The 115,343-nt window shown below is 33.7% G+C and carries 91 protein-coding genes, 1 riboswitch and 1 other annotated feature (1 of these 93 running past the window's edge); of the genes, 15 read left to right on the top strand and 76 right to left on the bottom strand.

Translation table 11 applies throughout. From position 1 onward, the window contains the following. The 7 genes from EHE19_RS06425 to EHE19_RS06395 form a co-directional block, all read right to left on the bottom strand. Positions 1–480: the 5' portion of an aminotransferase class V-fold PLP-dependent enzyme gene (locus EHE19_RS06425; RefSeq protein ID WP_244648386.1), read on the bottom strand. It extends 846 nt beyond the left edge of the window; 480 of the gene's 1,326 nt are visible here — the first part of the coding sequence; its start codon is at positions 478–480; its stop codon lies beyond the left edge, outside the window. A gap of 840 nt (positions 481–1,320) precedes the next feature. Beyond that, on the bottom strand, positions 1,321–3,972 hold the full coding sequence (locus EHE19_RS06420) for a valine--tRNA ligase (RefSeq protein WP_137698494.1): 2,652 nt from the start codon (positions 3,970–3,972) through the stop codon (positions 1,321–1,323). A 108-nt stretch (positions 3,973–4,080) separates the two neighbouring features. After that, a complete protein-coding gene (locus EHE19_RS06415; RefSeq protein ID WP_137698495.1) occupies positions 4,081–4,326 on the bottom strand; it encodes a hypothetical protein in 246 nt (81 codons plus the stop codon). Positions 4,327–4,538: 212 nt separating this feature from the next. Next, positions 4,539–4,861 (bottom strand) — a binding site (T-box leader). 259 nt (positions 4,862–5,120) lie between these two features. Further along, on the bottom strand, positions 5,121–5,483 hold the full coding sequence (locus EHE19_RS06410) for a hypothetical protein (protein ID WP_137698496.1): 363 nt from the start codon (positions 5,481–5,483) through the stop codon (positions 5,121–5,123). A gap of 320 nt (positions 5,484–5,803) precedes the next feature. Then, positions 5,804–6,853: an AI-2E family transporter gene (locus EHE19_RS06405; RefSeq protein ID WP_137698497.1), complete on the bottom strand. Its 1,050-nt coding sequence runs from the start codon at positions 6,851–6,853 to the stop codon at positions 5,804–5,806. A gap of 644 nt (positions 6,854–7,497) precedes the next feature. After that, on the bottom strand, positions 7,498–7,671 hold the full coding sequence (locus tag EHE19_RS06400; protein WP_137698498.1) for a YtxH domain-containing protein: 174 nt from the start codon (positions 7,669–7,671) through the stop codon (positions 7,498–7,500). 268 nt (positions 7,672–7,939) lie between these two features. Further along, positions 7,940–8,473: a PRC-barrel domain-containing protein gene (locus EHE19_RS06395; RefSeq protein WP_137698499.1), complete on the bottom strand. Its 534-nt coding sequence runs from the start codon at positions 8,471–8,473 to the stop codon at positions 7,940–7,942. 890 nt (positions 8,474–9,363) lie between these two features. Between EHE19_RS06395 and EHE19_RS06390 the strand changes: the two genes are divergently transcribed. Then, positions 9,364–10,692 carry a DUF1015 domain-containing protein gene (locus EHE19_RS06390; protein ID WP_137698500.1) on the top strand — a complete coding sequence of 443 codons (1,329 nt, stop codon included), beginning with the start codon at positions 9,364–9,366 and terminating at the stop codon, positions 10,690–10,692. Between the two features lie 1,285 nt (positions 10,693–11,977). On the opposite strand, the gene EHE19_RS06385 is transcribed toward EHE19_RS06390, so the two are convergent. From EHE19_RS06385 to EHE19_RS06315, 15 genes are all read right to left on the bottom strand, one after another. Next, a complete protein-coding gene (locus EHE19_RS06385; protein ID WP_137698501.1) occupies positions 11,978–12,424 on the bottom strand; it encodes a hypothetical protein in 447 nt (148 codons plus the stop codon). Positions 12,425–12,700: 276 nt separating this feature from the next. After that, positions 12,701–14,575, bottom strand: coding sequence for an ABC transporter ATP-binding protein (locus EHE19_RS06380; protein WP_137698502.1), 1,875 nt, complete (start codon positions 14,573–14,575; stop codon positions 12,701–12,703). Positions 14,576–14,753: 178 nt separating this feature from the next. Then, a complete protein-coding gene (locus EHE19_RS06375; RefSeq protein WP_137698503.1) occupies positions 14,754–17,114 on the bottom strand; it encodes an ABC transporter ATP-binding protein in 2,361 nt (786 codons plus the stop codon). A gap of 713 nt (positions 17,115–17,827) precedes the next feature. Further along, on the bottom strand, positions 17,828–18,994 hold the full coding sequence (locus tag EHE19_RS06370) for a copper amine oxidase N-terminal domain-containing protein (protein WP_137698504.1): 1,167 nt from the start codon (positions 18,992–18,994) through the stop codon (positions 17,828–17,830). 409 nt (positions 18,995–19,403) lie between these two features. Further along, on the bottom strand, positions 19,404–21,011 hold the full coding sequence (serA, locus tag EHE19_RS06365) for a phosphoglycerate dehydrogenase (RefSeq protein WP_137698505.1): 1,608 nt from the start codon (positions 21,009–21,011) through the stop codon (positions 19,404–19,406). Positions 21,012–21,084: 73 nt separating this feature from the next. Then, positions 21,085–22,236 carry a pyridoxal-phosphate-dependent aminotransferase family protein gene (locus EHE19_RS06360; protein WP_137698506.1) on the bottom strand — a complete coding sequence of 384 codons (1,152 nt, stop codon included), beginning with the start codon at positions 22,234–22,236 and terminating at the stop codon, positions 21,085–21,087. A 248-nt stretch (positions 22,237–22,484) separates the two neighbouring features. Further along, a riboswitch (glycine riboswitch) is annotated at positions 22,485–22,575 on the bottom strand. A 235-nt stretch (positions 22,576–22,810) separates the two neighbouring features. After that, positions 22,811–23,050 carry a hypothetical protein gene (locus EHE19_RS06355; protein WP_244648345.1) on the bottom strand — a complete coding sequence of 80 codons (240 nt, stop codon included), beginning with the start codon at positions 23,048–23,050 and terminating at the stop codon, positions 22,811–22,813. A gap of 274 nt (positions 23,051–23,324) precedes the next feature. Further along, entirely contained in the window at positions 23,325–24,314 is a 990-nt protein-coding gene (locus EHE19_RS06350) for a diaminopimelate dehydrogenase (protein WP_137698508.1), read from the bottom strand. A gap of 80 nt (positions 24,315–24,394) precedes the next feature. Further along, complete coding sequence (lysA, locus tag EHE19_RS06345; RefSeq protein WP_137698509.1) at positions 24,395–25,645, bottom strand: diaminopimelate decarboxylase; 1,251 nt, start codon at positions 25,643–25,645, stop codon at positions 24,395–24,397. Between the two features lie 31 nt (positions 25,646–25,676). Continuing rightward, positions 25,677–26,366, bottom strand: a complete 690-nt coding sequence (locus tag EHE19_RS06340) for a TrmB family transcriptional regulator (RefSeq protein WP_137698510.1) — start codon at positions 26,364–26,366, stop codon at positions 25,677–25,679. 160 nt (positions 26,367–26,526) lie between these two features. Continuing rightward, a complete protein-coding gene (locus tag EHE19_RS06335) occupies positions 26,527–27,795 on the bottom strand; it encodes a hypothetical protein (RefSeq protein WP_137698511.1) in 1,269 nt (422 codons plus the stop codon). Next, the gene (locus EHE19_RS06330) at positions 27,796–28,878 is read right to left on the bottom strand and encodes a DUF58 domain-containing protein (RefSeq protein ID WP_137698512.1); all 1,083 of its coding nucleotides are present in this window, start codon (positions 28,876–28,878) and stop codon (positions 27,796–27,798) included. 176 nt (positions 28,879–29,054) lie between these two features. Then, positions 29,055–29,999, bottom strand: coding sequence for an AAA family ATPase (locus EHE19_RS06325; protein ID WP_137698513.1), 945 nt, complete (start codon positions 29,997–29,999; stop codon positions 29,055–29,057). 517 nt (positions 30,000–30,516) lie between these two features. Beyond that, positions 30,517–30,900 carry a sulfite exporter TauE/SafE family protein gene (locus EHE19_RS06320; protein ID WP_137698514.1) on the bottom strand — a complete coding sequence of 128 codons (384 nt, stop codon included), beginning with the start codon at positions 30,898–30,900 and terminating at the stop codon, positions 30,517–30,519. Between the two features lie 32 nt (positions 30,901–30,932). Beyond that, entirely contained in the window at positions 30,933–31,304 is a 372-nt protein-coding gene (locus EHE19_RS06315) for a sulfite exporter TauE/SafE family protein (RefSeq protein ID WP_137698515.1), read from the bottom strand. A gap of 651 nt (positions 31,305–31,955) precedes the next feature. Between EHE19_RS06315 and EHE19_RS06310 the strand changes: the two genes are divergently transcribed. Together EHE19_RS06310 and EHE19_RS06305 are read left to right on the top strand one after the other, a co-directional pair. Next, entirely contained in the window at positions 31,956–33,173 is a 1,218-nt protein-coding gene (locus EHE19_RS06310; RefSeq protein WP_137698516.1) for an AI-2E family transporter, read from the top strand. 261 nt (positions 33,174–33,434) lie between these two features. Further along, complete coding sequence (locus EHE19_RS06305; protein ID WP_137698517.1) at positions 33,435–34,430, top strand: hypothetical protein; 996 nt, start codon at positions 33,435–33,437, stop codon at positions 34,428–34,430. 208 nt (positions 34,431–34,638) lie between these two features. On the opposite strand, the gene EHE19_RS06300 is transcribed toward EHE19_RS06305, so the two are convergent. The 13 genes from EHE19_RS06300 to EHE19_RS06235 form a co-directional block, all read right to left on the bottom strand. Further along, a complete protein-coding gene (locus EHE19_RS06300) occupies positions 34,639–35,073 on the bottom strand; it encodes a flavodoxin family protein (RefSeq protein WP_137698518.1) in 435 nt (144 codons plus the stop codon). Positions 35,074–35,836: 763 nt separating this feature from the next. Beyond that, the gene (gltA, locus tag EHE19_RS06290) at positions 35,837–37,231 is read right to left on the bottom strand and encodes an NADPH-dependent glutamate synthase (protein ID WP_137698519.1); all 1,395 of its coding nucleotides are present in this window, start codon (positions 37,229–37,231) and stop codon (positions 35,837–35,839) included. Then, on the bottom strand, positions 37,224–38,069 hold the full coding sequence (locus EHE19_RS06285) for a sulfide/dihydroorotate dehydrogenase-like FAD/NAD-binding protein (RefSeq protein WP_137698520.1): 846 nt from the start codon (positions 38,067–38,069) through the stop codon (positions 37,224–37,226). Before EHE19_RS06285 ends, gltA begins: the two co-directional genes overlap by 8 nt. Before the next feature lie 334 nt (positions 38,070–38,403). Then, on the bottom strand, positions 38,404–39,282 hold the full coding sequence (locus tag EHE19_RS06280; protein ID WP_137698521.1) for a site-2 protease family protein: 879 nt from the start codon (positions 39,280–39,282) through the stop codon (positions 38,404–38,406). Between the two features lie 5 nt (positions 39,283–39,287). Beyond that, positions 39,288–40,190, bottom strand: coding sequence for a M23 family metallopeptidase (locus EHE19_RS06275; protein WP_137698522.1), 903 nt, complete (start codon positions 40,188–40,190; stop codon positions 39,288–39,290). Between the two features lie 293 nt (positions 40,191–40,483). Next, positions 40,484–42,166, bottom strand: a complete 1,683-nt coding sequence (locus EHE19_RS06270) for a sensor histidine kinase (RefSeq protein ID WP_137698523.1) — start codon at positions 42,164–42,166, stop codon at positions 40,484–40,486. After that, positions 42,163–42,840, bottom strand: coding sequence for a winged helix-turn-helix domain-containing protein (locus EHE19_RS06265; RefSeq protein WP_137698524.1), 678 nt, complete (start codon positions 42,838–42,840; stop codon positions 42,163–42,165). Before EHE19_RS06265 ends, EHE19_RS06270 begins: the two co-directional genes overlap by 4 nt. Beyond that, positions 42,837–43,490 carry a phosphate signaling complex protein PhoU gene (phoU, locus tag EHE19_RS06260; protein ID WP_137698532.1) on the bottom strand — a complete coding sequence of 218 codons (654 nt, stop codon included), beginning with the start codon at positions 43,488–43,490 and terminating at the stop codon, positions 42,837–42,839. Before phoU ends, EHE19_RS06265 begins: the two co-directional genes overlap by 4 nt. Continuing rightward, positions 43,490–44,239, bottom strand: a complete 750-nt coding sequence (pstB, locus tag EHE19_RS06255; protein ID WP_137698525.1) for a phosphate ABC transporter ATP-binding protein PstB — start codon at positions 44,237–44,239, stop codon at positions 43,490–43,492. The genes phoU and pstB overlap by 1 nt, the downstream gene beginning before the upstream one ends. Positions 44,240–44,243: 4 nt before the next feature. Further along, positions 44,244–45,065 (bottom strand): phosphate ABC transporter permease PstA, encoded by an 822-nt coding sequence (pstA, locus tag EHE19_RS06250; RefSeq protein ID WP_137698526.1) that lies wholly within the window; start codon positions 45,063–45,065, stop codon positions 44,244–44,246. Continuing rightward, positions 45,062–45,919 carry a phosphate ABC transporter permease subunit PstC gene (gene pstC, locus EHE19_RS06245; protein ID WP_483314000.1) on the bottom strand — a complete coding sequence of 286 codons (858 nt, stop codon included), beginning with the start codon at positions 45,917–45,919 and terminating at the stop codon, positions 45,062–45,064. The genes pstA and pstC overlap by 4 nt, the downstream gene beginning before the upstream one ends. Before the next feature lie 61 nt (positions 45,920–45,980). Beyond that, on the bottom strand, positions 45,981–46,838 hold the full coding sequence (locus EHE19_RS06240; protein ID WP_137698527.1) for a substrate-binding domain-containing protein: 858 nt from the start codon (positions 46,836–46,838) through the stop codon (positions 45,981–45,983). A gap of 305 nt (positions 46,839–47,143) precedes the next feature. Then, the gene (locus EHE19_RS06235) at positions 47,144–48,238 is read right to left on the bottom strand and encodes a hypothetical protein (protein WP_137698528.1); all 1,095 of its coding nucleotides are present in this window, start codon (positions 48,236–48,238) and stop codon (positions 47,144–47,146) included. A gap of 225 nt (positions 48,239–48,463) precedes the next feature. Between EHE19_RS06235 and EHE19_RS19940 the strand changes: the two genes are divergently transcribed. From EHE19_RS19940 to EHE19_RS06210, 6 genes are all read left to right on the top strand, one after another. Next, positions 48,464–48,592 carry a hypothetical protein gene (locus tag EHE19_RS19940; RefSeq protein ID WP_280513966.1) on the top strand — a complete coding sequence of 43 codons (129 nt, stop codon included), beginning with the start codon at positions 48,464–48,466 and terminating at the stop codon, positions 48,590–48,592. Further along, a complete protein-coding gene (locus EHE19_RS06230) occupies positions 48,540–48,716 on the top strand; it encodes an excisionase family DNA-binding protein (RefSeq protein ID WP_061214553.1) in 177 nt (58 codons plus the stop codon). Before EHE19_RS19940 ends, EHE19_RS06230 begins: the two co-directional genes overlap by 53 nt. Positions 48,717–48,776: 60 nt before the next feature. Next, positions 48,777–51,041 (top strand): phage/plasmid primase, P4 family, encoded by a 2,265-nt coding sequence (locus EHE19_RS06225; protein ID WP_205314729.1) that lies wholly within the window; start codon positions 48,777–48,779, stop codon positions 51,039–51,041. Beyond that, positions 51,013–51,393, top strand: coding sequence for a hypothetical protein (locus EHE19_RS06220; RefSeq protein ID WP_137698529.1), 381 nt, complete (start codon positions 51,013–51,015; stop codon positions 51,391–51,393). The genes EHE19_RS06225 and EHE19_RS06220 overlap by 29 nt, the downstream gene beginning before the upstream one ends. After that, positions 51,380–51,595, top strand: coding sequence for a hypothetical protein (locus tag EHE19_RS06215; RefSeq protein WP_137698530.1), 216 nt, complete (start codon positions 51,380–51,382; stop codon positions 51,593–51,595). Before EHE19_RS06220 ends, EHE19_RS06215 begins: the two co-directional genes overlap by 14 nt. A gap of 101 nt (positions 51,596–51,696) precedes the next feature. After that, entirely contained in the window at positions 51,697–51,891 is a 195-nt protein-coding gene (locus EHE19_RS06210; protein WP_190530492.1) for a hypothetical protein, read from the top strand. A gap of 24 nt (positions 51,892–51,915) precedes the next feature. Here EHE19_RS06210 and istB read toward each other — a convergent pair whose 3' ends face one another. Next, entirely contained in the window at positions 51,916–52,668 is a 753-nt protein-coding gene (gene istB / locus EHE19_RS06205; protein ID WP_190530271.1) for an IS21-like element helper ATPase IstB, read from the bottom strand. Beyond that, positions 52,661–53,953, bottom strand: a complete 1,293-nt coding sequence (gene istA, locus EHE19_RS06200; RefSeq protein WP_190530491.1) for an IS21 family transposase — start codon at positions 53,951–53,953, stop codon at positions 52,661–52,663. Before istA ends, istB begins: the two co-directional genes overlap by 8 nt. On the opposite strand from istA, the gene EHE19_RS06195 reads away from it, so the two are divergent. Further along, positions 53,943–54,650, top strand: coding sequence for a DUF4368 domain-containing protein (locus EHE19_RS06195; protein ID WP_244648344.1), 708 nt, complete (start codon positions 53,943–53,945; stop codon positions 54,648–54,650). The genes istA and EHE19_RS06195 overlap by 11 nt on opposite strands. A gap of 340 nt (positions 54,651–54,990) precedes the next feature. Here EHE19_RS06195 and EHE19_RS06190 read toward each other — a convergent pair whose 3' ends face one another. The 10 genes from EHE19_RS06190 to EHE19_RS06145 form a co-directional block, all read right to left on the bottom strand. Continuing rightward, a complete protein-coding gene (locus tag EHE19_RS06190; protein ID WP_137698286.1) occupies positions 54,991–55,377 on the bottom strand; it encodes a methylglyoxal synthase in 387 nt (128 codons plus the stop codon). A 24-nt stretch (positions 55,378–55,401) separates the two neighbouring features. Continuing rightward, entirely contained in the window at positions 55,402–55,686 is a 285-nt protein-coding gene (gene minE, locus EHE19_RS06185) for a cell division topological specificity factor MinE (protein WP_137698285.1), read from the bottom strand. A gap of 13 nt (positions 55,687–55,699) precedes the next feature. After that, positions 55,700–56,500, bottom strand: coding sequence for a septum site-determining protein MinD (minD, locus tag EHE19_RS06180; protein ID WP_137698284.1), 801 nt, complete (start codon positions 56,498–56,500; stop codon positions 55,700–55,702). Positions 56,501–56,604: 104 nt separating this feature from the next. Continuing rightward, positions 56,605–57,294 carry a septum site-determining protein MinC gene (minC, locus tag EHE19_RS06175; protein WP_137698283.1) on the bottom strand — a complete coding sequence of 230 codons (690 nt, stop codon included), beginning with the start codon at positions 57,292–57,294 and terminating at the stop codon, positions 56,605–56,607. Between the two features lie 90 nt (positions 57,295–57,384). After that, positions 57,385–59,499 carry a penicillin-binding protein 2 gene (locus EHE19_RS06170; protein ID WP_137698282.1) on the bottom strand — a complete coding sequence of 705 codons (2,115 nt, stop codon included), beginning with the start codon at positions 59,497–59,499 and terminating at the stop codon, positions 57,385–57,387. Between the two features lie 153 nt (positions 59,500–59,652). Beyond that, on the bottom strand, positions 59,653–60,165 hold the full coding sequence (gene mreD, locus EHE19_RS06165; protein ID WP_137698281.1) for a rod shape-determining protein MreD: 513 nt from the start codon (positions 60,163–60,165) through the stop codon (positions 59,653–59,655). After that, a complete protein-coding gene (gene mreC, locus EHE19_RS06160) occupies positions 60,162–61,037 on the bottom strand; it encodes a rod shape-determining protein MreC (protein ID WP_137698280.1) in 876 nt (291 codons plus the stop codon). Before mreC ends, mreD begins: the two co-directional genes overlap by 4 nt. A 47-nt stretch (positions 61,038–61,084) precedes the next feature. Next, positions 61,085–62,107: a rod shape-determining protein gene (locus tag EHE19_RS06155; protein WP_137698279.1), complete on the bottom strand. Its 1,023-nt coding sequence runs from the start codon at positions 62,105–62,107 to the stop codon at positions 61,085–61,087. 29 nt (positions 62,108–62,136) lie between these two features. After that, entirely contained in the window at positions 62,137–62,826 is a 690-nt protein-coding gene (gene radC, locus EHE19_RS06150) for a RadC family protein (protein WP_137698278.1), read from the bottom strand. Positions 62,827–63,206: 380 nt separating this feature from the next. Further along, entirely contained in the window at positions 63,207–63,803 is a 597-nt protein-coding gene (locus EHE19_RS06145) for a Maf family protein (RefSeq protein ID WP_137698277.1), read from the bottom strand. 482 nt (positions 63,804–64,285) lie between these two features. Here EHE19_RS06145 and EHE19_RS06140 point away from each other — a divergent pair, with 482 nt between their 5' ends. Continuing rightward, positions 64,286–64,906: an adaptor protein MecA gene (locus EHE19_RS06140; RefSeq protein ID WP_137698276.1), complete on the top strand. Its 621-nt coding sequence runs from the start codon at positions 64,286–64,288 to the stop codon at positions 64,904–64,906. 185 nt (positions 64,907–65,091) lie between these two features. Here the strand turns inward: EHE19_RS06140 and EHE19_RS06135 are convergent, their stop codons facing one another. The 7 genes from EHE19_RS06135 to EHE19_RS06100 all read right to left on the bottom strand — a co-directional run bounded on the left by EHE19_RS06135 (position 65,092) and on the right by EHE19_RS06100 (position 76,398). Then, positions 65,092–65,901, bottom strand: coding sequence for a PRC-barrel domain-containing protein (locus EHE19_RS06135; protein WP_137698275.1), 810 nt, complete (start codon positions 65,899–65,901; stop codon positions 65,092–65,094). A gap of 45 nt (positions 65,902–65,946) precedes the next feature. After that, on the bottom strand, positions 65,947–67,080 hold the full coding sequence (locus EHE19_RS06130; RefSeq protein WP_137698274.1) for a tetratricopeptide repeat protein: 1,134 nt from the start codon (positions 67,078–67,080) through the stop codon (positions 65,947–65,949). Between the two features lie 636 nt (positions 67,081–67,716). Next, on the bottom strand, positions 67,717–68,796 hold the full coding sequence (locus EHE19_RS06120; protein ID WP_137698273.1) for a tartrate dehydrogenase: 1,080 nt from the start codon (positions 68,794–68,796) through the stop codon (positions 67,717–67,719). A 266-nt stretch (positions 68,797–69,062) separates the two neighbouring features. Beyond that, positions 69,063–71,372 (bottom strand): endopeptidase La, encoded by a 2,310-nt coding sequence (gene lon / locus EHE19_RS06115; protein WP_137698272.1) that lies wholly within the window; start codon positions 71,370–71,372, stop codon positions 69,063–69,065. A gap of 145 nt (positions 71,373–71,517) precedes the next feature. Next, positions 71,518–73,260 carry a pyruvate kinase gene (gene pyk / locus EHE19_RS06110; protein WP_137698271.1) on the bottom strand — a complete coding sequence of 581 codons (1,743 nt, stop codon included), beginning with the start codon at positions 73,258–73,260 and terminating at the stop codon, positions 71,518–71,520. A 413-nt stretch (positions 73,261–73,673) separates the two neighbouring features. Then, positions 73,674–75,026 (bottom strand): citrate/2-methylcitrate synthase, encoded by a 1,353-nt coding sequence (locus EHE19_RS06105; RefSeq protein WP_137698270.1) that lies wholly within the window; start codon positions 75,024–75,026, stop codon positions 73,674–73,676. Positions 75,027–75,903: 877 nt separating this feature from the next. Further along, positions 75,904–76,398, bottom strand: coding sequence for an SEC-C metal-binding domain-containing protein (locus EHE19_RS06100; protein ID WP_137698269.1), 495 nt, complete (start codon positions 76,396–76,398; stop codon positions 75,904–75,906). Positions 76,399–76,726: 328 nt separating this feature from the next. Here EHE19_RS06100 and EHE19_RS06095 point away from each other — a divergent pair, with 328 nt between their 5' ends. After that, positions 76,727–77,389 (top strand): DUF4397 domain-containing protein, encoded by a 663-nt coding sequence (locus EHE19_RS06095; RefSeq protein WP_244648343.1) that lies wholly within the window; start codon positions 76,727–76,729, stop codon positions 77,387–77,389. Between the two features lie 138 nt (positions 77,390–77,527). Here the strand turns inward: EHE19_RS06095 and asnA are convergent, their stop codons facing one another. The 11 genes from asnA to EHE19_RS06040 form a co-directional block, all read right to left on the bottom strand. Then, positions 77,528–78,538 (bottom strand): aspartate--ammonia ligase, encoded by a 1,011-nt coding sequence (asnA, locus tag EHE19_RS06090; RefSeq protein WP_137698268.1) that lies wholly within the window; start codon positions 78,536–78,538, stop codon positions 77,528–77,530. A 212-nt stretch (positions 78,539–78,750) separates the two neighbouring features. After that, positions 78,751–79,956 carry an NADP-dependent isocitrate dehydrogenase gene (locus EHE19_RS06085; protein ID WP_137698267.1) on the bottom strand — a complete coding sequence of 402 codons (1,206 nt, stop codon included), beginning with the start codon at positions 79,954–79,956 and terminating at the stop codon, positions 78,751–78,753. 502 nt (positions 79,957–80,458) lie between these two features. Continuing rightward, positions 80,459–82,270 carry a heme NO-binding domain-containing protein gene (locus tag EHE19_RS06080; protein ID WP_137698266.1) on the bottom strand — a complete coding sequence of 604 codons (1,812 nt, stop codon included), beginning with the start codon at positions 82,268–82,270 and terminating at the stop codon, positions 80,459–80,461. A 450-nt stretch (positions 82,271–82,720) separates the two neighbouring features. Further along, entirely contained in the window at positions 82,721–91,450 is an 8,730-nt protein-coding gene (locus EHE19_RS06075) for a GH36-type glycosyl hydrolase domain-containing protein (RefSeq protein ID WP_137698265.1), read from the bottom strand. Between the two features lie 168 nt (positions 91,451–91,618). Continuing rightward, complete coding sequence (pflA, locus tag EHE19_RS06070; protein WP_137698264.1) at positions 91,619–92,338, bottom strand: pyruvate formate-lyase-activating protein; 720 nt, start codon at positions 92,336–92,338, stop codon at positions 91,619–91,621. 27 nt (positions 92,339–92,365) lie between these two features. Next, positions 92,366–92,737 (bottom strand): hypothetical protein, encoded by a 372-nt coding sequence (locus tag EHE19_RS06065; protein ID WP_137698263.1) that lies wholly within the window; start codon positions 92,735–92,737, stop codon positions 92,366–92,368. Between the two features lie 206 nt (positions 92,738–92,943). Continuing rightward, the gene (locus EHE19_RS06060; protein WP_137698262.1) at positions 92,944–94,275 is read right to left on the bottom strand and encodes a M48 family metallopeptidase; all 1,332 of its coding nucleotides are present in this window, start codon (positions 94,273–94,275) and stop codon (positions 92,944–92,946) included. Positions 94,276–94,381: 106 nt separating this feature from the next. Beyond that, complete coding sequence (gene iadA / locus EHE19_RS06055; RefSeq protein WP_137698261.1) at positions 94,382–95,512, bottom strand: beta-aspartyl-peptidase; 1,131 nt, start codon at positions 95,510–95,512, stop codon at positions 94,382–94,384. A gap of 67 nt (positions 95,513–95,579) precedes the next feature. Continuing rightward, positions 95,580–96,302 carry an amino acid ABC transporter ATP-binding protein gene (locus tag EHE19_RS06050; protein WP_137698260.1) on the bottom strand — a complete coding sequence of 241 codons (723 nt, stop codon included), beginning with the start codon at positions 96,300–96,302 and terminating at the stop codon, positions 95,580–95,582. Beyond that, positions 96,295–96,960 carry an amino acid ABC transporter permease gene (locus EHE19_RS06045; protein WP_137698259.1) on the bottom strand — a complete coding sequence of 222 codons (666 nt, stop codon included), beginning with the start codon at positions 96,958–96,960 and terminating at the stop codon, positions 96,295–96,297. The genes EHE19_RS06050 and EHE19_RS06045 overlap by 8 nt, the downstream gene beginning before the upstream one ends. Before the next feature lie 185 nt (positions 96,961–97,145). Next, positions 97,146–97,946: an ABC transporter substrate-binding protein gene (locus tag EHE19_RS06040; protein WP_137698258.1), complete on the bottom strand. Its 801-nt coding sequence runs from the start codon at positions 97,944–97,946 to the stop codon at positions 97,146–97,148. A 799-nt stretch (positions 97,947–98,745) separates the two neighbouring features. Between EHE19_RS06040 and EHE19_RS06035 the strand changes: the two genes are divergently transcribed. The 3 genes from EHE19_RS06035 (at position 98,746) to EHE19_RS06025 (ending at position 104,102) form a co-directional block, all read left to right on the top strand. After that, positions 98,746–99,858, top strand: a complete 1,113-nt coding sequence (locus tag EHE19_RS06035) for a L,D-transpeptidase (RefSeq protein ID WP_244648342.1) — start codon at positions 98,746–98,748, stop codon at positions 99,856–99,858. A gap of 256 nt (positions 99,859–100,114) precedes the next feature. Next, a complete protein-coding gene (asd, locus tag EHE19_RS06030) occupies positions 100,115–101,200 on the top strand; it encodes an aspartate-semialdehyde dehydrogenase (RefSeq protein ID WP_137698257.1) in 1,086 nt (361 codons plus the stop codon). Positions 101,201–101,636: 436 nt separating this feature from the next. Beyond that, on the top strand, positions 101,637–104,102 hold the full coding sequence (locus tag EHE19_RS06025) for a cyclic nucleotide-binding domain-containing protein (protein ID WP_137698256.1): 2,466 nt from the start codon (positions 101,637–101,639) through the stop codon (positions 104,100–104,102). 228 nt (positions 104,103–104,330) lie between these two features. Here the strand turns inward: EHE19_RS06025 and EHE19_RS06020 are convergent, their stop codons facing one another. The 11 genes from EHE19_RS06020 to EHE19_RS05970 form a co-directional block, all read right to left on the bottom strand. Further along, positions 104,331–106,097 (bottom strand): ABC transporter ATP-binding protein, encoded by a 1,767-nt coding sequence (locus EHE19_RS06020; RefSeq protein WP_137698255.1) that lies wholly within the window; start codon positions 106,095–106,097, stop codon positions 104,331–104,333. Beyond that, entirely contained in the window at positions 106,090–107,556 is a 1,467-nt protein-coding gene (locus EHE19_RS06015) for a S8 family serine peptidase (protein ID WP_137698254.1), read from the bottom strand. The genes EHE19_RS06020 and EHE19_RS06015 overlap by 8 nt, the downstream gene beginning before the upstream one ends. A gap of 18 nt (positions 107,557–107,574) precedes the next feature. Then, positions 107,575–107,844 carry a hypothetical protein gene (locus EHE19_RS06010; RefSeq protein WP_137698253.1) on the bottom strand — a complete coding sequence of 90 codons (270 nt, stop codon included), beginning with the start codon at positions 107,842–107,844 and terminating at the stop codon, positions 107,575–107,577. Between the two features lie 11 nt (positions 107,845–107,855). Then, a complete protein-coding gene (locus EHE19_RS06005; protein ID WP_137698252.1) occupies positions 107,856–108,953 on the bottom strand; it encodes a TIGR04066 family peptide maturation system protein in 1,098 nt (365 codons plus the stop codon). 17 nt (positions 108,954–108,970) lie between these two features. Next, the gene (gene ccpM, locus EHE19_RS06000) at positions 108,971–110,407 is read right to left on the bottom strand and encodes a Cys-rich peptide radical SAM maturase CcpM (protein ID WP_137698251.1); all 1,437 of its coding nucleotides are present in this window, start codon (positions 110,405–110,407) and stop codon (positions 108,971–108,973) included. 332 nt (positions 110,408–110,739) lie between these two features. Further along, the gene (locus EHE19_RS05995; RefSeq protein ID WP_171003608.1) at positions 110,740–110,949 is read right to left on the bottom strand and encodes a CLI_3235 family bacteriocin precursor; all 210 of its coding nucleotides are present in this window, start codon (positions 110,947–110,949) and stop codon (positions 110,740–110,742) included. A 118-nt stretch (positions 110,950–111,067) separates the two neighbouring features. Beyond that, entirely contained in the window at positions 111,068–111,679 is a 612-nt protein-coding gene (locus EHE19_RS05990; RefSeq protein WP_137698249.1) for a DUF6033 family protein, read from the bottom strand. Between the two features lie 358 nt (positions 111,680–112,037). Further along, positions 112,038–112,418, bottom strand: a complete 381-nt coding sequence (locus EHE19_RS05985) for a RidA family protein (RefSeq protein ID WP_137698248.1) — start codon at positions 112,416–112,418, stop codon at positions 112,038–112,040. 33 nt (positions 112,419–112,451) lie between these two features. Further along, complete coding sequence (locus tag EHE19_RS05980) at positions 112,452–113,744, bottom strand: glutamate-5-semialdehyde dehydrogenase (protein WP_137698247.1); 1,293 nt, start codon at positions 113,742–113,744, stop codon at positions 112,452–112,454. Positions 113,745–113,878: 134 nt separating this feature from the next. Then, positions 113,879–114,187 carry an AzlD domain-containing protein gene (locus EHE19_RS05975; RefSeq protein ID WP_137698246.1) on the bottom strand — a complete coding sequence of 103 codons (309 nt, stop codon included), beginning with the start codon at positions 114,185–114,187 and terminating at the stop codon, positions 113,879–113,881. Continuing rightward, on the bottom strand, positions 114,177–114,926 hold the full coding sequence (locus tag EHE19_RS05970) for an AzlC family ABC transporter permease (RefSeq protein WP_137698245.1): 750 nt from the start codon (positions 114,924–114,926) through the stop codon (positions 114,177–114,179). Before EHE19_RS05970 ends, EHE19_RS05975 begins: the two co-directional genes overlap by 11 nt. Positions 114,927–115,343: the final 417 nt, after the last annotated feature.

Below are 115,343 nucleotides of genomic sequence, written 5' to 3'. Positions count from 1 at the left end.
CACCAGCTTTACTCTGTTTTTATACTTTTTCAGTTTTTCTTCATAATCCTCGAGCGAAAGCCTTCCAAACTGGTCTACTTCTATATAGTCAACAGTAAATTTATCTCTCCACGGCAAATCATTTGCTGCATGCTCCATCCATGTAGACAACACCACATCTCTGCCGTCCTTTTCTTGACTTAATATAAAAGCCAGCATATTTATTGAGTCAGTAGTGTTCTTTGTGTAGATAAGAATATCTTTTTTATTGTCAGCCTTTACAAAGCTTTTGACAATATCTCGCCCAGCCTCGTAAACCTCAGTGGACAACATGGATTTATAGCCCCGTCCTCTATGTATTGAGGAATACCAGGGCAAAAAATCTCTAACTTCCTTTTCTACAGAATAAAAAGGTGGTGTTGTTGCAGCATTGTCAAAATTAATTGCTGTTGTATATGTACCATTATCAAGGGGAACTTTGGTATTAACGCCCACTATCATGCTTCTATATTTATTTAATCTGCCTGAACTTTGATTTCCGCCTGCTACTTGAGAATTAATACTTTTCTCAAAGCCTCTTCCAAATTGATTTGCATTAGATAAAAACTGATTGCCTGTGAAATTATTATACATAAAAAACCTCCGCACCTAATTTTGACCATAAAAATGCTGTTGTTATTGTGGAGGTTACGCAAATAGTTTTTTTAACATAATCTAATTCTTTTTATGCTAACCTCCACGCCTAAAAGTATCCATAATAACATTATATTAGGGGGAGGGTTAATCGGTTACTGTAAGATATAAGTTCATTCAAAAATTATGTTTGCTAATTGCAGGAATTAGTAAGTACTAAGAACTAGCACTATTCATTCTCAGACTTTTGCTGATGCATAACAAGAAATAATATATCACATATTATAAATAGTACTCCCATGCAATATATATCTATTGCACTGAAGTACTATTTAAGCAGTTTTCTGTTGATGAATTTATTTCTTGATTCTACTCCATTCAAATCTACTCCATTCAAATACTGATTTACAATTGACTTTAAGCTAGGAAACACCTCATTCTCAAACCAAAGATTATTCTTTAACCATCCTAAAGACCATTCTTATTCCTTGTTTTGACTTCAAAGCTTTTCCTCATAGTACAACCTTACAACTTAAGGTATAGTATAAATATTCTGCTATTTGAATTTATAGATTCTCAGTGAATCTTAAAATTAGAGCTGCTACAAAGCTATATATTTAGTTTTGTAACAGCCAATTCTATCACGTTTTTATGCAAATATTATTGCCTAACCAAGCGTAAATAAATTATTTTTTATAAATGTTCTCCTTACTTCTTTAAACTCTCCAACCTTGCAACAACCTTGTCGTACATGTCTTGGTACTTCTCTCTCTTTGCTTTTTCCTCTTCAATAACACTAGCTGGAGCCTTTGATATAAAGCCTTCATTGTTAAGCTTTCCATTAACTCTCTTTAGCTCGCCTTCAAGGTTTTTCTTTTCTTTGGTCAGTCTCTCAATTTCCTTTTCAAAATCAATAAGTTCATCAAGAGGAATGAATATTTCAACTCCAGCAATAACTGTTCCAACTGCATCGGCAGGAATACCCTCTTTATCAGATTGTACCACTACTTCTGAAGCACCTGCTAATCTTTGGAAGAAAGCTTCTCCCTCTGCTAAAGTAGCCTTTTCATCTGCGCCAGCTGCTACAAATATCATCTTTGCGCGTTTTGCAGGCGGAACATTCATTTCTGCACGAATATTTCTAATATTTCTTATTGCATCCATAATAGTTTTCATTTTTGCCTCGTCAGCAGCAAAGTTTAATTCTTCACTGTATTTCGGCCATTCTGAAATCATTATGCTTCTGCCATCATTTATAAGATGAGTGAAGATTTCCTCTGTTACAAAAGGCATATATGGGTGGAGCAGCTTCATAGCATTTCCTAAAACAAAGTTCAGAACATACTGTGCTTCCAGTCTTCCTTCACTTTCTCTGTCATAGAGTCTTGGCTTAACCATTTCAATATACCAGTCACAGAATTCTTCCCAAATGAAGTCATATATTTTCTGCAAACCAAGACCTAATTCAAACTTATCAATATTATCAGTTACCTCTTTAGTTACTGTGTTTATTCTTGACATAATCCATTTGTCGGCAATGGTAAATTTGCTCTTATCAACCTTGCTGAAATCCAAGTCCTCATCAAAATTCATCAATACAAATCTTGAAGCATTCCAAACCTTGTTTGCGAAGTTTCTAGCAGCTTCTACCTTTTCAGTTGAGAATCTCAAATCATTTCCAGGTGAATTACCTGTTACTAGAGCAAACCTCAATGCATCAGTACCGTACTGAGCTATAACCTCAAGTGGGTCAATACCATTTCCAAGTGACTTACTCATCTTTCTTCCTTGGGCATCTCTAACAATACCATGTATAAATACATATTTGAATGGTGTCTCCTTCATGTGCTCTACACCTGAGAATATCATTCTTGCAACCCAGAAGAATATGATATCATATCCTGTAACTAGAACATCTGTAGGATAGTAATATTCTAAATCCTCTGTCTTTTCAGGCCAGCCCAAAGTTGAGAATGGCCATAAGGCTGAACTGAACCATGTATCAAGTGTATCAGGATCTTGTTCAAGCTTAGTGCTTCCACACTTAGAACACTTATCAGGTGCATCTCCTTGAACCATCATATGTCCACATTCCTGACAGTAATATGCAGGTATTCTATGTCCCCACCATAGCTGTCTTGAAATACACCAATCCTGAATATTTTCCATCCAGTTATAATAAATCTTTGAGAATCTTTCAGGTACAAACTTAGTTGCGCCACTTCTAACAGCTTCTATTGCAGGCTCTGCCAACGGCTTCATGCGAACATACCATTGCTTTGAAATGAATGGTTCAATAACTGTTCTACATCTTTGGCAAGTACCAACATTGTGAGAGTGATTTTCTATTTTAACAAGCAAACCAAGCTTTTCTAAATCCTCTACCATTTTCTTTCTAGCTTCATATCTGTCAAGGCCTTTGTACTGACCAGCATTGTCATTCATTATTGCGTTGTCATCCATGATTCTTACTACAGGTAAATCATGCCTTAAACCAACCTCAAAGTCATTTGGGTCATGGGCAGGTGTAATTTTAACACAACCTGTACCAAATTCCTTGTCAACATAGGAGTCCGCAATTACAGGTATCTCCTTATTTACAAGCGGAAGAATAAGAGTCTTGCCAACCAAATGAGCATATCTATCATCCTCTGGATTTACTGCAACTGCTGTATCTCCCAATAGTGTTTCAGGACGTGTTGTTGCTATTATAACAAACTCGCCGCTGTCCTTTACTGGATATTTTATGTGCCAGAAATGTCCTGCCTGTTCCTCATATTCAACCTCAATGTCAGAAATTGAAGTATTACATTTAGGACACCAGTTAGTTATTCTTTCACCTTTGTAAATGAGTCCCTTATCATAAAGCTTTAAGAATACCTCCTGAACTGCTTTTGATAATCCTTCATCCATTGTGAAACGTTCACGTTCCCAATCACATGAACTGCCTAGTTTTTTAAGCTGTTCTACAATTCTTCCGCCATAAACCCTTCTCCATTCCCATGCTCTTTCAAGGAATTTTTCACGGCCTATCATATCCTTTGTGATACCTTCTTTTGCCATGGCATCAACAATTTTCGCTTCAGTAGCAATACTAGCATGATCTGTTCCTGGAAGCCACAATGCGCTATAGCCCTGCATTCTCTTTGTTCTGATAAGAATGTCTTGTAGCGTATTGTCTAAGGCATGCCCCATGTGTAGCTGGCCAGTAATGTTTGGTGGTGGCATAACAATTGTATAGGGCTTTTTATTTTTGTCTGGAACCGCATGAAAATATCCTTCATCCATCCACTTTTTATAAAGTCTATCCTCAACTTGACTAGGATCATATTGTTTTGCTATGTTTTGTTGTTCATCCATAATCTTCCCTCCAAATTATTTTATATATTATAAACTTATTAATTATCTAGATACTACAGGTTGTATTAAATTAGCTTAATTAAATTAGGTTGCTTCAAATTAAGTTGTTTAAATTTTATTAGAAAATATTAATAAAACAAATCCAGGAATTGTTATTATCAATCCTGTTAATTTCATATTAAATGAGGCTTTATTTAGCTTGTAATTCTGTAACTCTTCCTCAGATAATTCGCTTGCATACTTACATTCCTGCTTTTCAACCAAGTTAAATTTATTGACTATAACTTTAGACAAAAGCACTATAGCAAATCCAACTGCCAATATTATTAATGCTACTATATCAATTAGTTTCATAATTATGTGACCATGCTCGCTGTTATAAAAGTTCATTTATCTTAAGCATGGATTCCTCCCTCCTTCTTATTTTTCCCTTATATAAACTTCCACAAAATTACTATACAACTCAAGAAGCTTAATGTTTATGTGACTTTACCAGTTTTTAATTTTGTAGCTAGTTGCTAACTAAAGCCTAAACTTCTGTAAGAATCAAAAAAGCTTTCATCCAGTATTTGGACGAAAGCAATATCGCGGTACCACCAAAATTTCATTAGTTAATCTCAATAGAAAAATACATCAGAATAAATTCTATCAGATTTACCAAATGAATCTCAAAACGATTAACGTTCGCAACCCGCCGCAGCCTACTATATCGTATATATTGCATATTACGCTGTGTCACAAAAATCAACTAAAATTTTTGCCTAATTAATACAATATTTCAGTGCGGAGTTCCCAAGCTACCTTCAACAGCATCAATTCAGAGCCTTTCACCCAGCGGCTCCTCTCTATGGAAAATCAACTGTCTACTCCTCTTGTTCATTACTTTTAAAATATTACGAGGAAAGTAAATATCCTCCACTTCTATAAGTTGCGGGAACCAATTAGTTTACAATAAAAAACAATATCTCCCGCCTCTTTAATAACACTTCTGACTTAATGAAATTTTATACAATTAAAAAATCTCATTTTAAATCCAGAAATCATAATAAATGCTTAGAAATAATGATATATAATATATCAGGCTCTGTCAAGTAGTGACAATACTAAATTTTATCAAAGAAAACTTCTCATATTCTAATCTTTATATTCTAATTTTCCTTATTATCAGCACCATTAGAATTATCCTGCTCAACAGTACCATCTATAAGCATATCAGAATTCTCTGATTCAGCTTTAGAATCAGCTTCAATAGAGTTTTCTGTATTAATATCATTGCTTTGTTTGTCTTCATCATTTTCCAGTTTATTATTATCTTCATCAAAATTATTAATTTTCGGCTTAGTACCACTGAAAAGTAATGCAACAGCAATTATGGTCAGAATCCAAGACACCTTGTCCACTAATTCTTTATCAATATTAAAATGGAATGCCATATCAAGCAATCCATATAATATAAAGAATGCTGCTATTGCAATTATTATAATATTCCTGTGCTTGCGTTCAAATTTCACTTATATTACCTCCATATATTAAGTAAATTGCTGGCTTGAAGTTCCTAGTATTTCACTAACTAAATGCATACTCCAGCTAATAAAGGTTAATTACTATTATCTAAAAGCGATAATTTTGATTAGAGCATAAGCTTCCTAAAAGTCATAATCAAATTCCAGACCAACAAAATAAAAACAATATTATCCTTAAAGCAAAGATTTTGAACAGTAATTGACTTTTGTAGATGAAATAATAAAGTTAATTCCTCTTACATTATAATAATGGTTAAATTGATTTTAAGCAATATTTTTATATATCTCTAAATTATACTATCTCTTAATTATACCACTAAATCAATGGCTCTTTTAAACACAACTTTAAGCATTGCAGTTATGGGAACACCTATCAGCATACCAATTATTCCAAAGAATTCTCCTCCTACAAGCACGGCAATAATTGTAGTTATTGGATGTAAACCCAGCTTCCCTTCAATAATTTTAGGTGAAATAAAAGCATTGTCAATTTGCTGAACAATAATAAAAACTAAGACTGCAAAAAGCGCTTTACTGGGCGAGTCTAGTAATGCTATTGCAACAGCAGGAATTGCACCTAAAAACGGTCCAAAATAGGGAATAATATTAGCAATGCCTCCTACTATCCCTAAAACAAAAGGATACTTCACATTGATAAAATATAAACCCAATGTTTCTAATATTCCAACTATAAGTGCTGTAAGTAATTGTCCCTGTATAAAATGAGATATAATAGAATTCAATTCACGCCCAATATTGACTAATTCATTACGCATTCTCTTTGGAGCAATTAGAAGTGCTGATCTTTTTATCCCGTCAATATCCTTCAATAAATAATATGCAATAATCATAGATAGTACAATATTTATTAAAATAGCAATTGATGAAGCTACTGCCCCCAATGACTTTTTCATTGCAGATGAAAAATATTGCTGCACAAGAATGGTTGCATTATTTATTTCATTAAATATTACGTTTTTAATTTCAGGAGGCCATTTGCTTGTCTTAATTTTTGATACAAGTGAATTAAAAAGATCTTTGTAGTTATTTGTTATGCTAGGTAATGTATTGAACAATTGTTTCGCATTGTCCAATACATAAGGCATAATGTAAATTGAAAAGAAGACTATTGATAATGCAATAAATGTGTAAATAACTATTATTGCAATACTTCTTTTTATACCCTTTCTTTCAAATTTAATAACTAACGGATAAATAATATATGCAATGACAATAGCAATTAGCAGAGGTGATAAAATCTTAAAAATCCTATCGCTAAAAAAATACACAAAAATAACCAATCCAATAAATAACACTGATAATATTATGTAAAATACAGCCTTTTTTACATTCCTCATATTATCCTCCAATGCATACTTCCGTCATATAAATATAGTTATGTTTTCGAGTTGGTCCGGTAGTACCAATTGGACCAGTATAGCCAACCTTCATAAAAATATAGTTAAGCTTTCGGTTAAGTATGTCCTTTTATTCCAATTTAAACACATCATCCTCACAGACTTATGTAATAAAATTTTACTGAAACTATTAATAATGGCACAGTCTTCTATAAAGTAACGCATATAGTTATAAAAAAGTGCATATTCATTGCTTGATTACTCAAATCCACAAAGTTCTTGCAGAGATTCCCTCTTTTTAATTATTAGCAGATTTTTCTGTTGGAAAATCAATGCTAGAGCAAGCTTTATTTTTTAAATTAATAAAATCCATTTCGCCTGTGCTGTACACAAATAGTAGAGATAGGAAGCTTGTGGGTTTGTTAAAGTTAGTTTATATGATGTAATTAGAAGGCTAAATGGTCACTGCAACTTAATAATCAACAAAAAATCTGCAAATTTTATTAACTTCCAAATTGACTTATTATTTTGCAGCGACCTGCCTGAATTTTAATCCACTTTTCTTGTAGCTTTACTTTAATATTTCTTTTACTTTAATAGTTTCTTTTGCATTTAAATAATGGTATCCTTTTCATGTTGTAAAATCATCTGAACATGTGTATCATGTCTTCAAATACATTACTAGATCTACGTACAATCTTTTTCCCTGACTTTATAAGTCTTTTTCTCATGCGAGGGTCTACTATATCCGGATTGGTCAGAACGCTAATAGATGCTCCGATTAATCCCCCAATAAGTATTCCTTTTGCAAATTTCATATAATCACCTCCTAAACCGCAAAGAAGCTTTGTATAATTAATGGTTTTCATTGCCTTATGAATGTTAAAAACCATAAGGCGATGAATCCATATTTAGCAAATCAGTAGGTAAGTTAGGTTATAATTAAATGTTATAAGTCGGCTAAACATTGCTATACCCAACTTAAAATTGCACAATGTAAACATTAACTATGCTTTCGGGTTTATTTTGGCAACAAACCATTGATAATTTCTCTGTAGTGATAGACTTACGTGAAAGTCAGTAAAATTAGTTTTCCAGCAGGCTTCTGATACCACCACCAGTGTTCATCATCTCTTCAACTGCTTCATTATCTACTAAGATATTCTCTTCGCCTATTTCAATTTTGCCGAGAAATGGCATAATATTTCTACCTACTAACAAATCTTGAAGTAATCCGTCAGAAACCTGAACTCCCTCAACCTTTCCAGTCTTGTAATCAAAAAGTATATCCTTAACTATCCCAATATCATTTCCTGAATGTGTATATATTTTATAACCACGAAGCTGTATTCTTTCTAGCATTTCGGGTGTTTTTTTTATTCTTTTGTATTCTACAAGGTTATCAGAATCATTTATAATAAGTGCATCATTTCCAAGGCTTAAAACATCCTGCAGCATAACTACATTTCCCTTTAAGCTATGGTTTCCCTTCTCTATTATGAATGCAAGGACACCTTTGTTATCTCTGCAAAACACAACATCCTTTAGTGTTCCTATTTTCATTCCATTCTTTGCAGATATAACAGGCAAGCCCAATACCTCACTATATTTTCTTATCATAGTAAATCACCACATTTCACTTATCACTTTCATAATATGTTTATTATTTGTTTTAGTTATTTAAATAATTCAAACATTTTATAATAAAAATATTGGCAATTTTTAATGATTTCTAGCATCATTTTCTAGCCGAGTTTAGCAATCAGACTATATTGATTCTGCTTACTATTTCTTGAAGCAAGATATCAATGTACAGAAAATCTAGCTTTACAACAGAAAATCATGATAGTGTCTCTCGCAACAATCAATGAAAGCTAAATAGTTTTAATTGTGGCGAAATAAATGTGCCAGTAGAGTCCGTAATGAGATTATTACTGCCAATTTCGTGCAGAGTTGCTCCAAAGATGTATTTTAAGACAGTTCATTAAGCAAAAAGAATACATATGCTCACATGAAAGTTACTTCAAAGATGTGTTTTAGGACAGTCAACTAAACAAAAAGTAAGATATTAACTCATATGAAAATTGACTTAGAACCTAGATTATTGTAAAATTTACAGATAGATGCCACAGTGATACCACTGTGGTATCACCTTACCTCATGATAAATAATATTATTTGCTTTATTTAGTACAATCTATCTGTTTATCAGAGGTATTTTTGTGTAAGACCATTTAACTACTAGATAACTTTTAATTAGAACAAATATCAAAATTTAATTGTGTTGGGCTATATTAATCTAATTATTTTAGAAGTAAATAAGTCCGCACAATTAGTAATGAATTTATCATTATCATGTACAAAAATTTATTTTTATACGTTTAATGTTGTTTTTATCTAGGTAACCCCAGCAAATCTTACATAAAAGTTAAAGTATTGAATATTATTTTGCATTAATAGTTTGTAATTAAATTTGCTACAAATTTTCAAAAATTTTTATGAGGTGATTTTATGAGTAATTCAAATAAAGTTTTATCCCAATTAGGTGTACATATTCCAAAAATTATGCTTCCAAATAAGGAAACGGATTTTACTAGCTGGGCAGTTGTAGCCTGTGACCAATATACATCAGAGAGAGACTACTGGAAAAGTGTAGAAGAATTTACTAGTGGAAAGCCTTCCACTCTTAGCATTATTTTCCCAGAGGTATACTTAGAAGACGGTGATAGCGAAAGCAGGATTTCACAAATAAATGAAAACATGAAAAAATATATAGACGAAAAGGTTATCAATGAATTGGACAATTGTTTTATCCTAGTAGACAGGAAGACATCTCATAGTCAGTCTAGAAAGGGCTTAATGCTTGCACTAGATTTGGAATGTTATGACTATACAAAAGGCTCAAACACACTTATTAGAGCTACTGAGGGTACAGTTATAGAGCGCTTGCCACCTAGAATAAAAATCCGTCAGAACGCACCTATTGAGTTGCCTCACATAATGGTTTTGATCGATGACCCTGATAAAACAGTTATTGAGCCACTTTTTGAAAAATCAGCTAACTTAGAAAAGTTGTATGATTTTGAGTTAATGATGAACGGAGGGCATATCAAAGGCTATAAAATATGTGATGAAGCTGATATCTCTTCCATTGCAGACGCTTTGTCAAAGCTGGCCCAGAAGGACAATTTTAGTAAGAAGTACAATATTGGCTGTGACAAAGACATTTTACTATTTGCTGTAGGTGATGGGAACCATTCTCTTGCATCAGCAAAAGGCCATTGGGAAAATGTAAAGGCTACTTTAACATCTGAGGAGCAGCAAAATCATCCTGCAAGATACGCTTTAGTTGAACTTGTGAATGTACATGATGATGGTCTTGTTTTCGAGCCAATACATAGAGTTTTATTTAATGTTAATTCAGAAGATCTCATAAACCAATTTAACTCATTTTACTCAAATAATTCATGTGATGAAAAATGCACCTGTGAAAATGCAAAGCCTAATTCCGTTCATACATTCCATTACATTACCTCCGCAGGAAAAGGCAGCATAACAATAAATAACCCTAAGAGTAATCTAGAAGTGGGAACACTACAAACTTTTCTAGATTCATATATGAAAGAACATCCAGAGGTAAAAATTGATTATATACATGGTGATGATGTTGTAACAAAGCTTGGCACACAACCTGGCAACATGGGAATTTATCTTCCCCCAATGAACAAAACCGATTTATTCAAAACAGTTATTTTAGATGGTGCTCTTCCAAGAAAAACATTTTCAATGGGAGAAGCTGAAGAAAAGCGTTTCTATTTAGAGTGCAGAAAAATACGCTAAATACAAGTTATCTGGAACTGTGACAAAACAACATTTTCTGCATACTTATGTTTTATCAAAAAAATTATTAGCAATATCAATAAAATGGTAAGCAGCAGCAATATAATCAAATTGCGAAGTTCAGTTAAAAATTGATTCTAGAAATAGTAGGTGAAGAAAAAGTAATGTAGCCGACACAGCGAAATTAAGTATCTGTGAGTATTAATTAATACAAAATGCCTTGGATATATAGTCGGCGAAAGTTCTTATTCTTCACCTCAATTATTTCAGCGTCAATTTTGGGAGACAGCCATATATTATATTAACTGGAATACTATTTAACTAGTATACTGTTGATATTTATTATTTTACAACACTCACAACATGCTTTATTATCAAAGTGAATTACTAAAATTTATAGCATATTGGGAATAGTCTGGTTTTGTGTTAAAGATTAGTATAATTACTTGTTTTAGTAGCCAATATTATTTTAACTTCAACTTCGAGTACGAGTACAATCCTTAGATTATAAACAGCACGGTAAAATTATAAACAGCTATCTTATAAGATATAAATATTTATGCTTTCAACATTTCCAATAATACATACTAATTATTTGATTACTTTACAAATTTCGCTAACTATTCACCACTTTATACATTTTTTTCTTATTTTATTAAATTTTTTTAAAAATAGTGTTAATGAAAACAGTATAATGTGTCGATATATAAATAAGCAGAATATTTTACCAATATTAAAAAATAAATTTTGTGGTAACCCCTATACACAAACTTCTCAAAAAGTCATTGTCTTTATAAGGCAATGACTTTTTTGAAACTTATAAACGGGTAAAGTTCAATGATATTAGTGCTAACTTTTGATCACAGCCTAAGTAAATATCGTAAAGTTCGTCACTATATTTATGAACTAGGCGACATGTTACAAAGATTCCTATGTTGATCCCTTGCTGCGTTCTTTTCATGTCAATGATACTCGTCATAAATTTGTGTATAAATCAGAAACTTTACAAAACTTATATTAGGTTTTGGCAGATGCGTTAAAAAAACAAAAATTAAAATTGATAGAACTATTATAATTAAATATTCTATAATATGTAGTTTAATATGTAGTTTAATATGTAGTTTAATATACTCAAAATATAGCCTTTTGAGGAATTCAAGAATTATTTGGTCACTGCTGAGATGATTATTTACCTTCCGAAAATGAAGAACTTTGAAAGATTCAAGGACTTGTGTTAATTTATTAATTTTTATCGATTTATTTATATCTATTATTTTTTATATATTTATTTCACACGTCGCATTATAATTTCTTCCTGCTTTGAGACCTCTTTTTCTATTCGTTCGAGGGCTTCTGTATTCTGCTTATAGCCATCAAATAAAGCTTCTATTTTAGGATTTATATCATTTTCTAGTTTCAAAACTTGGTTTCCTACGGTTCTTATTTCATTTGTTAAATCTTCTCTTACTGATGATATTTCATTCGTTAAATTCTCTTTTACTGATGATATTTCATTCGTTAAATTCTCTTTTACTGATGATATTTCATTCTTTAAATTCTCTTTTACTGATGATATTTCATTCGTTAAATTCTCTTTTACTGATGATATTTCATTCGTTAAATTCTCTTTTACTGATGATATTTCATTCGTTAAATTATCTTTTACTGATGATATTTCATTCTTTAAATCTGAATACATTTTTTCAATCAAATTAAATAATTTATCGTCCATGCTCAACACCTCCTTAGAATTTAATTATATCATTAACTTCATTTTATTTAAAGTGTCAGATGTCTATTATCGGCTCTAGGTTTTCGATTATGCAAAAAAAGCTTACCTTCTGAAATTTAATCTTTCAAAAGTATAAGCTTTTTAAATATTAATAAAGAATTATTATATTAAACATTTTACTGTTTGTTATATTATTTTTTATTTCCAATAACTCCTTTTCAGAATAAATTAAACTTTAATTAGATATTGAACGCAGTTTGGTTACCATAAATATTTCTATGAAGCCTCATTAGTTTCAAACTGGCTGTTGTACAATGAAGCATAGAAACCCTTAGCTGATACTAATTCTTCATGCGTACCTTGCTCTACAATATCCCCATCCTTCATAACTAATATCAAATCAGCATCTCTTATTGTTGATAATCTGTGCGCTATTATAAAGCTTGTTCTATTTTTCATCAAGTTTTCCATGGCCTTCTGAATAAGAACCTCTGTACGAGTGTCTACTGAACTTGTTGCTTCGTCAAGAATTAGAATTTTGGGGTCTGACAAAATAGCACGAGCTATTGTTAAAAGCTGCTTTTGACCTTGTGATACATTACTTGCCTCTTCATTTAACACCATATTATAGCCATCTGGTAATGTTTTTATGAAATGGTGAGCATGAGCAGCCTTTGCAGCCTTTATGACCTCTTCATCTGTAGCATCAATTCTGCCATACCTAATATTGTCCATAATTGTTCCATTAAACAGCCATGTATCCTGTAGCACCATACCAAATAAATCTCGCAGTTCGCCTCTCTTGAAATCAACAATGTTATTACCATCAATAAAGATGTCTCCACTATTCAGTTCGTAGAAACGCATTAAAAGTTTTACCATTGTTGTCTTTCCAGCACCTGTAGGGCCTACAATTGCTACTCTTTGTCCAGGCTTTATATGAGCTGAAAAATTATTTATTATTATGCTTTCAGGATTATATCCAAAGTGAACATTCTTAAATTCTACTTCTCCTTTTATTCCATCAATGGTAACAGGCTTCTCTATATCCTCTGTTTCCTCTTGTTCTTCTAAAAACTCAAATACTCTTTCTGCTGCCGCCGCTGTTGACTGTAATATATTAGCAACCTGTGCCACCTGACCAAGAGGCTGTGAAAACTGCCTTACATATTGAACAAATGCCAAAATATCTCCAACCTCTATAGTTTTTTTAATTGCAAGCCAGCCTCCTAGAATTGATACCATAACATATCCAAGATTGCCTACAAAGAAAATTATAGGCATCATCATTCCTGACAAAAACTGAGATTTCCATGCAGATGTATAAAGGGTATTATTTAGCTGGTCAAAGGTTTCAACTGCCTTTTTCTCTCCATTAAAAGCTTTCATTATGTTATGTCCGCTAAATATTTCCTCCACATGGCCATTTACATGTCCTAGATACTCCTGCTGAGATTTAAAATATTTCTGAGATTTCTTAACAATTAATGATATAAAAACTACTGATAATGGAAGAATTAATACTGATGCCAAAGTCATCAACCAACTAATAGAAAGCATCATTATCAATATTCCTATCAGCATTGTTATGGATGTAATAATCTGTGACAAGCTTTGATTAAGTGTTTGACTAACTGTATCAACATCATTTGTAACCCTCGATAAAACTTCACCATGTGTCATTTTATCAAAATATTTAAGAGGTAAACGGTTAATTTTTTCAGAAATTTCTTTTCTCAACCTGTAGGATACCTTTTGCGCAACACCTGCCATTGTGTACCCTTGAATAAATGCAAATAATGAACTGATGGCATATAATCCTACCAAAAATAATAACTTTTCTCCTATATAATCAAAGTCTATACCAGTACTCTCTCCACTAACCTTGCCAATCAAACCTTCAAAAATCTTTGTAGTTGCATTACCAAGAATTTTGGGACCAGCTATTGAAAAAGCAGCACTGCCAATTGCTAATACTAAAGCAACTATAATAGCTGGCAAATATGGTTTCATATAAGCAAGTAGTTTTCTAATTGTTTTTTTGAAATTTTTCGCTTTTTCAACCTGAGCGCCCATAGGTCCTCCCATTGGTCCACCCATACTTTGTTTTTTATTTTTTCTAGGTATTTTATTTTCAGAATTTTTACTCATACTAACCTCCACGCCGACTCTCGGCACATTAATCTGGTATTACTTTCGTGGCGGTACGCCTCAACCTTATATCCCTTCCTAGCTAGAAAGTTCTTCTGAGACATTAAACTGTCGTTTTGCTTTATTCTTAACTAGACAGTTCTTCTTGCGACATTAAACTGTCGCTTTGCTTTTATACTTAACTAGACAGTTCTTCTTGCGACAGTTGGGATAAAGCAATTTGCTGATATACCTCACAACTCTCCATCAATTCCTTATGGGTACCAATTCCTACAACCTTTCCTTCATCCAGCACTAGGATTTGATTTGCATTCATTACTGTACTTATTCTTTGAGCAACTACAAGAACAGTTGCATCACCCGTTTTCTCCTTTAGGGCTTTTCTAAGTGCAGCATCAGTCTTGAAGTCCAATGCAGAAAAGCTATCGTCAAATATAAATATTTCAGGCTTTTTAACAAGCGCACGGGCAATTGATAATCGCTGCTTCTGTCCTCCAGAAACATTTGTTCCTCCTTGGGATATTTCTGTTTTGAAGCCCTCTTCCTTTTCATTAATAAATTCCATGGCTTGTGCAATTTCTGAAGAACTTCTTAAGTCTTCTTCTGTTGCAGCTTCGTTACCATATTTTAAATTGCTCTCAATAGTACCTGAGAACAATATACCCTTTTGTGGTACATAACCAATTTTTTCTCTAAGTTCATGCAATGAAACCTCCCTAATATCTATACCATTGACCAAAATTTGCCCTTCAGTAACATCATAAAAACGAGGCAGCAGATTTATAAGTGTCGATTTCCCACTTCCTGTACTTCCGATAAATGCAGTGGTTTCACCAGGCTTGGCAGTAAAACTCACATCTGAAAGTACATAATCATCGGCTCCAGGATATTTAAAGGATACATTTCTGAATTCCACATGACCTTTAAGGTCTTTGCGGAATTCTTTTATAGTATCTGGATTTTTTATTGTTCCAGTTGTATCTAACACCTCTGCTATACGCGAAATTGATACCGAAGCACGAGGTAAAATAATTGATATAACAGAAATCATCAGGAAGGATACTATTATCTGCATTGCATACTGCATAAATGCCATCATATTTCCAACCTGCATGTTACCCAAATCTATCTGATGAGCACCAACCCATACAATCAGAAGTGTAATACAATTCATAATAAGCATCATAACAGGCATCATTGCTGCCATGGCTCTGCTAACAAAAAGGGTTGTTTTTGTGAAATCTATATTTGCCTTATCAAACTTATTTTCTTCGTATTTCTGAGTACTAAACGCTCTAACAACAAGCATTCCTGTAAGAGACTCACGTGTCACAAGATTTAGTCTGTCAACAAGCTTCTGCATACTTTTGAATTTAGGCATTGCAACCACAAACAATACAACTATCAAAGCCATCATAGCTAATACACCCACACCAATAATCCATGACATTTGTGTATCAGTATTCATAACCTTTATTACACCGCCAATACCCAATATAGGAGCATAGAAGACTATTCGCAGAAGCATTATAATAAATGTCTGAACCTGTTGAATGTCGTTGGTGCTTCTTGTTATTAGAGAGGATGTAGAAAACTTATCAAATTCTGTATTTGAAAAGCTTACAACATTTTCAAATACATTTTTTCTAAGGCTTTTGCTAAGTCCTGCTGCTACCCTTGATGAAAGTAAACTTCCCAAAACGGTGGCAACTAAGCTTCCAAATGATATCAGCAGCATAAGTAATCCAACATAGAGGATATAATTTGTTTGCAGCCAGTCAGTATCTCTGCCAAGGACAGAATACTCGGCTTTCACATAAGGTATTGCACCCTGTATTATCATACTCTCAGGCATTTGCTCAAGCTTCTCGTCAGCTAGTTTCTTCATAGCCAATAGTTGCTCTTTTGGCATTTTAGATAAATAATCCAATATATCAGCATCCTTGTTTACATTAGCAGAACTTTCAATTTTCCCTGCTAACCCATCTGATAGCTGTGGCTGCTGGCTTTGTTCATCAGACTTCTGCTGAGTATCATTTATAATCTTTCGCTCAGAACTTGGAGTATTATTTTCAACAGCATTTCCAATATTCTGTTGTCCAATAATAGAAGCTATACCTTTTTGTTCAATTGTCTGAAGCATTAGTATTGACTTGCCGATTATAGAGTTCAAAGCTTCAATAGTTTCTTCATCAATTGTATTTAGTACATAAACATCATTATTTTTTATTTCAGGATAAATCTTTAAATAATTGTCTATATCTTGTTCTGAAAAATTATCCTTCTCTATTAATTTATAATTATCATATACCAGTTTTCTGCTTTCTTCACTTATGAAAAGTGTAATTTTATCCAACTCACTTTTTCTTATAACTTCTGGAACAGCATTTTCAACACCACCCTGCTGAATACCCACATTAACAATATCAGACATGTAGTCGGGCAGAGAAAGTTCACATAAAGCCTGTATTAACAAAAATCCGATTATACATATAATAGAAATAATATGTGGTTTTAAGTGCTTCAATATTTTAAACATCTTGTACTCCTTCCTATCTTGCATGCTTGTATTCTTGCTATCAACTTGTATCGTAATTTAAATTTATTCCTTTGAAGATTATTATAAATCACTCAACTTTCAACCCCCAAAAATTTATCGGTTTTCAAACCTATCAATAGTTTATTGCCAATAATTTCGGCACGCTTCAGCTGCAATTGAGTTTCTGCAGTTCAAACTTATCAATATTTTGTTGCCGAAATTTATTAATATCTATAATAGCATTAACTATTTTTAATACATGTAAACTACTTAATTATAAACAAATAAACTTTATATGTCTTATATATATTTTGCCAAATCACATCGTCAAATGTTAGTTATTTTTGTGCAATTTTACCTAATTTTTTTTTTAAACTAATAAGAAGTTTATCTGGTTGCGCTAATTTATTTAAACTGGGTTTGCAGTCAAGCTACTTATCCCTAGTAATTACACTGGAGTAAATGGAGTTCTTGGTTTAAGATTAAACAAATATTTTGGGAGTAACCCATTTAGGCAAACTTATGCGGGAGCAGCAGTAAGCCAGTACTTTAATTTTCCCTTATCTTATATTGGTTCGCGAGTACAAATTGGATAAATGTTTACTTGGTTAAAGATAGTGCAACAAGTTAAATTTAAGTTTATTCTATTCAAAATAACCTCAAAAAAGGAGTTAACAATTGTTAACTCCTTTTTTCATTCTGTTTTTATTATATTACAGTGAATCCGCCAAATATGGATTCTCAACAGCATTCTTTATTACATCCTCAGGAACAACTATATTAATGTCGCTGTTATAATCTAGATATTGACATTTTATAGTCATTTCTGCACCTTGAGTTTCATCCCCTGCTATACTAAAACTTGTCACCATTTTAATGCTATTAAGCAGATATGTATTTTTATCTAGTGAAATCTCAACATTAAAATTATCAAATATAGCATTAGATAAATCTGTTCCCTGATTCTCACCCACCATATTCAGCAAATCCCCCAGAAATACATTTCCTTTTAAAAGAATCTCATCTGGTTTGCTGCTCTTAACTTCCTTCAATCCTGCACATAGCGTATCAGAAATATCTAATATATCAATATTAGCTTTTTCATCAAATATTTTATTGTAATCTTTTTCTGACATAGTACTCTTTTCCCATTGATCTGATAAAGGATTCTTCATGTATAGAGTATTATCAGTAAAGTATAAATCCATATCCATATTTATTATGGACATATCCATTTTCATGTTCATAAAGGCTTTCTTCTTCAATACATCTATAGCTATGTCCATATTCATGTCTATATCAAAACTTATGCCATCCTGTTCGGTAGCCATAGAAATATCCATCTTTCCATTGCAGGTTTTTATTTCGTCCATTGCTGCATTAGCTTTTTCCAAAATATCCTTAATCCGGTTATATTCATTTTGCTCACTAATAAGAACAGATTTAGAACTTCCATCCCAAACAACCTTCATTCCAAGGCTTTGTGCAATAAAATTAACAGGAATATAGGTTCTATCTTTATATACTACAGGACTAGCATCTAAAACAATTTCTTTACCGTTAACTGTAGCTTTATTGCTGCCTATTTTTAGATATATTTTTGCTGAATCTTTTAAAACAGTTACACTCTTTTCCTTTGAGTTCCAAACAATATGCTCATTATCATTGTTAACACCCAGATTCACCAAAATACCTCTTAGTGGTAGAAGAGTTCTGTTATTCATATTGATAGGTATATCTTCATAAGTTCCTGCCTGTCCATCAATTATAATTTTTACATTAGGCATCTCTGTGATAGTGTTGTTTGCCGCAAATGCAGGAACGATAAAGCAAATCATTAAAACAAACAAAATTAAACTTGTTAATAAATACTTTTTCATTTAGTTCCTCCTGTAACATCGTAATTTTATGCTAGACAATCATATAGAATAGTATATTACATATAGCTATACTTTTCCACTTAAATCATCACACGCTAACACCGCAATTATTTCAGTATCAATTTCGTGAGCAAGCAATAGATATATGTTGTACAGAAGTACTATTTAAGCGGTTACTGTTGATAATATTATTTCTTGTTTTATATCAACTCCTAGCACACTATGAACCATAGCAGCTGCAACAAATTATATTAATCTTTACTCAAGAAAAATAGAAAAATAAAGGTGTTCAAACTTATCAACCTAATTTTTGATTACTAATTATTGAAACCATATTAGTAACAACCAGCGATAAGTTTAAAACACCTATATACATCTTATATTTAAAAAACAGATATATTTAAATTTTTTAGAACTTCAATAAAGTCACCTTTAATACACCTTTTATATTTTTGAGCATGTCAATTACTTTATCATCTACTTCGCAGTTAACACTTACAAATGCAACTGCTTTTTCTCCGCCTTGCTTTCTACTCCACTGCATTGCTGCAATATTTATATCATTTGCTCCTAATATAGTACCAATCTGTCCAATTATACCTGGTTGGTCAATATTTTGAATAGCTAAAACATAAGGAGTTGGGTCAAAGTCTAGCTTATATCCAAAGAAATCAACTACTCTTAGTTCCTGTTTTGCAAATACAGTACCTGATACCTCAAGGGTTTTAGTTTTTGTAGTAAATCTAATGGTAATCAGATTTGTATATTTTTCAAGTGTTGAACTTTTGCTTTCAACAAGAGAAATACCCATGTTTTTAGCAATTAACTCTGCATTAACATAGTTTACCTTTTCTTTTACAACTACATCAAGGAAACCTTTTAATGCTGATAATGACAATAATTTTGTCTCTTGCTCTGCTAATTCACCGCTGTAAATTATTTCAATTTTGTTAACAGTATCCTTCTCAGCTTGATAATATATTTTTCCTAATAATTCAGCCAAATCAACATAAGGCTTCATTTCTCCTACTTCTTTATTCTTCATTGGAGGCATATTTACAGCTGCTACCATATCACCTCTTAAGGCATCTGCTACCAACTCAGCAACACAAGTACCTACGTTATAATTTGCCTCATCTGTAGATGCACCTAAATGAGGAGTGATAATTACATTGTCAAGTTCAAAAAGCTTGTTTTCGTAATCCTGTTCTTCAGGTTTTTTGTCATAATTAGGCTCAGGATTAAGTACGTCTAACGCCGCTGCTGCAACCTTACCAGATTTAATACCATTGTATAAGGCATCTTCATTAACAAGTCCTCCTCTAGCTGCATTAACTATTCTAACGCCGTCTTTACAAAGCTTTATTTGCTCCTCATTAATCATATTAATAGTTTCAGCTGTCTTTGGAGTGTGAATAGTAATCAAATCTGCCTGCTTCAGCAATTCCTCAAGAGTTTCACATCTTTCCACTCCAAGCTTTTTGAATTTTTCATCAGTAATATATGGGTCGTAAGCTATAGCTCTCATATTTGAGCCCTTTAGCTTTGTAGCAACAATCGAACCTATTCTTCCTAATCCGATAACACCTACTGTTTTCTGATCTAACTCATTTCCTAAGAACCTATTTCTTCTGAAATCCTTTTTTTCCTTTCCAGCCCAATGAGCCTGAGGAATATTTCTAAAAATAGCATAAGCCAAGCCAACAGCCAACTCAGCTGCTGCCATACTATTGCTCTCTGGTGTATTAACTACAATAATACCTCTTTTTGTACATGCAGGAAGATCTATATTATCTACACCATTACCCGCACGACCTACAACCTTTAGTTTTGTTCCTTTATTCAAAAGTTCTTCGTTAATTCTTGTTACACTTCTTACAATAATTGAATCATAATTTTCTATTATTTCAAGCAATTCTTCATGAGAAATTCCATACTTAACATCAACCTCATGACCGTCTTTTCTAAGGTGCTCAATACCATCATCTGCTATTCTTTCTGTTACTATTACCTTCATAATTTAATTACCTCCTAGTAATTTCTTTAATAATTAAACCTTTTAATTAACCATCCTTTGTTTAACACAGTACTTACTGTAAAGCCTTCTGCACTGCTCCTACTGAAACACCCATTTCTACCTTGTAGCCTGCATCACTTAAAGCATATTCTAAAGCTGCAAAAGTCTTAATTAAATCTAGACCATCTGTATATCCGCAATGTCCAATTCTGAAAATTTTACCCTTTAAATCTTTTTGTCCTCCAGTTATCATAATATCGTACTTCAGATTTAAAGTTTTAATTACTTTTGCAATATCTATACCCTCAGGTGCCTTAACAGCAGTAATTATGTATGAAGAAACATCTTGATTTGGAAGCAATTCCAGTCCAAGAGCCTTAACACCTGCCTGAGTTGCTAATGCAAGCTTTTTATGTCTTGCATAAACATTTTCTAATCCCTCTTCTTTAATCATCTTCAGCGCTTCTGCCTGCGCCATCATAATTGTGATAGCTGGTGTGTATGGTGGATTTTCTCCTGCCTTCATCAATCCCTTTTTGTACTTTTTGAAGTCCCAATAAAACTTTGGTAATTTTGAGTTTTCTACAGCATCCCATGCCTTATCACTTAATCCTACAAAAGCTAATCCTGGAGGTGCCATCAATGCCTTTTGAGAACCTGTAACAACAACATCCAATCCCCAATTATCCATTTGAAGTTCTAGTCCACCTAATGAACTAATTGCATCAACTACCAACAATCTCTTTGTGTCTTTAGTTAGCTTTCCAATTGCTTCAATATCATTTGTAACACCTGTAGAAGTCTCATTATGTGTAACTAAAATAGCCTTTATTTCATTGTCTACATCTTCATCCAATATTTTTTTTACATCATTAACATTAACAGCTTCTCCCCAATTAACTGCTAACTTCTTAACATTAAGACCAAAAGTTTTAGCTATGTCTGCAAATCTATCTCCAAAGTTTCCTACACTTATAGCCAATACTGTATCTCCGGGTGAGAAAAGATTTACTACTGCTGCTTCCATACCTCCTGTTCCTGATGACGCCAATACTAATACAGGATTCTTAGTTTGAAATACAAATTTTAAATCCTCTTCCAACCCATCAAATATAGCTTCAAATTCCTTTGTTCTGTGATGAATTATTTGTCTTCTCATAACCTCCAACACTCTTGGTGGAATCATTGTAGGTCCCGGTGTCATAAGTAATTTTTCTTTTTCCATTATTATATCCTCCAATATATTATCAAATAATTTAATAAACGTTAGTTATCTCTGTAAAAAACACAACAGCGGGACTTAGCCACTTATGCATTTAGCTTAACAATAAATATTGCAGCTACATAAATCAAATATTTTTTGTAATAAAATAACAAAAAGCCAAATAATAAATATTTGACCTCTCAAAATGCACATTAAAAAATGCTTGCAAGCTTACATTGCTTATGCAACACAAAAACAATGCTACCGCATTTTATAACTCTGTCCTTTTGCCTGAGAGATTAAGCTTTCAAAAGCTCTTGCCCCTTCGGCGCCGTCATTGGTCTCTCCAGAGGTCCGTCCTGTTGTAGTCTCTATGACCTGAGAGTGCTACTCCTTCGGTGAGTTTTATTAATAATAAAACATCTCTCCCACAACAATCATCCGCAATATTCAGTTATAGAATAAATTAATTATATTTAAATTAACAATTCATGTCAAGAAAATGTCAACTTTTTATTCTTTATTTTTTAGAATAAAAATTGAGTGAAGCAAAATAATTCTTCACTCAATCTCATCAACAAAACACAATATTTGATTATTCAGTTTTCATGGCTTCTAACTGACCAATCAGTTTATTCCACATAGGCTTTGGAGCCTTCTCTTTAAATGCTTGAAGAACTAATTCTTCAGTTATTTCATTTACGTTGTTTTTGCTAAGCCATGCTTCTACTTCACGCTTAACAGTAGATTTAAAAATTGAAGGAACAGCATCAAGAATTGTATTAAACATTTTTTGGCTATTTCCCTTCCAAGTTACATTATCCAAACTTCCCATCATTGCCTCCTACTTCTGACCACTTAATGGTCATCATTAATGAAGAAACTGTTGTTACTGGCACTGGATTATCTATAGTGCCAAGCAAAAAGAGCTTGAACTATTTTACTTTGTTCAACAAACTCTATTACATTTATATGCAATGACAAAAAATTTGTTCCTATTATTTTTAATAAAGCTATTCACGTTCTCTTAGAGGACATAACTCGTTGATAATGTTTGACATCTACAATTTAAGCTATTAATTTAAGCTATTTAAGTAGCATCATTAAAACTATAGAAGTTCTTTAATCAGTTCAGCATGGCTTTTTGCTGACAAGTATGACAATGGAACATCGAATACTGTCTTAGCACCAAAGCTTGCTTCTTTGTTCATTCTAACTGCTGCCCTTGCATATGCTACAAGAACATTTCCTGTAAATTCAGGATTGCTGTCTAGTTTAATTGCAAATTCTACAATGTGATTATTCTCATTCTCAAAGCCAGACTTTCCGCTTCTGAATACAAAACCACCGTGAGGCATCTTTGAATGGTCCCTCTTTAACTCTTCTTCAGTAATAAAATGTACAATTGTATTATAATCTGCAAAATAGTTTGGCATATTTTTGATATCAGCTTCTATTTTAGCCTTGTCTGCTCCATCTTCAGCAACAACAAAGCACTCTCTTATATGCTTTTGTCTTGTTGTCAATTCAGGATTGCTGCCTCTTCTTACACTGCTGATTGCTTCATCTATTGGCACTGTGTATTGAATAGCACTTTTTACTCCAGCTACTCTCCTAATAGCATCTGAATGGCCTTGACTAACGCCTTTTCCCCAGAAAGTATAATCATTACCCACTGGTAATATTGCACCAGAGATCATTCTTATCATTGAGAACAAGCCTGGATCCCAGCCTACAGAAATAATGCCTGTTTTCTTTGCAGCAGAAGCAGCATTATTTATTTTCTCAAAATACTCAGGAATCTTTGCATGAGTATCAAAACTATCTACAATATTAAACATTGCAGCAAATTCAGGTCCCTGTACTGGCAAATCAGTTGCAGAGCCTCCGCATAAAATCATTACATCGATGTCATTTACATATTTACTTGCATCCTTAATTTCAACTACCTTAACATTAGGAGTTTTAACAGTTATACTTTCAGGTGCTCTTCTAGTGAAAACAGCGACCAACTCAGTATCAGCATTTTGCTTTATAGCCGCTTCAACTCCTCTTCCAATATTTCCGTATCCTACAATACCTATTCTAATTTTGCTCATCGTTCTACCCCTTATTTAAAAAATTATATTTTAAATCAACTTAAAAATTGTAAAAAAATTGATTTAATTAATATTTTGCATTAAACATTAAACGGTGCAATCAAATCTTCAAAGGTATCTCTGCGTCTAATGAGCACCGCATCACCATTTTCTTTTATAAGAATCTCAGCAGGTCTTAATCTCATATTGTAGTTTGAACTCATAGCAAACCCATAAGCACCTGCATCCATAATACCTAAAATATCGCCTTCTTTTATTACTGGTAAAACTCTATCTTTTGCAATAATGTCTCCGCTTTCGCAGATATTTCCTACTACTGTTACTTCCTCTGTATCGTCTTCATTTAATGGTTTTCCATTCCTATATACTTCTATATCGTGGTGTGAATCATACATTACAGGTCTTGCCAAAACATTAAACCCAATATCTGTACCTACATACTTATGTGCATAATTGTTTTTAGTAGCATAAACGGTTCCCAATAGTACTCCACATTCTGCTACAATATATCTTCCTGGTTCAGATTTGAACAATATCTTTTTGCCATATTTGTCAGTCCACTCTTCTAAAACCTTAGAAAGCTTTTCTCTAAAGCTAACCAAATCTAATGCTGCCTGTCCTTCTTGCTTTTTATAAGGTATTCCAAATCCTCCACCCATATCAACAAACTCTATATCCTCAAACTGCTCTGCTACTGCTAGTATAGATTTTACTCCCTCAATATATGAATCACCTTCCATAAACAGTGAACCAATATGCTGATTTACCCCACATATTTTAAGGTTATACTTTTTAGCAATTTCTTTTACCTGCTCAACACAATCAATATTTACACCAAACTTTGTTTTCTTACCGGCAGTGACAACCTTCTCATGGTGTCCAGCCCCAACTCCAGGATTAAATCTTATGGCTGCCTTCCCGCCTGGATTAATTTTTCCTAAAAGTTCAAGCTGAGAAAGTGAATCCACGCTTACCAAAACTCCATTATCAACTGCATATTTTAGTTCTGCTTCTGATACGTTGTTTGGCACAAAAAACAGTTCTTCTGGCTTGTAACCTGCATATAAAAGCAGCTGAATTTCTCCTGCGGACATAGCATCTGCTCTTAGTCCTTCTTCTCTTACAATTTTAATTATCTGTAGATTTGAGTTTGCCTTAATAGAATAATTTGGTATGAAGTGAGGATAGTCAACCAAATTCTTCATGTCCTTACAACGCTGCCTTAATATTTTCTCGTTGTAAACATATAATGGACTTCCAAATTCCTTTATCAGTTTTTCAGGATTTGAGTTTCCAAAAAAATTTGTTTTCGTTGAATAGTATTCAGTCATTTTAACCTCCACATAATAATCATTTTTTAAGTTAAATTATCTTGTTATCAATCAGTTTAATCTCATTTTTCAATGAATCCTTAATTAAATCAACCAAGTTGTTGTTCATTGAAAATAAACCAGTTGAATTTTCTCCGCTTAGTTGTCCTGTGAAAACATTTGCCGAATCAGTTATAAGTCTAATACTTCCGTAATTCATTTGTGACTTATAGCAAGTCATACCTTCAAATTGGACACCCTCCGATGTAATTATAACAACCTTCAAACCACGCTTTTGAGCCGACTTGAGTTCCTCAATTACATAATCAAGGTGCTCTCTTGAAATTGAAATATAAATCCTATATTGTGCATAATTAATCAAATTTTTAATTTTATTAATTATTTGCTCATCACCGTTAATTGTTATAAATGTATCCTTTGATTTATTAACCTGTGGTATTTCCTCTTCAATAACCTTAATTACTTTATTAAACTTTCTCTTGATATTTTCAGCCAGTTCATTTGAATCTACAGGAGCATACTTTAAGGTCTCTCCATTAATTTTATAAGCTCCGCCTTTATCTGAAAGTCCTGCTAATCCTAGATATGCATTTGACCTTGAAATACCGGTTAATTTAGAAGCTTCATATCCTGTCAATTCACCTTCTCTGCACAAAGTAACATAAAGTATTGATTCATGCTTTGTAAAGCCTGCCTGCATTAAAGCCTCTATAACATCCATTTCAGCTATCCTTTCATCAAAAATCAAGTAAGTTGATAATTAAACACTGCTCATAAAAATAGTGGTTCTATATAAAACCACTATAAACCATTCTTATATTCATGTCAATAATATTTTTTTTTATAATTTACTCCTAATGCAAAGTCACATACGTTAATTATTATCTAATCAGCTTATCTTCTAGCATATGCAGTTCCTCTGGCATTGGTTCAGCTTCTCCATAACGCGCAACGCCATAACATTTTGCCATTAAAGCATTGAAATCACTTGTTTCTGGCAACTTATCAGACATACCCCTGCAAATTTCCTCTGAGGTTGATGACTTGCTTATTTGTACACCTTCTTGCTGAGCTTTATCCTTATAATATTTAAAAAGTCTTCTGGTTTTTGCTATACCGTTTGGCAGCTTATTATATGGTATTTCTCTGACAAACAAGTCTTCAGCCCTCTGACGAATTTTATTTAGCAAATTATTTATATTTTTATTATATAGACTTTGTTTTTCATCAATATGGCCATCCTCATAATATCTTTCTACTGATTGTTCTCCTTTTTTGAACCAGTTAATAATTTTTTTGACCATTGCAAGTAAAGCTTTAAAAATCGAATAAATCACAAAACCTATAAAAGCTATTGTTATTATCAAAATTAACACTTCAGTAATGGCTTGAATTATTCGCCCTAATAATGATTGCTCTGCCTGCTCCATTTGTAATGGCATATTAGGCTGACTTGTACCAGAAATTTCTCCGCTTTCTGCTATTTCAAAGATTTCCCCAAACTTTTTAATAATCTCTGCAATAATATTGATAATTAATTTATATATATTTTGAACCTGTCCTATGGCACTTATCGAAAATAAAATAATCAAAGTAGCAATTGCAAATATTCTATTATTTTTGCGTTGGGTGCTTCCAATGCCCATATTATTACTGCCAAACCTGCGTGAATCATCAGTTTGTTTTATTATAAGGAGAACTACTGACGCAATTGCAGATATAAATACAGTTATATTGCTATACTTTGCAGAAATATCAGCTAAGCCCTTAGTAGCTATAAAAGACAGCAGTATATTGTAAACGAATGCAGCAGCTACAATTTGTACTGCCATACTTCTAATAGGATTCATTTCTTTCTTTACCCTAGTAAAAATAAATATACAGATTGCTGCTAATATAATCATGAATAAATTTAAATTTCCCGATATTATACATGCAAATATAATTGAGCAAGCAGCAGAAATAATTCTATATATAATGGAATTTATTTTTAATTGGCATAAAAAACATGCAGCAACAGTTACAATACATAAACCAAGTGACAGCAAAAAAGCATTCTCAGGTGCAATAAATAATTGAAAAATTGTAAAGCTTATTGGAGTGAAAGCTAAGCAGCCAAGCAAATTTGTCAATAAAAATAAAACTGACATTTACGCCACCTCACTTTCTGCGATAACCCATTTTTCCACTTGATGACCATTGCGACGCAATTCTAATATCTCTTCCTCAATGCTTTCATCAGTATAAAGAGATACTATCAAAATATCTGTATCTTTTGAAATTGTATTTTTCATAGACCTTATCATTGTATGGAAGGAAACAGCTCTGCTAAGCTGCAGCTTTGCCATAGCCTCAAGTATAGTGTATAGCTGTGAATTGCTGCAACGGCTTGGTATATTCACAAATTCTTTTTCCTCCCTAAAATGACCATTTGTGCAAAAGCCTGTCGCAATACCCTGTTTTATTGTTTTTTCAACTATAGCTGCACAGAAATGAATACCATATTCAATTTTCTTACTTTCCTCTTCATTAGGAAACAAATCCTGTCTATTACTTGTATCAATATTGAAAAGTATCATTATATTTGAGTTTGCAGAATAATCATATTTGTATACTTGAAGTCGATTTGTTCTTGCAGATGCCTTCCAATTTATCGAAGACATAGGGTCTCCCGTCTGATATTCACGAACTCCTGCAACTAGAAATGGGTCTGGGTTTATAAAACGGCGTATTACTACATCACCCTGCAACGAATGAAAGCACTGAAGCACTTTATCCTCACTTAGCGGATTGGGATAAACTAATAATCTTGTTTCTCTATTATATGTAACAATTTTAGACATCAATCCAAATATGTCACCAGCAGTAATTGTTACATTTCCCACGTTATAATCTCCCCTTGACAGACAAGTTATTTCATGAGTTCTCTTGATTCTATAAAAAGGCATTATAGAAAATACGCTTCTATGGTATCCACCTTGAGAGGTTTGCATGTTTTTTATGCTGCCAAAACTTAAATTGGGATTAATAAACGACTCTGCCTTCATCCATGCTATAGGAAGAAAATTGTTATTTTCTATTTCCTCAAACATTAATACTTTTTCACCTTCAAATACGGCTCTTTCTGATAATGTTCTTTTATATGTCATTCCTCTCAGGTTAAAAAATTTATATAACAAAACTTCAATAATAACTATTAAAGGCAAGGTAAGTGCAATTTGTAAAAAAAGCATAAGACCTCCTTGTAAAATCTATAAAATTTGCTTGCTTCCTAAAAAACCTTATACATACACAGTGCTTTTTTATGTGCATTTTTAGCGTGCTTTTTTATGATGCCTTTTCCAAGCAGCAAAACCCACAAATGTTTTTGACAATTTTATTAACAATGCTTTTTATCATCAAACTCTGTTTATTCAAGAGGTACTTCTGTATGCTCTATAATGTCCTTAATTATCTTTTCACCAGCATTAATATTTTGACCTGAAAGGCCCTTGGGTATTATTCTATGAGCCAATACTGGCACTGCCATTGCTTTCACATCATCAGGAGTAACAAAGCTTCTTCCACTTATCAATGCCTTCACCTGAATAGCCTTAAGCAGTGCTAAAGAACCTCTTGGGCTAATGCCTAAGTGTACACTTGAATGCCTTCTTGAGGCTTCTGTAATTTTAGTTATATACTCAAAAATATCATCGGATACTTTTACTGTTGAGTAAATTTTTGAAGCTTCTACAATATCTTGAGAAGAAACTACAGCCTTTAACTCTGTCAGTGGACTTTTTTCTTTAAATCTCTTTAGGATGTCTATTTCAGATTTACTATTTGGATAGCCCATTGAGGTTTTAATTAAAAATCTATCTAATTGAGCTTCAGGCAATGGAAAAGTTCCTTGGATTTCTACTGGATTCTGAGTTGCGACAACAAGAAATGGAAGATATAATTCCTTTGTTTCACCATCTATTGTAACCTGCTTTTCCTCCATACATTCTAACATAGCAGACTGAGTACGTGGTGTAGCACGATTAATTTCATCTGCTAACACAATATTTGCAAAAATTGGGCCCGGTCTGAATGTAAACTTGTTTTCTTTTTGATTATAGAAATTAATGCCTGTAACATCTGATGGAAGAAGGTCTGGAGTAAACTGTATTCTTCTAAAATTGCAATCAATTGATGCTGCTAACGCTCTGGCAAATACTGTTTTTCCTGTTCCAGGAACATCCTCTAGAAGCATGTGTCCGCCTGTAATTACACAAATCAATGATAAATCTATTATGTCTTCTTTATCAACAATAACCTTTGAAACATTTTCTCTTATTTTTTCTGCTATTAATCCTATATCCTTTAGTTCCATAATATTATACACACCCTTCACTTTTTTCCTAATTATAACATATTAAAGAAAAATTTAAGGGTTTAATGTTGTTCAATTACGTATTAAATATTGTCATTATTACTCCTTCAACATTCCAAATTGTTATAACGCCTTTATTCAAAATGAAATTTTTCCATTGTAGTAAAATTTCATAGCATCAGCGGCGTTTCAACAAGGCACAAGCCTTTTTACCATCTTAAACAAAGTAGTTCCCACCACCTTTATAATCAGGGGACTTTTTCTTGCTTTGTTATATATTTGCTATAATTTGTATAATTATGTTCAATAGTATTTAAAAATAACTGTACTGCGAACGTCGCCAGCTTAGAATAATTTATAATTTATGTTCATTCAAAATATTTTAATACTATGATAACTCTCCCTGCACTAATAGACTTTATGTGTTGAAAGCTGAGATAGTAAAATTGTGATTAGTGCTATTCCTTCTAGTCAAATATCATTTTACCCTGCCAAATGTAATTGTCTCTTTCTATATTTATCTCTTTCTCTCTTTTTTTAGATGCTTTTTAACTTTAGGTTTGCCAAACAATTCATATATCCCCATAGCAAGCAAAAACACACCGAACACCTTTCTCAATATACTTCCATCCATTGAAAGAGCAATATTTGAACCTATAACTGCTCCTCCTAATCCCAAAAGCAAAATAGGTATTCCAGTTTTGAAATCCACATTTTTATTTTTTATATGAATCACAAGAGCTGCTATAGCAGTGGGAATAAAAAATAACAAATTTACACTCTGCGCCACATGTTGTTCAGGTTTAACAAAAAAAACAAGGGCAGGTATTAGAATCGTACCTCCACCTATTCCCATTCCGCTTACTATTCCTGCTGCTAAACCAATCAGTACAACTATCATTGAGCATTTCCCGCTTTCCTAATCTATAAAATTTAAAAAATCATTTTAAAAGCTGCAATTATAATAAACACTCCAAATATCTTTCTAAGTAATGATGACGGGCATTTATTTAATAAAAATGCTCCTATTGCACCGCCAATAACTCCACCCGTCATGGCCTTCCAAGTTATATTCCAATCCACATAATTGTTTGATAAATAAAAGTATGCGCTCACTAATGTTAATGGAAATATAATGAGCAAGGCTGTTGCATGAGCCTTATGCTCCTCTTCCTCAAGCAAAAACACCATAGCAGGAACAGCTATAGTTCCTCCGCCCGAACCAAAAAGCCCATTTGCTATCCCAGCAGCAAGTCCAATTCCAATATATTTTATAATTTTTATGGTTCTTTTTGAATCAGCCATTTATCCTTTTCCTTTAATAATCTTTATACATAAAAATAGTTTTCAACTTTCCCGCAAAAATCTTTTGATCTATCTTATCAATGGTCTGTTGCAAAAACAACTCGAAAGTATACTTTTTGCTTACATGGTGAACTCTAGAACTAGTATGGGTTGTGTTTATTTAAATTGTATAGGTTGTGTTTACTTAAATAGTTTGGCTCAGTATTTTAGCAGCCTATCACATTCACCATCCATAGTTCATGGTAGTTATTATTCCCTATTATCCGCATAACATAAATAATAATATTTCATGGTATTTATGATACCTATTTCAACATAAAATATATTATTTAGCCTTTGCTGTGTGTGGAAGCGGAGCGGATGGCAGATTTTAAATTCAACATAAAATACATTACTCAACCTTTGCTGTGTATGGAAGCAGAGTAAACGGCAAATTTTAATTCATAATAAAATATATTACATAGCTTTTGCAGATAAAATCTTTAGATACAGACTTTTTTGTTGCAAAAGTCGCAATATTATTTGAATATTATTTGAATACTACTTGAATATTATTGCCAAATTCTATAACCCTTGTATATTTTGCCATTACAAATTATAATTTAATGTGTATGACAAGGGTAAAACCAATTAATTTAATATGAGGTGTATATGGAAAACAATAGTAATAACGGTGTTAATGCCAATAAAAGCAGTGCAGGCACCTACAATTTTCTTTATGGTAAGTTTTTTAGATACGGCTGTTATCTTTTGTTGGGTTTATTGATAATCTTTATGTTCGGAAAAATTGATTTCTTCATTTCTCCAATAAAGAGTTTTATTTACTCAATAATCTTCCCCCTTCTATTCGGAGGAATACTTTATTATGTTTTAAGACCACTTGTACGTTTGCTTGAAAAAATAAAACTTCCACGTATTTTGGCTGTAATAATGTCATTTTTAATTGTACTTTTCATGTTAACTTTATTTTTTACGTATACAGGTGCTGTTATTGGAACCCAGTTCAATGAATTTAGACAAAGCTTACCGTATATATATTCAAAAGCCCAAAACACAATTAACAGTTTTTTAAATAGCAACTTTCTAAGCTATTTCAGCATTCCAGAAATACAAAGCCTAAACTTACCCGAGAAAATCTCTGAAATTGCTGGAAACATTACAAGAAGCTTGGGAACAGGTACTATTAACTTCATTGGGGCTATTACAAACATAGGTTCTATAATAATTATTATCCCTATTGTTTTATTTTACTTCTTGATTGACAGTCATAAATTTTCACCCTATGTTGTCAAATTCGTACCCATAAGACACAAAAGGAATGTCAGAGAAATATTGTCTGATATTGACTTAGTACTTTCTAATTACATTGCTGGTCAGCTTTTAGTAGCTTTCCTAATTGGTATATTAATGTTTATAGGATACTTGATTATTGGTCTTAAATACTCAATTATTCTAGCAATCTTTTCAATGATAACCTGTATAATTCCGTTTTTTGGTCCTTGGCTAGGTATAATACCTGCAATCCTATTGTCCTTTGCCACTGGAAATCCTTTTATGGCACTTAAAGTACTAATAGTGATGATTATTGTACAGCAAATAGATAATAACTTCATTTCACCGCAGGTTATGAAAAAAAGTATGAATATCCACCCACTTACAGTAATTCTCTTGTTGATGGGTATTATTCCTATATTAGGGTTTATAGGATTAATAATAGTCATTCCGCTATATTCAGCTATCAAAGTGACTATTAAAAACATTGTTGAAATGTACTATCCTGAATATGCAAAAACATTAAATTTTGATAACCCCGTTCAGAATGAGAAACAAAAGAAATCATGGAATATACCTCTTCTAAAGAAAAAGTAATGTTATTTTGAATATATAATACAAAATTAGCAACAGTCATATTAGTGTTTATATACTTGATATGGCTGTTTTTATTTACAGCTTAATTTCCCATGATAAATATAAACTTCTAAAAATATATAATTTTTTTATTCTAGTTTAAATAGAGATAATATTATTTTTTATGCATATATATAATTAGGAATACTGGAAGTAATGGGGTGATGAATTCCACGCAATTAGTCTAGGCATTGATACTAAGTTGAAGGCGTGGATATACCTATGCAGAATAAGACATTGAGATTAATTATCATTTCTCTATTTTTAATGTCTTTTTTTATAGTTGCTATATGCTTGAGAGTCAGTAATCAGCATGAATATTCTAAGCAGTGTATTTTTGGAGGCTATCTTAAGCAAACTCCTAAGACCACCGACATAGACATATATGAAAGCAGCTTATCAAGGCAAACCATATCAATTATAAGCAAAAAAATGTCCGATAAAAATGAAATTTTTTTTAGACCCTCAAGGCTTCCAGCAATAAATAATAGCTTTCCTGATATCAACAGTTTTTCAGAGACATTTGAAAATGATACTGTTCCACCTTCACTTATTGATAATCCAGAAAATGCTATAATTAATTATTTCAGTGTCTTACAGCAAGCCTCTAACCTTACTGAAAATAAAAATGGTGGATTTGGCAGCGTAGGATACTCTAAAACTCCATATCCCATTGCTTACAATTTTCTGTCTCAAAACAATAAAAAATCAATGTCATATGATGAATTTTTGACCTCTTTTGAAGGTATAGGTCATATAAATTTACTTAAAGTAATCCCCATTATTACTAATAATAAGAATGAATACAAATACTTTATAGAACTTGAAATACTAGAAGGAAGTAATGTAGGTGTCACAACCTTCAATTATTACACAGGTGAACTCATCCTAACAAAATTGAAGGATTTATACTATATTGATTCTTTATTCTTAATTCCAGAGGACTTCTTTTTTGCGGCTTACCACGGATGGGCACATAACGCAGAGTTGTATGTCGAAATCATTTACGGAAACTGGTGCGGCTTAATAATGAAGCAATATGCTCCAGAGCAAGATGAATACATGAAAAAAATTATTATTGACGGCGTTGATAATAAGAAATACATGTTTGAGTTTGCTAAGCTTACTAATGGCACTGATGTTCTTATAAATTCATTAGTAAAAGAAGACAATGATTGGATTCCAGTAGAAATTGACGTAAAAAAGAAAAATACATAAGCCCATGTAATATACCAAATGATAATAAATGCTAACTTATCGGATTAATGCAGTAACTTTAAATTTATATGTATGAGTTTGGAATATGTTACCAAAAATACTAGTAAAAAAAATCTCACTTTAATTTATAAAAAAATGCTATCGGGATATAACTGCCGTTAGATATCAAAATAATTATGGCAGTTATATCCCATTCTTACATGCATTTTTAAGCTTTCAAGCTATCATATATCTTTCTTGCAAATGCCTTTGCAGCTTTTAAATCTTCTGCATCTGGTTTCTTTCTATTAAAGAATATAAAGTATTTTCCTTGACAAGAAAATGTCTCATCAATAACATTTATTCCTTTTTCCTTTATAAGAGACTTAACAGTTTCTATGGCTCTAGTATCATTTCCGCCTCTTGTACCAAATACTGCTACATTTTTAACCCTATCGGTATTTAATGTTCTTATAAACTCAATCATTTTAGGGTCTGGCTTTCCAGCATATACCCCTGTTCCCAAAAAAAGTAACTGCACATTTTCAGGTGGATATGCAGGAGGTACTTGTTCAGTTTTTAATATTTCTAACTCCTCTGCAATTGCCTCAGCAATTTTTTTAGTATTTCCACCCCTACTGTAATACAAAACCCATGTTTTCATGCTTATCCTCCACAAGTACATTTTATTTGAACCATAAATTGATTCATTAAATTGTTACAAGTTATATTATACAATTTTATCCTTAAAAAGATAAACTATTTTTTTATATTTTCATATTTCCTGTTCAATTTATCAAATAAATCTTGAAAATTCAAGTATATAAATAATAATTTATATTGTACTTACATTAATATTGAAATATCTTCTATCAAAAATACAACTCTGGAGTCTTCAGAATTATAAATGCTGACGGTAAGGATTATGTTGTCAAACAGTTTGGTGACTGCCCAGAATTGTCATCTGCATTAGCCACAGAAGATAGTGCTAAAGTCAGAAAAATACTATTCGAAGATTACAAAGTTGAATTTTCAAATGTAGGTAACCATATACATGATATATATGAGTTGGATAAGGTCGAGCAATTAATATTAGCTAAAGGAAACTGAATATACATAGCTAACATAGAAAGCACTAATTTCATATAGTCTTTATCGAAGTAGTCACTAAAAGAACTGCATACACAATAGTAATTAATGGATATTACCATAACTATATACTGCTTAAAAAGTTAAAAGCAGAGCCATGCAATTAATGCAAGCTCTGCTTTTTATACTTCGTGGTTAAACATCTCTAAGATTTCAATTACTCTTTCTACGGCTCTTTGAGAATTTGACTCCACAGCCTAAGGAAATGTGCTTGCCCAAACATAGCACGGCTACCTATTCTCAGTCTCAAAACAACGCTATCAATTCTATCGCTATTCTTATTGCTCTTCTGACAGCTTTTTATGGATAGCCTCCGCCGCCTTCTTTCCTGCACCCATTGCCAATATAACTGTCGCTGCACCCGTTACCGCATCTCCGCCAGCATAAACTCCAGGCTTACTTGTTGCTCCAGTTTCTTCTTCTACAATAATTCCTCCCCAAGACTGAATATTAAGTCCAGGAGTAGTTTTTGAAATAAGAGGATTAGGTGATTGTCCTATTGCAATTATAACTGTTTCCAAATCTATAATATGCTCTGAACCCTTCTTTTCTATAGGTCTTCTTCTGCCTGATTTATCTGGCTCTCCAAGTTCCATTTCCACACATTCAATTCCTTTAACCCAACCTTCTTCAGTTCCAAGTATCTGTTTAGGATTTGTCAGCACTTTAAAAATTATGCCTTCTTCCTTTGCATGGTGAACCTCTTCTAGTCTTGCAGGCATTTCGGCCTCAGAACGCCTGTAAATTATATATACATTTTCTGCTCCCAGCCTCTTTGCGCTTCTAGCCGCATCCATTGCAACATTTCCTCCGCCCACAACCGCTACATTTTTGCCGACAAACACAGGCGTGTCATTATCTGGAAATTTATATGCACCCATTAAATTTATTCTTGTTAAAAACTCATTAGCCGAATATACGCCATTATAGTTCTCTCCCGGAATTCCCATAAAGCTGGGCAGTCCTGCACCAGAGCCAATGAATACTGCTTTATAGCCTTCATCCTTGAGTTCGTCAATGGAAAATACCTTTCCAATAACCATATTAGTTCTGATATCTACACCCAAATCCTTTACAGTTTGAATTTCCTCTTGAACTAAGGCTTTAGGCAAACGAAACTCAGGTATACCGTACATCAGAACGCCGCCAGGAACATGAAAAGCCTCAAATATAGTTACTTCATAGCCCAACTTTGCAAGATCTCCCGCACAAGTTAAGCCAGCAGGACCTGAACCAACAACTGCCACCTTAATTCCATTACTTTCTGGCTTTTTTACATCCTTATTTACGTTTTTCATATACCAGTCAGCAACAAATCTTTCCAATCTGCCTATACCAACAGACTCACCTTTTTTTGCTCTGACACAAAGCTGCTCACATTGAGTTTCCTGAGGACAAACTCTGCCGCATATTGCAGGTAAACTGTTTGTTTCTTTAATTTTATAATATGCCTCTTCAAACTTTTCAGCTGCAACAAGCTGAATAAACTCTGGTATTTTAACATTTACAGGACAGCCTGAAACACAAGGCTTAGTTTTACAATTGAGGCATCTTTGCGCCTCTTCAACAGCCATTTTTTCTTCATATCCCAAAGCAACCTCTTTAAAATTCTTGTTTCTTATATCAGGCTCTTGCTCTGGCATTTTTACTTTATTTAAAGACATATTAGGCATTTTGTTCACCTCCAAGCTTGCATGCATGTCTGTCTCCCGATTCTTTTTCTTGATTCTTATACATACCTTGTCTTCTCAAGGCTTCATCAAAGTCAATTAAGTGTCCATCAAAATCAGGCCCATCAACACATGCAAATTTTGTTTCTCCGCCAACGGTGAGTCTACATCCGCCACACATTCCTGTACCATCTACCATTATTGAATTCATACTGATAATGGTCTTAATTCCATATTCCTTTGTTAAATTGCTTACAGCCCTCATCATTACCAGTGGGCCAATTGCAATTACCAAATCGTATTTATTTCCCTCATCAATTAATTGCTTTAGCACATTTGTTACAAAGCCCTTATTTCCATTTGAGCCGTCGTCTGTTGCAACTATCAGCCTATTGCTGACTTTTTCCATCTCTTTTTCTAATATAATCAAATCTTTATTTCTGAATCCAGTTATCGCATGAACCTCAGCACCTAATGCATGAAGCTTTTTTGCCTGAGGATAAGCGATGGCAGTACCTAAGCCGCCCCCTACAACGGCTACCTTTTTATATCCATCCAAATGAGAAGCAGTTCCCAAAGGCCCTACAAAATCCAGCAAATAGTCTCCCTCATTCATTTCTGATAAAGCACGCGTAGTCTTACCTACTAACTGATAAATTATAGTTACTGTTCCCTTGTCTCTATCATAATCTGCAACAGTAAGAGGTATTCTCTCACCTGATTCAGATATTCGGAGCATTATAAACTGACCAGGTTCAGCCTTCCTAGCAATAAATGGAGCATCTATTTCCATTAAAACTACAGTAGGGTTTAGTACTTGTTTTTTTACTATTTTAAACATTTTAATACCTCCCATATGAAGAACATAAAATTGCTTGACCCTTTTTATAATTATAGCTTAAATTAACTTATGTCTCAACCCGTTCTATACTGACAAATGCTGCTATTTGCATAACACAGAATTTTACATATTATATGTTATATGCGGTAATAATGATTTTTCAAAATATGTTTGAGTTCTCTTTATCATTCTATTCATGCATTATTTTTCATAATTTATTTATAATTCTCCAACACCAATAGAGTATCATATAGGAAGTTAAGCTTAATTATTCAACTTTCCCAATTGAATAATTGTAGGTGTTAAACTTATCAATGTAAAGTTGAATTAATTATTATAATATCTTACCAATTTCTGTATTAATATTATTTATAATAATGGCATCTAATATTTCTTGTTCAGAAATTACCTTGATAATTCTCATATTTTCATCAAGCACATTTATAATATGAAACATATTGGCATAATCCATTGCCTTTACTACTTCTGAAAGCTTAACATCCTTCATAACAGCAATTTCCCTTATTGGGTAAATGCGTTGCTTCAATATACGAGAACGTCTAAACAACAAATTTTTAATATTCATCAATGCTGTTTCCTTTCTGCTTTCAGTATTACATAGCAAAATATATATACCAATAATCACTAAACTTAAATTGTATAGAGTGTTTTTAAAAATTATCAGCCCCAAAAAAATAATAATAACCGAAAGAATTACAGTTATTATGTTCATATGCTTACTAGCCTTAAAAAGTCCTGAATAATCAGATAGAACTTCCATAGCGATTTTACCGCCATCTAATGGCATTACAGGAAGCAAATTAAAAAATGCCAACCAAATGTTTATATAGACTCCAACAGTGAACTCTATAGGAATAACTTGGCAGGCATATAGAATAAAAAATACAACTGCAAATATTATGTTAACGGATGGTCCAGCTGAATATATAAATATCTTGTTTAATTTCTTACAGCTATAATCTTCTATTGATGCACTAACACCTACTGGTAGAATTCTAAAACAATAAATTCTTGCTCCTTTAATAAATGCAGCCACAATATGTCCTAATTCATGGACAGCAATAAACCCTACTGTTATAAAAAATTGAGCAGTAAAACTGCTTATTATTGCAATTATATAAATTGGAATAGTTAGAATATTAATTCTAAAGGTAATGTTCTTTATTCTTATTTTTATATCCAAATCAGGCATAGAAGCTATTTGCTAATATTCAGATAATTTAGCAGTTTTTCAGGATCAACCGCTTTATTATCTTTCCACACCTCAAAGTGTAGTGAACCTGACAATCCTTCAGTATCCCCAACCTTTGCAATAACATCACCTTGATTAACTTTCTGACCCTTTTTTGCAATAAGTGTTGAACAATATGCGTATATAGTTTTCATTCCATCATTATGCTGCAGCTTAATATAATTTCCATATTCAGGGCTTGATCCCACCTCAATAACTTCACCTGCAAGGGCAGCTTTAATAGATGTTCCCATATTAGCACCAATATCAATACCACTATGGAAACTTGACTTACCAGTTAATGCATCTGTTCTAGTACCAAACAATGACACATATTCACCTTTTATAGGAACTATAAAAGAGTATTTATCAGCTATTGCTTTAATTTCTGAGTCTGATAAAACCTCTATTGTGGATGTATCAGCAATTTGTTCATCAGCAGTGGTATCGTATTTTTTATCTGTTTTATCTATGCTTGAACTAGAATTATTCTCACTAATTAAGTTATCGCTATTTTCACTTATCTCTGAATTGTTGTCAAACTCTTGTTGCTGTTGGCTTCCATCTATAAGATTTTCTGTTTGAAGTCCTTTTTCTGGTAAATTTATGCCTAAAGCAGTAACAATTTTTTTAATATACTTATTTGAATCATAATTTGTAGTAGTAACAACATTTACTTTAGCAACAAGAGACTTAGTTGCAGGAGTATTTGCTGCTTTACATAATGCAAAAATAGACAGAAATACTACAACAACAAGCAACTGTACTGCTACTTTTATTGATAGTAAATCATTATCAGGCTCTCTTCTTCTATTTCTTTGAGTACCTGTCTGGCGTGAGTACTTTGGTCTCATCGTTATTTCATTCAATCCCCCTCACCCTTTCTTTAGCATATCATCAATTTTGGGTCATGCCTCTCTACATTATATTTTTCTCAATCTAATTATATTCCTAATTTAAATACCTAGTATCAAAATGAAATTTAAGATTTATTTTAGATTGCAGATAAATTATTAAGCACAGAAAAATTATTAAAAAAAGCCCAGACAAAGGGAGTTCAACTTAGGGATTTACAAAAACAAGTAAATTTTTGACCGACTCTCTTCAAGCGGAACAATAAACGCCACTGAACAAAAAATTCAGTGGCGCTTATTGTTTATAATTAACCTTTTAAGGCTTCGCTGTTACGGGGGAAGGTAAGCTTAAAAGTAGTGCCTGTATTCTCCTTGCTATTCATATCAATAGTAATTTCGTGTAGCATTGCGCCATGCTTTACGATAGAGAGTCCGAGTCCTGTGCCGCCAATTTCTTTTGATCTGCTTTTATCGATCCGATAAAACCGTTCAAATATGTGGGGCCGGTGTTCTGCCGGAATACCTATGCCAGTATCGCTTACAGTAACAACAGGCTTATAGTCCTTATAGTCTATTCTCACGGCAACGTTACCACCCGCAATGTTATATTTAATTGCGTTATCGCATAAGTTATACAGCATTCCATCAAGTACTTTTCTGTAACCGGAAACTACAATATGTTCACCATGAACAGAAAGAGTAATCTCCTTCTTGTCTGCTATCGATTTAAGTCTACTTAGAGCATCCTCGGCCAAGGAATAAAGATCAACTGGCTCTTTATCGGACAACTTTGCCTTCTCATCGAGTTGTGACAGTTCCAGTATATCGTCTATAAGTGAAAGCAGCCTGCTTGCCTCATAATGTATGCGCCCTGCAAACCTCTGCATATCTTCTGGTTTTGTGAGACCGTTTTTCATAATTTCTGCATAACCTAATATAGAAGTAAGCGGCGTCTTTAATTCATGTGATACATTTGCAGTGAATTCTCTTCGGCTACGTTCAGCGCTGTGCTTGTCGGTGACATCAAGCAATAGTATAACAGCCCCGAGCGTTCTAGCTTTGGATACTACAGGACTACCCAACAGTTGATAATGTTTGTTGTTAATCGTAAGAAGTGCTTCTGTGTTTATTCCATTTATTGCTCCCTCAAAAACCCTGTACATGGGAACAGATCGATTTACAGATAGAATATGGTTACCAATAGTTTTTTCAATGTCCGCCTGAAATATTTTAACAGCGCTTTCATTTATGGAAAGTATGTTACCTTTAGCGGATAGCAGGATTAATCCTTCGCGCATATTTTTTGTCACTACGTTAAATTCTCGTTGCTTTTCGGTGATCTCCAACATCTGTTTTTTTATATCTTTATTCTGCTGCTCTATACGCGTAAGGAGCGGACTTAGCTCGTCGTATATATCATTATTAAACGGGGAGTCGAGATTCAGTGCGTTTATAGGAGCTGTTATGTGCTTTGCCATATACCGTGCAATAAGATAAGAAAGCAGCGCGGTACTTAATATTATTATGAGCAGCATCGGCAGTACATCCCACAACATCCCCAGCACGCTGCTTTGAGTTTTTGATACACGTAGTATATTGCCTTCATGTATTTTTAGTGCGTAGTATATCGTCATTTGAGACAGTGTATCTGAATAGCGATAGCTTTCCCCTTCACCAGTCATCAGTGCTTCTGCAATTTCCGACCTGTTGGCATGGTTCTCCATTGAAGACGCATCTGCCATGTTGTCATACATTACTGAACCGTTTTCAGCAATTAAGGTGATTCTATCACCAGAGTAAACTTGCTTTAAAAACTCTCCCCCGGTTTGTTTTTGCGTAATTAAGTCTGAAATATAGGCTGCTTCAATTTTAAGCTCATTTATAGCGTCAGTTTCATATATTCTATAAAGTGTAATCACAATAAAAGCCGAAGCAAAAATGAGAGCGGCTAAAGAGGTTAAAAAGATGCTTCTGAATATACGCTTTGTCACGTTATTACCCCCCCAAAACGATATCCTACGCCTCTTATGGTATCTATCAGGTTCCCGTACTCTCCGAGCTTTTGACGTAACGTTGTGATGTGAACATCAACCGTCCTTGTACCACCATCATAACTGAAATCCCATATCGATTCTAATATTTGTTCTCGTGTTAACACAATCCCGCGGTTTGCCATTAGTAAGTAAAGCAGTTCGAATTCTTTTAGAGTAAGTGTTATATTTTTATTGTTTACTGTAACAATATGTTTCTGCCGATCTACAACAAGTCCCCCTTCTTTCAATATTTCAGGTGATGAATTCAAGTTGGTTCGGCGCAGCAGTGCCCTTACTCTTGCTACAAGCTCCATCATACCAAACGGTTTTGCTATATAGTCGTCCGCACCCGAATCAAGGCCAATAACTTTATCATATTCAGTACCTCTTGCTGTAACCATGATAACAGGAATCACAGCGGTTTTTTTATTTGTTTTCAGTACCTTCAATATGGATAATCCATCATCACCTGGAAGCATAATGTCAAGAAGCACAAGAGCAGGTGACTGCTTTTTACTTGCGGCATAAAACTCATCAGCGTTCTTGACCCCCAGCGCTTCAAATCCCGATTGGTTTAGCGTATAAACAACGAGATCTCGTATGTTGTCGTCATCTTCAACATAATAAATCATATCAGTTCTCCCTTATGCTTACCTGTTATAGAAAACTCTACCCATTCAGCTATGTTTTGAGCATGATCACCAATACGCTCAAAATATTTTGCCACCATAAGCAAATCTATTGCCTGCTCGCCGTTTTCTGCTTTTTCATGTATGCGTTCTATGAGTTCATTTTTTACAATTACAAAAAGGTTATCTATAATATCATCCATATCTATGATTTCTTTTGTAAGCGCAAGATCTTTTCTCACATAAGCATCTATACTGCCTTTGACCATTCTGATGGCTGCATCTGCCATTTGAGGAAGATGCTCAAGTCTTTTAATATAAGGTGTCCCCGCTAGATAAATGACAATACCAGATATGTCTGCGGCTTGGTCGCCTATGCGTTCCATGTCGGTTATCATCTTAAGCGCGGCAGATATCTGGCGGAGATCTCGCGCAACAGGCTGCTGCTGTAACAACAATCTAAGACATAACGATTCTATGTCTTTCTCCTTCTGATCTACTTCTTTATCGAATTCTATAGCTTTGTTAGCGGCATCAACATCCTGCGTTAGAAGGGCTTGAGACGCACTTTTGATAGCATGCTCTATAAGTGCGCCCATTTCGAGTAATTCTTTATTCAACAGTTCAAGCTGCTCATCAAAACGGCTTCTCATCATCCAAACCTCCCTGTAATGTAATCCTCGGTGCGTTTATCCTTTGGCACCGAGAAAAGGCTTTCTGTATTTCCAAATTCTATTACTTCGCCCAATAAAAAGAATGCAGTTTTGTCTGAAATCCTTACAGCCTGCTGCATGTTGTGCGTCACTATCACAATAGTATACTTTTCTTTTAATGTTATAGCAAGTTCTTCTATTTTGGATGTTGATATCGGGTCAAGAGCACTTGTTGGCTCATCCATCAACAATACCTCCGGCTCAACTGCTAATGCTCTTGCTATGCAAAGGCGCTGCTGCTGTCCGCCCGATATCCCCAGAGCGTCTTTTTTTAATCTGTCTTTCAGTTCTTCCCAAATAGCGGCATCGCGCAAAGAACGTTCAACAATATCGTTAAGCTTTGCTTTGCTGCGAACACCATGCGTGCGTGGGCCAAATGCCACATTGTCATATATGCTCATAGGAAAAGGATTTGGCTTTTGAAAAACCATGCCTACACGTTTGCGAAGCATCGAAGTATCCATATTGCCATAAACATTCTCTCCGTCAAGCAGCACTTCTCCCTTTATCTTGCATCCTTCAACAAGGTCATTCATACGATTAATCGTTTTAAGTAGCGTACTTTTTCCGCATCCAGATGGTCCTATAAAAGCAGTTATTTCGTTGGCTTCAATAGAAAGCGTAACATCCTTCAAAGCCTGAAATGAGTCATAAAAGAGGTTTAAATCTTTTATATCAATCTTTCCCATATGATCACCTCCTAATTTCTTTTGCTACATAAGCGGATAAAACGTTAATGCCTACAACTATAACAAGTAAAACAACCGCTGTTGCATATGCCTGTTTAATATAAAATCCCTCGCTCGCGAGAGTATACATATGAACAGAGAGTGTACGCGCCGAGTCAAACAGGCCTCCGGGTACCTCTGCGACTGTACCGGCAGTATAGATTAGCGCCGCAGTTTCTCCGACTATGCGACCGATTGATAATATAATTCCGGCTAGTATTCCGGGTATGGCGGATGGCATCACGACTTTAAACACTGTTCGCAGTCTGCCCGCACCCAAACCATAACTGCCTTCTCGATATTCAACGGGAACAGCAATAAGCGCTTCCTCAGTAGTACGCATTATAAGTGGCAAAATCATAATACTGAGCGTCAAAGCCCCGGAAATCAGCGACATTCGGAGACCTAACGCAGTTACAAAGAACAGCAGTCCAAAAAGCCCATATATAATGGACGGTATGCCCGACAACGTCTCCGCGGTTATACGCACAATCTTAACAAGCCTGTTGCCTTTATGCGCATATTCAACAAGATATACTGCTGCAAATATTCCGAGAGGGGTAGCAAGCAGCAGCGAAAAAAATGTCATCAATAATGTATTTATAAGCGCGGGTAACAGCGATACGTTTTCTGTGGTGTACTTCAACTCAAATAATTTGAGCGATAGATTAGGTATGCCCTTAAAAAGAATGTAACCTACCACGCTGACCAATATTGCAAATGTGAGTATCGCTCCCAAATATACTAAAGCCTTTATTAAAGCCGCTTCTCTTCTTTGCAACATCATACTCTCGTCCTCCTTTTTAATACAGAGAACAGCATATTGATAATAAGAATAAACACAAACAGCACAACCGCTGTAGCTATCAATGCTTCACGGTGCAAATCGGCAGCATAGCCCATCTCCATTACGATATTGCTCGTAAGAGTTCGTATGCCTTGCAGAATTCCCTTCGGCATACGCGCCTGATTGCCCGCTACCATCATAACAGCCATAGCTTCGCCTATAGCCCGACCTACTCCGAGTACTACGCTCGCGGTCACTCCTGATTTCGCCGCGGGCAGTATTACTCTGAATACTGCCCGTTCATGTGTAGCTCCGAGTGCCAGAGCACCTTCGTAATAAGGTTTAGGTACTGCATTGAAAGCTGGTTCGCTGATAGAAATAATTGTGGGAAGTATCATGATTCCAAGAATGATACTCGCCGAAAGCATACTTGTTCCGCTTACACCGAATATATCGCGTATCAAGGGAACAACAACGATTAAACCATAAAAGCCATATACCACCGAAGGTATCCCGGCAAGTAAAGATACTGCCTGTTTCATGACTTTTGCAATTCGTACGGACGCAAATTTGGATATAAAAACGGCTGTAATGATACCTGTCGGCACTCCGATAACGAGAGCACCTGCGGTAACATAAATGCTCCCAAGTATCATAGGAAATATTCCATAAATGTTGTTTCCGGGTTTCCAAACCCTGCCTGTCAGAAATTTAAGCACACCTATTTTGGTCATACCCGGAATACCGTTTGCAAATAGGAATATACATATAAGCGCAACGGCCAGTATCGAAATACAGGCCGCGAGTATGAAAACAATTTTTGCACCGTTTTCTTTGAAATGCTTAATGTTCATTCTCCCGACTAAATTTCTTTTAGGGGACATAGTAGCGGTTCGTGAATGTCTATTTTCCTGTTTATCCATCTATTTCACTCCAGTAAGTAATGCTTCCCGTAAATATAGCCTTGACTTGTTCGCTTGTAAGTTCGCTTATGGTATTCTCGTTATTCACTATTACCGCTATACCGTCCATTGCTATTACGTTAGAGGTAATTCCTGCTGCGACTTCACTATCCTTAAGTTCACGCGATGCCATACCGATATCGCAGATACCTTCTATCACCGAGTTCATGCCGGTCGTTGAATCGTTCTGCTGTATCTCGATTTCCGCATTCGGATTAACGGCTATATATGCTTCCTTCAGCTTTTCCATAACCGGTGTTACTGATGATGAGCCTGATACAACAACCTTGCCGGATATTGAGCTTCCACCAAACGCTCCATTGTTAGTTGCTGATATAAATCCGTTGTCTTCAACCACGGCCTGACCGTCTGCACTCAGAATAAAGCTTATAAAAGCCTGTGCTGCTTCGCTGACTGTTCCTCTAATTGCAATATTGAACGGACGAGATATCTTATAAGCGCCGGACTTAATATTTTCAACAGTCGCTTCAGCCCCATCGATCATGACTGCCTTTACCGAATCATTCAGAGAACCCAATGAGATGTAGCCTATTGCTTTAGCATTACCCGCGACAGAGGTCATCATAACTGATGTGCTGTTAGTGATATCGGCATCCTCGGTTGTATAATCGACTTTGTTTCCGTTTGTGTCTTTTTCCTCGATTTTAAATAGCTCTATAAACGCTCCCCGCGTTCCAGAGCCATCTTCACGCGAAATTACTGTGATACTGTCATTCGCGGTTCTCCCGCAACCTGCAAAAGCGACAAAAGCCATTATTATTGCTGAAACCATTACAATTCTTTTTTTCATTTTATATTATTCTCCCTTCATATTGTTAGCTTAAGTTTAAATCAATATTAATTGAGATATGTACGGGAATTATTAAATGTTTGTAAAATGCAGTAGGTATCAAGAGAATAATAATGATTTGTTGCAATATGTGCGATTTTTATATTCTCCGGCTTTGCTGGAAGGTTGTGGTACCGGAAAACGCACACTATTTAAATCTCCGCGGTGCATCTTCAAATTAAAACATTAGCATCCACGCAAGACGGCCAAAAAACGATGACTATTAATACTATACCCACACTGGGCATGGTAGCAAGGTCTATTTTTTATTTCTTATTCTTAGCTTTTGTTTCTGCTAACTTTTTATTGGCGCGATATTTCCGTTGCCTTGCAGCGTTATGTGCCCTTTGGCATTCGACTTTTTTGCAGTAAAGCTGGCGGTTGTTATCACGAATGAAGGCTTCTGCACAGTGAAGGCAGGTAATGATCGCACCTTCGTTCAGTTCCCTTATTCGACCGCCTTCTTCCGGTGGACCAAAATCAACAAGCATACGAGCAAGTGTATACCAACAAATATCGAAGACAGAATGAACATCGGCAGCAAAGACCACTTGATTATTCCGTGGATTGATTTTTAATCTCATGTGAAAATCCGGTATCATATCCATTAACTGCTCACGTAGCTCTTCATAATAATCGAATGGCTCACGAGCAAACCATGTAACCTCTTTTTGCTCTCGATGTTTTGTCTTTTTCTGCTCTGCAATCATTTCATGCAGCAACTGCTGCGGAGTGATTTCTCCTTTTTCAAGCTTATATTCTTGGAAGTTTTCTTCATGCTTATATTTTTCAAAGAATGGCAGACCTTCAAAGAACTTGCCTTCTTGTGCTAAATCAAAAGTATCGTCTCCGTCACCGGCACATACTTTTTTCAACGCAAAATAGAACTGTGTGGCTGTATAGAACCTTTCCAAGTCATGCATAAAAGTGGAGAGACTGAACAAAGACTCCCTCTCAAGCATTTCACCATCATCTGCAATATCAAACTGCTTATCTGTCATTAAGGAATACACAGTGTCTATATAGTACGGATGGGCAACATCCTTACAAAATTCAATAATCAAATCAACATACGGCTTTTCTTCCGAGAATTCGTTTATTTTTCTGCCCAGATTATATACCTCCCGGAATAGTTCCTTCCCGGAGAATCCGTTTGACTTATCCAAATCCGGCTCCATGCCTTTGTAGACAATCGGTTTTAAGTCCCATGATTCACCGGCGCCTTCCTCAAACTCATAATCTCGAAACCTGAATGTGTGATATATCAACTGACCGATACCGCCAACATCCCCAAAGCCGATGACATCAGAAGTGTTATCGGCTTTTGATTCTATATAATTACCCATTCCATCGTATGGCATGAATGACACCTCCGTAACACTAAGAGTAACATTTAGATTTTTGCCTTCCGTTACATCATACAGTACAATTACATTAAATACAAGAGCAAATTATAGAACCCGTTAATTTCTGTTCCTTGATAACTGAATAGTCCACCCGCAAGAGATACTTTTGCAGTGTTGCCGCTAAGATGGTGAAGACCGGAGCGCCTCTACTGCAATCGAAGACGAGGAGACCACGAACAGGTGGCTACCTTAGGAACGGTAACGGATGGTGGATGTAGAAACCAAAACAAATATCAAGATAAGGAGGAAAGAGTAAATGGAGAAAACGACTATGAGTGTGCAGGAGCTATCGGCACAGATGGGCATTAGCCTACCGAAAGCATACGAACTTGTAAAATCACCGGGATTCCCAACCATACGAATTGGTACAAGGATTTTAATTCCTGTTGATGCCTATAAGGAATGGCTACTTAAAAACTCGGCACACAGATAATGAAAGCACAAATTATATGGAGAGGAGGTGGACGAGACGGCGAACGCAATGCAGGAACTAATGGATATGAAGATATGGTTTCTCTGGCGCAAGGAAATTGACGGTGACCGGATCAACAAAATACCCTTTGCTGCCGGTGGTGGTGCGACAGGCACTAATGGAAAGTACCGCCACACATGGGTAACTTACGATGAAGCAGTCACTGCTAATACAAAGCAGAGCGCTGCCGGTATTGGCTTTGTGATACCGAAAGGCCACTTCTTCCTTGACATAGACCACATTCCTCTTACAGACCCGTTTGTAGAGATGTTGCTTAATCGATTCAACTCCTATACTGAGCGTTCCGTCAGCGGAGGCGGTATCCATATTTATGGCAAATGCGATTTAGACAAACTTCCCACTTATGCAGATAAGAACGGCAATCTCAGACTTGATAAAGCCTACTATATGAAAAATCCAAATAATCACCTGGAATTGTATGTAGGTGGCCTAACAAACCGATTTGCAGCTTTCACAGGAGATGTGATTTTAAATGAGCCTCTTAGAGAAAGCACAGCCGCAGTTCTTACCACCCTTGATAAAAATATGCGAAAGACCGAGAAGATAACATACAGTGAAAAGCGTGACGGTGACCGAGCAGGATTTGATATTGTCTGCAATCTCCGTAAACAGAAAAACGGAGAAAAATTTAAAAAGCTATATGATGATGGCGATATCTCTGAGTATGGCTCACAGTCAGAAGCGGATGCCGCACTATGCGCCTTAATTGCATTTCGCACCGGGCCTGACCCTGCAGCTATTGATGATATCTTTCGCAGTTCTGCTCTCTATCGTGAAAAATGGGAGCGTGAGGATTACAGAGAAGCTACCATTGCTACTGGAATTGATGCCTGTCATGGCACCTTCCACAAATCCAAGATGGAGCATCCGTATTTTATAAAATTCAATGAGCAGACCGGAGAGGTCTATGTTAGCGTTCCGCTCCTTGCAAAATATGTGCGAGAACACCTCCGCTATGTGCTTGTTAGGGATAACGGAAAACAGGGACTTATGAAATATGTCTATGAAAACGGCTGTTACCGACTTTATGCCGACAATATGCTGATGGGCATTATCAAGCAGTACATTGCGGATTATGATGAGGAACTTGTCAAAATGGGAAAAGTCAGTGAAACCTTGCAGCATATTATTACCGACCTTAACTATGTGAGCCAAGAGGAATTGAACGCCAATGAGGATTTAATCAACTTCAGCAATGGCCTGCTTCATATTACTGCAAACAATGTCACTCTTGCTCCACATTCCCCGGACATCCTCTCCACCATACAAATTCCATGTAGCTGGACAGGCAGAGAAACACCCACACCAGTGTTTGACGGATATATGCACACCCTCACAAATGGCGATAAAGCCATAGAGCAACTACTCCTTGAATTTATCGGTGTGTGTATCTCCAACATCAAGGGATGGCGAATGAAAAAAGCACTTTTCCTTGTAGGTGATGGTGATACCGGCAAATCTCAGCTAAAGAGCCTTGTGGAGCGATTGCTCGGCAAAGGGAACTTTATCGGCATTGACCTTAAGGAGATAGAAGCCAGATTCGGCACCGGTGCTATTTATGGTACACGCCTTGCCGGTAGCTCGGATATGAGTTTTCTCTCTGTGGATGAACTGAAAACCTTTAAGAAAATAACCGGTGGCGATAGCTTGTATGCCGAGTTCAAAGGACAGCAAGCCTTTGAGTTCACTTATAACGGTCTACTTTGGTTTTGCATGAACAGACTACCTAAGTTCGGTGGTGATGATGGCAAATGGGTTTATGACCGCATTATGGTAGTACGCTGCCCTAACGTAATTCCGAAGGATAAGCAGGACAAAACGCTCCTTGACAAAATGTATGCCGAGCGTGATGGCATTGTTTTTAAGACTATAAAGGCACTACAGCAAGTTATTACTAATGGCTACCGTTTCTCGGAGCCAGACAGCGTAAGCCTCGCAAGAGAAAAATATATGTCAGATAACAATACTGTGGTCTCCTTCTTTGAGGAGTGTATGTGTGAATGGCCTGATGGGAAAATCAACAAGCACTGTACCACAGGCCGTATCTACAAGGTTTACCAAGGTTGGTGTAGGGAAAACAATAACGGCTTTGCCAAGACTGCTAAAGAGTTCCGGGAAGCTATCGCTTCACACCTCGGCGCAGATTATTCTACAATCACTACCCGGCAGAATGGCAACACCTACTATAAGGATTATTCGCTCACAAGTGAAGCAAAAGAACAGTTTTCGAGGGAATATGGCTATGACGGAACTGTGTTCTTATAAAAATGGTAGCAGTAGTAGCAGTGCTGGTAGCAGTAAAAATCACAACTGCTACCACACCAAATGCCCACAGTGCAAGGCTTTGAGAGCAATCGGTAGCAGTTGTAGCAGTTCTTATAACTTCTTAGCAAAATTTCAAAAAAGTTGGTACAGAGAAATAAAAGAATTCAAAGATTATGCGGAGTGTGAGTATAAACTCGCCAGTACTGCTACTACTGCTACCAACCGGCTGGAAACCCTTGATATACCTCACTTTTCTGCAGTAGCAGTACCAAAAAACTCTGCTACCAGTTCTGCTACTACTGCTACTAAAAATCAAGATATGAAGGGAGGAAAACAGCATGAAGCTAATTGACCTGCTTTATGGCAAAAGTCACAACAGTATCAAAGGTAAACTCTATCTTCGTAACCGTTCCGGAGACCCTGTGACAGTAACAAAAGAAATCCGCTATACCGTCACTGACGGGCAGTCAACTGTTCACATCAATGGTTACGATGATCTGTCCGAATACTGTCGTACTGCTGGATATACCTATCTTTCTGACAAAGCAGTATGAACGCAGGAACCTTATATCCGGACAGTTGGTATGGCTTTTGCTCAAAAATGAGCTAAAGTTTTTGGTACATCCCACAACAATAATTTAAGGAGGAATTTAAAATGGCAAACTATCCACTTACAAAAATGAATAAGGAAGGAACGCTCCTTCACCCGCAACACTCATACTACTCTGATGAATATGCAAAGAACACATTTGATTTATTCCTGTCAGATTGCATCGTTGAAGATGAACATAGAAAACTGCACAAGTATTATCGTCTCCACGCATATAAACTGTCAAGGAAAAATGTATAAAAAGTATTAAATAATTATGTACAACTATTCTCCTTGCTTCATATGATCCTTTAATCTGTATGACTTTCCAGATATAGATATTACATGTGCATGGTGCAATACCCTGTCAAGTATTGCATTGGCTACAACTGCGTCATAGAATACACCATCCCATTCGTTGAAATTCATGTTTGTTGTAAGAATGGTACTTTTTCTCTCATATCTCATATCTATAAGCTGAAAAAACATATTAGAATCTTCTTTATCAATGGGTAAGTAGCCAAGTTCATCAATGATAAGTAGTCTGTAATGGCAGAAGTGTCTGAGTCTTACATCAAGTCTGTTTTCCAGTTTTGCTTTCTTTAGTTGCTGCAATAAATCATGACATTTGATAAAATATGTGCTAGTACGTTTCTTTGCTGCAGCTATTCCTATTGATGTTGCCAGATGAGTCTTTCCAACACCACTTGGACCAAGAAATACTATATTCTCATTTCTTTCAAGAAAACCAAGCGTGCAAAGTTCTTGTATTTCTTGCTGATTTACTGACGGCTGAAAATTGAAATCATAATCTTTCAATTCCTTTACAAAAGGAAATGCTGCTGCTTTAATCATAGATCTAGATGCTTTGGCCTCCTTAAAATCAACTTCGTAATTACTAAGTCTCAGTAGTCCTTCTGTAAACGAAAGATTGTTGGATGTCACAAAATTAGATATTTCATCAAGATGAATTACCATTTGCCCAAGACCAAGAATTTCCATGTTCCGGCATAGCTGGTTGTATGTACTGTTATTCATAACTATATACTTCTCCTATAACCTGTAAGTTTTCTTTTGCCCGCTCATTTATATTTTCTTCCTTAAATGCATGCGATTTTCTTGCTATAGCAGTATAGTGTTCTGTAAAATAATTTAGTTTCTTTTTACTAAGGGTATGGATAGTTATTAATTCCATGTTATAATAAACATGTATGTAACCATCATACACTTGTAAAGTAAGAGTTTTTCCAATGTATTCTGGTGGTACAGAATACTGGCATTCATTATGGTTGAACATGCTGGATGAATTTACTTTTACTTTATGTGGAGTTATTTGATAAGGCTTTCTTATGGTATCGGCTGGTAAGCTTCCTAAGAAAGCTTTTTCCTTGTTGAAATACATTAATGGAATACGACCTGTACCTTGATTTACCTGCATGTTTACTCTGTTATTTATTCGTGTGACCAACTCATTAAGTTCCTTGTAATCAAGTTTTCCATTGTAGGCTCTTATCTCATCAAGTAGTTTCATTGGTGCTTCTACTTTGGCTTTTGTTCTTGGTCTTCCTGCAATACAAGGGTGCACCTTAAAACCATAATCATCCGCAAACTGCTTAAATTTTATATTTATTTTCCCTTCTGTATACTCTGTTCTTGGCTCATCCATAACTGTTTTCATATTATCGGTGACAATCTCACTTGGAACACCTCCAAACGTGTTAAACGCATCATCAAGGAATGAAAATAATATGTCCTGTGTTTTTGATAGAGATACCCTGTATACTCTAAAACGTGAGTATGACAGCAATAATACAAATATGTTTACTTCTATTATTTCACCTGTTGAAAGAGTAAATCGTATAGACTCTTTCCAGTCTAGTTGTGCTTGTTGACCCATTCCTGTTTCATAACGTATGGTTACGTTATTTGCGTTTGAAGGTCTGCTTTTTTTGAAATATGAGTCTAGTTCAGGATATTTTCTTAGATAGTAGCAGAAATTCACATAAGACCCTTCATAAGAATGATTGTCTACTAGGTATTGCCATAAAACTCTTCTGTAATAAAATATCTGCTGGCTGTTATCAGATAGAAGCTCTGCAATAATGTCATAGTAAGCAGTGATACAATTCACGCATTCTCTGAATTTGGCCTTATGAAAGCCATTAATGTATTTATCAACTGTACGCCTATCGACATCAAGTTCCCTTGCGATCTGGCTTTTATTAACCTTCAATGTTGTGTCCTCCATAAATGGTTTTAACTTATAAAGATCCTTGACAGTTTGAATATTTAAATCTGTTATGATACTACTTTTGATAATCATTAGGGTACCTCCTTTTGTACCCTGTAATCATACCATTTGTACATTTTTATTTAATATTATTTGTACATTATTAATTATAACTTTATATGTGTGTGCTACCTACCGTAAAATAAAAGGCGGCTGCAGTTCTCACCAAATAAGAAATGTTGTAGTTGAGGAATTGCTCCTTGACGGTATCCGCCGGATAACAGCTTTTGCCAGAAATCATGAGGACGAATTTGTGGAGATGGTCACCAAGAAAACAAGGATAAAACTTGACAAGAGTATGCGTGACGGAAAACGAGAATTAGAGCAATCACAGGCTCGTATCAAAAAGCTAGATGAAATTATCCAAAGGCTCTATGAGGATAACATCGAGGGTAAAATTTCCGATGAGCGTTTTGCCAAGATGACTGCTAATTATGAAGCTGAGCAACAAAACCTTGAAAGCCGATTGGTAGAACTAAAATCCACTATGACTTCAGAAAAGGAAAGCGCACTGGGTGTAGACCACTTCCTAACCTTGGTAAGAAAGTACACAGATATAAAGGAGCTCACAGCGGAGATTATCCGGGAGTTCGTTGAAAAAATCCATGTTTACAAGGCAGAGCGCATTGATGGCAGACGAGTACAGCGTATCAAAATCGTCTATAACTGCATTGGCGAGTTTGACCCACCGGTTTCTACATCCACCACTGAAAAAGAAAAATCGGCATAGCCGGTAACACTACCAAACTATGCCGATATTTTTCAAAGATTAAAAATCCCTAAGACTAACCCTCTAAATGTCTCGGCTTTTTAGAATTTTATTCATATTAATTTAATCTTTATAGCAAACCTTTACATAGATATTGATTTACAGTTGTTTAACCGTAATCATAAAAGGTTGAAATTTCAAGATTTTAGAATGTATATAGAATCCTATTTTTAATTTTTCACTGTTTGAACTTAAAACTCTAGTTCTCCAAATTAACCATTTTGCAAATAAAGCACTGCAAATCTATAGCAAAATAAAAGTTCTTCAATTGATTAATATTCTTGAATTTGTTTGAGAATTTCTATCTCAACAGCTCTCTCCAAGCTAAATCTTCTCGCTCTAAGCCCTTAATTAGGACCTCAGCTGTCGCTATATTTGTAGCAAACGGAATATTATTTACATCACAATGTTTAAACAGCAAAAAAGTATTTGCATCATTATCTACGTTTACATCCCTAAAATAAATCAACAAGTCAATCTCATTACAAGCAATTCTAGCAGACAGCTGCTGAGAACCCAAACTCCCATATGCCAGCAAATTAACATTTAGCCCCGTTGCCTTGTTGATTAAAATGCCTGTAGAACGTGTTGCAATAAGATGATGAGCCTGAAAAATAGATTTATAGGCTATGCAAAAACTAGCCATCAATTCTTTTTTATTGTCATGAGCCATTAATGCTATGTTCATCTTATCAATCACATACCTTATATTTTATTTACCTGCATTTCTTACATTTCTTATAGGTATATTAGCTATCAACGCAGGAACAACTCTGTCTCCATCATCACTTTTAGTTCTTGTAAGCTGAATATCAAGAGCTCTTTCGTCTATTTCCATATAATGCTGAATTACCTTTATAATTTCTCCTTTTATCATATCTAAAAATTCAGGAGATACATTTGCTCTATCGTGAATAAGAACCAATTGCAATCTTTCTTTGGCTACATCCTTTGATGGTTTTGATTTGCCAAAGATTTTTGAAAAATCAATCAGCATATTGTTTACCTCCTTATGTAGTTTTGAAACCTAACAACTTTTTAAACTTAAATAAAAATCCATCATCGCTTTCAAGGTTCATTATAGGTACTTCCTCACCTTGAATTCTCCTGGTAACATTGCGGTAAGCTTGTCCAGCTAATGATTTATCATCAGTAACTGCAGGTTCACCTCTATTAGTTGAAATAACAATTTTTTCATCATCAGGAACCACACCTATTAAGTCAATAGCAAGAATGTCAATAATATCATCAATACTCATCATATCACCGCGTTTTACCATATCGATTCTTACTCTGTTAATAAGGAGTTTTGGATTTCTTAGCTCATTTGCTTCTAAAAGTCCAACAATACGGTCAGCATCTCTAACTGCCGATACCTCTGGTGTTGTTACAACAATTGCTCTATTTGCTCCAGCAATTGCATTTTTGAAACCTTGCTCAATACCTGCAGGACAATCAATTATAATATAGTCAAATTCATTCTTCAATTCAGTAACTAAATTAATCATCTGTTCTGGTGTTACAGCTGACTTATCTCTGGTTTGAGCAGCTGGAAGAAGATACAAGCCCTCATATCTCTTATCCTTTATCAATGCCTGCTTAACTCTGCATACACCGTCAATTACATCTACAAGGTCATATACTATTCTGTTTTCTAATCCCATTACAACATCAAGATTTCTTAGTCCAATATCAGTATCTATAAGCACCACTTTCTTACCCGCTAGTGCCAATCCTGTGCCAATATTTGCAGTTGTTGTTGTTTTACCAACACCACCTTTGCCAGACGTAATTACAATTACCTCACCCATACAGCTGCCTCCAATTCATATAAAACAATACATATTTATAAGAAATTTCTTAATATCTAAACTAATACATATAAAACTATATATTTGTTTTTTAAATTTGTCAATTACCTCTGTGGTAAAAAGCGTTCCACAAACAATTTATCATCTTTGACATATGCTAACTCAGGAATCAAATTAGTTCCAATACCCTTTTCATCATCTGGTGATCTAGCAATTATATCTCCGATGCGCAATTGCGTTGGGTTTAGTCCTAGTGCCGCTATTATAGCTTCCTTGTTTCCATCACTGCCAGCATGAACTACCCCTCTAAGCAATCCCATTACTATTATATTTCCAGTTGCTTCAATAACTGCTCCTGGATTAACATCTCCTAATATAACAACATTTCCGTCAAAGGTAATAAGCTGACCTGATCTAACAGTTCCTCTATAGAATTTTGTTACACCTTCATCTATGCCCTTGAAATATGTGTACTTTTTAATTTGATTATTTCTTTCATTTGTGTTTCCATTTGATGCTGCTTTTGCCGCTGGCTTTTCTGTTTTATCTTCGTCAAAAGATAGTATTTGTGCCCCGCTATTCTCTTTAAGTAGCTCAAAGAGTTTCTCTCTTTCTTCGGCGTTTAATGTGCGTCCTCTGTATCTTACAGCTAATTTTGCACCACGAAAAAATTTACCTGCACTATTAATCTTTATAAGCAAGCTATTTACAAGTTCTTCAAAGCTCACATCATCTTTTAAAATAATTGTTAGCCCATTAACCGTTCCTTTAAAAGTAACTGCATTCTCATCCATAATTATCACCATACCTCACAAATATCATATTCCAGATAAATACACGGTATGGAATTGCTCCCTCCTTTTTCATCCAAACCAAGTAAAAAATCATCTAGTCAATTCAACTATGTCTCTTTTCACAGCGTAATCCTCGTTCTGAACACCTTTTATATCAAAATACTCTTTTAACACATCACAAGCAATAGGTGCAGTATATGCGCCCAATACTCCTCTCTCAACAACAACTGCAACAGCTATTTCAGGATTGTCTGCAGGAGCATAGCATATAAACAATGCATTTGAAGAGTGATTTGCTTCGTTTCCAGTTTCAGCCGTTCCAGTTTTACCAGCAACTTTAATAGGAAGTAACTCTACAAACGCTGATGAAGCAGTTCCTCCAGGATCTTCACTATTTGCAACAGCTTTCATTCCTTCTTGAATAATAGCCATATTTTCTTTTTTAACAGGCAATATTTCATATTCTGGTTTAGTCTCTGTAACAATTGAACCATCATATTTTATTACTCTCTTAATAACATGCGGCTTAAATCTCTTACCACCATTAGCTATTGTTGCCGTATAATTTGCCAACTGTATAGGTGTGAAGCTGTTATAAAGCTGGCCTATAGCAGACTGAGCCGTATTTGTTTCTGTCCATGGATCCGGGTCAATCTTTGCTTTAAATTCTCTAGAGGATATGTTTCCTGTGCTTTCATCTAGTTCAATTCCTGTTTTTTGTCCTAGTCCAAACCTTGTTGCCCACTTAACAATATTATTAATGCCTACTTTATTGCCTAGCACGTAGAAATAGGGGTTACTGGATTTCTGGATTGCCTGAATCATATTAACCCATCCAAGTCCTCCCTTATATGTCCTGTATTCTATTGACTTAAGCATTATATCTCCATATTGAACATATCCTTTGTCAAAGTACTTCTCATATGGGTTTATAACACCTTCCTCTAAGCCTGCAATACCAACAAGAGGCTTAAATGTTGACCCTGGTGCATAAATTCCTTTTGTTGCCCTATTATATTCAGAGGTTGTGGTATTAGAAGCATCATAAAGGGCACTTATAGCCTTTTGTGCTTCTTTATCACTAGCATCTGCTAAAAATATTGACGGATCATAGCTAGGATAACTAGCTAAAGCCAATACGTCACCTGTCTTTACATCTAGTGCTACAACTGCACCAGCATATGCATCCTTGTGGTTCTGAGAATTTTTCCTTTCTCTTATAATTGGAATATTCTTTTCCAGAGAATCCATGGCAGCCTTTTGAAGTCGCATATCTATTGTAAGCACCACATCACTTCCGGGCTTCACGGCCTCTTCACTAATGATTTTTGTTTTACCATTGTCATCAATCTCAATTCTTCGGTATCCATTGGTTCCTCTCAAATATCCTTCAGCCGTGAGTTCTATTCCGGACTTGCCTATAATATCATTCATATTATAGCCTTCATCAGCATGCTTAATCAAATCATTTTCACTGACTGTCCTCACATATCCAATTAAATGAGCCGCATATTCAGCATCAACATATTTTCTGCTGGGTACAGTATCAATTATAGCACCCGGAAACTCATCTATTCTCTCCTCAACTTCAGCGACAGTTGCATTACTAATGTTTTCTGCAATTACAGGATTTAAAGAATTATATCCCATTATCTCAAATCTTAATGTCATAATCTTATAAGCTTCCTCATCGGAATACTTCTTGTCAATTTTAAAAGCAGTATCCTTTAAATAATTGAATACATCTTTTGCGGTGGAAGCTTGATTATATCCTTGAAACGGATACCCTGTTACATTTCTTAAAGCTTTGATTCTATCTTGACTTTTAGCTATCGCTGACCCAAATTCAATTGGATTATAAGTCAAGTACTTAGAGAATGAATTTTTATAAGTGTCACCATTTTTCTCTAATATTTTAGATAATTTTAATAGAATCTCATTTAATTGGTCTGAAGAAGTTCCTGTTGTCATTAGCATCAGAGAATAACTACTTGAATTAGTAGCTATAGGAACTCCATATCTATCAAGAATATTGCCTCTTTCAGCTAAAATTGTCCTTGATTTTAAGTTTATGGATTGAGATTGATTGAAATAATTCTCACCCTGAATTAGCTGAATATTTACCAATTGATATACAATTAATGCAAATACCATCACTATACTTATACCTAAAATATTATATCTATCCTTAAAAAACTGTTTCATTTTATGACCATGCCTATTATTATTTTTAAAATAATGGACACAGAATCCCCCTATCACTATCAGATATAAATATTATGCTATTTATTGATAACTTAAATCAAGCAAAAGGCCTTAACATTTTCTATTAGTTCATTAAAACATCTTTACAAAATATTAATATCTGTTTTTTCCTTGATTATAGAACCATCTTTTATTAATTTGAACAATTATAAAAAATAAAATCAATCCTAAAACACTGTTAAGTATTGCTTCTGGAAATATAATATTTTTAAGAGTTAAAATAAAGTCTAAAGGTATACCATATATATAAGAGCCTAAAAACATAGCACATTCGAATAATATGGTTGAAATAAAAGTACATATAAACATAACTAAAAGATTTTCTTTAAAAAACCTTTTATTAGTATTCCCCAACGCAAAGCCTAACAGCATACCAAGCAATGCTTGAAATCCCAGAGCAACACCTACTACTGCATCCATGCATAATCCAACTGAAAAACCTACTGCTGCACCGTGAATTTTGCCTTCTAATAGTGCAATACTTACAATTAATACTATCACTATATTGGGTATTACTCCAAATATACTTATAAAGTTTAAGAAATTTACCTGTATAATTACGAAGGTGAATATGAGTATAATGTAAAATATAACTTTATTCCTCATTTATCAGTAATCTCCATTTCTGAAGATATCTCTTCTGAACTCATCTCTGTTGATGTATTTTTTAGTATTACCACTTGGCTCAACCTTTTTAAATCAACAGCAGGCTCTACAATAGCATATTTGTCAAGATCACTTTCTCCTTGCCGAACTTCTTTAATAGTTCCTATAATTATTCCCTTAGGATAAATACCGCCCATGCCTGAAGTTTCAATTACATCTCCTTGGGATAAATCTAAATCTGCAGGAATATACTCTATTTTGCAAAGTCCTTCCTTAGAAAGTTTTAAATCCCCTTTAACTACAACTAAATCACCAGTTTTAGATACTATTGCACTAGCTGCACTTCCTTCCTCTATTATACTAATTATTTTCGAAGAGAATGGCTGAGCTGCTGAAACCTTACCAACTAGCCCCTTACTAGTAATCACTGGCATATTATACTTAATTCCACTTGTATATCCCTTATCTATCAAAAACACATTAAAAAATTTACCAGAGTCCTTAGCTATAATGTTAGCTCCTAAAAACTCAAAGTCCTCTAACTCTTTTCTCATTTTAAGGACACTCTTTAAATCTTCATTCTCACTTTTAAGTCTTAAATACTCTGTCCTCTCATTATTGAATTTATCTATAGCTTCATTTAATCTCTTATTTTCAGCTCTCAGCTTTTCAACATCATTAAATAGGCCAACACCTTCCTCTATCTGCTGACCTGCATATGAAAGGACTTTACCAACTGAAGTAAATGGTACGGAAATCAAATCTCCAAACCAATTCACACTGCTGTTGGGATTTACAGACAGTCCAATACACACAATTAAAACAAGTGTAATTACTATTAGTATTAATGATTTACCTGTAAATAACCTCAAAGACAACTTCACCCCACTAACTTGTTATCTTAAATCATTCATTGCAGCTATTTGAGTCTCTTTGGGGAAATTAGAACCTTTTTAAGAGTTTCAATTTCTTCAAGCACTTTAGCTGTGCCAAGTGCTACACAATCTAATGGATTTTCTGCAACTGAAACAGGCATTCCAGTCTCCTGCATAATCAATTTATCAAGACCATCAAGCAGTGCACCTCCACCAGTGAGCATAATTCCTTTATCCATAATGTCAGATGCAAGCTCAGGAGGAGTTTTTTCCAAAGTAAACTTAATTGAATCAATTATTGCATTAACAGGCTCCTTTAATGCTTCATTTATCTCAGAGGATGTTATCTCAATATTCTTTGGCAAACCTGTTATTAAGTCCCTTCCTCTTATTTCCATTTTCTCTTCTTTTGTCTTAGGAAATGCTCCGCCAATTGTAACCTTTATTTGTTCAGCAGAACGCTCTCCAATCATCAAGCTATACTCTTTTTTGATATAGTGTGCAATGGCGTCATCCAATTCATCACCAGCTACTCTCAGAGATTTACTTGTTACTATCCCTCCCAACGAAATAACTGCAACTTCACTTGTTCCTCCACCTATATCTACCACCATACTTCCTGAGGGCTCATCAACAGGCAAATTAGCACCTATAGCAGCTGCCATTGGCTCTTCAATCAAATATGCTTCTTTTGCACCAGCCTGAAGCGTAGCATCTTCAACAGCTCTCTTTTCAACTTCTGTAACTCCTGATGGTACGCATATTACAACTCTTGGTTTACTTAAAACACCATTTGATATTGCCTTTTTTATAAAATGCTTAATCATACTCTGAGTAATATCAAAATCAGCTATAACACCATCCTTCATTGGTCTAATAGCCACAATACTTCCTGGTGTACGCCCAATCATCTCTTTTGCAGCCTCTCCTACAGCTAAAACCTCATTAGTTTTTGCATTAACAGCAACAACCGATGGCTCTCGTACTACTATTCCTTTACCCTTAACATGAACTAAAGTATTTGCTGTTCCCAAATCTATTCCTATATCTCTTGCAAAAAAACCCATTTATATATCCTCCTGTAATTTCTAAATTATTAAATAATACACTTTTCTTTAAAGCTAATAAACTTTCCATCCCCTATTATGATATGATCCAAAACTCTAATTCCTAAAATATCCCCACACTCCAAAAGTCTCTGCGTAGTTTTAATATCTTCCGAACTGGGAGTGGGATCGCCGCTTGGATGATTATGCACAAAAATAATACTATTGCAGCCGATTTTTACAGCCTCACAAAACACCTCTCGTGGATGAACAATTGAAGAATTTAAACTTCCAATTGAAACATCTATAATTTTAATCACTTGATTTTTTGTATCAAGTAAAACTGCTTTGAAAACCTCTTTTTTTAAATAACGCATTTCTTCCATCAAAAGTGTGCTAATATCTTTTGAACTCTTTATTACATGATGCACTATCCCGTCACTAGATGCAATCCTTTTTGATAATTCTAACACAGATTTTATCTGAAAAGCTTTAACCTTTCCTATTCCTTTTATTTGCATTAGCTGCTCAATAGATAAATTGTTCAAGGATGAAAGCCTGCCATCGTGAGACATCTTTAGCACTAGCTGAGCTAATTCAACTGCAGTAAATGACTTTGTACCAGTCTTTATAATAACAGCTAGAAGTTCTGCATTTGACAGATGCTCTGAACCAACTGCTTCAAGCTTGTCATATGGTCTTTCACATAAAGGAAGTTCTTTAATTTTCAATCTGTCCATCTTTTTCCCCTAATTCAGTTATACTAAATATTACTAGTTGCAAAGAAAGTTTTTCTTTTTAATGTGTACATTTTAGTTGATATAAACACTCTACTTAGTTCTCAACCAAAATTCCATCGAATTTTCATCGAATTTTCATTGATAAGTATGAATACCTACAATTATTTCTGTTAGAATTGATTATTACATTAACTTGTACAAACATTTATAAGCTAAAATATAATTTAATAAGTCCTAATACGTAATTCAACATATAATTTAAGAAAGCATGCTCTTTACAATATGTTATTTTACAATATATTATTATTTTACAAAGAGTTGAATAGAAAAATTATTGCCTTATTAATTCAGCACTAACTATAAATTAATAACCTATTATTCTAAGCTTCTGCTTTTTCAAGGCTAATCTTATATCCCAATTCCTCTAACATACATGATAGTTTATATATTGGTAATCCCATTACATTAAAATAACACCCATCAATTCTTTCAACAAGTAATGAGCCATATCCTTGAATCCCATATGCACCGGCTTTGTCAAAAGGCTCTTTTGTTGAAATGTATTCATTTATAAATTCATCTGACTTATCAGATATTTTTACTTTAGTTATTTCATAATCACATATGCTTTTTTTATCGCTGGTTCTATATAAGCAAAGCCCTGTTACAACCTGATGCCATTCACCCCTAAGGCTAGTAAGCATGTTAAAAGCTTCTCTTTCATCTCTAGGCTTTCCAAGCATTTTGTTATCTTTGACTACTATTGTATCTGCACCGATAACAATGCAATCCTCCTCAATTTGAGACACAACATCATTACATTTTTGACTTGCTAAGGACATAGCAACCTGACAAGGCTCCAATGTATTATCTATAACTTCCTCAATATCAGAGGGTTTTAAATTAAAATGCAGACCCATTTGTGTTAACAATTGTTGTCTTCTAGGAGACGCTGACGCTAAAATAATATCTCTCACAATTTCACCATACCATTTATAAATTTTAATATTTTCAATTTTCAATAACCATTTTAATAACCATTTCAATAACCAAATATAACCTATATAATTATATATTTTTATAGCTTATATTTCAAACATAATGTAGATTCTTTAAAATTTTTATTAAAATGCCTACTTTCAAGACAAAATTTTCCCATTGCAGATAAATTTCATTGCATCATGTGGCGTTTCATCGAGGCAGGAGATGTTTTTACTTCCTTAAGCTAAAACAATGCTCTTTACTTATCTAAGTTTGGGCATATTTTCTTTCCTCATATATTATTTGTAAAATAGTAAAATATTAGTTAAGAAAAATTTGGTTAATGTAATATAAATTACATATTTTAAAATGAATAATTATCGGAAAAATTGCTTCTCATTTTGTAATTTTGGAAGTATAATATAATAATAACTAGTAAATTTGGTAGTGAAAATAATTTAAGTGAGTTGGTGATTATATGAGAATTGAAAAAGTTAATGACAACGTATTGAGGGTAACTATAACTCTTAGTGATCTTGAGGAAAGAAATATTGATTTAGGCTCTTTGAATTATAATTCACCAGCAGCTCAAGAATTATTTTGGGATATGATGGAGAGAGCTGAAGAAGAGTATGGTTTTGCATCACATGATTCTCAACTCATTTTTGAGGCTTCTCCTGAGAATGAAGAAGGATTTGTAGTTACAATAACCAAAATAGATTCTGAAGGTGAATTTGAATCAATTCAGAAATATATAAAAAGCAAATACAAGAATTCTGACTTGAGACAAAAGAAAAAGAAAAGTAAGGTTTGTTCTGCTCTAAAAATTTATTGCTTCGAATCAATTGAAGATTTATGTTCATTATGTAAGCGTATTTGCACATATTATAAAGGAGAAAGTTCACTAATTAAGCATAAAAACTGCTATTACCTCTTGTTGACTGGAAGTTCTGCATCTTCTTCGAAATCTTTAGATATTTTTATGTGTGAATATTCTACTCAGATTACAAATGTTAGTTTCTTTGAAGGCTATCTAAATGAATATGGACAGAAAATAATTTCTGATAACGCTATACAGACGTTGAGCAAATACTTTTAATCAGATACTTTTATGAAAGTATAAAATGCTGTTTTGCTTAATTTTAACTCAACTGGCCAAACGACCAGTTGAGTGCGTTTATTTTATAATTTATAAGAATGTAGTAATATGTAATTATTTAAATTTTAGAGATAAACATTAATATATTCAAATAAAGGTTACAGTGCTAGCTGTAACCTTTATTATTATCTATTATTCATAACTAATTCGATTACCTTGCCATAAGCTTTTGCAATTTCAAAAATCTCATCATCTATTACTGTATTTTCTTCTATTAAAACACTACCATCATCATCATATATGGTTTTAGTAGCGATCTTTCCATTTAGGTATTCTTTATGTTTCATTTCCATCATATCAGACACAGCTCCAGAATCAATTTCTTCTGTAGCAGTGCTATTAACAGTGTTATTAATACTGTCATTTGCTTGATTCAAATTAGGTTCTAAATTTTTTTTTTCGATATCCGCTTGCTCAGCTGAATTGTTTATTTGTGCTGCACTATTCAAAAGTGTTGTCTCAACATCATCTTTAACCACCACAAGATTTTTTCCAAAGGTAATTATGCTATCACGAGGAATAATTCTCACATTTTTCTGTGTTATATCAGCTATAAATTCAAGTCCAATAATTGAACAATGGTCATCCTCATTTACATATATATCTCCAATTTCACCAATTAGACGACCTTTTTTAGTTAATACCTTTGTGCCCTTGACTTGAATATTTTTTTGAAGTAAATCAATAGCAGCAGGTATTTTGCTAATATCGTTTATAGCATCTTCATTCTCAATTGTTAATGCATACTCACCTATACCGAGAACATATTCTGTAGGAATGACTTTAGCACTAAGTATTTGAATGCCACTATCCACTACTACATAATCTATTGCTCCTTTTTCAGCATTAATTATTACAGTTTTGACTTTACCAACTTCAGTTCCATCAGATATGCTAATTATAGGTAATCCAATTATTTCTTTTGACTTTTTCATAAAAAAAGTACCCCCCTCAAAATTCCAAGAAAATCTTATTCATATTTATACTAAGCAATTCATAATTTCCTTTTTTACTTCTGGCTTAATGACAGTTCCATATTGGTTGGCCATAGTTTCCAAAATGCTTATAGCCAATTCATTTAAGCCAAGTTGTTTATACAGAGCACAAACATCTAGTACAATCCAAAGTATCATTTCAACATCCGGTTGTCGCTGCAACGCCTTCATATAGTACTCTATAGCTTCTTCTTTCTTATTATTGCCTTTCTTCTCAAGAGCTATAAGTACTAAGGATTTTGCATCACTTATATCCTCTGTTGATATTTTTTCAAGTTTTGCTTCTGGTGCTGGGATTTGCGTTTCGCTTTCTGAAATACTGATTTCTGGAATTTCGTTTATTTGCACATCAGTTTCCGCAGCATTAGTCTCTGCTGCCTCAACTTCTGGTACTTCGGTCTCAGAAATTTGATCTCCCATATTATTATCTGAATAATAAATATCTATTTCGTCAGATTCTATTTCTTTAGAATCTATTTCTTCTGAATTTATTTCTTCAGATATATCAGAAGTTATTGTTTCCACATGTTCTGATTGAACAACATCGCTATAGTCAGTATTTACTTGTTCAGTAACATCTGAATTATTAGAATCATATTGCAATACACATGCTACTTCTTTTTCAGTTTCTTCACATGCACACGCATCACCATATGCTACATCACTTATATTAATGTCACTATCCACTTCTTTTTTTTCTATACCCATTGTATCAATTTTTTGTTCAGTGTCAACTGGTTTTTTTAACATGTTTTCAGTAAAAGCATTTTTAATTTTAGCTATTACATTGTCTATTATGACACAACAGTCTATAGAAGCTAATTTACTAGGCATTGCTAATGAAATGATAAAACTAATTATTAAAATAAATATCAGAAAAATAATTAAAACTGTAAGTACAGATATTACAAAAGCAAAGCTTTTATTTATAAATATACTTTCTTTCAAAAATACTGTTACTGTTTTAAAGATCGGCAAAAATGTAAATCCTAAGGTTATAGATCCAAGTGAAATTGAAATTAAAATTCCTAAACTTAATTCTTTTGCCCTATAAAGCAAATAGAAAGCAACTAGCGAGGTGACTATGATGATCAAAGTCGAAATTACAGTATAAAACATAAGCGCCTCCACATTAGTATATCAATTATATCTTCTTTTGCAAAGTACTATCTGACTAATTTAGATATATTCGTGATACTACAACAAAATTCCTGCTTATCTATTTGATTTTATCAAAAAGACAGTAGCTTTCGATATATAGTTTTATTTTATCACTTAATTTGATAGTTTGCATCTTAATTCAAAACATTTTATTTGGTAATTTACAGTAATAACCTAATATTTTGGCCATTTAATTACATTATACGAATTTAAATATCATTTCTAACTTAATTGCTATTGTCCAATATATCATTATATATATGAAGAAAAATAACTTAGTTTTAGACTTGAAATGGGAAAAAGCCTGTTGACTGTGCCTAAATACTGAACATTTTTATTTCAATATCTAGTACTTACAGTCACAAGCTTTTATATATTCTAGTTTAATATTTAATTTTATATAATTACAGATTAAACTCAATATAAGTCCAACGCAAAATTAGCGCAATAATCATTTGCAAAAGCACTTCTTACTTCTATATACTCTCATTAAAAGTCATAGAATATAGTAAATATCGAAGTACTCTACTTTAAGAGTTCTATCACTTTTATATTTATTATTTGCATTTATTTTTATTATTGAAGAAAGCCATATTACATATTGGCAGCTATTTCTTCAAGTGCTTTTACAACAGCATCTCCAACCTCATTTGTCTTTGATGTACCACCCATATCAGGGGTTAAGAATTTCTTTTCTACCATTACCTTTTCAATTGCATCTAATACTGCTTTTCCCCAGTTCTCATATCCAAAGAAGTCGAGCATCTGACTTACTGACCATATTGCAGCCAAAGGATTTGCTTTTCCCTGTCCTGCTATATCAGGTGCTGAACCATGCACAGGCTCAAACATTGAAGGGAAAGTACGCTCAGGATTTAAGTTTGCTCCTGCAGCCAAGCCAAGTCCACCCGCGATAGCAGCACCAAGATCTGTCACGATATCTCCAAACAGATTTGAGGTTACTACTATCTGGAATCTTTCTGGCTGCTTAACAAAGAACATACATGCTGCATCAACAAGATATGAATAAGTCTTAACATCTGGATATTCTTTTCCAATTTCCTCAAAAACCTCATCCCAGAAAACCATAGAGTAGTTGAGTGCATTTGCCTTACTGATACTTGTAAGCGTTTTTCCTTCTTTTCTTGCTAATTCATAGGCATATCTGATTACACGTTCACAGCCTTTACGAGAGAATACACCTGTTTGAAGCACTACTTCTTCAGGTTTTCCCTTAAATAGCCAATCTCCTGCCCCAGCATACTCACCTTCGCTGTTTTCACGGATAACAACCATATCAATCTGGCTGCGGTCAACATTTTTTAATGGGCACTCTGCGCCATTAAGAAGCTTAACTGGACGAAGATTTATATATTGGTCAAAGCCCTTTCTTATTTTAAGTAGCAATCCCCAAAGAGAAATGTGGTCAGGTACTCCTGGATAACCAACAGCACCTAAATAAATTGCATCAAATTTCTTTAATGTTTCCATTCCATCATCTGCAATCATTTTACCAGTTTTAACATAATACTCACATCCCCAAGGGAAATCTGTGAATTCAAAATTTATCTCTGGATTCAATTTTGATACTGCTTTTAATACCTTTACCCCTTCGCTTATTACCTCAGGTCCTATTCCATCACCTGCAATTACAGCTATCTTGTGTGATTTCATTTATTTACACCCCTAACAAATAATTTATATAACTAGGCAAGAAAATATCCCCTACTTCTAAACTCAAGAATATAGCTTTAGTTTTCATATGTTAAAGACCTCTCCCGCCTTGTTTAAACGCCTCTGCTGCTGCAATGAAATTTCTCTGCAAAAGAATATATTTTGTAATATTTATTTTGTTGATAATTATTTTGTAAATAATTCATTTGTAAATAACTTCATTATGAGTCTGGGCGTTATGTCTAAAATAATAATATTCTGCATATCTATTTTGTAGATAATGCATTTTTTAAAACTGTTTTCATATCTGAAGCACAAATAAATTTCAGTGACTTTCTTACATTTTCTGGTATATCATCAATATCCTTTTTATTATCAATAGGTATAATTACAGTATCTATACCAGCTCTGTGTGCAGCAAGCACCTTTTCTTTCAAGCCTCCAATTGGAAGGACTCTTCCTCTTAATGTTATTTCACCTGTCATAGCAACCTTTCTGCTTACTGGTACTCCTGATAAAGCTGAAACCATTGCTGTTGCAAGAGTTATTCCTGCTGAAGGTCCATCCTTTGGAGTAGCACCCTCAGGAACATGAATATGAATGTCATTCTTTTCATAAAAATCTTCTGAAATCTTGAGTTCTTTACAAACAGACCTGATATAGCTTATTGCAGCTTTAGCAGACTCTTTCATAACATCTCCTAAATGACCTGTCAATTCTAGTTTTCCATTTCCAGGCATTATGTTTACTTCAATAGATAAGGTTACTCCACCAACAGAAGTCCATGCAAGTCCAGTAGCAATACCTATTTCATCATGCTCATTTGCATAATCAAATCTATATTTCTTTATGCCGAGATACTTGTCCAAATTTGAACGAGTAATTGTTATTGTTCTTCTGTTTTCTGAAACAATTGCCTTAGCAACCTTTCTGCAAATTGCTCCTATCTCTCTTTCAAGATTTCTTACTCCTGCTTCTTTTGTATAGAAGTTAATAACATCTCTTATAGTTTCTTCATCAATCTTTATATTCTTTGAGGTTAAACCATGAAGTTCAATTTGCTTTGGCAACAGATACTTCATTGCAATATTAGCCTTGTCCTCCTCTGTGTAAGATGAAAGTTCAAGAACTTCCATTCTGTCAAGCAAAGGTCTAGGTACAGTATCCAAGCTATTTGCAGTAGTTAAAAACAAAACATTTGACAAGCTGAAAGGCAATTCTAAATAATGATCTCTAAAAGCAAAGTTTTGCTCAGAATCCAGAACCTCTAACATGGCTGAAGCTGGATCTCCTCTAAAATCACTGCTCATCTTGTCTATCTCGTCCAGAAGAATTAATGGATTGTTTGAACCAGCCTGTTTCAATGCAGAAATTATTCTACCTGGCATTGAACCAACATAAGTTCTCCTGTGTCCGCGTATTTCAGACTCATCCTTAACTCCTCCAAGGGATATGCGGACGTAATTTCTATTAAGTGCCTTTGCAATTGATTTTGCAATTGAAGTTTTACCAACACCAGGAGGCCCTACCAAGCATAAAATTGGCCCCTTAAGACTATTTTTTAGCTTCTGTACAGCCAAATACTCAATTATGCGCTCCTTAACCTTTGTAAGCCCATAATGATCCTGTTCTAGCACTTCTTCTGCATAGTTTAAGTCAATTATTTCATCTGTTTTTTTGCTCCAAGGCAAGTCGAAAATCCAATCAATATAGGTTCTTATTACGCTTCCTTCAGCCGAACCTTGTGGAGTTTTCAATAATCTGTCAAGTTCTTTTATGACCTTCTTTTCAACATCCTCTGGGAATCCTGCCTCTGGAATCCTTGCTTTATATTCTTCAACCTCACCGGTAACCCCTTCTTTGTCACCTAATTCAGTCTGGATTGCTTTCATTTGCTCTCTAAGGTAATACTCCTTTTGTACCTTGTCTATTTGCTTTCTTACCTTAGCATTTATATCCTTTTCTATTTCAAGTATCTCTGTTTCCTGATATAGAATCTGTAAAAGCTTTTCTATCCTTCTCAAAGGATGAAATTCCGAAAGAATCTGCTGCTTCTGTTCCAATTTTAAAGGTATATTATTGGCAATAATATCTGATATTTGGCTGATATTGTCTATATCATTAACTGTTAATGCTGTGTCTGGAGAAACCTTACCACTGAGCTTAACATAGCCTTCAAACATTGAAACCAATCTTCTTTTTAGTGCTTCTATCTCATTATTATCAAATTTTTCATCTACTACAGGCTCTAAAACTTCAACAGCAAAGAAAGGTTCCTTCTGAACCACATTTATTATTTCAGCTCTGCTTATTCCCTCAACCAACACACGAATAGTGTCTCCCTGAAGTTTAAGAAGCTGCTTAACCTTTGATATAGTACCGATTGAATAAATATCATCCACATCAGGAGAATCCGAAGAGGCATCCTTTTGAGCAACCAAAAAAATCAACTGATCATTAATCATAGCTTCTTCAAGAGCTTTTATTGATTTTTGCCTTCCAACATCAAAATATAATGTCATGAACGGAAATACTGTCAATCCGCGTAATGGTAACAATGGTAATATTTTTGACATATTTATCCTCTCTATTATATAAATTCTGATTTCTTAAACAGTACTAAACTATTATACACATAATAATAATTGCATAAAACATTATACCCTTGATATTGTTTAAGTTCAACAAAAATGGTATAAATCACAATTTAATTACTTCTAATTAATTACTTCTAAGTACTAACCCTCTTTCCGCATCTACAGTCACAACCGATCCGGTTTTCAAGATTTTAGTAGCATTTTCTGCCCCAACTATAACTGGAATATCCAGTGCCAAGCCTACTGTAGCAGTATGACATGATTGTCCGCCTTCTTCTACTACTATAGCTGCAGCCCTTTTAATAATTGGCAGCATACTATTGTCTGTAAAAGGAACTACAAGTATATTTCCATCACTAAAATTGTCTAATGCTTCTTTTGGTGTGGATGCAACACATATCTCACCTGTAGCCGAAAATTCACCTATTCCAGTACCCTGTACCAATACTTTGCCCACAATATGCACTTTCAATGTATTTGTTGTTCCACTTATTCCTGTTGGCACTCCTGCTGTTATAACTGCTAAGTCTCCATTTTTAACCATTCCAGATTCAAGTGCCTTTTCTATTCCCATATCAAACAACTCATCTGTGGTAGTTGCCATTTTTACTAAAAAAGGAGTTACACCCCATGATAAATTCAGCTGTCTCTGTACCTTCGGATTTACGGTAGTGGCAATAATTGGACATGCAGGACGGAATCTGGCTATCATTCTAGCGGTATGACCTGACTGTGTAACAGTAATTATTGCAGAAGCCTTTAAATCAAGAGCAGTTGTACAGGTAGCATGACTTATAGCATTTGTTACACTTGTACTAATTTCAGTTATTTCAGCATCAAATCTCTTCCAGTAATTCACTGCACTTTCAGCCTTTTCAGCAATTTTTCCCATAACCTCTAATGCCTCAACTGGATGCTTACCTGCAGCTGTCTCTCCTGATAACATAACCCCACTAGTACCATCAAATATGGCATTTGCAACGTCACTTGCCTCTGCACGTGTTGGTCTTGGATTTCTAATCATTGAGTCCAGCATTTGTGTTGCAGTAATAACAGGTTTACCATTTCTAAAACACTTTTGTATAATGTTTTTTTGAACAATGGGAACCTCCTCAACAGGAATTTCAACTCCCAAGTCACCTCTGGCAACCATTATTCCATCAGAAGCCTTAAGAATTTCATCAAAATTAGTAATTCCTTCTCTGTTTTCAATTTTGGAAATAATTAATATATCACTGCCGCCATTTTTTTCAAGTATTTTTCTGATTTCTGCTACGTCAGCTGCTTTCCTTACAAAAGAAGCTGCAATTATATCAAAGTCATTTTCAATTCCAAATTTTATATCCTCAATATCCCTAACGGTTAATGCAGGCAATTTCAATTTTGCTCCCGGAACATTAATGCCTTTGTTATTACCTATAGTTCCACCATTTTGAACAACACAGAAAATGTCTTTATTATTTATTTCCATAACCTTAAGTTCAACCAAGCCATCATCAATTAAAATCTTGCTTCCTATTGAAACATCCTTGTAAAGTTCCTTATAAGAAACAGTACATTGTGTCTCATCACCAATTATATCCTTGTTAACCAAAACAAATTCTGAATTTTCCTTTAGTGTAACCTTTCCATCTTTAAAGCTGCCCGTTCTTATCTCAGGACCTTTAGTATCTAACAATAATGGAATTGGTAATTTTAGTTCATCTCTAATACTTTTAAATAAATCTATTCTTTTTTTATGTTCTTCATGTGAGCCATGTGAAAAATTAATTCTTGCTACATTCATTCCACCTAGCATCAGTTTTCTAAGTATAGCCTCATTATCTGAAGCAGGACCTAACGTACATACGATTTTAGTTTTTCTCATATAACCTCCATAATAATTTCAATTCATTTATATATTTTGATCTATCCATGCATTTTTACAGCGCCATTGCTGTACGAACGCTAACTCCCACCACTTATTCTAAAATGTCTAATTATCAAACCTTTAACTCTATGTTGAACTTTTCAAGTAATAAGTCGCTGCTTATGAAGAGTGCAGCTTTAGCGGTATTTTATAAATAGTTCTTATATTTTAACACAAATATAAATACAAATATAATAACTAAATGTTATCATTTTCAGCTTTATTATACCACCAACAATTTATATTTATTTTATTTTTGCCTATAATTTATAAATAACTTATTTTTAAAAACCCGAGACAATAAAAGTCATATTAACTTTTACCAGCCCCGGGTTACATAAAAATACTATACTATTTTTTGTACTTACACCTTATCTTTGGTTAATCGGAATATATTCTTTTGCCTTTGAAATACTCTTATAGGCTGGTCTGATAATCTTTTGGTTACTGATAACTTCTTCTATTCTATGTGCGCACCAGCCTACAATTCTAGCCACTGCAAACAGAGGTGTAAACAACTCTGCTGGAATTCCTAATGCATCATATACAAAACCTGAATAAAAGTCTACATTAGCACAAATATTCTTTGATGTGCCTTTCTTCTTACAGAATACTTCAGGTCCAATTCTTTCCACAGTTTCATAGAATAAAAATTCCTTTTCTCTGCCCTTTTCAATAGCAAGCTGATGTGCTTTTTCCTTTAATAAGGTTGTTCTAGGGTCTGACAGAGTATATACCGCGTGACCTAGACCATATATTAGTCCAGCTTTATCAAAAGCTTGTTTATCCATAATTTTTGTTAAATAATTACGTATTTCTTCTTCATCATTCCAATCAGAAACATTTTCTTTTATATTTTGCAGCATATTCATAGCCTTAATATTAGCTCCACCATGCTTTGGTCCCTTTAATGAACCAACAGCAGCAGCAATAGCTGAATAAGTGTCTGTTTCAGTAGATGATACTACTCTTGCTGCAAACGTTGAATTGTTTCCGCCACCATGCTCTGCATGAAGTACTAATGCTAAATCGAGAATTTCAGCTTCTGTTTTTGTATATTTATTGTCAGGTCTTATTAAGTGCAAAATATTTTCTGCAGTTGACAAATCAGGTCTTGGGTTATGTATATATAGGCTCTTTCCACCATAATAGTGAGATTTTGCTTGATATCCATATGCAACCATTGTTGGAAACTTAGCTATTAACTCAATGCTTTGTCTTAATAAGTTCTTTGCATCAACACTATCTGGATTTTCATCATAGGAATATAGCACCAATACGCTTCGTGCAAGCTTGTTCATTATATCAGAACTTGGTGCTTTAAGAATCATATCCTCTGTAAATCCTTCTGGCAAATTTCTTAATTCACTTAGCACTTCAACAAACTCATCTAATTGAACTTTACTGGGTAATTCACCAAATAAAAGCAAATAGCAAACCTCTTCAAATCCAAACCTACTCTCCTGTTGAAAGCCTTTAACCAAATCAACAACATCTATACCTCTATAAATAAGACGACCCTCGTCCTCTTTTCTTTCACCTTCATAAAGTACATATCCATGAACCTCTCCAATTTCTGTGAGTCCCACTAATACTCCTGAACCGTCACTATTTCTCAATCCTTTTTTTACATTGTATCTTACAAATTGCTCAAGATTGATATAGTTTATCTTTTTAATATCATCTATCTTCTTATCTACATAATTATTAATCTTTTCATTCATATGTATTTCCCATGTCATCATTTCTAATCAATTAAAATATAACCAAATGACATGGTCTGACACCTCCAAAAAATTTTTCTTCTTTTCAATTTTTTTGCCATAAGTTTATCAAGCCTTGTATACTATCAGCAATATAAACATATCCCCAATGTTATAATGATAGTATGCTTTATAAATAATATGACTAATGTCTGTTCAAAAATCACTTCAAAAATCACTTATATGTGAATTAATAGACTTAAATAAATTCAAAAAAATATCTCTAGCCACTTCAATTCTATATTATATAAGCCAATAATGCAAGTTTAATTATTAAAAATTTCACAAACTTATGAAAATATAATTACATTCAGCCTTTTACAAATGAAATAACAAAATCAGTATTCATTTATGATTAAAGTTGGTCAGCAAACTCTAAGTTTTAAGTTCATTACTTTAAACTGCTTAAATAGTACGGACGTAGCAATATATATCTATTGCTTGCTCACGAAATTGACGCTGAAATAATTGCGGCGAAGAACAAGCACCTCCGCCGACCGTATTACACAAAGGCGTCCTGTCTCAGGTTAATACTCACAGCTACTTTACTTCCGCTGTGTCGGCTACAATACTTGTTTTTCACCTACTATTTCTAGCATCAATTTCTAACCGTTCTTCGCAATTAGATATATATTACACTCGCACTATTTATTGCAATATAACATCTCTATACAGAAAATGTGTTTTAACAGCCCATCCATCAAAAAGCACATCGTTTAAGTAAATACCACCTTCATCGGTAAATTAACATTTGCATTTTTGATATATAAAAAACAGGCAATCTTAAGTTAAAATTGTCTGTTTTTACTGATTGTCTATTATGTTATATTCTAGCCTCTTACTTTCCACAGCATTTCTTATATTTCTTCCCGCTCCCGCAAGGACATGGATCATTTCTACCAACCCTATTGCTAACTGCCATTTTGGATACTCTGTATTCTTTCGTAATAGCCTTTCTTTTTTCCTCTGATAGAATGTTTTCCCACTCAGGTAAATTGTAAAGCCAATCAGCTTTTGCATCTAGCATATTAAAGTACAACTTCTCATAATCTATTTCAATAGATATCTCTGTTGTCTCCTCTAGAGACTCTAAATCAAGTTCTTCTACCAAGCTGGTATTCATTCCATCTAAAAATCCTGTAAAAGTAACTGTATCCATATTAAAAGAACTGGCAAGTTCTGAAAGTGTTCCTTTCAATGTTTTGCGATTGTTAGCTAGTATATCCGCATAATTGTCTTTTTCTTTTAAAAAGTATTCCTTCCAGAAAGCTTCGTTTTCCTGTGGAGTTCTATCTTGTTCGGCTATTTCGCTCCACTTTTCATATAGTGTCATAACAAATACTCCTTTTCCTTTTCTTTTAAAATCCTTAGCTATTATACCATAAACATCTTTATCATTCACTATTTATTTTATTATTAAATTTAAGCTAAATTTAATTTTTAATTAATCTTCACTGAAATTCATGTATATTTTATGTAAATTTTCGCTATTAATACATATCATTGGTATTTATAGTTAATTATATTTGATTGAATCAGTTAGTCAATGTTTTAATAAGCTTATTCATACATTTTTAGGGACAACAAATCGTTTGTATTAACCCTTATGGATTAATATGCATATATTGCAATATAAGATTGATTAATATGGTGGTGAAAAAATGATTAATGATAGCTTTTACTGTCCCGATGAAACAATTAATCCACGACAAATGCCAGGTGTTTCCAATATTAGAGTATTTCATGCTGCTCCAGGCGCGCCTGAAGTAGATATCTATGCCAATGGAAAAAAAGTTGCCAACAGGTTAGCCTTTGGTCAATTTACAGATTATGTTTCAGTAAGTGCTGGTATGTATATTATTGAAGCATTTCCTGTTGGATTAAAGGATTCTCCTATTTTAAGTATTCGCCTCCCAATAGCAGAGAAAAAAGTATATACTTTATCCGTTATAGGCATATTGCCAAATATTGGAATACTCCCCGTGGAAGATGTATATCAACCACTCTTTAGAAACAGAGTTAATATTCGTTTTGTCAACTTGTCACCTAATGCTCCAGCATTAAATCTTGCACTTAGATATGGACAAAACATATTTACTGACATCCATTACACAGAAGGAAGTCAATATACAACCATTTTGCCAGGCATTTATAATTTAGTAGTAAAACCTACCACAGTTAATACTGTTGTTGTAAATTTGCCTAATGTGCGCTTACTGCCTAACAGGAACCTAACATTCTATGTAGTTGGAATGTACGGTCAACAACCATCCTCACTTGAGGTTTATATTCCAATGGATGGTACAACTTATTTGAGAGACTAATCTCACCACTTACTGCATATAAATAGCCGAAACATACAGCGACAAATGTACATTTCGGCTATTCTTATATGGCATATGAACACGAAAATAAACTTTGTAAAACATACTATATTTTCGGTTAGTTCAAACATTGTCCTTTTACAGTAAATATATATTATTATTTAAACATTCTTCAAACATTTCATCGCTCCATACTGAAGCTTGAACTTCACCTATGTGAGCTTTTCTTAAGAAGAACATACATATTCTTGATTGACCTATTCCGCCACCTATTGTATAAGGAAGTTCCTTATTAATAATATCCTTGTGGAATTTGAATTTCTTCCTGTCTTCACACTCAGCCTTTTTAAGCTGTTCAACAAGTGAATCCTCATCTACTCTAATACCCATTGAGGATACTTCAAATGCTATATCAAGTACTGGATAATAGAAAACGATATCACCATTCAATGACCAATCGTCATAGTCAGGTGCTCTTCCATCGTGTTTAATTCCAGAATTCAGTAAATCACCAATTTTCATGATAAATATAGCTTTCTTTTCTCTGGCCAAAGCATTTTCTCTTTCTTTTGGAGTTAACGTAGGATACATATCTTCTAATTCCTGAGTTGTAATGAAGAATATATCCTCTGGTAAAATGCGTTCTAATTCAGGATATAGGCTTGCTAAATAGTCCTCAGTTCTTTTGAAAACAGAATAAATCTTTTTTACGATATTCTTTAATGTTTCTTCTGTTCTTTCACTTTTTTGAATAATTCTTTCCCAATCCCATTGATCTACATACACTGAATGCAAGTTATCCAAATCTTCATCTCTTCTGATAGCATTCATATCTGTATATAGGCCTTCACCTGATTCAAAACCATAACGCTTAAGAGCCATTCTCTTCCATTTTGCAAGTGAATGCACAATCTCAACTGTATCTCCGCCAACACCCTTTACATCAAAAGAAACAGGTCTCTCTACTCCATTAAGATTGTCGTTTAATCCAGTTTCAGGCTTAACAAATAACGGTGCTGAAACTCTAGTTAAGTTCAGTTCTTTAGCAAGTTCATTTTCAAAGAAATCCTTAGTCTGCTTTATAGCCACTTCTGTCATTCGGATATTAAGACTAGATTTATATCCATCTGGTTTTATAAGGTTTTTCATGGTTTACCTCCCCACTTATTTTCGAATATTACATTAAGTTTTTACAATTTTTTATAATTATTAATTATCAGTCATTGTATCACAAATATAATGAAATGCACTATAGAAATCAAAAAAAAATTGATTTTTATAGTGCATTTTATTTTAAATTAAGTTTACTTTATATATAAGTATCGTAACTATACATTTTAAATCATATATGTGAACGTATTTTACATTGCATCAAAAGTTTTCTTTACTTCAAGCAGGAATTGCTCTGTATTTACTGTTTTTATATCTTTTAACTCTGAAAGCATAGCAAGGTCTTTTGTCATTATGCCACTTTCTATTGTTTGAATTGATGCCTTGTCCATCTTGTCTGCATATTCAACAAGTTCTTTAATTCCGTCAAGTTCGCCTCTCTTACGAAGTGCTCCTGTCCAAGCAAACAATGTTGCCATAGAGTTTGTAGATGTCTCTTTTCCTTCTAAGTGCTGATAGTAATGTCTTTGAACAGTTCCATGAGCTGCTTCATATTCATAATATCCTTCAGGTGAAACTAAAACTGATGTCATCATAGCTAAGCTTCCAAAAGCAGTTGCTACCATATCGGACATAACATCACCATCATAGTTCTTACATGCCCAAATAAAGCCACCTTCAGATCTAACAACACGTGCAACAGCATCATCAATTAATGTATAGAAATACTCAATTCCAGCTTCTTTAAACTTAGCATCATATTCCTTGTCATATATCTCTTGGAAAATGTCTTTAAATCTGTGGTCATACTGCTTAGAAATAGTATCCTTTGTTGCAAACCATACGTCTTGCTTTTGATCTAATGCATAGTTAAAGCAGGATCTTGCAAAGCTTTCTATAGATTTGTCTATATTGTGTTGTCCTTGTATTATTCCAGGGCCTTTAAAATCGAATATTGTTTGGCGAGTTTCTTCGCCCTTTTCGTTTGTAAATACTAATTCAGCCTTACCTGCCTCTGGTACACGGTATTCAACATTTTTATAAACATCTCCATATGCATGTCTGGCAATAGTTATTGGCTTTACCCAAGACTTAACAAACGGTTTAATGCTGTCCACAAGTATTGGAGCACGGAAAACAGTACCATCTAATATTGCTCTTATAGTTCCATTTGGACTCTTCCACATCTGAGTAAGATTATATTCCTTAACTCTCTCAGCATTAGGAGTAATAGTAGCACATTTTACAGCTACTCCATATTTTTTTGTTGCCATTGCAGAATCAATTGTAACCTGGTCACCAGTCTTTTCTCTGTATTCTAGACCTAAGTCATAGTATTCAGATTTTAAGTCGATATAAGGTAGAATTAAAATATCCTTTATCATCTTCCAGATTATTCTGGTCATTTCGTCTCCATCCATCTCAACAAGTGGAGTTTTCATAATAATCTTTGCCATAAACATACTCCTTTATAATAGAATTGATTTTATTTTTTGATATAATTTTAACATACTTAATATTAGCATATCATTACAGGGTATGTAAACTTGATTTTTGTAAATATTTAAAGATATGTAACAAAACAAGAAATAATATAATCAACAATAATCTGCTTAAATAGTACGGACGTAGCAATATATATCTATTGTTCGCTCCCGAAATTGACGCTGAAATAATTAGTGAAGAACAAGCATTTCCACCGAACGTATAACCAAGGCATTCTATCTCGAGTTAATACTCACAGCTACTGACTTCTGCTGTGTCGGCTACAATACTTGTTCTTCACCTATCTTTTCTAGCATCAAATTCTAACCGAACTTCGCAAATAGATATATATTACACTCGCCTACTATTTCTTGTAAAAAGAGCGGTATACAGTAAATTTTTTTCAGCAGTCGTATTATTTCTTCAATTTAACTAATACTTTATAAAGATTTAACAATACCAACTAACATTATACTATATTGTATATTTCCTCAATTCTGTCTTATACATATCCAACAAATCTTCAAGCATTTGAATATTCTGAACCAAGTCCTTAATTTTATCAGAATATTCTGATACATTAGAACTCATTTCCTCTGATGATGCCGAATTCTCTTCTGCGATAGCAGCCAGCGAATGCATATTTTCATTAATGCTTGATAATTTCTGTGTTTCACTAGATAGCTGTGCAACCAAATTAGCAATTAAATTGGCAACCACTACAATCTGCTGTGTAGAATTCCTATTACCGTTTAATACATCCGCAAGAGTTTTGCTGCTCTCTTCTAATTGTGCGAATTGTTCATTTATCTTTTCAACAAATCCAGAAACTTGCCCAGTAAACATCATTAAGCTGTCGTTAATTACATTTACTGAGGTTCTTGAGCTTTCTGCCAGATTTCTGATTTCATCTGCTACAACAGCAAAGCCCTTTCCTGCTTCACCTGCTCTTGCAGCCTCAATGGCAGCATTAAGAGCCAGCAAATTAGTTTGATCAGCCACATCAGCAACAGTATTTACTATATCCAATATCTCATTGACCTGTTTTGATAACTGCACACCATCATTATTTACTTGTTCAAAATTATTTCTTACATTTAAAAGCATACTTGCTACTTTTTCGGTTTGATTAAAAGAGCTTTCAAGCTTATTTACTGCTTCTTCAAGATTGCCTTTACCATCAGTCTGTTCAGAGGTAATTCTGTTAATTTCCTCAATATTTGAGTTTAAAATATAAACAGATTTTTCTGTTTCTTCAGCCTGATGAACTGCACCATTAGCAACCTCATACACTAAGCTGGATATACCATCAGAAACAAACTCCATTTTAGAGGCAATTTCTGAAAATGAAGATGTAAACGAATACATGTCATCACTTCCGCCCTTAAGGAAAAGGAAGTCCTTTGTCATTGTTTCTTTAAGTATATTCATTCTATCTGCAAATTTCTCTACTTCGTCTCCACTTTGCACAAGAATTTTTTCAGAAAAATCAAGATTTATAAGATTGTCCAGTTCTTTATTTAGATAACGTATAGGCTGCTGAGATATTTTAGATGCCGCTAAAATCAGCAGGAAAATTAATATACAGCTGATTCCATATTTTAGTATTCCTTGTCCGGGAAATACAATTGCTAAGGCTGCTGTTGAAATAATTGCTGGAAGCACACTGGTTTTTAATGGAATGGACTTCAAAAAACCTAGAGATAGCACCTTGCTAAGTATAAATTTCTTAGGCTTTTTACTTTCTTTTTCAAATTTTATTTTAACACGTAAAAATTTATTCTCTCCATCGGTACCTCTTTCAATTTCATCATATGTTAGCTTTTCATTAAAAAATGTTGCACTGCCCTCTAGCAACCCAAGAAAATAATCATACATTCCGCGTCTTGAAGAATATCTCATTTCAATTTCATTTGTAGATAATTCTTTTGCTATCAACCTTGGAGGCTTTGCGCCAGGAATCATTTTAGTTAACTGAGTATGCACATGATCCATCATCATCAAAAAGCCTTTAAGACTTGCTCTTTCAAAAAATGAAGGAAACCATTTTGAAAAAGATACTATGTTACTTCGTCCAACTTCTCTCCATACCTCTTCTATAGGCTTTCCAATCAGTTTTGCAGCAGAATTCATCACAGCAAAAATTGATTCATCTTCGATATTTTCTTTTGGATTAATAATCCTGCCTTCTGGCCAAGAATTACTAGCCAACGCTTTAGCAACAATATCTTCTCCATATAGTGCTTCCAAGCTTTTTAACCAATTTGTAACTACTGTTCCTTTCATTTCCATTCTCCTTTAATGTGTAATTTTACCACTGGCTCAATTACTAAAAATTACATAACATAAATAGTATTTAAATATAGTATACTCTTTTTATCGACACAATTCTTTCTTTTTTAAAAAATAGCATAAAATTACCATAGCAAGTTAGTCCATATAAAAATAATATACCCATAAAATGCGGTGCTAAACTCATTAACTAATATAATAATATAAAAATATATTATATATTCAATACCAATTTGACATTAAACTAAATAAAATGCTAGCATCGACTAGTTTACGCACTTTAATTCCATGCTTCACCATATATTATAACTGTTACCAGAATAAAAAATCAAAATTTTATAAAAAAAAAACCACTGCTAATTCATACTTACTGTGTTGTTTAGCAGCAGCTTAATATAATATTAAATATATAATTTTTAACATATCAACTTATCAACTTATACTTTACATATATGCCTCAAGCCTATGGATTTTCCCATCGTCAATAAGTTCTATTGTATCAGAATTAACTGTCCTTTCATCTATTTTTATCTGTTTTACTCCAGTATTTTTGTTGCTATTATTAATTATCTTAATTTCATATACAGAACCACCAAAAACATATTTCACTGAATATTCCTTAATCATCTTTGGAATACAAGGTGCAAGCTTCAAAAACTTACCTTGTTTTTTAATTCCCAAAATATGCTCCATACCAATTCTGTACATCCATCCTGCCGCACCTGTATACCATGTCCAGCCTCCTCTGCCTTCATTCGGAGGGACTGCGTAAACATCAGCAGCCATTACATAAGGCTCTACCTTATAAGTTATGCACTCCATATCTGTTCTAGCATGGTTTATAGGATTTATCATACTAAAAAGTTCCCATGCTTTTTCTCCGTTTCCAAGCTGTGTATAAGCATATATAACCCAAGTAGCCGCATGAGAATACTGACCTCCATTCTCTCTAACCCCTGGAAGATATCCTTTAATGTAACCTGGATTCAACTCACTGTCATAAAAAGGCGGTGTCAGCAGCTTGATTAAGCCATTTTTTCTGTCGATAAGATACTTTTCAAGAGCGCTCATAGCCTCCTCAACTCTACTAGGCTTAGCAGCAGCCGATATTGCTGCCCAAGATTGAGAAAGAGAATCAATCTTTCCTTCATCATTTTGTATTGAGCCTAAAGGTGTTCCATCATCAAAGTAAGCCCTCCTGTACCAACTGCCATCCCATGCTTCCTTTTCAATTGCCTCAATTATTTTGGTCGCATGATCTCTGTACTTATTTGCCCGTTCTAAATCTCCCATATGTGTGCAAATAGGTATCATTTTATGAAGAACACAATATAGGAACCAACCAAGCCAAACACTTTCGCCCTTTCCATGTGCACCAATCAGGTTCATACCGTCATTCCAGTCTCCACCACCCATTAGTGGTATTCCATGAACTCCAAATTTAAGGCTCTTATCTATTGCCCTAATACAATGTTCGTAAACTGTTCCCTTTGTCTCAGATACTGTAGCCACTTCATATCTTTCGTGTTCATTATCTCCTAAAAGTTCAGACTGTATATAGTTCTCGCTAATATTCAATATTTTATAGTCTCCTGTAGAATATATATAATCACAGGTTACATAAGGCAGCCACAATAAATCATCAGAATATCTGGTTCTAATTCCATTGTTCTTCTGCTCATGCCACCAATGCTGTACATCTCCTTCTAAAAATTGATGCCGGCAATGCAGTAATATCTGCTTTTTGGTGATTTCAGGCATAGTGTAAACAACTGACATAACATCCTGCAGCTGATCACGGAATCCAAATGCTCCTCCTGCCTGATAGAAACCAGTTCTGGCAAATACTCTAGAAGACAGAACTTGATATTGAAGCCATCCATTAAGCAAAATATTCATAGCAGAGTCGGAAGTATTTACTTGAATTTGTTTTAGTTTTTTATACCAGCTTTCTTTTACTCTATTGAATTCTTCATTAGCATAATTTTTATCTTTGAATTTTTCTATTAGTGCATGAGTTTTTTCAGCTTCCTCCTGCCCAAATAAAAATACCACTTGCTTACTCTCATAAGGCAAAATGTCAACTGTAGTCTTAATAGCAGCACATGCATCAAAGCCTGATCCTACCTTGCCATTTAAAGAAGTTCTCATCCCTACGGGATCAGAAAAGTCCATATTATTTCCTATAAACTCAATCCTTTGCCCCGTATAGGTCACATTCTCTTCTGAGCAGGACAAAAATGCCCTTAACCCTCTAAAATCATCACTGTAGACATTCTCCATATATAAAGCTTTAAGTTCCTGATCATAGCTTGTAATAATATATGGTGACGTTTTACTAACTTCAACACCTAATACAGGTCTAAAATAATAAGCTACATCAATATTTAATTCTTTATTACTAATATTTTTAAGATTTACAATACTTAGCTTAATAGGAGAATCTACGGCAGCAAACTGCAATAATTCTTGCTCAAGGCCATGACTTTTGTGCAAAAAGCTGGTATATCCAAAACCATGTCTTATAACGTATGGTTCACTTTCTCTGACAGGCAATGGTGTACAGTTCCATATAGCATCAGTATTTTTGCTGTGCAAATAGATTATTTCTGATGGTGTATCTGAAACTGGGTCATTTGCCCATGAAGTCAGCTTGTTTTGGCTGCTGTTTTGATGCCAAGTATATCCCCCTCCCGATTCAGTACAAATAAAGCCGAATTTATCATTTGAAATTATATTTACCCATGGTGCCGGTGTAGTTACCCCTGCTCTTAAGCATATTACGTATTCATTTCCATCATTAGTAAAACCGCCTATTCCATTAAAAAACTTTAAATTCTCAGCAATGTTAGAGATATATTCATCTTCAATAGCTTCCTCATAATCTTTTTCTACCTTTGTAATCTCTGCTTGATCCTGATTATTTTCTCTCGGTTGAGACACAGTTCTATTTGTTTCTGTAGTTTTTATAGCCTCTTCTGATTTTGCTAAGTTTCCAAATATGTCTCTATTGGAAAGCCTATTAGAAACATCATCGTGCTTTCTAGCAGAAACTAATTCTGGGATATCCTCTAACCTTACATTTGAGTCTTCATCTTCATCAAGAAAATCAAAAATACCTTTATCTGCATCTATTATTATCTTTGCACATGTAAACAACAGGCACCTCTGTTCAGAACTCATTTGCTGAGCTTTTCTAATGAAAATGCCTCCCTTTCTGTCAATATGCTCATAAGAGCGCCCAGATACAGCCATATCCTTAACCATTTCAAATATTGGCTGATTATAGGTTTCTTCTTCTGTAACCAAAACCACCAAGTCAAAAGTTAATCCCTTTAGTCTAAAATAATCATGCAGCTTTAAAGCCCATTGAACTTCTTCAAAGCTATCTCTGTCTGCAATTGTGACTAATATTATGGGTACGTCCCCTGATATACCAAAAGGCCATAGTTCACTTTGGCTTAGAGTATTATTTATAATGTATTGAGCACTTTCTATTCTATCCAATCCATATAGAATCCTTGGGAGCAATTTTAAATATGCTCTTTCATCTCTGGCATTTACATTTAGAAAGCCTGCTTCAACAATACTTCTGGTCCATGCCATTTCAGTAACTCTTTCTGCTGAAGAAGTATCACAGTATTTTTCCAGCATTTCAATTGCATTCTTTCTGGTGTCACATGTACCAATGCAGAAATTAACCACCTCACTTTCTCCAGGTTCAATACAAACTCGTATTCTCAAGCTGAAAATAGGGTCTAATACAGCTCCAACTGAATTTGATAAAGGCTGATCTGGTTCCATGGCATTAGGACAAGCAAGACTTCTATTTCTGCCAATGAAATTCATACGATTAGTCTCATATTCCACTTTTCCTTGAATATTTCCGTCTGTTGATACAGTATGATATCCCCAAACTGTTTGCTTTACGTCATCCCTCTTTCTCCTCATTGCTAAAAGTCCATTATGCTGTTCTATATATTCTGTTTTTACAAACAGCTTGCTAAATGCAGGATGGGCTGAATCTGCTTCAGGCTGCGACAGCACAATTTCCATATAGCTTGTGAGTTCAACAACCCTTTTAGAAGTACTATGGTTAAAAATAGTTACTTTTCTTATTTCTGCATTATCCTCAGTACTTATGAGAATCTCAGTATTTGTTTCAATATTACCTTCTCTTCGAATATATTCTGCTTTGTGAGGTGCAAATATAACTTTGTATGCCTCTGGCTCAGTATTTACAGGGCTATAGGTAGTAGACCAGTACTCATTTGAATTTACATTTCTTATATATATAAAAGCCCCGCTGCTTTGCATATAGTCATTAATCCATCTGTATACTGCCATTGAATTGCATTTGCCGTACCCTGAACCCTTGTCGGTCAGCACCAAATTGTAGTTACCATTTGTAAGAAGGTGCATTTTAGGAATAGGTGATGTATTATTATAGCTTCGAATAACTATTTCTTCATCTTCTGCCTTTTTCCGCACATCATACTTAGGCTTATCTTTACAATCCTTAGATATATATACACTTGCAGGATATTTTTCTTGTATTAATGCATCAACAGCCTTTATCTCAGGTATTGCATGAAATCTTCTTTGCATTATGTTGTCTTTGAAAAAGTTAACAAATGCAAGCATACTCATGCCTTGATGGTGAACCATATAGCTTTTTACAATAGCACATTTTTGATCCATCTTTAGCCTAGAATCTGTGAAATCCACAGCCTCATATAATCCAAACTGTCCCTCAGCACCTAAATTCCTAAGTCTTTCAATATTATTGGCGCACTGCTCTGGCTCTATATCTATTGCCATAATTGTAGCATATGGTGCTATTACTAAATCGTTTATCAAGCCCCTTTTAAGCCCAAGACTTGGTACTCCAAATGCTCTGTATTGATAATTCAATGCTATATCAAATGCATAAAAAGAAGATTCAGAAATACCCCAAGGAATATTTTTGCTTAATCCATAATTAATTTGTGCCTTGACAACAGATTTATAGGTTCTTTCAATTAAAGTATTGGAATAACACTTTATAAGCAATCTAGGCATAAGGTATTCAAACATAGTACCTGTCCAAGAAACAAGGCCGGCACCCCCTCCAATACTTACTAACTTCCTTCCAAGCTTGAACCAATGCTGCTTGGAAACCTCACCTCTTGCTATTGCAATAAGGCTTGTCTGTCTTGCTTCAGATGCAAACAAATCATAATAGGATTTTATTTGATGTCCTTCATCAACATTAAAGCCTATTGAAAACAGATCTCTGTTCTCATCAAACAAGCATTTGAACTTCATATTATCAATAAGAGTCTGAATTCTATTTATAAGCGTATCTATCTGAACACTTTTTTCAGTAATTTCATCTATACTGCTAAATATTTTGTCATTGTATTTTTCAAGTAAAGTATGGTACATATTAACCTGATACACCAGTTTTTTAGTAAAATAGCCTAGTTTATTTCTGTCTATAAGAGCATTTAATGCAGTTGATATTTCTGAAAAAAGCACCTCATATCTGTTTTTTATGCTTTGAACAGCCTCATCATTTTCAATACTCGTATCTAGCTTTTTAACGGCTTCTGCCCTGACATTAACAGTTTTAACATTCACACTTGTGTCTGAGCTGTAGGTGTTTTGAGCAATATTTTTAAGCCTTACCATGTCAAAATAAGGCTTCTCTTTGTCAATTTCCAAATTGCAAAGTTCTAATAAGTCAAAAATACCTTCAATTACTGCCTCGTCATATATAGGCTTATTTCTATATTCCTTTAAGCCTTCATTCAAGACCATTAAATAGCCCACGAAGTTTCCGCTGTCAACAGTTGAAACAAATTTTGGACGAAGTATATCAAGGGTTACTGTATTATACCAATTGAAAAGATGTCCATTCCACTTTTCTAGTTTTTCTATAGTTGTAATTGTATTCTCAATTCTATCTAGCAAATCCACAGTGTTTATATATCCCATATCTCTAGCAGCCAGATTTGACACCAGTAATAACCCTATATTAGTTGGAGAGGTTCTATGGGCCGCTCCTTTATATGGTTCCTCCTGATAATTATCAGCAGGAAGATAATTATCACTAATTCCTGCAAATTCATCAAAATAAAACCAAGTTTTTCTTGATAAAAGTCTAAAATCCTTTATAGTTTCATTGCTTAAAGCATTATTACTATTACATATAGGTTTGCTAATGAAGTATGCAATATATGGTCCTAGAAGCCATAAAATATAAAAGGCCACACCCAAGCAAATATAATCCCTTGCTAAGAATAGACAAACAACCAAAACTGCTGCTCCAAAAACAGGCGAAAACCACATTCTTCTGTAATAGCTGCTTAAATCATTTTTTAGCGCCAATTCCATATCTGCTGCAGTAATCCATTCAAGCAGATTTTTCTTAGAAATCAACACCCTATAAAGAGTTTTAACAATAGCATTAGTCATTAAATATGCCTGATATGGTGCAAATGCCAAAAGCAAACCAATTTGCACCAATATACCGCTGAAGCCTGTCAAAACAATAGTTTTTCGTTTCGTAATGTAAACTTTGTAGTTACATCCTAATATTGTGTGCACAAAATATCCCACAACAGGTGAGCATAGCGCAACAATATCCAGCCAAATCCACGCATTAATACTATTTCTAAGCAGAGTCAAACTCAAGAATAATACAATTATTAATGTTGGATAAAGCAGACTTCTCCTAAGATTATCAAACATTTTCCATCTAGATAGTTTTGTAACTGGTGTTTTACCAAATATCCAATGTAATAGCTGCCAATCTCCTCTTGTCCAGCGGTGCAGTCTCATCATAAAGGAGTTATACTTAGAAGGATATCCGTCTATCAGTTCAATGTCTGTAACAAGTCCTGTCCTTAAATAACTACCCTCCAGCAGGTCATGGCTAAGAATAGTATTTTCAGGAATTATATTATCCAAAGCCTTTTGAAAAATATCAAGCTCATATATACCCTTTCCAGTAAAAATACCTTCTCCAAAGGTGTCTTGATAAACATCGGAAACAGTGGTGGTGTATGGATCTATTCCACCTTGTCCAGCAAACACCTTAGTGAAATATGATACATTGGCACTTTCAATATTTACATCAACTCTAGGCTGAAGTATTCCATAACCATCTGTAACAATACCTTTCTCTTCATTAAAAACAGCTCTGTTTAAAGGATGTGCTATTGTCCCCACCAGCTGTGCTGCTGATTCAAGAGGTAATTGGGTATCTGCATCTAGTGTAATAACATATTTAATATACGGCAATTCATCTATATCGACACTGTTAAATATATAGCTTGTATTTTTGTCTCCACGAAGCAATCTATTAAATTCAATAATTGCTCCTCTTTTTCGTTCCCATCCAAGCCATTTATTCTGTTGCTTATTAAATTGTCTAGCACGACAGAATAAAAAGAAAATATCATTTCCTTCAGTTGAATATTTTTTATTTAGTTCTCGTATTCTTTTTAAAGCTGCATCAACTATAGCCTTGTCCTCTGATGAGGTTTCTTCGTTGCCGTCCTTAAAATCTCCAACTAGTGAGAAATAAATATTATCGCTTTTATTTGCTAAATAGAAAACCTCAAGATTATCAATTAAGTCAAGAGTCCTTTTAACATTAGGAACAAGAGTTGGAACTATTACCATTGTAGCCAGTTCCTGAGGTATTCCTTTCTTTAACTCTAGCTTAGGCAGCCTTGCAGGTTTTATAAAATTCCCCAAGCAGTTATTAATTATGGATATAACTATTTCACTAGCAGGAATCAATCCAAATATTCCCAGAATAACAGCAAATATATCTTCTACTTTTGTCTCTCTATTAAGGCTATATATCAACGGAATAAGAACAACTGCTATAGTAAATAAGATAATTGCTGATATATATAAATTTACAGAATGTTTTTCATTCAACTTTTTATATCTAACTGCATTCTTTGATTTTGAATTCAAGCTTTCAAACAGAGCCTTTTGCCCTTTCCCAATAAGATAATATCCTATATGGTCAGCTGATGTCTCTTGACTTCCCGTATTAACTGCATCTTCAGCAAGTTCATAGCATAGTCTTGCAACATGAATCTCTGTAGTTTTAAATTTATCAGCTAACTTTGTAATAATATTTCTATATTGATTTCTCGAATTAAAATCCATTTTAGAATATATATTGCAAGGATCTTGCTTTAATATTCTCTCTACCTCACTTAATTCCTCAAAAAGCGCAGTGCTGTCAAAGCCCGATAGGCTACGCAAACTATTTATTACATTTCCAATAGACACCTGAGTTACTGCCTGATTTAAATGGTCAATTGAAATTAAATTATCTGTAGTGGTGCTCTTCTGTGCAAGAATGCCATCTATACATTGTATCATCCAAAGAGTTTTTGAACCCTTTTTTCTTAATTTTTTAATAAGATATTCCACAAATGCAGGTGTTATATCATCTAACTCTTCTATCATTGAATAAAAATTTTCACAGGTATCATTTGACGGGTTATTGTCGTTAACAATTTCAAGTGTCTGCTCTGCCTTATGCCAATCTTGATGAGTTGAATTCATTTTCTCACATACAACCCACAGCTTTTCAATTAAAGCTGCTTTAACCATCAGAGTCAGCATCCATAGTTCCTCAATTGTTAAAAAATTATATCTCTGATAAGCAGTTATAAAGTCTTTTATGACCTTTTCGTTAGCATTTCCGTCAATATGAGACACAATCTCAATAGCTATTGTATATATTCTAGGAAAACCTGAATATATTCCTTCAGTTATTACTGGCAGTGCCTTTTTTAAGTCACATAATTCTCTGACAATAATGCTTTTTTGTTCCTCGATTATATAGAAATTGTCAAGCAGCCACTCTGCTGCCGGCGGTATAGGAAATCCTGCTGAAGCATCTTCATTAAACCTTTTGTAGGTTAAGGAAATGTACTGAAACTTTGACTCAATTCTTCTAGTTATTCTTTTCATTGCATATTTGCGTTTTGATGTCTCCTGAACCTTTGCAAGACTCTCCGCATGTTTCTCTAGTTCATCCGCAGACAAAACAATATCCTCAATCTGAAACTGAAACCTATTAAGATTTTTAACCCATATTAAAATAACAGAAATTAATGCCACAGCCAAAAATATTATTAAAAAGATATATATATTCATATGTATTCACCATTTTTATCAAATTTTTTTCAAACAAAAAGTACTAAATAACAATAAATAGCTTGCCCAATTTATTGAAAGTTTAGTACTTTTTATTTGATATTTTTTATTTATTATTTACTTATGGTAAATTACATAGTATTGAATATATACACTGAACTTATATTCTTACTCTCCACCCCTCAAAATTCTCTGTGCTCTCTCAACCTCATCAGCTGTAGGTTCTCTAACACCCTCTAAGGGATATTCTGCGTTGAGATTTTCCCATTTTACTTTACCCATTGAGTGATAAGGCAGTACCTCAATCTTCTCAATATTTTTAAAATTCTTTAAGTAATCATGTGCTGCTAATAAATCCTCTTCATCATCTGTATACCCTGGTACCAAAACATATCTAATCCAAACAGGCTTGTTAATATCACACAAATACTCCGTAAAGCGTTTAATTTTTTCATTATCAACACCTGTTAGATCCCTATGCTTCAATTCATCCGCATGCTTTAAATCAAGCAGTACAAGGTCAGTGTACTCCATTACTTCCTTGACATCCTCAACATTTACATATCCAGAAGTGTCCACTGCTGTATGAATTCCTTCTTCTTTGCACTTTTTGAAAAGTTCTAAAATAAACTGAGGCTGAATTAGAGCCTCTCCACCACTAACAGTTATACCGCCTTTTGAGGAATCTATGAAATTCCTGTATTTCCGAACTTCAGTCATAACCTCCTCGGCAGTATATAGCTGTGCGCCTTCAGCACTCCAGGTATCTCTGTTATGACAGTACTTACATTTTAACGGACAGCCTTTCATAAATACTACAAACCGAATTCCAGGACCATCTACTGTTCCAAATGTTTCAAAGGAGTGAACCTTGCCTTTAGTTTCCAAATTTTACCCTCCATGCAGTGCAAAATATTATTTCTCTTTTAGCTTTTCCATTATAAATTTATCAGCAAATTCTTTACTAAACGGCAATTCTATACGAGTACTCCCTGATACTAATATAGTTTGCATATCCCCGTCCTTCTGTTCTGTAACAATTTTAACATCCTTTGTACTGATGGTATACTGTTTACCTTGTAAATCAAGCGTTGCCGTCCCATTCTCAACCTTGAAAGTAGGCAGATTAACATATGTAGTAGCAACAAATGCAATTACAGCAATAAGTATTGCAAGCTTTAGTATCTTTTTTGCCACCTTTGCTATAATGACCAGCACTAAAACTATTACTATTACAGGCACTAAAAATGATGGTTCCATTAATCCGAGTCCTTTAAGTAATTCCATAATCTCTCTTCCTCCAAATTAGTTTAATTATCCTTAAATGGCTCATCTAGATATTGATCTTAGGATATCAACCGCTGCTATATTTTTTATCCCAAGATTATCTCAGAATAAATACCAAAACACTTTCCTATACTAAAACATATTTAAAAATGAATCCTAAAATAGTTAGTATATCCAAAATCCCATTTGAAACGCTTAAGTATATTCTACTTTGCTTGTTCATTTTCCTTCATATATTTCTGATATTTTAAAGGCTTACCTTCTTCCCATGGCCTATATTGGTTTGCAAAGTCAACCCTTGATTTATATGTTGGATGATCATAAGTCCATAGCATATAAATATATCCTGGCTCTAGCATAGCCAAACTCTGTTGATGCAGCTTAACAGTTGCAGTTGCTGTGGCAAAATTGTTTTGGGTAAGTTCTAACTCAAACCTGTCTGCCTCAAGCTCTATACTTCTTGAATATGCGTTTGAAATAGGAGCAGTTATAAATAACATAAGATTAATTGCAAGTATTATTAATGGAAAAGCAGCAACATCTGAAAGTCTGTAAAATCCATACTTTCCTTTGGACTTTTCCAAAAACCAGTTGCATATCCTATATACCAAATATAATATAAGAATGCCTCCAAGCCCTCCTAAAAAAATTGACTTCCATATATGTCCCATTAAATAATGTCCCATCTCATGGGCTACAATTCCAAGAATTTCATCCACATTTAAATAATTAATTGTAGTATCCCACAATACTATTCTTTTTGTGTTGAATACCCCTGTCATATATGCATTCATTTGATTTGTATCTTTGCTTTTATCAACCTGAAGCACCTGACAATTTTCTATATATGTCTTACTCAGCAGTTCATCAATCTTTAATGACAGCTCTCCATCCTCTATTTCCTTATATTGGTTAAACATTGGGTCAATTACAATAGGTTGTAAATAAGATATACAAAACATATATGGTATTGAAACAAGCGCAAGATAAAGCCACCAGCGCTTAGGAGATTTCTTGATTATTAAGAATGGAATCCATATAATGACAGCTAAAATCACAGTATTTACAAAAAAACTTTTAACAGTCTCAATAAGCCACTGAACGAAGGTTTGATTTGATAAGCCATATTGATGCATTCTCACAAATCCTGTATAAAAGTCCAGCGGCAGATATATCAGTATTTCAATTACTGAATATAAAATGAAATATAGCATTATTATAAGAGTCCAGCGTTTAGCCTTTCTCCTAGCCCAATTTCTGATGCTTGCCGAGAGTTTAGAAAAGATAAAAAATGCAGGAACTACAAAACCAAGAAATAATCTGATTAACCAGGTTGTCACCTTGCTCCGCTGAAAATCAAAAGCTGCTTGTGTTGGCATAGCTACAGAAACTGTATCTGGTACTGCTAAATGCGGATTCTGCGGATATGTATTTAGTATTTGCCTATAATTTATAAATTCCGAAATTAATACCAAGCATGTAAATATAAAAAAGATCACAAAAATTATTAATATTGCTTTTCGTATTTCTTTATTCAACTCCCTCAGCCTCCATACGGGTAAATTTTGTACCCTATATTAGATTTGGACATCCAATAACTTATCCATTGCTTAATTATATGATAGCATAAGGTCATTTAATGAATTAATACTCCTTTCCCATAGCAAATACCTTAATAATATTTAAATCTTTGTCACAAATAACACAGTCAGCATCCTTACCAACTTCTATGCTGCCCTTTTTATTATATATTTTCAACACCTCAGCAGAATTTTTTGTTATTAATGAAATTGCCTTTTCTATAGGAACCCCCAGCTGTTTTATAGCAATTCTGATTTCCTCAAACAATATTTTGGTGCTGACAGTTTCAGAAGATATAACATTCCCTTTATCATCAAAAACAGGAACACTTCCATAGGCATCTGAACTCATTGTAACTCTGCTAATATCCGCACCAATATCAATAAGCTGCAAAATAGCATCATAAGAGGCAACACAATCACTATCCCTTTCATTTGGTATAAAACCAGCTGTAAGGTCAATATAGCCTCCTTCTTCTAAATATAGAATGGCTTTCTCAAATAGTTTATGTGTTCTATTCATATGTGTTGGAAGAAATTGATTTTTGGGAATATGAGTTTCCTTTATTAATCTAAACAAATAATCCATATCCTTTTCATCATCTCCCATATGAAAATGAACAAGTCCAGCTTTTCCAGAAATCAATGCACCGTTTCTAGTTTGTGCTGCAATTCTGCTAAGTTCCTCAAATGTAGGTTCAAAAGATCTACTATCTCCTAAACATATTTCTCCTACACCAATAACTTTATCAACAAAAACCATGTCGCTTTGAATGCTTCCTGTTAATGTAACAACTGGAATCTGATATGCTCCAGTAAATATATAAGTAGATAAACCCTCCATTTCAAGCTGTTTTGCCTTTGCATATAAGCTTGCAACATTTCTGGTCACAGCATCTGCACCAAGTATACCAACAACAGTAGTAATTCCATTTTTAAGTATATCATTAGTTTCAGCAGAAGCTGTTCTGGTAATATATCCTCCTTCTCCGCCTCCCCCTGCTATATGGACGTGCAAATCAATAAATCCTGGGAGAACAATATATTCACTGCAATCAATAACATTAACATCCTTTAAAGCAGTTAATTCTATACTATCTTCAATTAATGCTATTTTATCAAAACAAAACAGTATATCCTTCTTACCAAGATAATCAGGTGAATATACTGTTGCATTCTTCATTAGTGTAAACATTCATTTCCTCCGCCATAAACTAGCTGCTAGTTTTTATACTGTATTCCCAGCTTATAGTACAGACCTCTTATAATACCTTGCTCAAAAATTCTTTTGTTCTGTCATTTTTGGGATTAATAAAAATATCTTCTGGAGAGCCCTCTTCCTTTATCATTCCCTCATCCATAAATAAAACTCTAGTAGCGACTTCTTTAGCAAAACCCATTTCATGAGTAACCACCACCATCGTCATTCCTTCTGCTGCTAATTCCTTCATTACCTCAAGTACCTCTCCTACCATTTCAGGGTCTAGTGCAGAAGTTGGTTCATCGAACAGCATAACATCAGGTGACATAGCAAGGGCACGCACAATTGCTATACGTTGCTTTTGCCCGCCTGATAATTGTACAGGATAATTATTTGCTTTATCTTCAAGTCCTATACGTTTTAAAAGCAATTTTGCTTCTTCCTCTGCTTTTTCTTTAGGAATATTTTTTAGCTTAATTGGTCCAAGAGTAATATTTTCCATTATTGTGAGATGTGGAAAAAGATTAAAATTTTGAAAAACCATCCCCATTTTTTGTCTCTGCTTGTTGATATCATTACTTTTATCTGTAATATCTACACCTTCAAAAATTATTTTGCCGTCACTAGGGTATTCAAGTAAATTCAGGCACCTAAGGAAAGTACTCTTACCAGAACCACTAGGGCCTATGACAACTACAACCTCACCCTTTTTAATAGAAGTATTTATTCCCTTTAGAACATGGAGTGTTTCAAATTTCTTGTGCAAATTAATAATATCAATCACTAGTCCTCATCCTCCTCTCAGCAAAGCCCAGCACTCTGGTCAATGTAAATGTAAGAATAAAATAAATAACAGCAACCACAATTAATGGCGCAAACGGTTTATAAATTGCAGCTTTTACAATATCAGCACTTCTCATCAGTTCTACGATACCTATAACTGATAACACAGAGGATTCCTTTATTACAACAACAAATTCATTTCCTAATGCTGGAAGAATATTTCTAATGGCCTGAGGCAATATAATATATCTCATAGCCTGAATACTGTTAAAGCCAATTGAACGAGCAGCTTCCATCTGACCCTTGTCCACAGCCTGAATACCTGCTCTTATAATTTCTGCCACATAAGCCCCGCTATTAATGGCCATAGCTATTACACCAGGTATAAATCTATTCATCTCAATATCTAATATAGTGAACTTAGGAAATGATATGCTGTAATATATTATTGAAATTTGAACTAAAAGAGGAGTTCCTCTTATAAACTCTATATATGCCGATGCAATAGCTTTTGCTATACGTTTATTTGAAATCTTCATCAACGCCAGAATAGTTCCTATAATTACACCTAAAAAAACAGTTAAAATGGCAATCACAATAGTACTTATAGTACCATTAATAAAATACGGTGAATAATCTTTTAAAAAGCTAAAATCCAAGCTATTACCCCCTCACAAAAGCAATTATTTTATCAACAAAATATTTATAATCCTCATATACCCATAGACTATCATGTGCAAATGTTGATTTAGTTATTAAACAAGCCTTAAATATGTATCTAAACCTAATTTTGACATAAATTGAGACTGCCTCAAACGAAACAGCCCCAAAAAATAAGAAAAGTCTATTTAGTCACGTTCTTTTCATTTGCTTCCTGAACAAACTTTTCGATAGCGCCTTCTTCCATAAGCCTATCTAACGATTTGTCAATGAGAGCTACCAAATCAGCATTTCCTTTCTTAACTGCAATCGCAGATCCACCTGATTCTTCTTCTACAGTAATTTCTGACAAAGCTAAATCACTATTGTTTTTAACATATCCATTAGCAACTGGAAGTTCAACAACTAGTGCATCTATCTTGTTATTCTTTAATTCCATAACTAAATCAGGTATCTTTCCTAACGAAACAAGTGTAGAATTTTCCATTTGCTTCTTTGCTATTGATTCCTGAGTTGTTCCTAGCTGTGCACCAACATTTTTGCCCTTAAGGTCTTCAATAGTTTTTATCTTGTCTTTATCCTCTGCTCTAATTAAAACTCCCTGCTTTGCTTCATAATATATCTTTGAAAAATCAACTGCTTTTCTTCTGTCCTCATCTGGATTCATTCCTGCAATAACAATATCCACATTATCGGAATTAAGTGCAGCTAAAAGGCCGTCAAAACTCATATCAACTATTTCAAGCTGTACACCAAGATCCTTTGCAATCTCATTTACTATTGAAATATCTATTCCAATAATAGTGTCTTTGCCGTCAATCATTGTGTGATACTCATAAGGTGCATAATCCGCACTTGTTCCAACTACCAGTTTTCCGCTCTTTTCTATTCTTTCCATTGTTGATGTTTTTCCGCAGCTTACTAAAGATAATCCTATTACTGCTGCCATTGAAGCGCAAAGTATCTTTTTTAATATACCGTTCATTATTATCCCCCTATCCAAAATATATATGACAATTATAATCTTCAATGCATAAAAATTCAACATTTTGCTTAAAATTAATGATATTATGCAAAATAATTTGTATTATATTGTCATATTGTAACTTATTTTATCCAACATTAAACTAAATTATTATTCAAAACCACTCTTTTTAGCGATGTATCATCTCCCTCCTAAATAAATAATATGTACAACTTTTGTTTTTAGTCAGTGTAAATATATACAGCCTCTTTGAAACTACGCTGATGCAATTAATTTTTATAATCAAAAAATTCATTTGTACGCTAATCGTTACACCTTATTTACCCATTTTTTTAATAAATAAACATATACCTTTATTAATTTTATTTATAACACCAAGTATGGAAGCAATATCAATGAAAGCTGCATTAGAAATAATTGCAAGAATTAGTTGTATAAGAAAAGCTTGCTAAATGAATATAATTTAGTATTTTTGAAAGCAGTATTTATGTTTATATTAATTCAGCAAGCTCTAATTGTTTTTGCTGAAAAAACTATACGATTTCGGTTTTAGCACACTATGAACCATGGATGGTGAATGTGTGCGACAGTAAAAAGACTGAGAGTGAATAGTGCCAATTCTTACCACATACTAATTCATTTAATTATTATGGCAACAAACCATTGATAATTCTACCGCACCAATATATTTTCATATACAAAATTTGAGTTTTAATAAATTACAGGTAATTTTTAGCACAAGTTTTACGTATTATATATTTAGCATTTCAAATAATTTTAATCAAGGATGGATAATACAATGATACACAAATATTTATGTATTGGATTTTTATCAGCCTCTCTTCTTATTCAAAGTTCAATTGCTTATAGCGTAGAGAGCAGTATTTATCAAGAAAATCAGCTTTTAAACTCAATGGAAATAGCTGTACAGGCTGATGCAAATGAACAACTCAAAATTTATGATTCCCCTCTTTCACAAGTAGAGCTTATCCTTCTTAAGGAGCAACTCAGAAAGGAGCAGGAACAGTTAATTAAGGAGCAAGAACAGCTTAAAATTGAACAAGAACAACTAAAAAAGGATCAAGAACAATTAATACTTCATCAAAAGGAACTTGAAGCAGCACAAAATGAGTTAAAAAAAGCACAGGAAAAGTTAAAAAATGACCAAAAAGAATTTAAAAAAGAACAGGAAAAGATTGATATTCAAAATAAGCAAAACAAACTAAAAACAGAAATTACCAGCAAAAACTACATAGACTATTTAAAAAAGTTAGGTTATTATAAAAATGTTTATAAAAATGATGAAGCCCTGAATATCAGAAATACGATTCTTCTCTTTCAAAGTAATCATAACATGACTGTGACTGGCACTTGGGACGAAGCAACCAAGCAAATGCTAATTAAAAGATTGGTAAGTCCAACATTTACATATCTTGATACAATAAAATCTGCTCCAACTAAAGGTAAGTGGATTGTCGTTAATAAAACAAAAAAAACGCTGACACTCTATGAAGGAACAAAGGTCCTAAAGAAGTATGCTGTTGCAGTTGGAAACCCTGCAAGTCTCACCAAAAGCGGTAAATTTATCGTAAATATGAAAATCGAAAATCCTGATTGGGGTGGCGGAGGCTTTGCTAAACCAGTAAAAAGCGGTCTACCTGAAAATCCTCTTGGTAGCCGTTGGATAGGAATTAATAGAACAGATGGCTCCTATGGAATTCATGGAACCAATTCCTTTTATTCTATCGGTAAATATATATCACACGGCTGTATAAGAATGCAGAATTATTGTGTTGAAGAACTATTCCCTCTCGTTCCTCTAAAAGCTGATGTTTGGGTTGGTACACAAGATGAATTGATAAAATGGGGTGTTACACAAAATCCCTTTGAAATCCAAAGCAGTATAAAATAGCTATTCATATAAACAATTTATATTATTAGCACAATAATCTTGCTATAGAAAATAATATCTATCTTGAATTATAACATTTGATATGATAAAATACACAATAGAAATACATTTGTCACTGAATGACGGACACTTTATTTAAAACATAGTTGCAAGTAAACATTAATATTATAGAAAACACTTGTCATTCTGGCATTTTACAGGATTAGCATTTGACAAATATAATTTTACGAAGAATAATAGAACGGAGGAAATATACATGTCTAAATTAAAGGTTGGTATTATTGGTGGTACTGGAATGGTTGGTCAAAGATTTATTGCACTTCTTGAAAATCATCCATGGTTTGAAGTGGTTTCTATAGCTGCAAGCGGTAAATCTGCTGGCAAGACTTATGCTGAGTCTATAGAAGGCAGATGGAAAATGTCAACTCCTATTCCTGAAGGAGTTAAAAACATTATAGTAAAAAATGCTACTGAACAAGTAAAAGAAATCTGCGCAGAAGTTGATTTTGTTTTTTGCGCAGTTGATATGAAAAAAGACGAAATCAAAAAGCTTGAGGAAGAATACGCAAAAAATGAAACTCCTGTAGTTTCTAATAACTCAGCTCACAGATGGACTCCTGATGTTCCTATGCTCATTCCAGAAATAAATGCTGAGCATGTAAGCGTTATTGATGCTCAGAGAAAGAGACTTGGAACAAAAAATGGCTTTATTGCTGTTAAACCCAATTGCTCTATTCAAAGCTACGTTCCATTGCTGGAGCCTTTGATGAAGTTTGGAATTAAAAATGTTGTAGCTTCAACTTACCAAGCAATTTCTGGTGCTGGTAAAAACTTTACTGATTGGCCAGAAATGTTGGATAACGTTATTCCTTATATAGGTGGAGAAGAAGAAAAAAGTGAGCAGGAACCACTTAAAATTTGGGGTACTGTTTCAAATGGTGAAATAGTTAAAGCTGCATCTCCATTAATTACAACTCAATGTATAAGAGTTCCTGTAACAGATGGTCATTTAGCTACTGTATTTGTTTCTTTTGATAAAAAACCTTCAAAAGAAGAAATATTAGAACTTTGGAAAAATTACAAAGGAGAACCTCAGACACTTGAACTTCCTAGTGCACCAAAGCAATTTATAACATATTTTGAAGAGGACAACAGACCACAGACAAAGCTTGACAGAGATATTGAAAATGGAATGGGAATTACTGCTGGAAGACTTCGTGAAGACAGCTTATATGATTATAAGTTTGTAGGTCTTTCACATAACACTGTTCGTGGTGCTGCAGGCGGTGCCGTTCTGATGGCTGAATACCTAAAAGCAAAAGGATATATTCAAGCTAAGTAATTGCTAAAATTAAATGTTCTGCTACTTCAACAAATATCTTGGGAGTAGCCCATTTATATAAGTATGTACGGAATTAACATTAAGCAAGTACTTTAAAATATCTGTATGACTCATTATATAATTAGCACAACGTCCGTTAAGTTAAATGGTGTTAATATTTTGTCATCTTCTGCCGATAAAGAAGCTAGGTGTAATAACCTAGCTTTTTTTTATTACAAGAATTTATATTATTTATATTTATCTACAATAGAAGTAGTACTCTGTTGAAGATAAATTTCATTAATCGCGTTTGTAAGCGAGGCGGGAGATATTCTCTTCGCCTATAAGCCAAAGCGATACCTGCTACTTGTAGGGGGCCTTTTCTTGCCTCGTTATATTGATTTATTATATACGTATTAATGTAGTGTTTATAATTCTGGAAAGAAGGAGAAAAAACATGGGCATAAAATTGGATTATTCAGGTCAATATTCAGGAAAGCAAGGTGAACAACTAATATGTGAAGGCGAACGCATATCATCTATTATATTAATGCTCACTGGAAAAATTGATGTTTACTTATCACCATATGAGAATCTATCAACAGAAGACAGTTCAGCTATAGCCAAGAATTGCCGACTCTTTACACTTGATCAGAATACTTTTTTAGGTGTTAATGACATTATACGTAATGGTCAAAGCTCCTTTAGTTTAAAGGCAAAAGAAGCAAGTAATTTATATTGTTTCCCAGCTACTTCTATTAAAGGGATCAAAAATATTATTGCTACTCAAAAAGATTATTCAACCTATATTGTATCTTCTTTAGCAACGCTAATAGACCTAAGCTATACTGCATATCAGAAGCTATTGCCAATATGTGAGAGCATTAATACTTTGACTCAAAACCTATGTGTATATTATTGGGCGATAAAAGATAAATATTATTTTCAGAGCGAAGACAATCTAGAAGGTATTGAAAACTACAAAAAAATTTACGATGATGCCAAAAACTCCGATTACAAATTCTTCCCTTTAGATTCCGAATCTTTGTTTTCTAAATATGATTTTCAGGCCATCCAAGAAGACGAATCTGAAATGGACATCTCAAGTATTGAGTATTTTTCAAGGCTACTGAATGTACCTCTAGAGCAGCGAAAAGGTTTCTTTAATTGCGATGATGTTATTTGTGAGTACCATATTCAAAAGGGTTCTGATTATCTTGACCTTTTGATTAACAGTACTAAAAACCTTTTATCAACATTATATAAAAACATAGACCTGCTTTATCTTTCATCCGAAAACTTAATTAGAACCTATGGTAAAATAATTGTTGCTTCAAAGGATGACAAAGAAGCTGCAATAACTGGATTAGCTATATTAAAGCAGGCTCTTGAAACACTGTCAAACAATATAGAAAAGCTACAAAATGAATTTGACTGTTTTACAAACTTAAATACGCCTGACTTACTTGGTTACTATGATATTATTAAAGAAAAAACTTCTATAAAACAATCTACTATTAGCCTTGATGATATTCAAGTGGTTGGCAATGAGTTGCCTCAAGAATTAGAAAATAGTACTGAGAAAATTTTGAAATATTGCTCTTGCTCTCAGGATATTATAGACAGCATAAATAAAAGACTTAGCCAGTTCAGGATGCTGAAGGATAAAACATCTTCCGACCCTGAAGTTAGAGAACTGCGCGCTTCTCTCTCAGCTGATTTTTTTGTTATATATGAGGATGTTTTTAAAAAGTCTCAAGAAGAACAACGCTGTCCTAGACTAATCAATATGTTCTTAAATTATGGATATATGGATGAACGCCTGCTGACCAAGGAACAAACAATAGCATTATACAGACTCTGTGATAAGGATTTATCAAGTCCAAAGTACTCTATTTATAGTACTAAAGAATGGTTAGAGAAAATATACAGGAACGAGAAGGATCCATCAATTAATGACTTTGGACAAGACTATTACGACTTATTCAGAGATATGAAAAAAAGAAAAATTGTTACAGACAAAGACAAGCCTGCTTACGATAATGATTATAATGCTAAATTATCCTTTGAAATAAATAATATGATTAAAACAAATCAAAAGGTTTGTCATGGACAAATGAGCAGCTATTTCCCTATTCTGCATAAGGATATTATAACTAGGGATTTGGAAAAAGCTGTATTAACTCCTGATAAAATAGAACGTGCTATCGAAAAAATACTAGAAGTTGATTTCTCTGTATTCTATAGAGAAATCTGGTATAAAAACGAATCTAAAGGAATTGAAAAAGAGCCGATTATGAAGGAAATTTTACCTGATATAATCCTTGTGCCAACCTTCGGTTCACGTGGTTCTATGTGGCAGGAAATAACAGGCAGAGCTAGAAATACTCCTGGAAGATTCATTTTGCCTGCGTTCACAGATGAAAATATTGATGTTCTTATGTTGAAGCTTATCGGTACTTTCCGTTGGGAGCTTTGCCGTACAATGATGGGAATTTCGTGGAATGATATAACAGAGAAATCTTTAACCTCTGAATATACTGATTATATTCAATTCTACAAAAAGAACCATGACTTAACAGAGGATGCAAAAGCTAAGATTAAGGTACAAATTCAGAAGAACAGAAATCTGATGAAGGATATTTTCACAAGTGACTATGATACTTGGATAAATTATGAGTCAAAAGGTATACTGCGACTTAATAAAATAGTCAGATCTATTATGTTCCGCTATTGTCCTTTGCCAAAGGAAATGAGAAATACACTTGCAAAGCAGCCTGCATTCGCTGACTTAGCAACACAATTGAACAACTCCTGGGCTAAAACAGCAAAATCATTAGCAGGCAAATATTCCAAAATGTTTAAAGATGAGCCAATTGATGCAGATTTAGAAGCAAATCTTAGTTACTATAGAGATATGTAATCTTTGTGTTTGAATCAAGGAAAATTCTCCTCTTTGGTTAAGAATTTAAGTATTAACTAGAGAGGAGATTTTTTATGAGTGTTTACCAAAAGATTTTATTTAGGAAATTCTTCATGTTGATAATTTGAACAAGTTTAACTGATTAATCAAATAACATACAAAATTTCCAAAGTGCTTCACACATATCGTTGTCTATTTATATACTTGCACAAGTATATAAATATAAAGTTAGTAGACTAAACTTTTACTGACATTGTAAGCATTTCTACCAGTATGTATAAATGACCTATATACCTGATTTTCTTTTATTAGCTGTTCATGCACTCCAATTGCATCTATCTTTCCATCCTTCAGCACAATACATTTGTCCATATATTTCAAAATGCTAGGTTTGTGAGAAATTACAAGTATCGTTTTTTCTCTGAGTTTTGTTTTAATAAGTTCATTAATCTGGTTTTCCGTTTCCATATCGACATTTGAAGTTGCTTCATCCAATATTATCAAATTGTTTCCAGTTGCCAATGCCCGCGCTATTAGAACTTTCTGTCTTTGTCCACCTGATAGCTGGCACCCGTCTTGTCCTACTTTGTAGCCTTCAGGGATACTACAATAAAAATCATATAAATTGCAATCTTTTAATATTTGTATAAATTTCTGCTCTTCAATTTCTTTATAAAGGCATATATTGTTTTTTATAGTATCATCAAATAAATAACTGTTCTGCGTAACTATAGAAATATTTTTCCGATACTCATTTATACAAATATTTCGTATATCTACTCCATTTATTTGAATGCTTCCTGAAATAGGCTTGTAAAATCGCATAAGAAGATTGATTATCGTAGTCTTACCTGACCCATTTAATCCTACCAAGGCCACTTTTTCTCCAGCATGTATACTAAAACTGATGCCTTTAAGAACCTCATATGTTTTGTCGTATGAAAAAGTTACATCTCTAAAAGTAATTTCTGGAGTATATTTCATTTCAGCAGTAATACACTTAGTATTTTCTGCCTCTTCTTTATATTCAGTCTCCATCTCCATATTCAAAAAATTATAGTACCTTTTTGCAGCAGGTCTTATTTCAGATAGTATAAGGCTAAGATTAAACAATGCGGACACAGGCATTATTACATACGTGCTATAAGCTATAAAAGTAAATACACTTCCCACTGAAATATTAAGATTAAAAACCATCTTCGCTCCTATAATATATAGTGCAGTGGTTAGAATTTGTAATAATATTTTGTCAAATGTATTGTTTACAGATTCCTGAATAGTAAGTCTTTTCTCTATGCCTACAATTTTTTTCTGACTGTGTTCAAATTCCTTCATCTTATGACTAAACAGACCAAATATTTTTATTTCTTTAATACCACTTAAGGTATCCCCAAACCATCTTGCAAATTCAGAGTTTTCCTGCATGTATTCATATATTATTTTGTTTCTAATTTTCGAAAGAAGCATAACTGCCCATATTTTTAGTGGAATAAAACATAATACTATAAAAGTTAATTCCCAACTAATAATAAATAGTCCTGCTATTCCCCCCAGAATATCAAATATCTGAGTTACAGCCATAAAAAAAACACTATCCGCCAGCATGGAAATATTTGATATGTCACTGTGGAGATTATTTAAAATTTCTGTATTACTTTTTTTGTTAAGTTCAGAAAGTTTAATTTTTTCAAAATGACGAAATGCTTTCTCAAAAAGAGAATATGTAATTTCCGCTTTCAACGATGCACGCATCTTTTCTTTTATATATTCAATTACTTTGTCCAGTACCACCAGAAATAAAGTTATACCACTATAGTAAATCACTACATTAAAATTGCCTTTTATAAATCCGTTATCCATTATCTCTTTGCTTATAAGTGGCAAAGCAAGTGCTATACCAGAGGATACAATCAGAAAAATTATTATCAAAAAAAACTTCTTTCCATTACTTTTTACTATGCCAAAAAGCTTTCTTTTAATATCTTTATCACTCATTTGCTGCCTCTCCAATCAGCATATTATGTATATGCCTGTAAATCGATGTTATTGCAGTTTCATCCATATCTCCATATTCTATTGCCTCTATATTTCCAATATTGTCACATAACATAACTTTATATGTATCAGTTTTTATTATGTTTACTTTAAGCTGTGCATCTGTAATAGAAGCAAATCTTTCTAAAACTTCACCTTTACCGCTAGCCCCAATAACAACAGCATCTACTTTTTTGTAATATACTTCTCCACAAAGAAACTGAAATAATTTTTTATTTAAATGTTCACACTTAATGTACTTAAATGGTATGTATTCTAAATCGTATAAAACACACTGGGCTATAACGCTTGAGGCATAGATATTATATGCTTCCTCCGCAAACAGATTTCTTAATTTCTGCAATATCCATAATTCGTCCATGTTTTTGTCTAAATTTATAATAATCAAAGGAACATCCATACAGTAATTCTTATCTTTACAATTCTCTATCTGTAAGTTTTTGTACTCACTACACCAAAAATAATCAATCATTTCTTCCTCATTTATCATATAGCCATCACCAATGTATACAATCTTTTTGTTTTCATTCTTATAGAATTCTACATCTTGATGGCTAAAAACAATGATGGTATCCACTTTATCTTTTACATGCTGATAATTACTTTCTGTAAAAGAAGTGAAATATAAGCTTGCTTTACTTTTTAGCTTTGTTTTATCAGAAATATACGCACAAGAAATCCAATCTGGATTATTACATATTTTGACTGTATCATTAAAATTTGCAGAATACTGAATTAACTTTTTCTTAATTTGATATATTGATAAAAAAGGATTGCTACTGATTATTTCAGATACCTTTGCAGTAATAAACGGTGCTTCATAGCTATTACTTCTAGGAATATCTATTTTTTGATTATTTATAGTTATTCCACAGAAAGAAACAGCCTCTATGTCAATACCTGTGTGAATGTCCGAAACGAAATTGTAGTATCTATCTGTAACTTCATTGCTACAAGATGCAACACCTATTACATTTGAAAAATAAGCGGGGTACGAAGTATATCCACTATTAGAACCCGCACTGACAATAACTATGCCCTTGTTGGTGTAATCATTAATAATAGACCTAATCAAGGCATAATCCATAAAATGCGTACTTCCAAGACTTAAACTAACAATTTTCACATTATTATCTAGACACCATTGCAAAGCTGGATAAAGCTTTTCAATTCGCCCTATGCCTTCTGACTGTAAAATTTTTATACTGCTAAGTAATATATCTGGAGCATAACTCTTTAAAACAATAGCACAAATCGTTCCGTGTGATATCGTTTCTGAGTGATTTGTGTACTGCCTAATGTTATTTTCTTCATCAACATATAAGCTATTTTCAATATTTACATAAACACCAGAAACTACTCCGTCATCCAATATTGCAATATGTATTTTATCCGCCATAACTGCTCCTGAAAAATACTAACAAGCACATGCTTGCTTTTTATAAATTATATCAATAATATTATAGTAATAATCAAATCTGGTATTGGTAATATCCTCTTCTTGAAATTCTACATTAAAAACCTTTTGCAATTCAAAAAATAAAACAATTAGATCCCTTGGCATAAGTCCAAACTCTTTATCTAATAAGCTGCATTCTTTCTGTCTATCCGGCACTTTTTTCATATCAATAAGAAATTTTTCTTTGAATATCTTATTTAATGAGTCTTCAATCTTTTTCCTGTCCATTTCTATTCTCCTTACATTACGCTGAATTCACCATACATAGCTAATTTTTTAACCACATGATTAAAAAGCTTATCATCATTCAAATTACGAACATTATATATTGGGTACCTGTCATTAATCTTCTCAGTGCCTTTTGTATATGTAAACACAAGATTTTCCTGATCCAAGGAATTTGATATAGGAGTATAATTTGAAATAAAAAAAGCATCCAGCTCAATATTTAACCTATACTTACAAACTTTGCTCATCTCATCAAAAAAGTCATTGCTGTATTCCCCATTAAACATTGATAATATTGAAAAATCAGATTGAATTGCGCTGCATATTTCATAAGCTGGTATTCCAAACCCCAGATGATGTTTTCGATTCAGCGGAATAATAGCGTCTGGCACACCTATAATAATCAGATCTGGCTTTTCTTTTTTCTCAATTTCTTTGATGAAAGAGTTAAATTTTAAAATCTTTTCAACTTCAGAATAATTTTTTTCAAAAAGAAAATCAGGTATAGAATGAAATCCTAGAATCTCACATGCTTGTTTTGTTCCTATTTGACTGACTTTATATCCATTTTTTAAAAAATGGCTTCTTAGATAAAGCTGAATATCAAATTTCTGTGTCATTCCGCATATACCTAACACAGTAATAACAGGTGTTTCGAATTTTCGCAATGTAAATGAACTCACAATAGTTCTTTCATCTACTAGTTTATATAAATCTATATAATCCCTTGGCATAGTCACTTTTAAATTATATTTTTTGCATAACTCATTTATATTCTGTTCAAATTCTTTGTCTCCGTTAGGTGTATATATTATCTGCTTAGCATACTGTCCTATAGTATTTATAGTTGTCTTAATTTCTTCATCATTAAGCTTGTTCAAAGATTCAGTAAGCCAAACAGCATCTATATCCATTAAATCTTCTTTAGTCATATGATCCTGTATTATAATACCTGAATCAATTTCATTATTAAAGAAGCATCCATCCTTACCCGTAAGCCCAAAGCCACTCGGTGAAACTAGATACTTGATAATAATATCTTTTAACAAATGTCTGTTTTTAAATATCGGCAAAAATTCAAAATCATATGGGAAAACCATTACCTTCATATTTTCTATACCTTCCTCTAATCTAGTTTTTCAAAATTACATCCATATTTTCTTAGAGTAATATAATTTTTTATTTTTTGTTCCTGAGAATTTCTCATACTGTTGCATATAGATAGTCTTCTTGTTTTAGAAAGTTCTCCTTCTTCCTCAGCCAATGATACACATTGCTCACATAGTTTAAATGCCCAACAATTCCTGCATTGTTCAGCTGTAATGCTACTTACATTTAATATATTTTTAGCTTTTTGAATATCAAAACCATTATCTATATCTCCTATACATAGCACATCTGAACTTTCGTTGAGCCTTTCGCACGGATACAATTTGCCATCTACATTAACCAAAAGTCTGTGTATTCCCGGAAGACATTGCCCTCCAGGAGAAGAATGTTTTTGCTTTTGCCCTTTGACAATAAACCGTTCATACATATCATGTTTTAGAGAAGTAACTACAGAATTTAGAAGCTTAGGTTTATATATGCGAAATATATCTGTGCAGTAATATAGAAATACTTTGAATATTTCATATTGAGAGTCTACATAATATTGGTCGTTTACAATGTATCTATCTGTGCGGTTTGCATCATCAATATAGTTTCCAGTAACCTGCAATTCCTTTATTTCATCGTAAGTCATAAAAAAGTCATTTGCACAAGCGAAATCTTGATTTAAGTCAATTACTGCGTTAAATGAAATTTTTGAATAAAATTTTTCATCTATGCTTCTAATTTTATTCAAATTCTGCATAATTATTTCAAAAGTACCTTTATGTTCATCTGCAAAGATTCTGTTTTTATTCTGAATATCCTTTGGTCCATCCAGACTTATTACCAGATTAAAGTTATTTTCTGAGAAAAACAAAATCATTTCTTCAGTAAGCAATGTTGCATTTGTAGTTAATGTATATATTACGTCCTTACCATTGAATAATTCTTTTATATAAGCAACAGATTTTTTTATAAGTTTAAACTCCAGCAACGGCTCTCCGCCATAAAATCCTACTGATATTTCTCTGCTATTGCTAGAATGCTTATGGAAAAAATCCAACGCTTTTTTTGCTGTTTCCCAAGACATTCTTTTATTATTATGTACTCTATTGTGATAGCTTCCAGAATAAACACAGTAGTTACAGCGCAAATTACAATTTTGTGTTACCTGAAGCGTAATAGTACTTAGATTGTTTTCGTACATATTTTCAAGTATATTTGCTTCAGTATGTTGGATTTTTAATTCTTCGCTTTTCTGAGATAATAATCCCTGAGAAATAAGAAACTCTATCCCTTCCCTAACTTTTTCGGGCACCTCTGCATAATCATCTGTATTTTGTGAAACTATTGCTTTTAAATATCCATACGTCTCAAAAGGAATGGATACAATTGCATTAGTATTAACATCATAAAAATAATATTCACCGTATAATTCCATCAAGTGAATATGAGGAATATAGCTAAGCATACTAAAATACTCCTTGTACAATTTATAATTACATTCAGTTTTCATTTTAAATTAGTCACTTTAATAAAAAAAAAGATTACCTCAGAGATTGAAAACTCAAAGTATAAAGAAATTATTATAGCCTGCCTCTCCTTAAACTCAAAGTACTTGCTTCAAGAGAAATTCGTAATTCTTCTTCAACATAGAAATCTTTGTCCAAAATCATAGCACTATATTCCAACACTTATAGTGTGAAATTAGTGGTTATAGATATTGATAAAGGCGAAAGGCAGGCAGCTTTATAATATGTATATGTTTAAATTTAAGTCATTAATGACTAGAAGCTTATCTGCTTATCCAAGCAATGCTGGTACTGTAAATGATTTTGTATCGTTTGTGGTTGTATTTGCAAATTTCAATGCATATGATCCTGTGGCAGTTGGTGTTTTTGTATTGCAGTTATTACATGCACTGCAATAGCAGAAACAATTACAGTTACAAGCATATGCCATAAATGTTCCATTCTCAAAATTATTTTTCTTACCCAATTTGATATTAGCCATATCAAGCACCTCCTTTCTTATCATGCCTTTGTTTAAGAGTTAGTTCTCTCCTAATAAATGTATAATTTAGATTTCTCGCATAAAATGAACCCGGACTCCATATTAAAGAGAAACTAAACTATTCTTGTTTAAAAAATTTATAGCTATTGGGCACATATAATTGTGATGAATTGTATTGTTGCAATGCTTTTTGTTCTTGGATTTTTTCTTCAAGATTTTTTCTTATTGCTTTTTGCAATTCTTCGTCCGCTTTCCGCTTCTGATTCAATCTATAACTTTTAGTAGCTTCAGTCTTATCTTTTTTTCTATTATCTGAAGTTCCTTCGCTTTTTCTTGTAGTAAAGCAATATCCTGAAACTCCTCCGTTTGCATCAATTATAGTTCCACTTGATACAACGTTCATCCCAGCACTGCTACACTTTGCCCTAAAAATTTGTTCTTCTCTCGGAATGTCTTTGATAATTTGTTCAATTTTCGATGCAACTTCAGGATCTCTTGACATCTTTCCCAGAATTACAGGAGAAATCATAATATTACATTGACCTTTAGGACCAAACATCGTTCCTTGGCGATATGTTCCTTCTATTAAGTTAACATCAGGAAATTTTTTTGAGAGTTGGTTTAAATATTGTTCTTTTGAAACAACATTAACTGACTTGTCACCACAATTTTCAACTGTTCCAGTAAATGAACTACACTCCTTGTATGTATTATTTATTTGCATTGTCATAAAAATATTCCTCCTTACATCGATTTACAACACTCCAATTTGTTATTTTTTAGAATTTTTGTACATAATTACTTATGATTCTATTATATCTTTTTACTGTAAATTGTCAATTAATTTTATTTTTTAATGGAATTAATGCAAATAATTTATAATAATCATCTGATAAACACTTATATACAATGCTAGTTCTTCACCGCATTTATTTCAGCGTCAATTTCGTGAGCCAGTCATATATATTGCACAAGAGTACTATTTTAGCAATATTCCCTAATAAAAAATACCTCTAATACTGAATTTCACGCTTCAGTAAATTAGAGGCATTTTTTATTCGATTTACTTTTCAGAGTTTAAAGCAAAATTATACTACAGCAACACATTCAATCTCAATTAATACATCCTTTGGCAGTCTTGCTACCTCGACACATGATCTCGCTGGAAAATTCTTTGTAAAATATTTTTTATACACTTCATTTATTACAGCAAAATCACCCATATCTTTAATAAAAACTGTAGTTTTAACTACATTGTCAAGGCTCGCACCTGCACCAATTAAAACCTCTTTTAAATTCTGAAGTGCCTGTTCTGCTTGTTCTGCCACACCACCTGACACCACTTCTCCTGTTTTAGGATTTATAGGTATAGCACCAGAAGTGTAAATAGTATTGCCCACCTTTACAGCTTGTGAGTATGGACCTATCGCAGCAGGCGCTTTGTCAGTTGAAATTATCTCAATATTCATAACCTTATTTCTCCTTATTAATTATTCACTTTCTTATTCTATACTTTTATTAATTTTTATATGCTTAAAGCTTTTTTTCTTTGTAGCATAATCATCAACAATATGTCCGTCTCCAATAAGTTTATACTTATAGCTTGTTAATCCATCAAGACCTACAGGACCTCTTGCATGGAGTTTGCTTGTACTAATACCAACCTCTGCTCCAAAGCCATACCTGTAGCCATCGCAAAATCTGGTGGAAGCATTCCAGAAAACATTGCCTGAATCAACAAGATTCATAAACTTCAGCGCATTTTCTTTATTGCTAGTAATAATAGAATCTGTATGTCCTGAACCATAAGTATTTATGTGCTTAATAGCTTCATCAACATCTGCAACAATCTTAATAGAAATAGTATAATCCAAATATTCTGTTGCCCAGTCAGCTTCACTTGCTGGTTTTGATTCTATTATCTTCTGAGTGCCTTCATCACCAAAAATCTCTACATTTTTTTTATCAAACTCTGCTTTTAAGGCAGGTAGGAATTTCTCAGCAATAGCTTCATTTACTAATAAGGTTTCTGCTGCATTGCATACTGCAACATACTGAGTTTTTGAATCAACAGCAACCTTTATAGCCATATCAAGGTCTGCTTCTTTGTCAACATAAACGTGGCATATACCATCTGCGTGTCCCATAACAGGTATTTTTGAATTATCCATTATATAACGCACAAACTCATTTGAACCTCTTGGAATAATGAGGTCAATATACTTATCCATTTTAAGCATTTCATTGACATCTTCCCTGCTCTCTAAAAGGTTAATCCATCCCTTTGGCAGTCCAGCAGCTACTGAAGCCTCCTCAATAATATCTGCTAATACCCTGTTTGTCTCTTTAGCTTCTCTTCCACCTTTCAATAGGACACTATTTCCGCTCTTCAGGCACAATGTAGATATTTGTACAAGTGCATCAGGCCTTGATTCAAAAATAATTCCAATAATTCCGATTGGACATGTAACCTTGTAAAGTTCAAGTCCATCATCTAGCATTGTTGAGAGCATTGTCTTTCCAACTGGGTCAACAAGTCCTATTAAGCTTTTGATTCCTTCAACTACATCATTAATTTTCTTCTCATCAAATTTGAGTCTTTTTAATAGTGGAGAAGCAAGCTTTTCTTCCTCACTTCTTTTTAAATCAGCATTATTAGCTTCTATTATTTTGTCCTTATTTTCCAGCAATGCTAAAGCAATTCTTGCTAATGCATTATTCTTTGTTTCTGTATCCAATGCTGCCATTCTAATAGCTGCATCACTGGCATTTATGCACATTTGCTTTATATCCATTTTTAATCCTCCCACACCCGCTTAAGGCACATAATAATGGTAAAAATTTTTTAACTTTTAATAATCTAGTCATACTTATCTATTTTTATGTCATTTCTCCAATCTTATTGATTATTATAATATAATTACAGAATTTATCCAACAAGCAATTCACATACGTAAACTGCAATTATTGCACAAACAGCAACCTGTAACAGACCCCTTTCAAAATACGCCAAGATGACAGCCACAGCAAAACCTATAATTGCAGATGTTAAATGACCTGTTGAAAACAATATATCAGGAAAAATCATTGCACCCAAAACTGCATAAGGCACATAGCTCAAAAATGCAGTTAGAAAACGCGACTGTATTTTATTTTTGAAAATAGCCATAGGCAATACTCTTGGAAGGTATGTTACAATAGCCATTAAAAGCACTGCTATTATTGTTTTAGCGGTCATCTTCTACATCCTCCATCGGAAAAATTTTCGCTCCTAAAGTACATGCAATCACTGTAGCAATAATTATTCTCCAACCACTAGATATAAAAGAGAATATTGGTACCCACTTAATAAGAGAACTTATACAAATTGCACAAGCAGTAACTAAAAGAGCAGCTTTTGATTTTTTAGCCGCTGGTATAACTAACGCAATAAACATAGCATAAAGTGCAATTCCCATCGAATTCTGCAGAGTTTCAGGCAGCAAGGTACAGACAATTGCACCTGATGCAGTTCCTAACGCCCATCCCAAATAAGGCAAAATTTCAAGCCCCACCATAAAAGAAAATGTAATATCATTTTTCTGCATGGCAGCCACAGTAAAAGTTTCATCTGTTATTCCAAAAGACATAATCCATCTTTTAGCATTTGATATACCCCGAACTAATTTCTGGGAAAGAGATAGTGACATAAGCATGTATCTAATATTTATAACAAATGTGGTAACAGTTATTTCAACATATCCAGCACCAGCTATAATTAGGTTTGTACCAGCAAATTGTCCTGCCGATGTCAAGTTGGTCATTGAAATAAGTATTACAATCCATACAGGAATCCCGCCATTTACAGCCATTAGCCCAAATGTAAATGAAACTGGAAAGTATCCTAAAGCAATAGGAATACTCTTTTTTATTCCATCTATAAAATCGTACTTGCTTTGGTTTTCATCTGTCAGTATTTCTTTTTTATTTAATTCCATTTCACAATCCTCTATGTACTTGTTATATATAATTTATTCTTGTGTAAAATCAGCTTAAGCAAATTTGCATATTTATGTGCATTTTAATGTAAAATCATATTTTATATAGCCGCATTTCAGCAATGGTTCAAAGCTGACAAAGGTTATTTTATGCTGTTGAACACAACAAATAGTATTATAGCATATCCTGTAATTGCTTTAATGCAAAATATAATTTTTTTAATTAAAATAATATATCAAATTCTACAATTATCGCAAAATATTAAAAGATTCTGATATCAAGTTATGACATTCAGAATCTTTCTATTAACCTCAAGTAACCAAATTATCTAAGTTGCTCTCACGTATAAGTAATCAACAATAAATAGTTTACCTGCATACTCAGTTTAAAATAGATTAGCACAACTAGTTAATTTA

It is taken from the genome of Ruminiclostridium herbifermentans (assembly GCF_005473905.2).
GTDB classification, from domain to species: domain Bacteria; phylum Bacillota; class Clostridia; order Acetivibrionales; family DSM-1351; genus Ruminiclostridium; species Ruminiclostridium herbifermentans.
The sequence above is the reverse complement of the archived record's forward strand: the minus strand, read 5'-3'. Positions and strand labels throughout refer to the sequence as shown.

Coding starts and splice junctions, on each gene's coding strand:
- EHE19_RS06230 (WP_061214553.1), top strand. CDS start 48,540: ATGGAGAAAACGACTATGAGTGTGCAGGAGCTATCGGCACAGATGGGC.
- radC (WP_137698278.1), bottom strand. CDS start 62,826: ATGGACAGATTGAAAATTAAAGAACTTCCTTTATGTGAAAGACCATAT.
- EHE19_RS05990 (WP_137698249.1), bottom strand. CDS start 111,679: ATGACAATGCAAATAAATAATACATACAAGGAGTGTAGTTCATTTACT.
- EHE19_RS06415 (WP_137698495.1), bottom strand. CDS start 4,326: ATGAAACTAATTGATATAGTAGCATTAATAATATTGGCAGTTGGATTT.
- asd (WP_137698257.1), top strand. CDS start 100,115: ATGTCTAAATTAAAGGTTGGTATTATTGGTGGTACTGGAATGGTTGGT.
- EHE19_RS06325 (WP_137698513.1), bottom strand. CDS start 29,999: ATGGAACTAAAGGATATAGGATTAATAGCAGAAAAAATAAGAGAAAAT.
- EHE19_RS06265 (WP_137698524.1), bottom strand. CDS start 42,840: ATGATTTATTATGTTGAAGATGACGACAACATACGAGATCTCGTTGTT.
- EHE19_RS06120 (WP_137698273.1), bottom strand. CDS start 68,796: ATGAAATCACACAAGATAGCTGTAATTGCAGGTGATGGAATAGGACCT.
- EHE19_RS06100 (WP_137698269.1), bottom strand. CDS start 76,398: ATGACACTATATGAAAAGTGGAGCGAAATAGCCGAACAAGATAGAACT.
- EHE19_RS06140 (WP_137698276.1), top strand. CDS start 64,286: ATGAGAATTGAAAAAGTTAATGACAACGTATTGAGGGTAACTATAACT.
- EHE19_RS06065 (WP_137698263.1), bottom strand. CDS start 92,737: ATGGAATTACTTAAAGGACTCGGATTAATGGAACCATCATTTTTAGTG.
- EHE19_RS06330 (WP_137698512.1), bottom strand. CDS start 28,878: ATGCTTTTTTTACAAATTGCACTTACCTTGCCTTTAATAGTTATTATT.
- mreD (WP_137698281.1), bottom strand. CDS start 60,165: ATGAGGAATAAAGTTATATTTTACATTATACTCATATTCACCTTCGTA.
- EHE19_RS06235 (WP_137698528.1), bottom strand. CDS start 48,238: ATGCCATACGATGGAATGGGTAATTATATAGAATCAAAAGCCGATAAC.
- EHE19_RS06095 (WP_244648343.1), top strand. CDS start 76,727: ATGATTAATGATAGCTTTTACTGTCCCGATGAAACAATTAATCCACGA.
- EHE19_RS06310 (WP_137698516.1), top strand. CDS start 31,956: ATGGAAAACAATAGTAATAACGGTGTTAATGCCAATAAAAGCAGTGCA.
- EHE19_RS06085 (WP_137698267.1), bottom strand. CDS start 79,956: ATGGCAAAGATTATTATGAAAACTCCACTTGTTGAGATGGATGGAGAC.
- EHE19_RS06035 (WP_244648342.1), top strand. CDS start 98,746: ATGATACACAAATATTTATGTATTGGATTTTTATCAGCCTCTCTTCTT.
- EHE19_RS06135 (WP_137698275.1), bottom strand. CDS start 65,901: ATGAAAAAGTCAAAAGAAATAATTGGATTACCTATAATTAGCATATCT.
- EHE19_RS06375 (WP_137698503.1), bottom strand. CDS start 17,114: ATGTTTAAAATATTGAAGCACTTAAAACCACATATTATTTCTATTATA.
- EHE19_RS06335 (WP_137698511.1), bottom strand. CDS start 27,795: ATGTCAGTTTTATTTTTATTGACAAATTTGCTTGGCTGCTTAGCTTTC.
- EHE19_RS05985 (WP_137698248.1), bottom strand. CDS start 112,418: ATGAATATTGAGATAATTTCAACTGACAAAGCGCCTGCTGCGATAGGT.
- EHE19_RS06190 (WP_137698286.1), bottom strand. CDS start 55,377: ATGAACATAGCATTAATGGCTCATGACAATAAAAAAGAATTGATGGCT.
- EHE19_RS06155 (WP_137698279.1), bottom strand. CDS start 62,107: ATGGGTTTTTTTGCAAGAGATATAGGAATAGATTTGGGAACAGCAAAT.
- EHE19_RS06370 (WP_137698504.1), bottom strand. CDS start 18,994: ATGAAAAAGTATTTATTAACAAGTTTAATTTTGTTTGTTTTAATGATT.
- minD (WP_137698284.1), bottom strand. CDS start 56,500: ATGGGTGAGGTAATTGTAATTACGTCTGGCAAAGGTGGTGTTGGTAAA.
- EHE19_RS06240 (WP_137698527.1), bottom strand. CDS start 46,838: ATGAAAAAAAGAATTGTAATGGTTTCAGCAATAATAATGGCTTTTGTC.
- EHE19_RS06305 (WP_137698517.1), top strand. CDS start 33,435: ATGCAGAATAAGACATTGAGATTAATTATCATTTCTCTATTTTTAATG.
- EHE19_RS05975 (WP_137698246.1), bottom strand. CDS start 114,187: ATGACCGCTAAAACAATAATAGCAGTGCTTTTAATGGCTATTGTAACA.
- EHE19_RS06020 (WP_137698255.1), bottom strand. CDS start 106,097: ATGAGTGATAAAGATATTAAAAGAAAGCTTTTTGGCATAGTAAAAAGT.
- EHE19_RS06360 (WP_137698506.1), bottom strand. CDS start 22,236: ATGGAAAAAGAAAAATTACTTATGACACCGGGACCTACAATGATTCCA.
- EHE19_RS06350 (WP_137698508.1), bottom strand. CDS start 24,314: ATGAGCAAAATTAGAATAGGTATTGTAGGATACGGAAATATTGGAAGA.
- EHE19_RS06215 (WP_137698530.1), top strand. CDS start 51,380: ATGAAGCTAATTGACCTGCTTTATGGCAAAAGTCACAACAGTATCAAA.
- EHE19_RS06225 (WP_205314729.1), top strand. CDS start 48,777: ATGGATATGAAGATATGGTTTCTCTGGCGCAAGGAAATTGACGGTGAC.
- EHE19_RS05980 (WP_137698247.1), bottom strand. CDS start 113,744: ATGGATATAAAGCAAATGTGCATAAATGCCAGTGATGCAGCTATTAGA.
- lon (WP_137698272.1), bottom strand. CDS start 71,372: ATGTCAAAAATATTACCATTGTTACCATTACGCGGATTGACAGTATTT.
- EHE19_RS06405 (WP_137698497.1), bottom strand. CDS start 6,853: ATGAGGAATGTAAAAAAGGCTGTATTTTACATAATATTATCAGTGTTA.
- EHE19_RS06015 (WP_137698254.1), bottom strand. CDS start 107,556: ATGGCGGATAAAATACATATTGCAATATTGGATGACGGAGTAGTTTCT.
- EHE19_RS06010 (WP_137698253.1), bottom strand. CDS start 107,844: ATGGACAGGAAAAAGATTGAAGACTCATTAAATAAGATATTCAAAGAA.
- pstB (WP_137698525.1), bottom strand. CDS start 44,239: ATGGGAAAGATTGATATAAAAGATTTAAACCTCTTTTATGACTCATTT.
- minE (WP_137698285.1), bottom strand. CDS start 55,686: ATGCTGATTGATTTTTCAAAAATCTTTGGCAAATCAAAACCATCAAAG.
- EHE19_RS06355 (WP_244648345.1), bottom strand. CDS start 23,050: ATGGGAAGTTTGGATAATGTAACTTGGAAGGGAAATAGCCAAAAAATG.
- EHE19_RS06130 (WP_137698274.1), bottom strand. CDS start 67,080: ATGTTTTATACTGTAATTTCGACTTTGATCATCATAGTCACCTCGCTA.
- EHE19_RS06285 (WP_137698520.1), bottom strand. CDS start 38,069: ATGTTTAAAATAGTAAAAAAACAAGTACTAAACCCTACTGTAGTTTTA.
- EHE19_RS05970 (WP_137698245.1), bottom strand. CDS start 114,926: ATGGAATTAAATAAAAAAGAAATACTGACAGATGAAAACCAAAGCAAG.
- EHE19_RS06280 (WP_137698521.1), bottom strand. CDS start 39,282: ATGCCTGATTTGGATATAAAAATAAGAATAAAGAACATTACCTTTAGA.
- lysA (WP_137698509.1), bottom strand. CDS start 25,645: ATGACTGAATACTATTCAACGAAAACAAATTTTTTTGGAAACTCAAAT.
- istA (WP_190530491.1), bottom strand. CDS start 53,953: ATGATTATCAAAAGTAGTATCATAACAGATTTAAATATTCAAACTGTC.
- EHE19_RS06220 (WP_137698529.1), top strand. CDS start 51,013: ATGGCTATGACGGAACTGTGTTCTTATAAAAATGGTAGCAGTAGTAGC.
- istB (WP_190530271.1), bottom strand. CDS start 52,668: ATGAATAACAGTACATACAACCAGCTATGCCGGAACATGGAAATTCTT.
- EHE19_RS06380 (WP_137698502.1), bottom strand. CDS start 14,575: ATGAGTAAAAATTCTGAAAATAAAATACCTAGAAAAAATAAAAAACAA.
- EHE19_RS06170 (WP_137698282.1), bottom strand. CDS start 59,499: ATGAAACAGTTTTTTAAGGATAGATATAATATTTTAGGTATAAGTATA.
- EHE19_RS06080 (WP_137698266.1), bottom strand. CDS start 82,270: ATGAAAGGAACAGTAGTTACAAATTGGTTAAAAAGCTTGGAAGCACTA.
- pstC (WP_483314000.1), bottom strand. CDS start 45,919: ATGAACATTAAGCATTTCAAAGAAAACGGTGCAAAAATTGTTTTCATA.
- gltA (WP_137698519.1), bottom strand. CDS start 37,231: ATGCCTAATATGTCTTTAAATAAAGTAAAAATGCCAGAGCAAGAGCCT.
- asnA (WP_137698268.1), bottom strand. CDS start 78,538: ATGAAAAACCTTATAAAACCAGATGGATATAAATCTAGTCTTAATATC.
- EHE19_RS06025 (WP_137698256.1), top strand. CDS start 101,637: ATGGGCATAAAATTGGATTATTCAGGTCAATATTCAGGAAAGCAAGGT.
- iadA (WP_137698261.1), bottom strand. CDS start 95,512: ATGTTTACACTAATGAAGAATGCAACAGTATATTCACCTGATTATCTT.
- EHE19_RS06340 (WP_137698510.1), bottom strand. CDS start 26,366: ATGGATGTTATAGAGGCTTTAATGCAGGCAGGCTTTACAAAGCATGAA.
- pstA (WP_137698526.1), bottom strand. CDS start 45,065: ATGATGTTGCAAAGAAGAGAAGCGGCTTTAATAAAGGCTTTAGTATAT.
- EHE19_RS06105 (WP_137698270.1), bottom strand. CDS start 75,026: ATGAATGAAAAGATTAATAATTATGTAGATAAGAAGATAGATGATATT.
- serA (WP_137698505.1), bottom strand. CDS start 21,011: ATGAAGGTAATAGTAACAGAAAGAATAGCAGATGATGGTATTGAGCAC.
- EHE19_RS06420 (WP_137698494.1), bottom strand. CDS start 3,972: ATGGATGAACAACAAAACATAGCAAAACAATATGATCCTAGTCAAGTT.
- EHE19_RS06395 (WP_137698499.1), bottom strand. CDS start 8,473: ATGATAAGAAAATATAGTGAGGTATTGGGCTTGCCTGTTATATCTGCA.
- pyk (WP_137698271.1), bottom strand. CDS start 73,260: ATGAGAAAAACTAAAATCGTATGTACGTTAGGTCCTGCTTCAGATAAT.
- EHE19_RS06005 (WP_137698252.1), bottom strand. CDS start 108,953: ATGAAGGTAATGGTTTTCCCATATGATTTTGAATTTTTGCCGATATTT.
- EHE19_RS06385 (WP_137698501.1), bottom strand. CDS start 12,424: ATGGACGATAAATTATTTAATTTGATTGAAAAAATGTATTCAGATTTA.
- ccpM (WP_137698251.1), bottom strand. CDS start 110,407: ATGCTTAGCTATATTCCTCATATTCACTTGATGGAATTATACGGTGAA.
- EHE19_RS06390 (WP_137698500.1), top strand. CDS start 9,364: ATGAGTAATTCAAATAAAGTTTTATCCCAATTAGGTGTACATATTCCA.
- EHE19_RS06320 (WP_137698514.1), bottom strand. CDS start 30,900: ATGATAGTTGTACTGATTGGTTTAGCAGCAGGAATAGTAAGCGGAATG.
- EHE19_RS06400 (WP_137698498.1), bottom strand. CDS start 7,671: ATGAAATTTGCAAAAGGAATACTTATTGGGGGATTAATCGGAGCATCT.
- EHE19_RS06040 (WP_137698258.1), bottom strand. CDS start 97,946: ATGAACGGTATATTAAAAAAGATACTTTGCGCTTCAATGGCAGCAGTA.
- EHE19_RS05995 (WP_171003608.1), bottom strand. CDS start 110,949: ATGGCTAATATCAAATTGGGTAAGAAAAATAATTTTGAGAATGGAACA.
- EHE19_RS06300 (WP_137698518.1), bottom strand. CDS start 35,073: ATGAAAACATGGGTTTTGTATTACAGTAGGGGTGGAAATACTAAAAAA.
- EHE19_RS06315 (WP_137698515.1), bottom strand. CDS start 31,304: ATGGCTGATTCAAAAAGAACCATAAAAATTATAAAATATATTGGAATT.
- minC (WP_137698283.1), bottom strand. CDS start 57,294: ATGGATGAGAATGCAGTTACTTTTAAAGGAACGGTTAATGGGCTAACA.
- EHE19_RS06210 (WP_190530492.1), top strand. CDS start 51,697: ATGGCAAACTATCCACTTACAAAAATGAATAAGGAAGGAACGCTCCTT.
- phoU (WP_137698532.1), bottom strand. CDS start 43,490: ATGAGAAGCCGTTTTGATGAGCAGCTTGAACTGTTGAATAAAGAATTA.
- EHE19_RS06075 (WP_137698265.1), bottom strand. CDS start 91,450: ATGAATATATATATCTTTTTAATAATATTTTTGGCTGTGGCATTAATT.